Annotated in this window: 109 protein-coding genes, 1 tRNA gene and 1 pseudogene (2 of these 111 only partly in view); 73 read left to right on the forward strand and 38 right to left on the reverse strand. The window is 37.8% G+C overall.

Annotated elements, in window-relative coordinates; translation table 11 throughout:
* Positions 1–3,460 carry the 3' portion of a helicase-exonuclease AddAB subunit AddA gene (addA, locus tag ACIQZI_RS10175; protein WP_403072690.1) on the forward strand. The gene continues 302 nt to the left of window position 1, outside the view, so 3,460 of the gene's 3,762 nt are visible here — the last part of the coding sequence; the start codon falls outside the window, past its left edge; the stop codon is at positions 3,458–3,460.
* Positions 3,461–3,734: 274 nt separating this feature from the next.
* On the opposite strand, the gene ACIQZI_RS10180 is transcribed toward addA, so the two are convergent.
* From ACIQZI_RS10180 to ACIQZI_RS10205, 6 genes are all read right to left on the reverse strand, one after another.
* Complete coding sequence (locus ACIQZI_RS10180; RefSeq protein WP_062182211.1) at positions 3,735–3,953, reverse strand: spore germination protein; 219 nt, start codon at positions 3,951–3,953, stop codon at positions 3,735–3,737.
* Positions 3,954–4,126: 173 nt separating this feature from the next.
* Positions 4,127–4,570: a spore germination protein GerPE gene (locus ACIQZI_RS10185; RefSeq protein WP_403072695.1), complete on the reverse strand. Its 444-nt coding sequence runs from the start codon at positions 4,568–4,570 to the stop codon at positions 4,127–4,129.
* Between the two features lie 4 nt (positions 4,571–4,574).
* On the reverse strand, positions 4,575–4,754 hold the full coding sequence (locus tag ACIQZI_RS10190) for a hypothetical protein (RefSeq protein ID WP_062182205.1): 180 nt from the start codon (positions 4,752–4,754) through the stop codon (positions 4,575–4,577).
* Positions 4,744–5,358, reverse strand: coding sequence for a spore germination protein GerPC (gene gerPC / locus ACIQZI_RS10195; RefSeq protein ID WP_172796848.1), 615 nt, complete (start codon positions 5,356–5,358; stop codon positions 4,744–4,746). The genes ACIQZI_RS10190 and gerPC overlap by 11 nt, the downstream gene beginning before the upstream one ends.
* Before the next feature lie 248 nt (positions 5,359–5,606).
* The gene (locus tag ACIQZI_RS10200; protein ID WP_062182199.1) at positions 5,607–5,819 is read right to left on the reverse strand and encodes a spore germination protein GerPB; all 213 of its coding nucleotides are present in this window, start codon (positions 5,817–5,819) and stop codon (positions 5,607–5,609) included.
* 24 nt (positions 5,820–5,843) lie between these two features.
* Positions 5,844–6,065 (reverse strand): spore germination protein, encoded by a 222-nt coding sequence (locus ACIQZI_RS10205; protein WP_062182196.1) that lies wholly within the window; start codon positions 6,063–6,065, stop codon positions 5,844–5,846.
* A gap of 198 nt (positions 6,066–6,263) precedes the next feature.
* On the opposite strand from ACIQZI_RS10205, the gene ACIQZI_RS10210 reads away from it, so the two are divergent.
* From ACIQZI_RS10210 to ACIQZI_RS10220, 3 genes are all read left to right on the forward strand, one after another.
* Positions 6,264–7,445 carry a DUF418 domain-containing protein gene (locus ACIQZI_RS10210; RefSeq protein ID WP_403072701.1) on the forward strand — a complete coding sequence of 394 codons (1,182 nt, stop codon included), beginning with the start codon at positions 6,264–6,266 and terminating at the stop codon, positions 7,443–7,445.
* Between the two features lie 24 nt (positions 7,446–7,469).
* Positions 7,470–8,363, forward strand: a complete 894-nt coding sequence (locus tag ACIQZI_RS10215; RefSeq protein WP_403072704.1) for a fumarylacetoacetate hydrolase family protein — start codon at positions 7,470–7,472, stop codon at positions 8,361–8,363.
* A gap of 95 nt (positions 8,364–8,458) precedes the next feature.
* Positions 8,459–8,809 carry a YisL family protein gene (locus ACIQZI_RS10220; protein WP_062182186.1) on the forward strand — a complete coding sequence of 117 codons (351 nt, stop codon included), beginning with the start codon at positions 8,459–8,461 and terminating at the stop codon, positions 8,807–8,809.
* A 247-nt stretch (positions 8,810–9,056) separates the two neighbouring features.
* Here ACIQZI_RS10220 and ACIQZI_RS10225 read toward each other — a convergent pair whose 3' ends face one another.
* Positions 9,057–9,629 carry a DUF2777 family protein gene (locus tag ACIQZI_RS10225; protein ID WP_062182183.1) on the reverse strand — a complete coding sequence of 191 codons (573 nt, stop codon included), beginning with the start codon at positions 9,627–9,629 and terminating at the stop codon, positions 9,057–9,059.
* A gap of 417 nt (positions 9,630–10,046) precedes the next feature.
* Here ACIQZI_RS10225 and asnB point away from each other — a divergent pair, with 417 nt between their 5' ends.
* The 7 genes from asnB (at position 10,047) to ACIQZI_RS10260 (ending at position 20,775) form a co-directional block, all read left to right on the forward strand.
* Positions 10,047–11,897 (forward strand): asparagine synthase (glutamine-hydrolyzing), encoded by a 1,851-nt coding sequence (gene asnB, locus ACIQZI_RS10230; protein WP_403073977.1) that lies wholly within the window; start codon positions 10,047–10,049, stop codon positions 11,895–11,897.
* A gap of 610 nt (positions 11,898–12,507) precedes the next feature.
* Positions 12,508–13,800: an extracellular solute-binding protein gene (locus ACIQZI_RS10235; RefSeq protein WP_062182180.1), complete on the forward strand. Its 1,293-nt coding sequence runs from the start codon at positions 12,508–12,510 to the stop codon at positions 13,798–13,800.
* A 297-nt stretch (positions 13,801–14,097) separates the two neighbouring features.
* A complete protein-coding gene (locus ACIQZI_RS10240; protein ID WP_403072710.1) occupies positions 14,098–15,381 on the forward strand; it encodes a carbohydrate ABC transporter permease in 1,284 nt (427 codons plus the stop codon).
* 2 nt (positions 15,382–15,383) lie between these two features.
* Positions 15,384–16,226, forward strand: a complete 843-nt coding sequence (locus tag ACIQZI_RS10245) for a sugar ABC transporter permease (protein WP_403072713.1) — start codon at positions 15,384–15,386, stop codon at positions 16,224–16,226.
* Positions 16,227–16,266: 40 nt separating this feature from the next.
* Positions 16,267–17,808 (forward strand): alpha-amylase family glycosyl hydrolase, encoded by a 1,542-nt coding sequence (locus ACIQZI_RS10250; protein ID WP_403072716.1) that lies wholly within the window; start codon positions 16,267–16,269, stop codon positions 17,806–17,808.
* 129 nt (positions 17,809–17,937) lie between these two features.
* Entirely contained in the window at positions 17,938–19,599 is a 1,662-nt protein-coding gene (locus ACIQZI_RS10255) for a glycoside hydrolase family 13 protein (RefSeq protein ID WP_403072719.1), read from the forward strand.
* A gap of 156 nt (positions 19,600–19,755) precedes the next feature.
* Positions 19,756–20,775 carry a LacI family DNA-binding transcriptional regulator gene (locus ACIQZI_RS10260; protein WP_403072722.1) on the forward strand — a complete coding sequence of 340 codons (1,020 nt, stop codon included), beginning with the start codon at positions 19,756–19,758 and terminating at the stop codon, positions 20,773–20,775.
* Positions 20,776–21,054: 279 nt separating this feature from the next.
* Here ACIQZI_RS10260 and ACIQZI_RS10265 read toward each other — a convergent pair whose 3' ends face one another.
* From ACIQZI_RS10265 to ACIQZI_RS10275, 3 genes are all read right to left on the reverse strand, one after another.
* Positions 21,055–21,927 carry an SDR family oxidoreductase gene (locus ACIQZI_RS10265; RefSeq protein WP_403072725.1) on the reverse strand — a complete coding sequence of 291 codons (873 nt, stop codon included), beginning with the start codon at positions 21,925–21,927 and terminating at the stop codon, positions 21,055–21,057.
* Between the two features lie 372 nt (positions 21,928–22,299).
* Positions 22,300–22,791, reverse strand: a complete 492-nt coding sequence (locus tag ACIQZI_RS10270) for a YajQ family cyclic di-GMP-binding protein (protein WP_062182159.1) — start codon at positions 22,789–22,791, stop codon at positions 22,300–22,302.
* A 108-nt stretch (positions 22,792–22,899) separates the two neighbouring features.
* Positions 22,900–23,769: a DegV family protein gene (locus ACIQZI_RS10275; RefSeq protein WP_403072729.1), complete on the reverse strand. Its 870-nt coding sequence runs from the start codon at positions 23,767–23,769 to the stop codon at positions 22,900–22,902.
* 138 nt (positions 23,770–23,907) lie between these two features.
* On the opposite strand from ACIQZI_RS10275, the gene ACIQZI_RS10280 reads away from it, so the two are divergent.
* The gene (locus ACIQZI_RS10280) at positions 23,908–24,750 is read left to right on the forward strand and encodes a YitT family protein (protein WP_403072732.1); all 843 of its coding nucleotides are present in this window, start codon (positions 23,908–23,910) and stop codon (positions 24,748–24,750) included.
* 161 nt (positions 24,751–24,911) lie between these two features.
* Here ACIQZI_RS10280 and ACIQZI_RS10285 read toward each other — a convergent pair whose 3' ends face one another.
* From ACIQZI_RS10285 to ACIQZI_RS10295, 3 genes are all read right to left on the reverse strand, one after another.
* Positions 24,912–25,091 carry a DUF3813 domain-containing protein gene (locus tag ACIQZI_RS10285; protein ID WP_062182150.1) on the reverse strand — a complete coding sequence of 60 codons (180 nt, stop codon included), beginning with the start codon at positions 25,089–25,091 and terminating at the stop codon, positions 24,912–24,914.
* Entirely contained in the window at positions 25,091–25,243 is a 153-nt protein-coding gene (locus tag ACIQZI_RS10290) for a hypothetical protein (protein WP_403072736.1), read from the reverse strand. Before ACIQZI_RS10290 ends, ACIQZI_RS10285 begins: the two co-directional genes overlap by 1 nt.
* Positions 25,244–25,382: 139 nt before the next feature.
* On the reverse strand, positions 25,383–26,198 hold the full coding sequence (locus ACIQZI_RS10295) for a Cof-type HAD-IIB family hydrolase (RefSeq protein WP_403072739.1): 816 nt from the start codon (positions 26,196–26,198) through the stop codon (positions 25,383–25,385).
* A 209-nt stretch (positions 26,199–26,407) separates the two neighbouring features.
* Between ACIQZI_RS10295 and ACIQZI_RS10300 the strand changes: the two genes are divergently transcribed.
* From ACIQZI_RS10300 to clpB, 10 genes are all read left to right on the forward strand, one after another.
* Positions 26,408–26,716, forward strand: coding sequence for a metal-sulfur cluster assembly factor (locus ACIQZI_RS10300; RefSeq protein ID WP_062182145.1), 309 nt, complete (start codon positions 26,408–26,410; stop codon positions 26,714–26,716).
* A 413-nt stretch (positions 26,717–27,129) separates the two neighbouring features.
* Positions 27,130–28,161 carry an N-acetyl-gamma-glutamyl-phosphate reductase gene (gene argC / locus ACIQZI_RS10305; RefSeq protein ID WP_403072742.1) on the forward strand — a complete coding sequence of 344 codons (1,032 nt, stop codon included), beginning with the start codon at positions 27,130–27,132 and terminating at the stop codon, positions 28,159–28,161.
* A 17-nt stretch (positions 28,162–28,178) separates the two neighbouring features.
* Positions 28,179–29,411, forward strand: coding sequence for a bifunctional ornithine acetyltransferase/N-acetylglutamate synthase (gene argJ, locus ACIQZI_RS10310; RefSeq protein WP_403072745.1), 1,233 nt, complete (start codon positions 28,179–28,181; stop codon positions 29,409–29,411).
* A 12-nt stretch (positions 29,412–29,423) separates the two neighbouring features.
* Positions 29,424–30,197: an acetylglutamate kinase gene (gene argB, locus ACIQZI_RS10315; RefSeq protein WP_403072748.1), complete on the forward strand. Its 774-nt coding sequence runs from the start codon at positions 29,424–29,426 to the stop codon at positions 30,195–30,197.
* Positions 30,194–31,345, forward strand: coding sequence for an acetylornithine transaminase (locus ACIQZI_RS10320; protein ID WP_403072751.1), 1,152 nt, complete (start codon positions 30,194–30,196; stop codon positions 31,343–31,345). The genes argB and ACIQZI_RS10320 overlap by 4 nt, the downstream gene beginning before the upstream one ends.
* 82 nt (positions 31,346–31,427) lie before the next feature.
* On the forward strand, positions 31,428–32,510 hold the full coding sequence (locus tag ACIQZI_RS10325) for a carbamoyl phosphate synthase small subunit (RefSeq protein WP_403072754.1): 1,083 nt from the start codon (positions 31,428–31,430) through the stop codon (positions 32,508–32,510).
* A complete protein-coding gene (locus tag ACIQZI_RS10330; RefSeq protein WP_403072757.1) occupies positions 32,503–35,622 on the forward strand; it encodes a carbamoyl-phosphate synthase (glutamine-hydrolyzing) large subunit in 3,120 nt (1,039 codons plus the stop codon). The genes ACIQZI_RS10325 and ACIQZI_RS10330 overlap by 8 nt, the downstream gene beginning before the upstream one ends.
* The gene (argF, locus tag ACIQZI_RS10335) at positions 35,619–36,572 is read left to right on the forward strand and encodes an ornithine carbamoyltransferase (RefSeq protein ID WP_403072760.1); all 954 of its coding nucleotides are present in this window, start codon (positions 35,619–35,621) and stop codon (positions 36,570–36,572) included. Before ACIQZI_RS10330 ends, argF begins: the two co-directional genes overlap by 4 nt.
* 152 nt (positions 36,573–36,724) lie before the next feature.
* On the forward strand, positions 36,725–36,904 hold the full coding sequence (locus ACIQZI_RS10340) for a YjzC family protein (protein WP_062182126.1): 180 nt from the start codon (positions 36,725–36,727) through the stop codon (positions 36,902–36,904).
* Positions 36,905–37,124: 220 nt separating this feature from the next.
* Positions 37,125–39,719, forward strand: coding sequence for an ATP-dependent chaperone ClpB (gene clpB, locus ACIQZI_RS10345; protein WP_403072764.1), 2,595 nt, complete (start codon positions 37,125–37,127; stop codon positions 39,717–39,719).
* A gap of 90 nt (positions 39,720–39,809) precedes the next feature.
* Here the strand turns inward: clpB and ACIQZI_RS10350 are convergent, their stop codons facing one another.
* Positions 39,810–39,986, reverse strand: coding sequence for a YjzD family protein (locus tag ACIQZI_RS10350; RefSeq protein ID WP_403072766.1), 177 nt, complete (start codon positions 39,984–39,986; stop codon positions 39,810–39,812).
* Positions 39,987–40,210: 224 nt separating this feature from the next.
* On the opposite strand from ACIQZI_RS10350, the gene ACIQZI_RS10355 reads away from it, so the two are divergent.
* From ACIQZI_RS10355 to ACIQZI_RS10365, 3 genes are all read left to right on the forward strand, one after another.
* Positions 40,211–40,933, forward strand: coding sequence for a hydrolase (locus ACIQZI_RS10355; protein WP_403072769.1), 723 nt, complete (start codon positions 40,211–40,213; stop codon positions 40,931–40,933).
* A gap of 92 nt (positions 40,934–41,025) precedes the next feature.
* On the forward strand, positions 41,026–41,799 hold the full coding sequence (locus tag ACIQZI_RS10360; RefSeq protein WP_403072772.1) for a hypothetical protein: 774 nt from the start codon (positions 41,026–41,028) through the stop codon (positions 41,797–41,799).
* 234 nt (positions 41,800–42,033) lie between these two features.
* The gene (locus ACIQZI_RS10365; RefSeq protein ID WP_062182111.1) at positions 42,034–42,219 is read left to right on the forward strand and encodes a ComZ family protein; all 186 of its coding nucleotides are present in this window, start codon (positions 42,034–42,036) and stop codon (positions 42,217–42,219) included.
* Positions 42,220–42,475: 256 nt separating this feature from the next.
* Here ACIQZI_RS10365 and ACIQZI_RS10370 read toward each other — a convergent pair whose 3' ends face one another.
* Positions 42,476–42,715: a hypothetical protein gene (locus tag ACIQZI_RS10370; RefSeq protein ID WP_062182108.1), complete on the reverse strand. Its 240-nt coding sequence runs from the start codon at positions 42,713–42,715 to the stop codon at positions 42,476–42,478.
* 230 nt (positions 42,716–42,945) lie between these two features.
* Between ACIQZI_RS10370 and ACIQZI_RS10375 the strand changes: the two genes are divergently transcribed.
* The 4 genes from ACIQZI_RS10375 to ACIQZI_RS10390 all read left to right on the forward strand — a co-directional run bounded on the left by ACIQZI_RS10375 (position 42,946) and on the right by ACIQZI_RS10390 (position 47,470).
* Positions 42,946–43,884, forward strand: coding sequence for a beta-ketoacyl-ACP synthase III (locus tag ACIQZI_RS10375; RefSeq protein ID WP_403072777.1), 939 nt, complete (start codon positions 42,946–42,948; stop codon positions 43,882–43,884).
* 49 nt (positions 43,885–43,933) lie between these two features.
* Positions 43,934–45,175, forward strand: a complete 1,242-nt coding sequence (gene fabF, locus ACIQZI_RS10380) for a beta-ketoacyl-ACP synthase II (protein WP_062182102.1) — start codon at positions 43,934–43,936, stop codon at positions 45,173–45,175.
* 395 nt (positions 45,176–45,570) lie between these two features.
* Positions 45,571–46,350, forward strand: coding sequence for a DUF2268 domain-containing putative Zn-dependent protease (locus ACIQZI_RS10385; protein ID WP_403072782.1), 780 nt, complete (start codon positions 45,571–45,573; stop codon positions 46,348–46,350).
* A 364-nt stretch (positions 46,351–46,714) separates the two neighbouring features.
* Entirely contained in the window at positions 46,715–47,470 is a 756-nt protein-coding gene (locus ACIQZI_RS10390) for a YjbA family protein (RefSeq protein WP_403073979.1), read from the forward strand.
* Positions 47,471–47,542: 72 nt separating this feature from the next.
* Here ACIQZI_RS10390 and trpS read toward each other — a convergent pair whose 3' ends face one another.
* Both trpS and ACIQZI_RS10400 read right to left on the reverse strand, forming a co-directional pair.
* Positions 47,543–48,532: a tryptophan--tRNA ligase gene (gene trpS / locus ACIQZI_RS10395; protein ID WP_403072785.1), complete on the reverse strand. Its 990-nt coding sequence runs from the start codon at positions 48,530–48,532 to the stop codon at positions 47,543–47,545.
* Positions 48,533–48,651: 119 nt separating this feature from the next.
* Positions 48,652–48,999, reverse strand: a complete 348-nt coding sequence (locus ACIQZI_RS10400; RefSeq protein ID WP_403073981.1) for a DUF3899 domain-containing protein — start codon at positions 48,997–48,999, stop codon at positions 48,652–48,654.
* A gap of 339 nt (positions 49,000–49,338) precedes the next feature.
* On the opposite strand from ACIQZI_RS10400, the gene ACIQZI_RS10405 reads away from it, so the two are divergent.
* The 10 genes and pseudogenes from ACIQZI_RS10405 to pepF all read left to right on the forward strand — a co-directional run bounded on the left by ACIQZI_RS10405 (position 49,339) and on the right by pepF (position 62,212).
* Positions 49,339–51,021, forward strand: coding sequence for a peptide ABC transporter substrate-binding protein (locus ACIQZI_RS10405; protein ID WP_062182084.1), 1,683 nt, complete (start codon positions 49,339–49,341; stop codon positions 51,019–51,021).
* 127 nt (positions 51,022–51,148) lie between these two features.
* The gene (gene opp3b, locus ACIQZI_RS10410; protein WP_062182081.1) at positions 51,149–52,078 is read left to right on the forward strand and encodes an oligopeptide ABC transporter permease; all 930 of its coding nucleotides are present in this window, start codon (positions 51,149–51,151) and stop codon (positions 52,076–52,078) included.
* Complete coding sequence (gene opp3C / locus ACIQZI_RS10415; protein WP_403072790.1) at positions 52,078–53,106, forward strand: oligopeptide ABC transporter permease; 1,029 nt, start codon at positions 52,078–52,080, stop codon at positions 53,104–53,106. The genes opp3b and opp3C overlap by 1 nt, the downstream gene beginning before the upstream one ends.
* 16 nt (positions 53,107–53,122) lie before the next feature.
* Positions 53,123–54,166 carry an ABC transporter ATP-binding protein gene (locus ACIQZI_RS10420; protein WP_062182076.1) on the forward strand — a complete coding sequence of 348 codons (1,044 nt, stop codon included), beginning with the start codon at positions 53,123–53,125 and terminating at the stop codon, positions 54,164–54,166.
* Positions 54,166–55,104: an ABC transporter ATP-binding protein gene (locus tag ACIQZI_RS10425; RefSeq protein ID WP_403072794.1), complete on the forward strand. Its 939-nt coding sequence runs from the start codon at positions 54,166–54,168 to the stop codon at positions 55,102–55,104. The genes ACIQZI_RS10420 and ACIQZI_RS10425 overlap by 1 nt, the downstream gene beginning before the upstream one ends.
* Positions 55,105–55,375: 271 nt before the next feature.
* Positions 55,376–56,759 (forward strand): annotated as a pseudogene (locus ACIQZI_RS10430) (RNA-guided endonuclease InsQ/TnpB family protein).
* Between the two features lie 539 nt (positions 56,760–57,298).
* A complete protein-coding gene (gene spxA / locus ACIQZI_RS10435; RefSeq protein ID WP_049680428.1) occupies positions 57,299–57,694 on the forward strand; it encodes a transcriptional regulator SpxA in 396 nt (131 codons plus the stop codon).
* A 488-nt stretch (positions 57,695–58,182) separates the two neighbouring features.
* The gene (gene mecA, locus ACIQZI_RS10440; RefSeq protein ID WP_062182070.1) at positions 58,183–58,854 is read left to right on the forward strand and encodes an adaptor protein MecA; all 672 of its coding nucleotides are present in this window, start codon (positions 58,183–58,185) and stop codon (positions 58,852–58,854) included.
* A gap of 139 nt (positions 58,855–58,993) precedes the next feature.
* Positions 58,994–60,178, forward strand: coding sequence for a competence protein CoiA (locus ACIQZI_RS10445; RefSeq protein ID WP_403072799.1), 1,185 nt, complete (start codon positions 58,994–58,996; stop codon positions 60,176–60,178).
* Between the two features lie 219 nt (positions 60,179–60,397).
* Positions 60,398–62,212, forward strand: coding sequence for an oligoendopeptidase F (pepF, locus tag ACIQZI_RS10450; RefSeq protein ID WP_403072802.1), 1,815 nt, complete (start codon positions 60,398–60,400; stop codon positions 62,210–62,212).
* Positions 62,213–63,377: 1,165 nt separating this feature from the next.
* Here the strand turns inward: pepF and ACIQZI_RS10455 are convergent.
* The 4 genes from ACIQZI_RS10455 to ACIQZI_RS10470 form a co-directional block, all read right to left on the reverse strand.
* On the reverse strand, positions 63,378–64,283 hold the full coding sequence (locus ACIQZI_RS10455; RefSeq protein ID WP_403072805.1) for a ClpXP adapter SpxH family protein: 906 nt from the start codon (positions 64,281–64,283) through the stop codon (positions 63,378–63,380).
* A complete protein-coding gene (locus tag ACIQZI_RS10460) occupies positions 64,280–64,684 on the reverse strand; it encodes a globin domain-containing protein (RefSeq protein ID WP_062182061.1) in 405 nt (134 codons plus the stop codon). The genes ACIQZI_RS10455 and ACIQZI_RS10460 overlap by 4 nt, the downstream gene beginning before the upstream one ends.
* A 231-nt stretch (positions 64,685–64,915) precedes the next feature.
* Positions 64,916–65,581: a lytic transglycosylase domain-containing protein gene (locus ACIQZI_RS10465; protein ID WP_403072810.1), complete on the reverse strand. Its 666-nt coding sequence runs from the start codon at positions 65,579–65,581 to the stop codon at positions 64,916–64,918.
* 27 nt (positions 65,582–65,608) lie between these two features.
* On the reverse strand, positions 65,609–66,187 hold the full coding sequence (locus tag ACIQZI_RS10470; protein ID WP_403072813.1) for a CYTH domain-containing protein: 579 nt from the start codon (positions 66,185–66,187) through the stop codon (positions 65,609–65,611).
* Positions 66,188–66,471: 284 nt separating this feature from the next.
* On the opposite strand from ACIQZI_RS10470, the gene ACIQZI_RS10475 reads away from it, so the two are divergent.
* The 4 genes from ACIQZI_RS10475 (at position 66,472) to ACIQZI_RS10490 (ending at position 69,632) form a co-directional block, all read left to right on the forward strand.
* Positions 66,472–66,846, forward strand: a complete 375-nt coding sequence (locus tag ACIQZI_RS10475; RefSeq protein ID WP_062182053.1) for a UPF0738 family protein — start codon at positions 66,472–66,474, stop codon at positions 66,844–66,846.
* A 409-nt stretch (positions 66,847–67,255) separates the two neighbouring features.
* Positions 67,256–67,885 carry a GTP diphosphokinase gene (gene yjbM / locus ACIQZI_RS10480; RefSeq protein ID WP_062182050.1) on the forward strand — a complete coding sequence of 210 codons (630 nt, stop codon included), beginning with the start codon at positions 67,256–67,258 and terminating at the stop codon, positions 67,883–67,885.
* 28 nt (positions 67,886–67,913) lie between these two features.
* Positions 67,914–68,708, forward strand: coding sequence for an NAD kinase (locus ACIQZI_RS10485; RefSeq protein ID WP_062182047.1), 795 nt, complete (start codon positions 67,914–67,916; stop codon positions 68,706–68,708).
* A gap of 15 nt (positions 68,709–68,723) precedes the next feature.
* Positions 68,724–69,632: an RluA family pseudouridine synthase gene (locus ACIQZI_RS10490; RefSeq protein WP_403072818.1), complete on the forward strand. Its 909-nt coding sequence runs from the start codon at positions 68,724–68,726 to the stop codon at positions 69,630–69,632.
* 140 nt (positions 69,633–69,772) lie between these two features.
* On the opposite strand, the gene prpE is transcribed toward ACIQZI_RS10490, so the two are convergent.
* Positions 69,773–70,522 (reverse strand): bis(5'-nucleosyl)-tetraphosphatase PrpE, encoded by a 750-nt coding sequence (gene prpE / locus ACIQZI_RS10495; protein ID WP_403072821.1) that lies wholly within the window; start codon positions 70,520–70,522, stop codon positions 69,773–69,775.
* Between the two features lie 180 nt (positions 70,523–70,702).
* Between prpE and mgtE the strand changes: the two genes are divergently transcribed.
* Complete coding sequence (gene mgtE / locus ACIQZI_RS10500; RefSeq protein ID WP_403072824.1) at positions 70,703–72,082, forward strand: magnesium transporter; 1,380 nt, start codon at positions 70,703–70,705, stop codon at positions 72,080–72,082.
* A gap of 378 nt (positions 72,083–72,460) precedes the next feature.
* On the opposite strand, the gene ACIQZI_RS10505 is transcribed toward mgtE, so the two are convergent.
* Positions 72,461–73,354 carry a cation diffusion facilitator family transporter gene (locus ACIQZI_RS10505; RefSeq protein ID WP_403073983.1) on the reverse strand — a complete coding sequence of 298 codons (894 nt, stop codon included), beginning with the start codon at positions 73,352–73,354 and terminating at the stop codon, positions 72,461–72,463.
* Positions 73,355–73,676: 322 nt separating this feature from the next.
* Here ACIQZI_RS10505 and fabI point away from each other — a divergent pair, with 322 nt between their 5' ends.
* The 10 genes from fabI (at position 73,677) to spoVIF (ending at position 79,766) form a co-directional block, all read left to right on the forward strand.
* Positions 73,677–74,450, forward strand: coding sequence for an enoyl-ACP reductase FabI (gene fabI / locus ACIQZI_RS10510; RefSeq protein ID WP_403072827.1), 774 nt, complete (start codon positions 73,677–73,679; stop codon positions 74,448–74,450).
* A gap of 470 nt (positions 74,451–74,920) precedes the next feature.
* On the forward strand, positions 74,921–75,208 hold the full coding sequence (locus ACIQZI_RS10515) for a hypothetical protein (protein WP_062182029.1): 288 nt from the start codon (positions 74,921–74,923) through the stop codon (positions 75,206–75,208).
* A gap of 14 nt (positions 75,209–75,222) precedes the next feature.
* Complete coding sequence (locus ACIQZI_RS10520) at positions 75,223–75,792, forward strand: CotO family spore coat protein (RefSeq protein ID WP_062182026.1); 570 nt, start codon at positions 75,223–75,225, stop codon at positions 75,790–75,792.
* Between the two features lie 16 nt (positions 75,793–75,808).
* Entirely contained in the window at positions 75,809–76,174 is a 366-nt protein-coding gene (locus tag ACIQZI_RS10525; RefSeq protein WP_403072832.1) for a DUF1360 domain-containing protein, read from the forward strand.
* A 396-nt stretch (positions 76,175–76,570) separates the two neighbouring features.
* Complete coding sequence (locus ACIQZI_RS10530; protein ID WP_403072835.1) at positions 76,571–77,050, forward strand: sporulation protein; 480 nt, start codon at positions 76,571–76,573, stop codon at positions 77,048–77,050.
* Positions 77,051–77,066: 16 nt separating this feature from the next.
* A complete protein-coding gene (spoVAC, locus tag ACIQZI_RS10535; RefSeq protein WP_062182020.1) occupies positions 77,067–77,543 on the forward strand; it encodes a stage V sporulation protein AC in 477 nt (158 codons plus the stop codon).
* Positions 77,544–77,545: 2 nt separating this feature from the next.
* Complete coding sequence (gene spoVAD, locus ACIQZI_RS10540; RefSeq protein WP_403072839.1) at positions 77,546–78,574, forward strand: stage V sporulation protein AD; 1,029 nt, start codon at positions 77,546–77,548, stop codon at positions 78,572–78,574.
* A gap of 35 nt (positions 78,575–78,609) precedes the next feature.
* Positions 78,610–78,966 (forward strand): stage V sporulation protein AE, encoded by a 357-nt coding sequence (spoVAE, locus tag ACIQZI_RS10545; RefSeq protein WP_403072842.1) that lies wholly within the window; start codon positions 78,610–78,612, stop codon positions 78,964–78,966.
* Between the two features lie 114 nt (positions 78,967–79,080).
* A complete protein-coding gene (locus tag ACIQZI_RS10550; RefSeq protein WP_403072845.1) occupies positions 79,081–79,218 on the forward strand; it encodes a YjcZ family sporulation protein in 138 nt (45 codons plus the stop codon).
* A gap of 290 nt (positions 79,219–79,508) precedes the next feature.
* Entirely contained in the window at positions 79,509–79,766 is a 258-nt protein-coding gene (gene spoVIF / locus ACIQZI_RS10555; RefSeq protein WP_062182011.1) for a sporulation-specific transcription regulator SpoVIF, read from the forward strand.
* A gap of 91 nt (positions 79,767–79,857) precedes the next feature.
* Here the strand turns inward: spoVIF and ACIQZI_RS10560 are convergent, their stop codons facing one another.
* Positions 79,858–82,140 carry a UvrD-helicase domain-containing protein gene (locus ACIQZI_RS10560; RefSeq protein ID WP_403072849.1) on the reverse strand — a complete coding sequence of 761 codons (2,283 nt, stop codon included), beginning with the start codon at positions 82,138–82,140 and terminating at the stop codon, positions 79,858–79,860.
* 236 nt (positions 82,141–82,376) lie between these two features.
* On the opposite strand from ACIQZI_RS10560, the gene ACIQZI_RS10565 reads away from it, so the two are divergent.
* Complete coding sequence (locus ACIQZI_RS10565) at positions 82,377–82,688, forward strand: hypothetical protein (RefSeq protein ID WP_403072852.1); 312 nt, start codon at positions 82,377–82,379, stop codon at positions 82,686–82,688.
* Between the two features lie 55 nt (positions 82,689–82,743).
* On the opposite strand, the gene ACIQZI_RS10570 is transcribed toward ACIQZI_RS10565, so the two are convergent.
* The 5 genes from ACIQZI_RS10570 to ACIQZI_RS10590 form a co-directional block, all read right to left on the reverse strand.
* Positions 82,744–83,229 (reverse strand): spore coat protein, encoded by a 486-nt coding sequence (locus tag ACIQZI_RS10570; protein WP_403072855.1) that lies wholly within the window; start codon positions 83,227–83,229, stop codon positions 82,744–82,746.
* A 137-nt stretch (positions 83,230–83,366) separates the two neighbouring features.
* Positions 83,367–83,612, reverse strand: a complete 246-nt coding sequence (locus tag ACIQZI_RS10575; RefSeq protein WP_062181997.1) for a hypothetical protein — start codon at positions 83,610–83,612, stop codon at positions 83,367–83,369.
* A 158-nt stretch (positions 83,613–83,770) separates the two neighbouring features.
* Complete coding sequence (locus ACIQZI_RS10580) at positions 83,771–84,196, reverse strand: GNAT family N-acetyltransferase (protein WP_062181994.1); 426 nt, start codon at positions 84,194–84,196, stop codon at positions 83,771–83,773.
* A gap of 5 nt (positions 84,197–84,201) precedes the next feature.
* A complete protein-coding gene (locus ACIQZI_RS10585) occupies positions 84,202–84,720 on the reverse strand; it encodes a YjcG family protein (RefSeq protein WP_062181990.1) in 519 nt (172 codons plus the stop codon).
* Positions 84,721–84,824: 104 nt separating this feature from the next.
* On the reverse strand, positions 84,825–85,550 hold the full coding sequence (locus ACIQZI_RS10590; RefSeq protein ID WP_403072860.1) for an alpha/beta hydrolase: 726 nt from the start codon (positions 85,548–85,550) through the stop codon (positions 84,825–84,827).
* A 585-nt stretch (positions 85,551–86,135) separates the two neighbouring features.
* Between ACIQZI_RS10590 and ACIQZI_RS10595 the strand changes: the two genes are divergently transcribed.
* A tRNA-Val gene (locus ACIQZI_RS10595) sits at positions 86,136–86,207 on the forward strand.
* A 184-nt stretch (positions 86,208–86,391) separates the two neighbouring features.
* Here ACIQZI_RS10595 and ACIQZI_RS10600 read toward each other — a convergent pair.
* Genes ACIQZI_RS10600 through nagA form a run of 3 tightly spaced genes read right to left on the reverse strand, consistent with a single transcriptional unit; the run spans position 86,392 to position 89,052 of the window.
* Positions 86,392–87,117 carry a GntR family transcriptional regulator gene (locus ACIQZI_RS10600; RefSeq protein WP_403073985.1) on the reverse strand — a complete coding sequence of 242 codons (726 nt, stop codon included), beginning with the start codon at positions 87,115–87,117 and terminating at the stop codon, positions 86,392–86,394.
* Entirely contained in the window at positions 87,110–87,865 is a 756-nt protein-coding gene (gene nagB, locus ACIQZI_RS10605) for a glucosamine-6-phosphate deaminase (RefSeq protein ID WP_403072863.1), read from the reverse strand. The genes ACIQZI_RS10600 and nagB overlap by 8 nt, the downstream gene beginning before the upstream one ends.
* The gene (gene nagA / locus ACIQZI_RS10610; RefSeq protein WP_403072866.1) at positions 87,862–89,052 is read right to left on the reverse strand and encodes an N-acetylglucosamine-6-phosphate deacetylase; all 1,191 of its coding nucleotides are present in this window, start codon (positions 89,050–89,052) and stop codon (positions 87,862–87,864) included. The genes nagB and nagA overlap by 4 nt, the downstream gene beginning before the upstream one ends.
* A gap of 136 nt (positions 89,053–89,188) precedes the next feature.
* On the opposite strand from nagA, the gene ACIQZI_RS10615 reads away from it, so the two are divergent.
* The 3 genes from ACIQZI_RS10615 (at position 89,189) to glpK (ending at position 92,940) form a co-directional block, all read left to right on the forward strand.
* On the forward strand, positions 89,189–89,662 hold the full coding sequence (locus ACIQZI_RS10615) for a hypothetical protein (protein WP_403072869.1): 474 nt from the start codon (positions 89,189–89,191) through the stop codon (positions 89,660–89,662).
* 249 nt (positions 89,663–89,911) lie between these two features.
* Positions 89,912–91,246, forward strand: coding sequence for an FAD-dependent oxidoreductase (locus ACIQZI_RS10620; RefSeq protein ID WP_403072872.1), 1,335 nt, complete (start codon positions 89,912–89,914; stop codon positions 91,244–91,246).
* 203 nt (positions 91,247–91,449) lie between these two features.
* Complete coding sequence (glpK, locus tag ACIQZI_RS10625; RefSeq protein WP_403072875.1) at positions 91,450–92,940, forward strand: glycerol kinase GlpK; 1,491 nt, start codon at positions 91,450–91,452, stop codon at positions 92,938–92,940.
* A gap of 422 nt (positions 92,941–93,362) precedes the next feature.
* Here the strand turns inward: glpK and ACIQZI_RS10630 are convergent, their stop codons facing one another.
* Positions 93,363–94,325 (reverse strand): DMT family transporter, encoded by a 963-nt coding sequence (locus ACIQZI_RS10630; RefSeq protein WP_403072878.1) that lies wholly within the window; start codon positions 94,323–94,325, stop codon positions 93,363–93,365.
* Positions 94,326–94,547: 222 nt separating this feature from the next.
* A complete protein-coding gene (locus ACIQZI_RS10635) occupies positions 94,548–95,000 on the reverse strand; it encodes an RrF2 family transcriptional regulator (protein WP_403072881.1) in 453 nt (150 codons plus the stop codon).
* A 172-nt stretch (positions 95,001–95,172) separates the two neighbouring features.
* Between ACIQZI_RS10635 and hmpA the strand changes: the two genes are divergently transcribed.
* The 3 genes from hmpA to ACIQZI_RS10650 all read left to right on the forward strand — a co-directional run bounded on the left by hmpA (position 95,173) and on the right by ACIQZI_RS10650 (position 99,413).
* Entirely contained in the window at positions 95,173–96,387 is a 1,215-nt protein-coding gene (gene hmpA / locus ACIQZI_RS10640; RefSeq protein WP_403072884.1) for an NO-inducible flavohemoprotein, read from the forward strand.
* 474 nt (positions 96,388–96,861) lie between these two features.
* Positions 96,862–98,409 carry an L-glutamate gamma-semialdehyde dehydrogenase gene (pruA, locus tag ACIQZI_RS10645; protein WP_403072887.1) on the forward strand — a complete coding sequence of 516 codons (1,548 nt, stop codon included), beginning with the start codon at positions 96,862–96,864 and terminating at the stop codon, positions 98,407–98,409.
* Positions 98,410–98,498: 89 nt separating this feature from the next.
* Positions 98,499–99,413, forward strand: a complete 915-nt coding sequence (locus tag ACIQZI_RS10650; protein WP_403072890.1) for a proline dehydrogenase family protein — start codon at positions 98,499–98,501, stop codon at positions 99,411–99,413.
* A gap of 101 nt (positions 99,414–99,514) precedes the next feature.
* Here ACIQZI_RS10650 and ACIQZI_RS10655 read toward each other — a convergent pair whose 3' ends face one another.
* Entirely contained in the window at positions 99,515–100,300 is a 786-nt protein-coding gene (locus ACIQZI_RS10655; protein ID WP_403072893.1) for an SDR family oxidoreductase, read from the reverse strand.
* A gap of 263 nt (positions 100,301–100,563) precedes the next feature.
* On the opposite strand from ACIQZI_RS10655, the gene ACIQZI_RS10660 reads away from it, so the two are divergent.
* The 5 genes from ACIQZI_RS10660 (at position 100,564) to ACIQZI_RS10680 (ending at position 105,073) form a co-directional block, all read left to right on the forward strand.
* Positions 100,564–101,556: a Gfo/Idh/MocA family protein gene (locus ACIQZI_RS10660; protein WP_403072896.1), complete on the forward strand. Its 993-nt coding sequence runs from the start codon at positions 100,564–100,566 to the stop codon at positions 101,554–101,556.
* Positions 101,557–101,622: 66 nt separating this feature from the next.
* Positions 101,623–101,925: an iron-sulfur cluster assembly accessory protein gene (locus ACIQZI_RS10665; RefSeq protein ID WP_403072899.1), complete on the forward strand. Its 303-nt coding sequence runs from the start codon at positions 101,623–101,625 to the stop codon at positions 101,923–101,925.
* 543 nt (positions 101,926–102,468) lie between these two features.
* Entirely contained in the window at positions 102,469–103,896 is a 1,428-nt protein-coding gene (locus ACIQZI_RS10670; RefSeq protein WP_483878415.1) for a C40 family peptidase, read from the forward strand.
* Between the two features lie 458 nt (positions 103,897–104,354).
* Positions 104,355–104,795: a hypothetical protein gene (locus ACIQZI_RS10675; protein ID WP_403072905.1), complete on the forward strand. Its 441-nt coding sequence runs from the start codon at positions 104,355–104,357 to the stop codon at positions 104,793–104,795.
* Complete coding sequence (locus ACIQZI_RS10680) at positions 104,783–105,073, forward strand: YxcD family protein (protein ID WP_062181941.1); 291 nt, start codon at positions 104,783–104,785, stop codon at positions 105,071–105,073. The genes ACIQZI_RS10675 and ACIQZI_RS10680 overlap by 13 nt, the downstream gene beginning before the upstream one ends.
* A gap of 133 nt (positions 105,074–105,206) precedes the next feature.
* On the opposite strand, the gene ACIQZI_RS10685 is transcribed toward ACIQZI_RS10680, so the two are convergent.
* Both ACIQZI_RS10685 and ACIQZI_RS10690 read right to left on the reverse strand, forming a co-directional pair.
* Positions 105,207–106,883: an ABC1 kinase family protein gene (locus ACIQZI_RS10685; RefSeq protein WP_403072908.1), complete on the reverse strand. Its 1,677-nt coding sequence runs from the start codon at positions 106,881–106,883 to the stop codon at positions 105,207–105,209.
* Between the two features lie 21 nt (positions 106,884–106,904).
* Complete coding sequence (locus ACIQZI_RS10690) at positions 106,905–107,225, reverse strand: phasin family protein (protein ID WP_403072911.1); 321 nt, start codon at positions 107,223–107,225, stop codon at positions 106,905–106,907.
* Between the two features lie 276 nt (positions 107,226–107,501).
* Between ACIQZI_RS10690 and ACIQZI_RS10695 the strand changes: the two genes are divergently transcribed.
* The 4 genes from ACIQZI_RS10695 (at position 107,502) to ACIQZI_RS10710 (ending at position 112,995) form a co-directional block, all read left to right on the forward strand.
* A complete protein-coding gene (locus ACIQZI_RS10695; RefSeq protein ID WP_062181932.1) occupies positions 107,502–109,421 on the forward strand; it encodes a heavy metal translocating P-type ATPase in 1,920 nt (639 codons plus the stop codon).
* 276 nt (positions 109,422–109,697) lie between these two features.
* Positions 109,698–111,086: a penicillin binding protein PBP4B gene (gene pbp4b / locus ACIQZI_RS10700; RefSeq protein WP_403072916.1), complete on the forward strand. Its 1,389-nt coding sequence runs from the start codon at positions 109,698–109,700 to the stop codon at positions 111,084–111,086.
* Positions 111,087–111,258: 172 nt separating this feature from the next.
* Complete coding sequence (locus ACIQZI_RS10705; protein WP_403072919.1) at positions 111,259–112,731, forward strand: nicotinate phosphoribosyltransferase; 1,473 nt, start codon at positions 111,259–111,261, stop codon at positions 112,729–112,731.
* A 111-nt stretch (positions 112,732–112,842) separates the two neighbouring features.
* Positions 112,843–112,995: a YpzG family protein gene (locus ACIQZI_RS10710; RefSeq protein WP_082675057.1), complete on the forward strand. Its 153-nt coding sequence runs from the start codon at positions 112,843–112,845 to the stop codon at positions 112,993–112,995.
* Positions 112,996–113,141: 146 nt separating this feature from the next.
* On the opposite strand, the gene ACIQZI_RS10715 is transcribed toward ACIQZI_RS10710, so the two are convergent.
* On the reverse strand, positions 113,142–113,678 hold the full coding sequence (locus ACIQZI_RS10715) for a hypothetical protein (protein WP_403072923.1): 537 nt from the start codon (positions 113,676–113,678) through the stop codon (positions 113,142–113,144).
* A gap of 460 nt (positions 113,679–114,138) precedes the next feature.
* Here ACIQZI_RS10715 and ACIQZI_RS10720 point away from each other — a divergent pair, with 460 nt between their 5' ends.
* A complete protein-coding gene (locus ACIQZI_RS10720) occupies positions 114,139–114,492 on the forward strand; it encodes a DUF2294 domain-containing protein (RefSeq protein WP_082675056.1) in 354 nt (117 codons plus the stop codon).
* 175 nt (positions 114,493–114,667) lie between these two features.
* Positions 114,668–115,343, forward strand: the 5' portion of a protein-coding gene (locus ACIQZI_RS10725) for an ABC transporter substrate-binding protein (RefSeq protein ID WP_403072927.1). It continues 368 nt past the right edge of the window; the window shows 676 of its 1,044 coding nt (coding positions 1–676); the start codon lies at positions 114,668–114,670; its stop codon lies beyond the right edge, outside the window.

A 115,343-nucleotide genomic window follows, 5' to 3' on the forward strand; every position in this document is an offset into this window, starting at 1 on the left:
AGTGAGTTTAATCAATCGTGCTTCGATCTCGACCCTCCATTCTTTTTGTTTAGAAGTAATTCGGAAGTATTATTATTTAACAGATATTGATCCTGGATTTCGGATTGCCGATTCAACAGAAGCGGAACTGCTTCGCGATGAAGTGATGGAAGAACTGCTTGAGGAACACTATGGTCAAAGCGATGAGGAATTTTTTAGATTGGTGGATGCATTTACTAGTGATCGAAACGATGCAGCTCTTCAGCAGATTATCCGTTCGCTTCATAATTTTTCCCAATCGTACCCAGACCCTGAATCATGGTTACATCAAGCAGCAGCCATGTATAATATTGCAGACGATGCAGAGATTGAAGATCTGCCTTTTTGGGATTCATTAAAGTTCGATATCTCTATGCAGCTTCAATCGGCTCGGGATTTACTGGAACAAGCGCTTGATCTGACAAAATTGCCAAGCGGTCCTGCACCAAGAGCGGAAAATTTGTTGGATGATTTAATGATTGTAGAACGATTGGAAAAAGCCAATGCTGAATCATGGCAGCAAATGTACGCCAGTATGCAAAGCTGGAAATTCACAACGGCCAAGAGATGTTCGGGGGATGCCTTCGATAAAGAGCTTATTGAGCTAGCTACAAAGCATCGGAATAAGGCAAAGAAAATTCTTGAAACAGTCAAGAGTGAGTTGTTTTTGCGAAAGCCTGAGCATTATCTGCAAGATATCCGAGAATTAAAGGGCTATGTTGAAACATTAGTCATACTTGTCAATCAGTTTGATGCCAGGTTCAAAACAGCGAAGGCGGAAAAGAACATCGTTGATTTTTCCGATTTGGAGCATTATTGCTTAGCCATTTTAACGGAAAATGTGGAAGGTTATAACCGCACTCCATCACAAGCAGCACTGGAGTACCGTCAGCAGTTTAAGGAAGTATTAGTCGATGAGTACCAGGATGTCAATTTTGTACAGGAATCGATTTTGAAACTGGTTACAGCTGATGGGGAGAACACGGGGAATATGTTCATGGTGGGTGACGTTAAGCAATCCATTTATCGTTTTCGCTTAGCCGAGCCGAATCTTTTTCTTGGTAAGTACAAGCGTTTTGCCCAAGACGGGGATGAATCAGGATTACGAATTGACTTGAATCGTAATTTCAGAAGCCGTAAAGAAGTATTAGATGGAACTAATTACTTATTCAAGCAGCTGATGGGTGTACTCGTTGGTGAAATTGAATATGATGAACAAGCTGAATTGAAAAAAGGGGCAGATTATCCTGAGGATTCCGAATATCCGATTGAATTATATTTAATTGATGGTGCTATTTCAGAGGAATCGAGCTTTAAAGGGGAAGACGGAGATAATGTCGAAGGCTTTGAAGCGGATGAATTGGAAAATGCACAGCTTGAGGCCAGAATGATGGCAAAGCTTATTCAAAAAGCCGTTACTGAAAAACAGCAAATTTACGATAGCAAAACTGGATTATATCGTTCTGTAACGTATCGTGATATTGTTGTCCTGCTGCGTTCTATGCCATGGGCACCGCAAATTATGGAAGAATTTAAGAAACAAGGAATTCCGGTATATGCAAATTTATCAAGTGGTTATTTCGAAGCAACTGAAGTGGCCATTATGCTTTCACTGCTGAAAACGATTGATAACCCACAGCAAGATATTCCGCTCGTATCTGTATTACGCTCGCCCATCGTCGGCTTAAATGAAGAAGAGCTTGCACAGGTGAGACTATTCAATACAGGCAGCTATTATGATGCATTGGCAGAGTTCTACCGGAAAGCCGATCATGATCAATATCCGGATGTTTATGAAAAAGTTTCTATGCTTTATCGAAACCTAACCAAATGGCGGAAAATGGCTCAGCAAGTATCTTTGTCAGATTTAATATGGCAGCTTTATGGTGAAACGAGATTTTATGACTTTGTTGGCGGAATGCCGGGCGGGAAGCAGCGTCAGGCGAATTTACGTGCTTTATATGACCGTGCAAGACAATATGAGACTAGTTCCTTTAGAGGATTATTCCGCTTTTTACGATTCATTGATCGAATGCAGGAGCGCGGCGATGATCTCGGGGCAGCTCGTGCACTTGGGGAGCAGGAAGATGTAGTTCGCTTGATGACGATTCATTCATCGAAGGGGCTGGAGTTTCCGCTCGTTTTTATTGCGGGGCTTTCCAAACAATTCAATATGATGGATCTTCGGAAGTCTTATTTGCTAGATAAAGAGTATGGCTTCGCAGCTGACTATGTGAATCCAGAGCTACGCATCACCTATCCATCGCTTCCGCAGATTGCGTTTAAGAAAAAGAAACAACTTGAATTGATCGCAGAGGAAATGCGTGTATTATATGTAGCAATGACTCGTGCTAAAGAAAAGTTATATCTAATCGGAACATTGAAGAATGTCTTGAAAAGTGTTTCTAAATGGATTGGAGATGCAACTGGTTCAGAGTGGTTGCTGAAAGACTATGTTCGTGCAAATGCGCGTAGTTATATGGATTGGATAGGACCTGCGTTAATTCGTCACCCTAGCAGTACTGCATTCTTGGAGAGTGTGGGTCTTACAGTCAACTATGATGACAATAAGCTTAAGCATCCATCACAATGGGTCATTAAAACGGTACAAAGAGAACGGCTTCAAATGCAGGAAGATGAAACGGTGAACGAAGCAGAAAGCTGGCTTGAGCATGTTAAGAACGCTGAGAAAATCGATCTAGAGTCTGAGTTTCGTGACAAAATTATGTCTCAACTTGCATGGGTATATCCGGAAAGAGATGCTAGTGTAAACCGTTCGAAACAATCTGTTTCGGAGTTGAAACGTCAGCTTGAATTTCGAGATGAGCAAAGTTCTACGGAACTGTTGCGTAAATATGAACGTCCGATATCTAATCGACCTGCTTTTATGCAGGAGAAATCATTAACACCTGCTGAAAAAGGGACAATCACCCACCTTGTGATGCAGCATATTAGCGTAAACGAGCCGATAACGATCGAATCCGTTCGGCAATTACTGAACGAGCTAATCATAAGGGAGCTGTTAACGGAAGAGCAGAAGAGTGCTGTTAACATCGAGGTAATTGTATCATTCTTTGATTCTGAAATTGGTCAAAGAATGCAAAGAGCGTCAGTGATCCGCAGAGAAGTTCCATTTACATTGGCGGTACCGGCAAGTGAAGCATACTCTCATTGGCATGGAGAAGAAGAAACCGTTCTTGTTCAAGGTGTAATCGACTGTATATTTGAAGATGAAGCTGGACTTGTTTTATTGGATTATAAAACAGATGGCATTACCGGTCGTTTCCATAATGGATTTGAAGGTGCTAAAGAAATATTGGCTGACCGTTATCGAATTCAACTGCAATGGTATACGCGCGCAATTGAAGGGATATTGAAGAAAAAGGTGAATGATCGCTATTTGTTTTTCTTTGATGGCGGACATTTGTTAGAAATAGAATAGTAAGAGAATATGTGCAAACAGGAGGATAAAACGAGCTAAGAGATTCGGGGAGTGATGGTCTCTAACCATTTATATATGGAGTAATACGTGAGAACAGGAAAATGATAAAGAAATTCGCAAACTTTTTTTACTGGACTTTTTGAACAACCTTTAAAAAAGGGTCAAACCTCGCATTCTATACACAGTTTTAGTGTTCATCCACTTAATGGAACTGTATAGGAGTGCGAAGTTTGACCTTTTGATTATGAAAAAGCTTTCTTGCTTTGATTCTATTTTAGTTATTCCCGGCAATTGGCTGATCAACACCAGCCAGATCGAGAATATTACTTCCACTTAGTCCATTTGCATTAAAAATAAAGAGACCAGTGCTACTAGAACCAGAACCTGTTACTGTTTTTGACGAGCTTTTCGGAGAGATGGCAAGTGCGTCGCCAAATTGCACGATTCCCCCAGCATTACTGGTTACTTGAACGGGACCAACGATAGCCGGCATGTAAATCATCCTTTTAAGAAAGTTTAGTATGCGATTATAAATTAAATCACATCGACCTGTTTAATGAAAATTAAAAATGAGTTAAGATAAACGAATATTTGTGCCCTCGGATTATCATGTGATTAAGTCTTTAGCTTATCAAAGGGAGCAGACGAATGTATGGTGGAATTTTTTTAGTTTTCATTGTCTACTGGTAGAACTTCGTTTTGGAACTGAATCGTTCCTTCAGGTAGAGTATTTACACCTGTTTTATTCTTAGAAATATAGCGAATATGCATTACTCGATTACGCATTCTAATATGGTCGGTATTCCCAACACTTACTACGGCTGAAGCTGAAACAGCACTAATTTTAATAGCTCCTACAGAGATAAATGGTTGAAGATGGTTAGTATTCATAACAACTGGCTCTACTATAGGCAAAAGGGGTGGATAAGATTTGAATAGTGGATAATCCTTAAAATCCTTATCTTGAATGTGCATAACATCTGAACGGCGTTGAATGGCTAATACATCATTCTCGCTATCAATAAATTGACAATCCCCAATCTGAATGAATGAACTATATATAGCAAGTTGAATATTAATCCTATCGACTTTAGAAATTCTAGAAAACATCTTATTATCCTTTTGGTGCTAATGGGAGGAATGTACCGACGATTAATGATTCGGGTGGTGTATCAAATGCAGAAGAAAGTTGTATCGTTTGAACATCTCCGATTTGAAATACAGAAGAACTGGCTACAATCCGAACCTCGATTTGCCCAACGCATAATTCACCATTTGTAATGTTAAATTCCATGATTTGAATTTCCTCCTGACTGTTTGTGTGAAGCTATAATAAAATTTCGAATAGCAATATGAATATCTGTGTTGAGTTTTTCTATGATTTGTTGTTTCATTTGTTCGTGACGATGTGGAGAACGCTCATCTGGTGACGTATGGTTTAGATATTGTTCAATTCGCTGCTGAAGCTGCTTTTCGAGATCATTTCTAATAAATTCATGATAGGATGGGTCGAGCTTGGCGTTAATTTCACTTTCAGTATCTGTAATCAGTGTATCAAGATTGGTAAGAATGTGATTTTGAATGTCCTGAATAAGTTCATTTCTTGCTGGAAACATGTACGGCTCAAAAGTTGATGGATTCGATGATGGTACTGCTAACTCTTCAATATTACTAAGGTCTTTTGGATTTAATCCGATGTTCAAAGTTCCTTCGAGTGTTTCCACTTTTAATTGATCAAACTTATATTCAATTCGTTCAACATTGACAGTTGGTTTAGCTTTTAATTGTTCCAACTGTTCCAACAAAGATTGAACCGTGGACTCGAGGTTTTCAATACGCTTATTTTGGCTCGAGAGATATTTTTGCATCTGTATGGTATAAGAGTAGAATTCATTCATCGTTCTCATCACCTCGCTTTTTTCGCCAAATGATACAGAGTACAAGTTTCATACAAAACTCCTATGGCTTTAAAACGTCGCCATTTACCACGCACCGATCCTTGTAGTACGCTACACTCACCTAATCACAATGGCGGCGGTACGGAGCTGGAATAAAGAATGTATATCTACAAAATAAATAGAATATTATAATAATTTTGTGAATTATAAGATCTCTATATCTTTCATACTATAACAACATTCATCAACTAATTTCGAGCTGGAGCGCCTCCTGCAACATGCGCTAAGGGCAAAGGCTCTAGTTCTAATTGCGGTGCAGGCCCAGTAAATCCACCCGTATTACTAAGTTGAGATAGCGGTTTAATGACACCAGCACTGCCAATTTGAAAAACGGAGGAATTCCCAATACTCGTAATTTTAATGCTATGAATGTGAATGTTTTGTTGAATATTAAAAATCATCAAGATTCCCCTCTCTAAAACGGTTCAAACATTGAAAAGGATTGGTTGATCCGTTATATCCGAATCATACGTATTTGTGACACTGTTCCCGTTATATAACGAAATGTTATCTCCAGTATTAAATGAGCCAGCACCGGCATAGGTCTTCGTAGCGGAATATGGAGTTACTTTAAATACATCTCCAATATTGAAAACGGCGCTTGTTCCAAGGCTGATGACCTGAACGACTCCAACGATGGCGGGCATAAATAACTCCTCCTAAAAAATTTCCCTGCCATATACTATGTAATTTGCGCAACGTTGTGATTAAATCGCCTAATCAGTGATATAGAAAATTTCTAATGAAGGTAGTGGAGAACTGAATGTGAAAGAAATATTTCATTATCAAACAACAGCGTGTAGAATATTAGAAAAAGCGTACAAATGGGGAGGTGAGAGCAAAGAATGAAACAAGATGGACAAACCATCGATGGAAGTCAAAGGGTTCAAAGCATCGATAGTTTAAGAGGGTTAGCTATACTTGGGATTTTTCTTGTAAATATGCCTGACTTTCATTCACCATTTTTACATATTAATCCACTTGAGTGGTGGAGAGATAACCCAGATCGTATATTCTACATATTGGTTGATTTATTTGCTCAGGCAAGCTTTTACCCAATGTTTGCGTTTTTGTTTGGCTTTGGCGCTGTTATTCTTGCGAAGCGGGCTCAAGACAGAAATCAGTCATTCCCACTTGTATTTTCTAGAAGATTAGTCGTTCTTTTAGTCATTGGGTGTGTTCATGCCTTTTTCATCTGGCATGGAGATATATTAATCAATTATGCATTGTTTGGATTTTTCTTTCTGTTATTTTATAGGATGAGCGGCATAACTCTCCTATGGCTCGGTTCGCTTCTCTTTGCCATTCCAGCATTATTGTTTAGTTTATTGATGATGTTGATTTACTTTACAATACCTGACGAGGCTGTAATACCAACGAATTTTGAAATGGTTAAGGCTTCTATTGAAGCATATCAATTAGGTACCTTTATGGAGATTTTTCAGCAACGTTTTGTGGAGTGGTATATGGTTAATAATTTAGGGAATGGTATCATCCTCTTTTTCTCCATCTTTCCGTTGTTTTTGATTGGTGCAGGGTTTGCGAAGCTAAAGTGGTTGGAGAAAACGAAAGAGCATCAGCGAAAACTGGCGATGATTGCAGTTGTCTGTTTAGTCATCGGCAGTTTGCTTAAAGCAAGTCCATACATAGCAAACTACAATTATTTTACCGTATCTCTGCAAGATATGATTGGTGGTCCAGTGATATCGATTTTTTATATTACTGCAATTGTATTACTTCTGCAAAACAAATCTATTGCAAAAATTGTATCGCTACTAGCCAATGTCGGTAGATTATCGATGAGCAATTATTTGCTACAGTCCATCATTGGAACATTATTATTCTATTCGTATGGCTTTGGGTTATATGATAAAATTTCTTTTACAACAGGAGTCGTACTTGTTGTTGTTATTTACTTCTTACAGCTTGTACTCAGTACAATTTGGTTGAAGTATTACCGGATAGGACCTGTTGAATATATCTGGCGGTTTGCTACTTATGGCACTCGGCCAATGATGAAAAAGTAATCGTAGCAAGGGGGAATATGGATTATGAAATTCGCAACGGTAAAAGTGAAAGGGAAGAGTCAAGTTGTACTTGTAGAAAAGAATAATTCCAATGTATTACTACTTCAAGCTGCAGCGATAAAAATGGGTGAAGCGATTCCCACAACACTACTCCAATGTATTGAAAAGGCTGAGATTTTTTTACAAAAGGCAAAGGAAATTGAACAATGGGCATCCACTCAAAAGAACAAATCAGAATTTTATGTGGATGAATACGTTTGGGAAGCTCCAATTCCGCGGCCAGCGAAAAATATCTTTTGTGTGGGGAAGAATTATGCCGAACATGCTGTTGAGATGGGAAGTGAAGCAGACATTCCTGAGCATATTATTCTATTTTCAAAAGCACCAACTGCTGTGATTGGCCATGAAGCAGACATTCCTCGTCACGAAGGCATAACAGACGAACTAGATTATGAAGGTGAGCTTGCTGTTGTCATTGGCAAAAAGGGTAAAGAGATTAGACGGGAAGAAGCGTTGGATTACGTGTTCGGCTATACGATTGTAAATGATATCACAGCAAGAGACTTGCAAGTAAATCATAAGCAATATTTGCTTGGAAAAAGCTTGGATGGTTCATGCCCAATTGGTCCGGTTATTGTAGAGAAGTCAGCAATCGAAAATCCTAATCAACTGGACATTGAAACCCGAGTCAACGGTGAAATCAGACAGCAATCCAATACCGAACAATTTATTTTTCCAGTTGAAGAAATCATTGAGATTCTTTCGAAAGGTATGACACTTGAACCAGGTGATATTATCGCCACAGGGACACCAGCTGGAGTTGGTAAAGGATTTAAACCGCCCAAATTTTTACGAAAAGGGGACGAAATAGCGATAAAAGTCAAGGGAATCGGAACACTTATAAATACTGTTCACTAAATGTTCATTATTTCCTGCAACTGAGGGTATAGTTTTGTTTTTAGATATTTGTCTATGATATGATGAAGGAGAAACTGTTAAGAGGGGGATTTGAAATGACTCATATGCACATTACAACTTGGCTTGTCGCTATTATTCTATTTTTTGTAGCGTTTACTATGTACAAGCAGGGTAATGCGAAAAAAGCTAAAATTCTACATATGATTACAAGACTGTTTTACATCTTAATTTTACTTACTGGTGGAATGTTGATGGGATCTCAGGTTGGTTACTATATGTGGAAAATGATCGTTGGTCTGATTGTCATTGCTATGATGGAAATGGTCTTGGTTAAAACGAAAAAAGGCAAGGGTACGGGTTTATACTGGGCTATTTTCATTGTCTCATTCGTTGTTGTATTGTACCTAGGACTAAAACTTCCTCAAGGCTTCCATCCGTTCTTATAAAGTGAAACTAACATCAGTGAGGTTTTTTCATCCCTACTGATGTTAGTTAAACCGGGATAAATCACTTCATAACACTCATAGTTAAAGAGGATGACTAAATTAGAGTTTGCCCAGCTACCAACACACAGTTTATCGTGTTACTTTCATTCCACTTAAACTGAATGTAGGAATTTCGGGTCAGACCCTTATCTATAGGACATTCTCTTTTCTATTTTTATATTCTAGGTCTTCCTTTTAGGTGAAGGTGCTAGGAATGTTTAGAGTTTATTTTTTCAATGATAATCCGTTTGCCCGTATTTATTGTAAATTCAAAGCGGTCATGATTTGTTGAAGTGTAAAAGAAATGATGCTGTACAGAGCATACGGAAACTTCGTTGTCAAAAACTAGGAAATTCACGCCTGTTTTTGGAGATGCTCCTTCTGAGAAGTCAAGCTGATTATAACAGTAAATGCAATCATGAATCGAGAAATCTAGTGAATTTAAACTCGTGATAAACTGGACGAATGACTCAGTCTCTATTTTTTTCAATAATCTTTCTAATGAGCTTAACAATGGTTTGCGAATTTTTACTGTTTCCCCGTCATATAAATGGATCATGTCTTTATGGACTTTTACAAAACCATTTTCTTCAACGATTCCTCTGTACCAATTTTTTCTCCGATAGATATCTATTTCCAGTTGTGAATATTCTTCTAAAGAAGTAGCTTCGTCGGTTTCGTTATCAAAGAAAACCCATTGCTGATTGATATTCTCAACTGTTCCTTCTAAAAACGCGCGATTTTGATGATTAATAAGGTTCATTCGTTGCTGATCATTCATAATTTACCTCCAAAAATGGATTACCTCCCCTTCTTTTTAGACAAAATGTCTCTATTTTATAACCATTTAAGCGTAGATTTATTCCCCAATTTTAATCTGTAGAAACATAAATACATAAAATGAACAAGAAAGTGATAAGAAGTTTGGATTGAAATCATTTATCCTTCATAAACCCCATCTTTATAAACCGCATCCTATGGGGCTAACTATCACTTATGGAAATTTTACTTTAGCGGACAAATAACCATTTATCACCTTATGCATAGGCTATCTTATATTCTCGCTGCATGGCTCATTTGGAAATGTGTCAATGTAGGGCTTAAATAAGGAGTCAGCAGTTGAATCAGAATGTTAGCTGGATATAATGCAGCTATAAGAATGGTGAATTCTGTGAGGCCGATTGAAAGGATGAAGGTTATGTGCGGTATTACAGGTTGGGTTCACTTTCAACGAGATCTGCGCAAGGAAAGAACGGTTATAGAACAGATGACGAATACACTGGTGAAAAGAGGTCCAGATGAACACAACATTTGGCATGATACCCATGTGTCGTTTGGTCATCGCCGGTTGACTGTCGTCGATTCAGAAGGCGGTAAACAGCCAATGGCAAAAGAGAAAGACGGAAATTCTTATATCCTTTGCTACAACGGTGAACTTTATAATACCGAAGAACTTCGCAAAGAACTACTATTAAAAGGATATTCCTTCAAAGGTCATTCTGATACAGAAGTTTTACTAACTTCTTATATAGAATGGAAAGAAAAGTGCGTGGATTTTTTTAATGGCATTTTTGCCTTTGCGATCTGGGATGTGAACGAGCAGAAGCTATTTATTGCAAGAGATCGTTTGGGCGTGAAGCCGCTGTTTTACTTAGAAACAAATGGCGGTTTCTTGTTCGCTTCAGAGCTTAAAGCCATTCTGGCGCATCCTGAAGTGAAGGCTGAAGTAACAAGAGAAGGTTTGGCCGAAATATTCGGGCTAGGGCCATCGCGAACACCTGGATCAGGGGTATTTCGTGGCATAAAGGAACTGCGGCCTGCACATGCATTAACTTTATCACAGCAAGGTCTTAGAATATGGCGTTATTGGAATGTGAAAAGCATGGAACATCAAGATTCGCTTGAAGAAACATCAGAGAAGGTGAAGTTTCTTGTTTGTGATGCGGTGACTCGCCAGCTCGTTTCCGATGTACCATTATGTACGTTTCTATCAGGTGGTGTTGATTCTAGTGCCATTACAGCAATCGCTGCTGATTCCTATAAAAAGACTGGGAAAGGGAGGCTGCATACTTATTCGATTGATTACGAAGACAATGACAAGTATTTTCAATCGGATGAATTTCAACCAAACTCTGATGCCAAATGGATCAAGCTGATGTCTGATCAATTCGACACAGTGCATCATAACTCAGTCATCACTCAGGAGACATTAATTGATTATTTAACCGAAGCTGTCACAGTTAGAGACCTTCCCGGAATGGCAGATGTAGATTCTTCCCTATTGTGGTTTTGCAAGGAAATCAAACAAGACTTTACAGTGGGTCTATCGGGCGAATGTGCGGACGAAATATTCGGTGGATATCCGTGGTTTCATCGCAGTGAAGATTTGAAACGCTCAGGGTTTCCGTGGATGCGTTCCACAACTGAACGAGTTTCTTTGCTAAAAGAAAATTGGCGAAGCAAACTAAGGTTAGAGGAATATGCTGAAGCGAAATACTTGGAGACGATTGCGGAGATGCCAAGACTTGATGGAGAAAAAGGAGTAGAAGCAAAAAGGAGAGAGCTATTTTACTTGAATATAGTATGGTTTATGACCACGCTACTTGATCGGAAAGATAGAATGAGTATGGGGGCAAGTCTCGAAGTTAGGGTGCCATTTGCCGATCATCGTCTAGTGGAATATGCATGGAATATCCCTTGGGAATTGAAAATGACAGGAAATCGGGAAAAAGGAATCTTGCGTAAAGCGTTAGAAGGCATGCTACCAGAAGAAATCTTATATCGTAAAAAAAGTCCCTATCCGAAAACACATAATCCGGTATACACAGATGGAGTCCAAAACTGGCTAAAGCATGTACTAGAGGATCGAAACTCGGTTCTTCATGAGTTCTTCGATAAGCAAAAACTTCACGATATTATCGAATCAAAAGGAGCGGCGTTTAAAGAACCATGGTTTGGTCAGCTTATGTCAGGTCCACAGCTTTTAGCGCATCTTGCTCAAATCGATGTGTGGTTTAAGGCATATGGAATTCAAGTTATTGAATCATAAAAGATCGAGAATTTGTTCCGGTTTAACAGGCTGTAATACCCCGATTGGTGAGATACAGTGAAACTTACCGCTGTGATCTTCAGTGGTTTAGTTGAACCAATCGGGTTCGTACTGTCGATTGATCGAAGCGAAAGCGTAGATCTTAGCGACAGTAGAACGGGACTAACCATCAGAGGGGATGAAAAAAACCTCTGACGGAAGTTTCACTTTATGTGTAACCATTTAGTGATGAAATTATCTGTTAAGTAGGGTATCATTACCAAGTAGAAATAAATTCTTCTTGGTAATGGTTATTCTTTTGGATGTAATACCCCAGTATTTAAAGCATTTATTAGTCTGATTTATCAATCAAAATAATAAAATTCTAAAAATTCACTTGTCAAAATCAAGAATAATTGTATAATTAGGTTTATAAAGTAGTGCAATCGGTTTCGCAAATTATACCTAAACCTTAGAAATCTAGAAGTCTTTATTTTTGAGGAATTTTTAAAGATAAGATGCATAATTTTATTATTAGGATAATTGGTAGCGTTTACATAATGGATTTCCAGCAACAAGTGCGCAAACGATTGCTGACTTGTAAAATCAAAACACAAATGGGGGTTAATTCATGAAGAAGCCATTGTCTATTTTTATGATGCTTATGTTGGTACTTGGTATACTTGCTGCATGTGGAGCTCCTGAACGAGAAACAGGAACAAAATCCACGAATGAAACTAAAGATAAAGATAAGGCAGCAGAGGAAGCAAAACCAGAAAAACTAATTGTATGGGAAGACATTGATAAAGCAGTAGCCCTTAAGCCAGCAATTGAATCATTTGAAAAAGAATACGGCATTAAAGTTGAGTTTCAAGAGTTGAATATGGCTGATAAAATGCGTGATCAATTGCGACTAGATGGACCAGCTGGAAACGCTCCAGATGTCGTGACATTGCCTCATGATCAAATTGGTCAAGTGGTAATAGAAGGTTTGATTCAAGAAATCAATGTATCAGATGATGTTCTTCAAACATTTACTGAATCATCTGTAAGCGCTCAAATGTATGATGGGAAATTATTTGGTCTGCCAAAAGCGACAGAAACACCTGTATTCATTTATAACAAAGCATTAATGAGTGAAGCGCCCAAAACGATGGATGAATTATATACTCAAGCAAAAGAGCTAACAAAAGGTGACCAATACGGATTCTTAGCGCTATGGGATAACTTCTACTTTGCACATGGTGTAATCGCAGGGATGGGCGGTTATGTATTTAATCAAACGGACAAAGGTCTAGATCCAAAAGATCTAGGTTTGAATAACATCGGTGCGATCAAAGGTGCAGAATACATCCAAAAATGGTACAAAGAAGGACTATTCCCTAAAGGAATCATCGGAGATAACGGCGGTTCAACGAAAGATGGTTTATTCAACCAAGGGAAAGTTGCCTCTGTAATGGATGGTCCTTGGGCATTCCAAGGAATGAAAGATGCTGGAATTGATATCGGTATCTCTGAGATACCTACACTCCCAAATGGTGAGCATATGAAAACATTCATGGGTGTTAAAGGGTGGAATGTAACAGCGTTTACGAAAAATCCATACTGGTCAACAAAATTAGTTGAATGGTTGACAAATGAAGAAAACGCGAAAATTCGGTTTGAATTAACACAAGAAATTCCACCGGTGAAAACATTGATTGAAGATCCGATTATTACAGAAAATGAAGGTGCTAAAGCTGTGGCCGTTCAATCACAATACGCAGTTCCAATGCCTAATATTCCAGAAATGGCAGAGGTTTGGGAGCCAGCAGCTTCGGCCCTACAAACGATTGCAACAGGAAAGGCTGAACCGAAAGCAGCGATGGATGATGCAGTAAAAACAATCGAAACAAACATTACAACAAATCATCCTTCAAAATAACGGATGGAAAAAATAATAAATACAACTAAATAATAGGAAACGTATTAGGTCAGACCTCTACAGACTAAGTTAGCCTGTAGAGGCAGACCCTTATAGGTGATTGATTCGTTTTTGAACATCCTCTAATAGAATAGCTACCGGCATTAGGCCGTTTTTTAAACACTCATAAGGCAAGCGTTTGCACATTAAAGTAAGCAAAAAGTAAAACTGCTATCCGTGAGGGCTCTCGTGCCCTCATAAATGGGTAGTTAAACCGATATGAAATTCTATGCTCCTATGAAAGGGAGGTTGATTAAGGTGGATGTTATAATTCCAGCAACTAAACACGGCAGAAATGCCGCACTATTATCCATCATTCCTGGATTTGGGCAGTTTTATAATAAACAATTTGTAAAAGGATTTATCTTCCTTATTCTAACAATCGCCTTTTTCGCCAGTTTCTTAGATACATTGAACTGGGGCTTTTGGGGGTTGTTCACATTAGGAACGATTGCTGGACTTGATCATTCGATTTTCTTGCTGATTGATGGAATTATTGCCTTAATTATTACGGTGATTGGTCTAGCTATCTATGTATTCAATATGTACGATGCGTATAGTACGGGAAAAAAACGCGACCTTGGATTAGCGACTTCTTCAGTAAAGGAACAATATCATAATTTACTAGATAGTGGCTTTCCTTATTTAATGGTTTCACCAGGTTTTCTGCTATTAATTTTTGTCGTTATTTTTCCATTACTATTCGTTATTTTATTATCATTTACCAACTACGATTTGTATCATTCACCACCAGCGAAGCTTGTAGACTGGGTCGGAATCCAAAACTATATCGAGATCTTTAAGCTGGATTTATGGCGTAAAACATTTTTCGGTGTACTTGGATGGACGCTTGTTTGGACATTTGTGGCAACAACACTTCAGGTAGCACTTGGTATTTTCCTAGCGATCCTTGTGAACCAAAAGGATTTAAAAGGAAAAGCAATTATTCGTACGGTCTTTATTTTACCTTGGGCAGTTCCGGCTTTTGTTTCGATCCTAATTTTCTCAGGAATGTTTAATGAATCATTCGGTGTTATTAATACAGGTATCCTTCATGCGTTTGGAATTGATCCGGTTCCTTGGATGACAGAAGAAAACTGGACTAGACTTGCATTGATCTTCATTCAAACATGGTTAGGTTTTCCGTTTATCTTCGCCATGACGACAGGTGTGCTTCAATCGATTCCAGATGAGTTATATGAAGCAGCAAATGTGGACGGAGCGACCATTTGGCAGAAATTCACCAAGATTACCTTGCCGATGATTTTATTTGCGACAGCACCGATCTTAATCACTCAATATACCTTCAACTTTAATAATTTTAACGTAATCTTCTTATTTAACGGTGGTGGTCCAGCAATTCCAGGCCAAAACGCCGGTGGTTCAGATATATTGATTTCTTGGATTTATAGTCTGACTATGACTTCTGCGCAATATGGGAAAGCGGCTGCCATTACAATGCTTCTTTCAATCGTTGTTGTGACAGTTGCCCTATGGCAATTTAAACGGTCAAAATCGTTTAAAGAGGAGGATATGAACTAATCATGAGTATGAAAAAAAACAAAATCATTCGCTTAACTATTTCGTACCTGATCATCCTTCTGATGTGTGTAGTCGTCATTTATCCATTGCTATGGGTTATCGGCTCTTCCTTTAATCCTGGTCAAAGTTTATCAGGTGCATCAATGTTCCCGAAAAATCCAACAACTGCACATTATACGTATTTATTTGACTCGGAAAAATCAAATTATATTAGTTGGTACATGAATTCTCTAAAGATTAGTATTATCACGATGATCTCGACAGTCATTTTAGTATCATTTACAGCGTATTCATTTTCTAGATATCGTTTTATTGGACGGAAAAATGGACTGCTTACATTTCTAGTTTTACAAATGATTCCTAACTTTTCTGCATTAATCGCAATTTTTGTATTAGCGAACCGCACAGGCTTAATCGATACGCATCTAGGGTTAATCTTGATTTATGTCGGTGGTCAAATTCCGATGAACACATGGTTAATGAAAGGTTATTTAGATACGATCCCTAAAGAGCTTGATGAGTCTGCAAAAATGGACGGAGCAAGTCATATGAGAATATTCGTACAAATTATTATGCCTCTTGCTAAACCAATCATTGCAGTTGTTGCTTTGTTCGCATTTATTGCTCCATTCGGTGATTTTATCCTAGCGAGAATTATGCTACGGAGTAATGAGAAATTTACAATGGGGGTTGGGCTATATGAAATGGTAGCGAAACAATTCGGAAAAGAATTTACAACCTTTGCAGCTGGTTCAGTCTTAATCGCAATTCCGATTGCAATCTTATTCCTCTGTTTCCAAAAATACTTCGTTTCAGGTTTGACGGCAGGTGGCACGAAAGGCTAATCTTAAAGGCGTGAAGAAGTTACATAAGGGGGAAGCAGAAATGAGAAAAAAAGCATTTTCACTCATTTTGCTTTCGTTCTTACTTATTTACGCCCTACCCGCAGGTGCTGTTGAAAAGGAAGAACGAAAATGGCAGAATGAAATCGTTTATTCATTAATGATTGACCGTTTTAATAATGGGGATCCAAAAAATGACAAAGATGTGGATGTGAACGATCCACTTGCTTATCAAGGTGGTGATTTTGCCGGCATAACAGATAAACTTGACTATATTAAAGATATGGGATTTACAGCCATTATGCTGACACCTGTTTTTGATAATGAAGATGGTGGCTACCACGGTTATTGGATCAATGATTTCTATAATACAGATGAGCATTTCGGGACCATTGATGAATTCAAGCAGCTTGTAGCAGAGGCTCATAAGCGTGATATGAAAATTATCCTTGATTTTGTGGTCAATCATGTAGGACCGAATCACCCATGGGTAAACGATCCAGAAAAGAAGGATTGGTTCCATGAAAAGAAAGAAATCACAAACTGGAGTGATCAGAATGAAGTTGAAACAGGCTGGATATATGACCTCCCTGATTTAAATCAAGATTACCCAGAAACACGGAAGTATTTATTGGATGCTGCTAGATGGTGGATTCAAGAAACCGATATTGATGGATATCGCTTAGATACAGTCAAGCATGTGGATAAAGGTTTTTGGAGTGATTTTTCTAAAGTAGTCAAAGAAGAGAAGGAAGATTTCTATTTAGTTGGTGAGATTTGGCTGGATGATCCTACTGCTATTGCCAGCTATCAAGATACAGGCATTAATGGCTTTATGGACTTTCCACAAAATGCAAGTATGCGTGATGCTTTTTCTAAACCTGATCAATCATTGAATTTTCTATTCTCTGCACTGACCCGAAACGAAAAGATGTTCACCCACCCTGAATTGCTTGGGAAATTTATTGATAACCATGATATGACAAGGTTTACCCACGAAGTTGTTGCAAATAAGGAAAACCCGGAAACACGCTGGAAGCTTGCTTTAACGTATATGTATACAACACCGGGAATACCAATCATCTACTATGGTTCAGAAATAGCGATGAACGGTGGAAGTGATCCGGATAACAGACGACTTATGGGATTTAAGGCAGACCCTGTGTTAATTGATTATATTACGAAAATAAGTGAAATAAGGCAGCAACATCCGGCGCTAATGAAGGGTGACCTTGAAGTGCTTCATGCTAATGATAGTTCGGCTGTGTTTAAACGAACTTTTAAAGATGAAACGATTGTTGTCGTGATTAACAATTCATCGAAGTCACAAACGTTTGACCTAGACGCTGATAAATTTGGTAATGATAAGGAATTAAGAGGAGTGGTTGAGTATGATTTAGTACGCAATAATGATGGGAAATATTCGATTATTATTGATCGTGAAAAGGCTGAGATATATATGTTATCAGATAAATCAGGTCTGAATATTCCGTATATGGTTGCGATGGGAGCTGTCATTTTTGCATTTGTTATTTTCATTGTCTTCATTTTGAAAAGATCAAAGCGTAATCGATCTTTCAAATAGAAAATAGTAAATTGCCCTCCCTCGCATTCTATTTAAAGGCCAATCACAAGTATACTCTAAATTGGAAGTGGTACTTATAAAAATTTCAACTGAAACAAGCCGATACAATAAGAATCGGGAGGGGATTTAATGAAAAAGCAATGGTGGAAAGAGGCAGTTAGCTATCAGATTTATCCGAGAAGTTTTATGGATAGCAATGGCGATGGTATTGGGGATATTAAGGGGATTATTTCTAAGCTCGATTATCTTAAGGATCTGGGAATCGATGTGATTTGGATTTGTCCATTTTTCAAATCCCCCAATGCGGATAACGGCTATGATATTAGTGATTATCAAGATATATCCGGACAATTCGGTACGATGGAGGAATTCGACGAGTTGTTGGCAGAAATTCATGCACGTGGGATGAAATTAATCCTAGACTTAGTTCTTAATCATACAAGTGATGAGCACTCATGGTTTATCGAGTCAAGGTCTTCGAAAGATCATCCTAAACGTGATTGGTATATATGGAAAGAAGGCAAAGGGGATTCACCGCCAAATAATTGGGAAAGTATCTTCTCTGGAAGCTCTTGGGAATACGATCCTGTCACAGATGAATATTATTTGCATATTTTCGCAACGAAACAGCCTGATTTAAATTGGGAAAACCAAGAGGTTCGTTCGGCTTTGTATACAATGGTAAATTGGTGGCTTGATAAAGGGATTGATGGTTTCCGTGTTGACGCGATTAGTCATATAAAAAAACGGGAAGGATTCCCTGATATGCCTAACCCATACGGGCTTAATTATGTGCCGGCATTTGACATGCATACAAACCAAGAAGGGATTCAAGGTTTTCTCAAAGAATTAAAAGAAGAAACTTTTGCAAAATATGATATTATGACGGTCGGAGAAGCGAATGGGGTCGGAATTCACCAAGCAGATGATTGGGTAGGTGAACAAAATGGCAAGTTCGATATGATTTTCCAATTTGAGCACCTAGGTCTTTGGCGAAAAGGGATTGAAAAAGATGTTGATGTTGTCAATCTAAAGGAAACTCTTTCAAAATGGCAAACAAGTCTACATGAAAAAGGCTGGAATGCTTTGTTCTGGGAAAATCATGATCAGCCCAGAAGCGTGTCAAGCTGGGGGAATGATACCGAATATTGGAAGGAAAGTGCGAAAATGCTCGCAGCGTGTTATTTCTTCATGCAAGGAACACCGTTCATTTACCAAGGGCAGGAAATTGGCATGACAAATGTCCAATTTGAATCGATTCAGGATTATGATGATGTAGGTATGATCAACTTTTATAACATTGAAGTGGCTAAAGGCACTCCACATGATAACGTGATGGAAGTGATCTGGAACAGCGGAAGAGATAACTCAAGAACGCCGATGCAATGGAGTGATCATGAAAATGCTGGATTCACGGATGGAACCCCTTGGATGAAAGTAAATCCAAACTATGAAACGATAAACGTTGAACAACAGAAAAAAGATTCCGATTCGATTTATCATTTTTATAAAAAAATGATTCAGCTTAGAAAGAAGCATGAAGTGTTTGTGTATGGTGAATATAGACTACTTCTGAAGGAACATCCTGCTGTATATGCATATACCAGAACGTTAGAAAGTCAATCGGCGGTTGTACTTAGCAATTTCAAAAATGCGGAACAAACAATTAGCTTACCTGAAATCAAAGCTGAAGCATCGGAACTCCTGCTAGCGAATTATCCGGATAGTGCTGGAAGGCTGGCAAAAGAGGTTACCCTTCGTCCTTATGAAACAAGAGTGTACTTGTATTAAAAGAAACGGCGGAGCCGATTAATATGTATCGCTCCGCTTATTTTTTTAAATAAAAAATAGAAATAATGTAGATTCAAGGTGTATGATAGGTGCATAATTTTTTTTTGTTTTGTATAACAATACGAATGTAAGCGCTTAGAGAGGAGTAGGTGAATCATGGCAATTACAATAAAAGACGTTGCAAAATTGGCGAGTGTTGCTCCTTCGACAGTTTCGCGCGTCATCGCAAATAATCCTCGAATAAGCGAGAAAACAAAGGTTCGCGTCCGAGAAGCTATGGTAGAGTTAGGGTACCATCCAAATTTTATTGCACGAAGTCTTGCTAGTCAATCTACTCAAGTCATCGGTCTAGTTTTGCCGAGTTCATCCGATGTATTTTTTCAAAATCCATTTTTTTCAACGGTCCTTCGCGGATTAAGTGAGGGGGCTCATGAAAAGCAATATGCATTGCAAATGAGTACAGGAAAAACGGAAGAACAAATTTATCAGGATGTTGTCAACATGGTTCAAGGAGGAAGGGTAGATGGCATTATTCTGCTTTATTCCCGAATAGATGATAAAATCTTAAAATATTTGCGTGATCGTCAATTTCCGTTTGTCGTCATTGGCAGACCATACGAGTGGGAAGAAGAAATTACTCATGTGGATAATGATAATTACCGGGCTTCACGGGAAGCAACGGAATATTTAATAAGACTAGGCCACGATAAGATTAGTTTTATCGGTGGTAACATAAACCTAGTTATGACAATGGAGCGCCTGCAAGGATATCAAGAGGCTCTAAAAGGAGCAGGTATTCCAATTGTTCCTCAATATATTAGACACGATGAATTCTTGCTTGAACGTGGTCAAGAGGCAATCCAGGGATTACTATTGCTAGAAACTCCGCCAACCGCTCTACTTGTAACAGATGAATTGATGGCAATAGGTGTTGTTAACATGTTAACGAAACTAAAAGTAGCCGTACCAGAGAATATGTCCATAGTTAGTTTTAATAACGTCTTTTTTTCTGAATTAGCTAGACCGCAATTGACTTCAATTGATATTAATATTTTTGACTTAGGCTACCAGGCAGCGAAAAGTTTAATACAACTGCTTCTAAATCCTAAAGAACCAGTGAAACGAATTATCGTTCCCCATCAGCTGATTGAACGGGTTTCCTGTATAAACATATAAAACCTATTAACATGAAGGATCGATCATGAAGTACGCTACACTCGCTAAAATCACAATGGCGGCGGAGCGGAGCCAAAGTTTTGGAAGCTTTCTTGATCATATAAGTTTAGCTGCTAAGTAGCGGGTTTACTAGTAAGTCGCGAAGCCCCGTCCCCATGTCCTTCAAACGGGAGGTCTCAAGTCAGACATCGCAATAATTACATACAAGATAGATTAGTGTAAAAACAAAATTTACTGTATGTTAAAACGACGTCAGACCGTTTGAGACATCCCTTTTATTCATCCATTTATGACAGTTCCGCCATTTACATGTATCGTTTGCCCACTAATATAGCTTGCATCATCACTTGCTAGGAACACATAGGCACCTGCAAGCTCTTTGGGCTGTCCAGCTCTGCCCATTGGGGTATCCGCTCCAAATTTGGCTACATCTTTTTCATTGAATGATGCAGGAATTAAAGGTGTCCAAATCGGACCCGGAGCCACATTATTAACGCGAATTCCATCTTTCGAAATGGAATTGGATAGTGCTCGAGTAAAGGAAACAATAGCTCCTTTTGTAGAAGAGTAATCAATCAATTTGGGATTCCCTTCGTACGCAGTGATGGAAGCTGTATTGATAATGCTACTGCCTTTCTTTAAATGTGGCATTGCTGCTTTTGTGAGATGAAACATAGAGAAGATATTCGTTCTGAATGTTTTCTCAAGTTGCTCAGCTGTAATATCAAGAAAGTTTTCCTGGACATGCTGCTCGCCAGCATTATTTACGAGGATATCCAATGCACCGAACTCTCCAATTGTTTGCTCAATAACTCCTTTACAAAAAGATTCATCCCCTACATCTCCTGAAAGCAGAAGACATTTCTGTCCTTCCTTTTCGACAAGCTCCTTTGTCGTTTCTGCATCACTTTGTTCATCTAGATAAACAATCACAACATTTGCGCCTTCTTTTGCATAGTAAATCGCGACTGATTTACCAATTCCACTATCACCACCTGTAATAATCGCTGTTTTTCCTTGTAATTTACCGCTTCCTTGATACTTTGAACAGACGGATTCTGGCTTTGGGTGCATTTCTGATTCAACACCAGGTTGATGATTTTGATGCTGTGGTGGAAATGTTTGCTTATTCTGCTTGTCCTTGTTTTCCATATAGAAACCTCCTATTTCGTAATATCTACATCATTCATATTCCTTCGAATTGAAAAATAAAAACGTGGAAAAATATGGAATTAGTGTGAAAACTAAGGTAGGGAAGGCTTACGAGGAAATAAAGAGAAAGATGCCCAAAAAAGAAAAGGGGAGTACCCACATCTACTACATATCCTTTCGATATTGTGTAAATGATACGATAAACGGTGTATGGGTGTGAGGACTTACCCTTTTGTGACGTACTCTTATTATTCTACTTTGTTAAAATCACACATTTTCTTTCATTACAGCCATTCTGAGAACTACCGCTTATCTAAGAAAAAAAGAAGCCTAGGAAGTCAAATTACGGACTTCCTAGGCTTCTTTTTCACATTAGCGATAATTCATAAATTGTACCTCAATTGATAAGTCTGCGCCACGTATGGCAGAGATAATGCCTTGGAGATCATCGCGGTTCTTACCAGTTACGCGAATTTGATCATCTTGAATTTGGCTTTTCACTTTAAGACCACTATTTTTAATAATGGTATTGATTTTCTTGGCATGTTCTTTATCAATCCCTTGAATCAGCTTTGCACGCTGACGAACGGTACCACCTGAAGCCCCTTCGATTTTGCCGTAATCCAGGTTTTTGATGGGGACATTACGTTTTACCAATTTGCTGATCAATACGTCTTTTAGCTGATCAAGCTTGTATTCATCATCGGAAACTAAAACAAGCTCTTCCTTGTCAAGTGTAATCGTGCTAGAGCTTCCTTTAAAATCATAGCGAGTTTGAATTTCTTTCATTGCCATTGTTACAGCATTTGTTACTTCTGAAAAATCAACTTGTGAAACAATATCAAATGAACTATCTTTAGCCATTTTTACCTCCCGGAGTACATTGATTTCTATATATTATAGTGAATGTGGCTATGTAACACAACTAAAGTGCATGCATGTAGTTGTGTTACATAGATAAAAGGAAACAAATTATGATGACGTTTCTGGTAATTTATTTAAGAAAAATAATGCAATTGTTCCTGGTCCGGCATGAGAACCAATAACTGCCCCTATCGAATTAATTACAAAACTTTCTGTTCCAAATTCTTCTTGTATAGCTTGCTTCCATTCGAGTGCAGTCTCTTCATTATCCGCATGGCTGATTGCGATGGTTTGTTTGTCTAAATTTACCCCACGTTCATGCATAATTTCAATAACACGTTTCAATAATTTTTTCTTACCACGAATTTTTTCAAGGGGAATCAGCTTACCATCTTCAACATGAAGCAGTGGCTTAATATTTAAAAGGCCACCTACTATCGCAGAAGCTTTTGAAATTCGCCCGCCGCGTGCAAGGTATTCAAGATTGTCGACTGTAAATAAATGCTCCATATGTTGGGCTTGGAATGTGATATTCGCTACTAATTCTTCCTTTGAAGCACCACCATTAGCAGCATTGACCGCAGATTTCACGACAAGTCCATACCCTAGGGAGGCACATTTTGTATCGATAATCTCTAAATCAAGATTGGGGAAATCATCTTTTACTTGATTTCGGGCCATTACGGCTGTTTGGTATGTACCTGATAACTCAGATGAAAAGGCAATATAAATCCCTTGCTTTTTTTCTTTAGCCAACTCCGTAAATATTTCAAACAAATCTTCGGGAGAAGCTTGAGAGGTTTTAGGCGATTTTCCGTTACGCATGGCTTCATAGACTATATTTGGCTCGATCGTTTGTAGATCTTGATAATTTTGTCCATCAAGCAGAACTTGTAACGGAATAAAACGAAGGTTGTTTTCTTTATAGTAAGACAGTGGCAAGTCGCTTGCACTGTCAGCTAGGATGGTGATTGTCATAATTACACCTGCTTTCTAGACTTGAATATATACGACTAATAATAGTGTAGCATGTCAATGAAAAAAAACAATCCACTTAAGCATGGAATAACAGCTAAAGGGTAGTAGGATACTATAGGTAAAGATTGGAGGCAGAATATGTATCTTTTAGAAGGTAAGAAAATCATTATTGTTATTATCGGTGCACTTTTTAATGCGGTCGCTATGAATCTGTTCCTGATACCCGCCAATATTTATGCAAGCGGGTTTACTGGAGTTGCTCAACTAATATCCACATTACTTAGAACGTATGCACCGTTTACCATTTCAACAGGAATTATTTTATTTATTTTAAACGTTCCGATTACGATCATTGCATGGAAAAAAATCGGTCGCGCATTTACTGTATATAGCTTTATTAGTGTCGGATTAATGACTGTATTTATGGAGGTAATTCCTGTTTACAAAATGTCGCCTGATATATTATTAAATGCAGTATTTGGTGGAGTTATAGCGGCAGTTGGGGTTGGAATTACACTGAAATTTGGGGCATCGACTGGAGGGATGGATATCATCGCTATGCTCCTTTCCCGTGTAAAGGATAAGCCGGTAGGTACATACTTATTTCTACTAAATGGAGTGATTATCGTCACTGCTGGAGCGATTTATGGACCAGAAAAGGCGCTTTATACGCTTGTCACTCTCTACACTTCAACAAGAGTCATTGATGCTATCCATACACGTCATGAGAAGCTTACAGCGATGATCATAACGAAGAAGGGGAATGAGCTTAAGAATGCCATTCACTCAAAGCTTGTTCGCGGCCTAACCACAGTTCCAGTAAAAGGGGGATATACAAATGAAAACAAAGAAATGATATTGATCGTGGTTACCCGGTATGAGCAATATGATTTAGAAAAAATCATCAATGAAGTGGATCCTGACGCGTTTACGAACATTCTACAGACAACGGGCATAGTAGGGTTGTTTCGAAAGGAATAAAAAAAGAGTCAGACCCACAACTCCTATATACAGTTCAATTAAGGTGTGTGTAACTTGATAAACTGTATATAGAGTGTGGTGTCAGACCCTTTAAGGATTTAAAATAAGCAAAAATCTCCGACCTAGTTTTAACTGCTAGTTCTTTGGTGCTTGTCCTTTGCTTATTTTGACTCTAGCTTATTCTGTAGCTCTCGCAACTGAACTTGTTCTGCTTCAGTTGAATTGGCGTAAGCAGAAGAAAGTGCATTTTTGGCGATCGCCATTGTTTCCTCTTGGTTATGATCTCCATTTCCTGCTTCTTCGACAAATTTTCTAGCTTGCTGAAATAATTTGTTTGCCATTATAATCCACCATAGCTTTGTTCAGACATAAGTTGAGTTCTTTTTTCTTCAGCTTCAGCGTACGTAGAATGATAAGGGATTCGTTCAGCATGCTGCAAGACCGTATTCTTCCCTTGCTGTACAAAACGTTTGGCTTTGCTACTTTTACCCATTCTTATCGCCTCCGTATTCTAAAGCGTTTGGAGATTGGTTTAGAAGGATTTGTCTCCTTCTTAATCAACCTCACTACTAGTTTGGCTTACTCAGCTAGAATTAAAAGCGGGAATAAATAGAAAATTTCATATGAGTTACTTAAAACTTCAAATTGAACTTATCCTCAAGGAAAACAGCGATTCCATCTTCTTCATTCGTTAGTGTGGTGGCATTGGCAATTGTTTTCAATTCGTTAATGGCATTGCCCATTGCCACCCCAGTCCCAGCATATTTAATCATCTCGAAATCATTGTCTTCATCACCGAAAGCAATGATCCGATCCTTTGGTATATCTAAAGATTTGGAAACACGGTCAAGACCAACCGCCTTATTTAATCCGGTCCGGACAATTTCAATTACATGGAATGGATCTGCCCAGCGGCGATGGTCGATAACCTCAGCATGAACATCAGACAAATGTTTTCTGATATCATCTACATATTGTTGCTCAGTATGGATTAACATACTTGTGGGAGGCGCGTTAAGAAAATTACGCAAATCACCAGTCGTGATATTCGTACTCCCCATTTGCAAGAGATCAATTAGTTTTTCATCATGATAATGAAAGAACACATCATCCCGTACTTCAGCAATAATGTTATGATAAGTAAAATTCTGAACAGCTTTTACGATATCTTTCGCAACTTCAATATCAAGTGGTGAGTGAAAAGCTCCCCAAGCATTGTTTTTAGGATGGTGCACGAATGCTCCGTTGAAATTTACGATTGGGGTGTTTAAATCAAGCTCACGATAATATGGTTCACTGGAACGGTAGGGTCTGCCTGTTGCAATCATAACCTCATGACCGTCATCTTTTAACTTTGCTAATGTTCTTTTTGTACGATTGGTGATGTTTTTTTCATTTGTAAGTAATGTACCATCAAGGTCTAAGACAATCAGATGTTTTTCAGTCATTTAGTCACCTTCTATTTCTATTTTTTTTTTGGATATGCTACTAATATTACCCTTATTTGTAAGCAATGTTAAATCTTTTTAATTTTCGTATTGTTCCTGTATAGTGAAGAGTAATCTTGAAATAACTTATGCTAACAAGTATTTGCTTAATTAATGGGCATAAGTTTGATAAGATGTAGGTATCGATGCAGATAAAGGAGTGAATAGAAATGGACCAAGATTTAAAAGATAATTTAATGGGTGCATTAGAACAGGTCATTGATCCTGAACTTGGAGTAGATATAGTGAATTTAGGTCTCGTATATGATGTTGATATGGACGAAAACGGGATGGCTACTGTTACAATGACGCTAACAGCTATGGGTTGCCCACTCGCTGGAACGATTGTGGATAATGTGAAATATGTCCTAGAAGATATTCCGGAAGTGAAGGACTCAGACGTAAACATTGTTTGGAGTCCACCTTGGTCAAAAGACCGTATGTCAAGATATGCGAAAATCGCATTAGGTATTAAATAAATATTTAAGCTAGAAGGAAAGTAAAGCCGTCAGTCAATCTGACGGCTTTATTTCGTGAGGTCTCGGTGTATTATCGAAGAATTTTCCAATAAGACATCCATAAGAGATTACTCTAAACCCCAGCGATAAAAAAGGTTCAGGTTCTAAAAGCCGTATCATTTTATGAAGGTCGCGGTGCGGAGCTGAATTATCGGATGCTTTCTCGATTATATAAGTATACCCGCTAAGTAGATTAGCTATATATGTAAGCCACGAAGCCCCGTCCCCATGTCTTCCATACAAAAATGCCAATATTTAAAAATAGTTTAAAAAATTCGCTCATTTTATAAAAATACATTTGATTTTATTTTTATTCAGTCATATAATACTATTATTATAGAATCGTAGGGAAGAATACAATGGAGATGATAAACTTGAACGTTTCAATTGTTGGTGCTACAGGCTATGGCGGATTAGAACTTATTCGTCTTTTGAAAAATCATCCAAACATGAAAATTGCCTCTTTGCATACATCATCTAAATTTGATAGGAAAATAAGTGAAAGTCATACACATTTATTGCATGAAGATTTTGTGTTAGAAGAAATTAATCCTGAAAAAATTGCCGATAAATCGGATATTGTTTTTCTAGCTACACCATCAGGGGTCTCAGCAGAACTTGTCTCCGCTTTTTCTCAGGTGAATGTTAAGGTTATTGATTTATCCGGTGACTTACGCTTAAAAACCCCAGGTGAATATGAAAAATGGTATAAAAAAACAGCTGCACCGCAGAAAATCATTGATTCAGCTGTGTACGGTCTTACGGAATGGAATGCCCAGCACATTAAAGAAGCAAACGTGATCGCAAATCCGGGCTGTTATCCAACTGCAACATTACTTGGCCTAGCGCCATTATTTACAGAAGGCTTAGTTGCGGGAGATGTCATTGTTGATGCAAAATCAGGCGTATCTGGAGCAGGAAAGTCACCATCAGATATGACCCATTTTAGCGATATGAATGAAAATTTCAAAATATATAAAGTACATGAGCATCAGCATATCCCGGAAATTGAACAGCAGCTATCTGTGTGGTCACAGAAAATAGAGCCCATTACCTTTACGACGCATCTTGTCCCAATGACACGAGGAATCATGGCGACCATGTATGTAAAGGTAAACAAACGAATTTCTACACAAGAGCTTTATGATCTATATCAAACGACTTACAATTCACATCCTTTCGTAAGAATCCAAAGAGCTGGTCAGTTCCCGGTCACGAAACAAGTATATGGCTCTAATTTCTGCGATATCGGGATGGCGTATGATGAACGAACAGGAAAAGTAACGATTGTCTCGGTTATTGACAACCTTGTGAAAGGTGCAGCCGGGCAAGCGATTCAAAATGCAAATATTATGATGGGCTTGGAAGAAACAGCAGGTTTATCCACGATACCCATTTATCCATAACTATTCGGAGGTTAATTATGAAAACACTGCAGCGTGTTGCATCTATAAAGGAAATCGAACAAGGAAGTATCGTTACACCACAGGGGTTTAAAACAGCAGGTGTTCACGCTGGATTACGCTATGCGAAGAAAGATCTTGGGATCATCTTATCGGATATTCCTGCGTCAGTTGCGGCTGTTTACACACAAAGTGTGATCCAAGCAGCTCCCCTTGAAGTGACAAAGCAAAGCATTCAAGAGGAAGGGAAGGTACAAGGAATCATTGTTAATAGCGCTTGCGCCAATGCCTGCACTGGCAAACAAGGACTAAAAGACGCCTATGAAATGAGGGATCTGGCTGCTTCGAAATTCGAATTACCATCACATTATCTTGCGGTTGCTTCAACAGGTGTTATTGGTGAATACATGAAAATGGATAAAATTAAACGTGGGATTGAACTGTTAGAACCATCATCCGCGGATAAGGATGCTATAGATTTCGAACAAGCAATCTTAACAACAGATACCGTAACGAAGAATTGTGCGTACTCAGTCGAAATAGATGGGGTAACGGTTACGATGGGTGGAGCAGCGAAAGGATCGGGAATGATTCACCCGAATATGGCTACGATGCTCGGATTTATTACGACAGATGCAGCCATTGAGTCTAGCGATTTACAGCTTGCACTTTCAGCCATAACTGATCAGACGTTTAATCAAATTACAGTAGATGGCGATACATCAACAAATGATATGGTGCTTGTTTTAGCAAATGGTAAAGCGGGGAATCAAGCGTTATCACCAACACATCCTGAGTGGGATACATTCATTCAATTATTGAAACAAACGAGTGAAAGCTTGGCAAAGCAAATCGCCAAAGACGGCGAAGGTGCAACCAAACTAATCGAGTGCAATGTTTTTGGAATGGGTACAAAACGCACGGCACAAATCATTGCTAAAACAATCATTGGTTCTAATTTAGTTAAAACAGCGGCATATGGAGCAGATGCGAACTGGGGAAGAATTATTGCTGCAATGGGACGCAGTGGAATCGATTTTAACCCGCAACAAGTCACTATTGCTTTCGGAGATCTCGTTGTATTAGAAGACGGTGAACCAGTTGATTTTTCTGAAGAAACCGCTAAAGCTTATTTGGAGCAAGATTTACTCGTGATAAATGTTACGCTTAAAGAAGGATCTGAAACAGGAACAGCATGGGGCTGCGACTTAACTTATGATTATGTGAAAATCAATGCGAGTTATCGATCCTAAGGAGTGTGCAGAATGAAAACCTTAGTTATTAAATGCGGCGGTAGTATTATTGATGAACTGTCAGAAACTTTTTTTGAAAGCATAAAAGAACTGCAAAGCCGTGGCTGGCGAATGGTCTTTGTTCATGGTGGCGGTCCGGATATTAACGCCATGCTTGAACAAAGCAATATCACACCAATCTTTGAAAATGGACTACGTAAGACAACCGCTGAGGTCATGGAAATTGTTGAATTGATGCTTTCAGGTAAATCGAACAGAAGCCTTGTTCATAAGCTTGAATCACATGATATTAAAGCGATTGGCTTAAATGGCTCTGATGGCAAGATGTTGATTGGGAGCTATATTGATGAATCGGCTTTGGGCGCTGTTGGCGAGATTGAGAAAATTGATACAGATCTATTGGAAGTGCTTCTTCAAAAAGGAATATGTCCTGTGCTAACTCCCATCTCAATTACGGAATCAGGACAGAAGCTGAACGTGAATGCTGATATGGCAGCAGGTGCGGTGGCAAAAGCACTTGGTGCACAAATGTGTTTATTTGTTACTGATGTTAAGGGAGTTCTAAAAGAAGGCAGCTTACTCTCACAGCTTACAGCAAGGGAAACGAAAGAAATGATTAAAGAAGGTACCATTTATGGCGGAATGATACCTAAGGTGACCACTGCGCTTTCCGTTTTGGAAAAAAATATACCAGAAGTGATGATTGTCAGCGGAAAGTCTTGTTTCTATGACAATAATGATTTTATTGGCACGAAATTTGTTACACAGGAAGGGGTATATCAATGAGTTCATTATTTCCAACCTATGAAAGATGGCAGATTGAACCAGATCAGGCGTTAGGATCTTGGTTAACAAGCAAGGATGGTAAGAAATATTTGGATTATACGTCTGGAATTGGCGTGTTGAATCTGGGACATTGTCATGAAAAAGTAAAAACAGCCGTTGAAAAACAATTAGCTTCATTTTGGCACACATCGAATATGTTCGAAAATTCAAAGCAGGAAAAAACCGCTTCACTCATTACGGAGGCATCTGGTCTAGGGTCTGTCTTCTTTTGTAACAGTGGTGCCGAAGCAAATGAAGCTGCGATAAAACTCGCACGGAAAGCATCAGGGAAAAATAAAATCATTACTTGCATTCAATCATTTCACGGGCGTACTTTTGCGACGATGGCAGCAACAGGGCAGGAAAAGGTCAAAGTTGGTTTTGGGAAAATGCTTGAAGAGTTTACCTATATTCCATTCAATGATGTAGATGCATTGGTAAACAGTGTGGATGCAGACACTGCTGCAATTATGATTGAAATCGTTCAAGGCGAAGGCGGGATTCATAAAATTGAACAGGAATTCCTGGATGCAATAAAATCTGTAAGTGAAAAATTCGACATCTTATTAATTATCGATGAAATTCAAACGGGAATTGGCCGTACTGGTAAGCCATTTGCTTTTCAACACTATCAGATTGATCCGGATATTATTACAATTGCTAAAGGGCTAGGAAATGGCCTTCCTATCGGCGCAATGGTAGGAAAGAAAGAGCTTGCCAAGTACTTTGGACCAGGTAGCCATGGATCGACGTTTGGCGGAAACCCAGTTAGTATCGCAGCAGCAGAAGCGACGGTTCAAGAAGTGTTCAAAGAGGACTTTCTTTTAGGAGTAGTTGAAAAAGGAAACTATCTTTTCGATCAATTGAACGAAAAACTAAAGGATTTAGAAAACGTGAAAGAGATACGCGGGATGGGGCTGATGATTGGGATTGAATTAGTGAATGCTGGTCAACCGATTTTACTAGAACTTCAAAAGCAAGGGATACTTGTCTTGACAGCAGGTCCAAATGTAATAAGGCTACTACCGCCATTAACAACGAATAAACATGAATTGGATATATGCATTGAAAAGATTGCAAATGTAATAGGAAGTAAGCAGCCAGTCTAAAAATGACTGTATTTTTTACAAATCGAATGAATAAAAATACTTTATGTTATATAAAAATACAGTCTTGCATAGGAGTGAAATCATGAAAAACTATTTACATTTATCAAATGGTCAATCTTTTGAGGGAAAATTATTAACTAGAGATATGAACGATGCCATGCAAGGTGAAATTGTCTTTTTTACAGGAATGACAGGCTACCAAGAAGTGTTGACAGACCCTTCATATAAAAATCAAATTGTCGTATTTACGTATCCGTTAATTGGAAATTATGGGATTAACGATGAAGACTTTGAAAGCAGAAAGCCGCATGTAGCTGGTGTAATTGTTTATCAAGGAGATATGAGTTATTCTCATTTTCAAGCCCGTCATTCGCTAAAAGATTATCTCGATAAATGGAATATTCCATTGCTTAGTCAGATCGATACGAGAGCAGTTGTGAAGACGATTCGAAAATTAGGTTCTATGGAAGCTGCGATTACACCTGATCCGAATTATCAAGTGCAAACCAGCTATAATGGAAATACTCAAATAGTATCAGAAGTTTCTTCTAAGGAAATTACGAGTTATGGAAACGGTACAAAGCATGTTGTTCTTCTTGACTTTGGTTACAAGAAATCGATTTTGGACAGTCTAATCAGTCAAAATTGTAAAGTAACGACAGTACCTTTCAATACGGACCTTCAAACGATTCAGAGCCTGAATCCGGATGGTGTAGTCCTATCTAATGGGCCGGGTGATCCAAAGCAACTAAAGCATTTACTTGAAAATATCAAAAGCATACTTACTCATTATCCGACGATGGGCATATGTCTTGGTCACCAACTTACAGCTCTTGCATTTGGTGGGAATACGAAGAAAATGCTTTTCGGTCATCGAGGTGCCAATCAGCCAATTGTTGATTTGAAAACGAAACGGGTATACATGAGCTCGCAAAATCACAGCTATGAAGTGGCGGAAGAGAGTTTGATGAACACAGGATTACAGGTACGATTCCGCAATGTGAATGATGGCACAGTTGAAGGTTTGGTCCATACTGAACTACCGATTGTCACGACACAATACCATCCGGAAGCTAACCCAGGCCCAGCGGAAAGCGGGGAACACTTTTCAGAGTTTTTACAGATGATAAATGACTATAGCGGGAGAGAAAAAGCATATGCCTAAGAATCATTCCATACAAACTATCCTAGTAATCGGATCAGGCCCGATTATCATCGGGCAAGCAGCAGAATTTGATTATGCTGGCACTCAAGCATGTTTAGCGCTTAAAGAGGAAGGCTATCGGGTCATTTTAGTGAATAACAACCCAGCTACAATTATGACGGACGACATGAATGCAGATGCAGTATATTTTGAGCCATTAACCTGTGATGTACTTGAAAAAATCATCGCAAAGGAAAAACCAGATGGCTTGCTCGCTACATTAGGAGGCCAAACAGGATTAAATCTTGCGTATCAGCTTCATGAAGCTGGAATTTTGGAAAAGTATGGCGTTACATTGCTCGGGACTCCAATTGACTCCATTAAAAAAGGAGAGGACAGGGAGCTTTTTCGACAATTGATGTTTGAAATCAATGAACCAGTTCCTGAAAGCATGATTGTTCATACCTATGATGAAGCGGTTGCTTTTGCAGAAAAAATTGGGTTTCCGATCATTGTTCGGCCAGCGTATACACTAGGCGGTACTGGTGGCGGTATTGCAGAAGAGATGGACGTATTCAAGGAGCTTGTCAGAGGTGGGCTACAGGAAAGTCCGATTACTCAATGTCTCATTGAGCGGAGCATTGCAGGTTTTAAAGAAATTGAATATGAAGTAATGCGAGACAGCAATCAAACTTGTATCACGATTTGTAATATGGAAAATATCGATCCTGTTGGCATTCATACAGGAGATTCAATTGTTGTGGCACCTTCTCAGACGCTTTCCGATGAAGAATACCAAATGCTACGCTCGGCATCGATTAAAATTATTTCAGCATTAGGGATTATCGGCGGTTGTAATATCCAATTTGCTCTTGATCCGAATAGTAAAAGCTATTATTTAATTGAAGTGAATCCTCGGGTAAGCCGTTCTTCGGCACTTGCTTCAAAAGCGACGGGCTATCCGATTGCCCGCATTGCAGCAAAATTGGCAGTTGGCTATCATTTGTCAGAACTGATCAATCCCGTTACGAAGAGCACGTATGCAAGCTTTGAACCTGCACTTGATTATGTAGCTGTAAAATTTCCTAGATGGCCATTTGATAAATTTCCAACAGCAATGCGTAAGCTTGGAACACAAATGAAGGCGACCGGTGAAGTAATGGCCTTGCATCGAAGTTTTGAAGGAGCTCTTCAAAAAGCCGTTGACTCACTTGAACTAAAGACATTGGGTCTTCAGTTAAAGTCATTAAAAGAAAAATCTTTATCAGACTTGTGGGATATGCTTTATGCGCAAACAGATGAACGAATTTTTGTGATTTTCGAATTACTTCGCAGAAATGTTACAATAGAGGCGATTCATGAAGCAACTAAAATGGACTATTTTTTCTTAGCGAGTTTTTCAACCATAATAGAAATGGAAAAGAATCTTGCTGACAAAAATCTTTATGATCTAACGAAGGAAGAATTCGTGTTCATAAAGGAAAATGGCTTTTCTGATCGTTATTTGGCATCTATATGGGACGCATCAGAACTTGACGTGAGAAAGCAGCGGATAACGCTAGGAGTCACAGCGGCGTATAAAACGGTTGATACATGTGCAGCCGAATTCGAATCTCATACGAATTATTATTACTCGACGTATTTCGGTGAAAATGAGCAGGAAAAGTCAGCTAAACAAAAGGTCTTGATTATCGGCAGTGGACCAATCCGAATTGGGCAAGGGATTGAATTTGATTATTGTTCAGTACACAGTGTTTACGCCCTACAACAAGAACATGTAGAAACTATCATGATTAATAATAATCCTGAAACAGTGAGTACAGATTTTGCCACAGCTGATCGCCTTTACTTTGAACCTTTGACACTTGAGTATGTTTTAAATGTAATAGAGGCAGAAGGGATTCAAGATGTAATCGTTCAATTTGGTGGTCAAACTGCGATTAATCTTGCACAGGGGCTTGAAGAGCAAGGCATTAATTTATTGGGAACATCCTTTGATATCGTTGACCAATTAGAAGATCGTGATCGTTTCTATACGTTGCTACAAAAGCTTGATATTCCTCATGTTCCTGGTGAGATGGCGAATAACGCACAAGAATTACTGAAGCAAGCTGAACAGATTGGCTTTCCTGTTTTATTACGTCCTTCCTATGTAATTGGCGGTCAGGGAATGGAAATCATTCAAGATCGTAAAAGTCTAAATAATCGTTTGAACAATGGAGAATCTCTTGTTTACCCTGTACTTCTTGACTCTTATATACCTGGTCAAGAAGCTGAGATTGATTTAATTGCCGATGGCAGTGATATCTATATACCTTTAGTTGCCGAACATATTGAAAAGGCAGGCGTCCATTCTGGAGACAGCCTAGCTATTTTTCCAAGCACAACTATTTCCAATGAAATGAAAGAAAAAATGGTCGAATACTCGAAGAAAATTGTCGTAGAACTTGGCTATAAAGGATTAATGAATATCCAATTCGTTATCCAAGGTCAAAAGATTTATGTGCTTGAAGTCAATCCACGTGCAAGTCGAACGATTCCTTTAATCAGTAAAATTAGCGGTGTTCCACTTGTCCAAGTTGCGACAAAAATATTGCTTGGGAAATATTCTTTGTCGAATTTACTAGGAAAAATAGGGTTAGAAGATGATTTCTCGTATTCTGCTATTAAATACCCAGTCTTTTCAACATTTGCTTTAAATGGTCTTGATTCGAAAGTTGGACCAGAAATGAAATCGACTGGAGAAGGTATTGCCATTGCGAATACAATCAATGAAGCATTAGCGAAAGTTTATCATGGTCAAAGAGACGTGCATAAAAACGGTTTATTCATTTCCCCTACGATCCATCTAAGTGAGGAAATGTTAAATCGAGTGCTTGATGCAGGAATGGTTATTGCGGATGGTGATTTTGAATCATGGCTTAAACAAGGAAACGGTGCGGCAGTATTGTCATATGGAAAATCTGAGGAAGATCAACATTTGCGATTATTAGCAGCGAAATATCGTATCCTCGCTTTTTCAGAAGAAGAAACTTTCCTTGCATACTTACAATCGCTTTCTGAAAAAGAGATAAAAATTGCTTCACTACAAACTTGGCTTAGTTTAGATAAAAAGGGAGTGACACAAGTATGAGTACAATAATCAAGAACGGAAAAATCATTCAGCAAAAGGATTTTCTTACACTAGCTGATGTTGCTCCTGACTCAATTTTGGAGTTGCTAAAATTAGCTAGTGATATTAAGTCGAAATGGGCAGCTAATGAAGAGTATGCACCATTAAAAGGAAAAACGTTAGGGATGATTTTTGAAAAATCATCAACAAGAACGAGAGTGTCGTTTGAAGTTGGCATGCTACAACTTGGCGGGCATGGCTTGTTTTTAAGCAGCAATGATATCCAGATTGGTCGTGGAGAAACGGTAGCGGATACGGCAAAAGTCTTATCTCAATTCGTTGACGGAATTATGATTCGAACATTTGGGCATGAAAAGATTGAAGAGTTGGCTGCATCGGCAACCATACCTGTTATTAATGGCTTAACAGATATGTTCCACCCATGTCAGGCACTAGCTGATTTATTGACGATTCAGGAAGTTAAAGGGAAGCTTGCAGGCCTGAAAATGGCATATATTGGCGATGGGAATAATGTCGTACATTCTTTAATGATTGCCTGTGCAAAAACGGGAATTGACTTTTCCATTGCGTGTCCAGCTGGATATGAGCCGAATAAGGAAATTATTGAATACGCGAAAAAAGAGGCTAAGCAACAGGGATGCGAAATTGTCGTGACAGATTCTCCTGCTGAAGCCATAGAAGGTGCTGACATCGTTTATGCAGATGTCTGGACATCAATGGGACAAGAAGCAGAGAATGCCGTTCGATTAGAAGTATTTAAAGAGTATCAAATTAATGCAGAGCTAGTAAAGCATGCGAAAGAAGACTATATTTTCATGCATTGCCTTCCAGCTCACCGTGAGGAAGAGGTAACAGCTGAAATTATTGACGGACCAAATTCTGTCGTTTTTCATCAAGCAGGAAATAGGCTGCATGCTCAAAAAGCGATTTTGGTCGACTTGCTTCAATAAAAATGATTAATGATAATCAAGTTATTGAGAAAAAAGCATGTTTGTTTAAAAATTTCGCCTGAAAATTGCTGATTTTCACGAACATACCATTGATAATCGCACTCGTCTTTGGAAAGACTAAAAGTACAGTCAGCAAAAGGAGAGTGATGATCATGGGTCAAAATCATCAATTTAAATTTGGACAAAAAGCGCCGAATAATGGGGTTTATGTTGAAATAGGTGAAACAGGAAGCACGGTGAATAATCCGAAAAAAGTAAAGCTGAAAGCAGGAGAAGCTTTCCCTGAAAATTCGAATCACAATCGTGTTTGGATGTACCAACGTAAACCATAATCATCAATTCAAATAGAGAACATCAATTGGGTCAGATCTCGTACTCTACATACAGTATCATATACTGTAGTTCGTAGCGGCGAGATCTGCCCCTTTGCTTTTGCCCTTATATAAGCCTTCTTTCTTTAAATTTAGTGGGTTTTATTGTACAATAGACTTAAAGGTCAAAGAAGGTCAAAGTATAGATCATGCCATCTGGCTTAATGTTGGAGGGATACTTATGGATATGGAAAAAATGACAGAAAAATTGCAGGATGCCTTTATAATAAGTCAGGATTATGCTCTTTCCCGAAACAACCAGGAATTGAATGAACTGCATGTTTTACAGGCTCTGTTTGATCAAGATGAAAGCATGTTAATGAGAATTCTTTCAGAGAGTGATCAGCCGATAAATCCATTTGAAGCAATGCTTGAAGAAGAACTAAACAAACTACCGCAAGTAACAGGGAGTACAGAAGGAAAAGGTGTTTATTTAGCAGCATCGCTACGAAACATAATGGAAGTAGCAGAGTCTGAAATGAAACGTTTTTCTGATGAATATTTGTCTGTAGAACACATTCTACTTGCGATACTTAAAGTGAACAAAACTTATACTAAGAAACTATTTTCACCATTCAATGTAAACTATCAGACCGCGTTAAACATTATCAAGGAGATTAGGGGGAATCAGAGAGTGACTAGCCAAAATCCTGAAAGCACATATGAAGTACTAAAGAAATATGGCAGAGATCTTGTGGCAGAAGTAAGGTCTGGGAAAGTCGATCCTATTATTGGAAGAGATTCAGAAATCCGAAATGTCATTCGAATACTTTCGAGAAAAACAAAAAACAACCCTGTGCTTATCGGGGAACCGGGTGTAGGGAAAACCGCTATAGTGGAAGGTCTTGCACAAAGAATTGTACGAAAAGATGTGCCAGAAGGATTGAAAGACAAAACGATATTCTCGCTCGATATGAGTGCACTCGTCGCTGGTGCGAAATTCCGCGGCGAATTTGAAGAGCGCTTAAAAGCAGTTCTAAATGAAGTCAAAAAAAGCGATGGGGAAATTTTATTATTTATTGATGAAATCCACACGATTGTAGGTGCAGGCAGAACCGATGGCGCCCTTGATGCTGGGAATATGTTAAAACCGATGCTTGCCCGCGGCGAATTGCATTGTATTGGTGCAACGACGCTTGATGAGTACCGGAAGTATATTGAAAAAGACCCGGCTCTTGAAAGAAGGTTCCAACAGGTACTTGTATCAGAACCAGACGTTGAGGATACGATATCCATTCTCAGGGGATTGAAAGAACGGTTTGAAATCCATCATGGTGTCAGAATTCATGATCGTGCCATTGTAGCAGCGTCTGTATTGTCTAATCGCTATATTACAGACCGATTTTTACCTGATAAGGCGATTGATCTAGTAGATGAAGCCTGTGCCATGATTCGGACTGAAATCGATTCAATGCCAACTGAACTAGATGAGATTACTCGGAAGGTCATGCAGCTTGAAATTGAAGAAGCCGCACTTCGGAAAGAAAGTGATGAACCGAGCAAAAATAGATTAGCCATTTTGCAAAAAGAACTATCTGAGCAACGTGATCAGGCAAACGCAATGAAGGCACAATGGCAAATGGAGAAATCATCCTTACAGCATGTGTCTGAGCATCGGGAACAATTGGAAAAGCTTCGCCGTGATTTAGAACAAGCAGAAAATGAGTATGATTTAAATCGGGCTGCAGAATTACGACATGGATTAATTCCACAAAAGGAAAAAGAACTAGCCGCTCTTGTTGCGAATTTAGAAGAGGATAAACAAGACAACCGTCTATTACGTGAAGAAGTAACGGAAGAGGAAATTGCGTCGATTGTAGCACGCTGGACAGGAATTCCTGTTACAAAGCTAGTGGAAGGAGAAAGAGAAAAGCTTCTCCGGCTCCCTACAATCCTAAGCGAGCGGGTAATTGGTCAAGATGAAGCAATCGAATTTGTTTCAGATGCGGTCCTCAGAGCAAGAGCAGGCATTAAGGACCCGAATAGACCGATTGGTTCTTTTATCTTTTTAGGACCAACAGGTGTAGGGAAAACAGAGCTAGTAAAGGCACTTGCAGAAACTTTATTTGATAGTGAAAACCAAATGATTCGAATCGATATGTCAGAGTATATGGAGAAACATTCAGTTTCCCGGTTAATCGGGGCACCTCCAGGTTATGTGGGATTTGAAGAAGGAGGACAGCTTACCGAAGCGATCCGACGTAAGCCATATTCCGTTATTTTGCTTGACGAAATTGAAAAAGCGCATCCAGACGTATTCAACATCCTCTTGCAAATGCTTGATGATGGTAGAATTACAGATTCGCAAGGCAGAACCATTGATTGTAAAAACACAGTCATCATTATGACATCAAATATCGGCTCCCATTATTTATTACAGTCCGATTATCGTCAGGATGAAATAGAAGAAACGGTGAAAGAACAAGTGATGAGTGAGTTGCGCAGCCATTTCCGTCCTGAATTCTTAAATCGTGTCGATGATATTATTTTGTTTAAGCCTTTATCGAAATCTGATATTGGAAAAATTGTTGATAAAATGGTCTTTCAACTCCAGGAACGTATTGAGGATCAGCATTTAACACTCACGATCACAGATGAAGCGAAGGAATTCATTGCCGATCAAGGATATGATCCTGTATATGGAGCACGACCGCTTAAACGATTTATCCAAAAGCAAATTGAAACAAAGCTTGCCAGAGAAATTATTGCGGGAAAAGTATCAGATCAACAACAAATTGTATTTGACTATGACGGAGAGAAGATTTTTCTTGTATAAAAAATAACCAGGACTTAACTTCCGCCGGGAAGATGTAGTTTGAAAAGAGGCTGACAATAGTCGGCCTCTTTTACATGCTTCATGATTAAATTAGTGGCTTGTCTTTTCAACCGAATCATTAGGAAGGATTGTAGGCACAATCAGAATTAAGATAGTGCTTACTACTCCTAAAATAGAAGCAGTTGTAAAATTATATGCTACACCAATCATGGAACCGGCAACATATGTTAGCATATGCATCAATATGAATGCCCAGAAAAAAGTCATAAAATAACGCATGGATATTCACCTCATTCTATTGCATTATGTTTATCTTATCATATTTACTATTTCGATAAAATGGGTTTTTATCAATTTTCGAGTAAACTAAAGCTTTTGCCAATAAATATATGACACAACAAGATTTACACGGTATCATAGGTATATAACGTTTCCATTTGAAGGGAAAAATCATAATATATAACAAGTATTAATTAAAAGGAGTAAGACAAATGGACCAACGTACTTTTCAAATGGACGGACAGTGGAGTATTGTTTATTATCCATTTAAACCGAGTGGGTTTTCCATTCTTCTTATTGGTGACAGTGGTCACTTCGTTTGTGAAGGAGATAGTTATTGGCTGCAACACCCTGGCAGACGAGGTATCCTGAATCACTTGAAAGATTCTGGCTACACGCTTTATTCCTCACATCTATATGGAGCAAACTGGGGGAGCAAGAAGGCAGTTGAATTAGCGGAAAAACTTTATTTCATGATGATGAAAAGTGAAATTCTCAATGATAAAATCCATATACTAGCAGAAGGGGCTGGTAGCTTAGTAGCATTAAAGCTTCTTGAGTTTATGGATGACAAAATTCGTTCTGTCGTTTTAATTGATCCTTGGTTATCGATAAAGTCACCGTTATTGAGAGAAAGGGAAAACAAGCTGTACTATAAAAAATGGCTTCGAGAGGTAGCGTTCGCCTATGATAGAGGCCTAAATGAGATTGAAGAATATATTGAAACTATGCCGGATCATCCAATTCCAACACATACTCCTCTGAAAATTATTCGCGTTCTAGGCAACAATGATACGGCTCAGGCAAATCATTATAAACAACTCAATGAACAAAAGAGAAAAAATCTAGAAATGGTTTATTTACTCCCAGAAAAAAGATACAAGATTCCTTATCAAATCCAGCAGTTTTTCAAGAAAAATGAAGATACAATTTGAATTTAGAACTATTTACAATAGATTAGGCATACGATACAGCATGTAGTGGAAAGGTTCTAGTCATAACCTAGTCCTAGATTAGGGGGGACATGATGGATCAAACGATAATCGTAGGCATGTATCAATTTGTCGGGTTTCACTTAACAAAATATCTGCTAGAACATGGTAATGATGTAATAGGGATAGATTGGGAATTAAATGAGGAAAAAGAGCTCGAAATCGGTAGAAACGCAAATTTTTCTTTCCAGAAGCCTAGTAGTTTATCAGACATGAACGTATCAAATGAGAAGACCATTTATATTTCTTGGTATGACTTCAATAAACGAAGAAGTGTTTTTTCAGTTGAGGAGACAGAGGAAATCCTTCTTGCTCTTCACAGTTGGAGTATGCTCCCAAATGAAAATCGGCCGGCGGTAGTTCTCCTCTATCCACTGGGAGTAGAAAGTCAGCAGATTCTTACGATCGTTGAACAAGCCGAATGGATGAAGGTGGTTTATCTACCAACGATTTATGGACCAGGTCAGTCTGAGGAGTCGGCATTTGAGGTAAGTATTCAGAAAAAAAGTAGATCAGAAATTGAAAAGGCGTTAGCATGTGAATACAAAAATGATGCCATCTTTATCGATGATTTATTGGCCAGTTTACCTCAAATTACAACATTGAATGAAAGAATAATTACTGTTAAAAGTAAACAAGAAAATCAATGGTCGCTATGTGCTCAGCTAGTATTTCATCAGGAATTATTAGAAGGACTTAGAGGAAATTCTGAAATTGATTCAAAACATCAAACCTTTGTGTTTGAAATAGAAAACCATACTACACCTGAAGAGGGCATTGCATTACAGGTACAGCATGGCAATCATTGATTGGTGAATGAGTTATCTAGTCATTCATAAATAGAATAGGTAAATTCCTTTTCATTTCTCTCATGTATGGGTATTATATTCAATATGAATATCTAATACAGTTTTAAGAATGTAAGTCATCCTTGATACAGACCTTGTTTTCAAAATTTGCTCAAATTGAATGGTTAGATAGGATTTCGAGATGAGGATACTACGATGGTCAAGGAACTTGCTTTTTTTAGAGGAGGATTAACCATGCAAAACGATAAAACAATGGAATTCATGGCGATTGCGATGAAGTATTTTCCAGAAGCTAAAGCAAAACTTGAAGAATCAGGTGTAGAGGTTTCTATGGAAATGGCAATGCCGTTTCTTGAAATTTTCAAAAGTGTCATGTATGAAGCATATGAACTAGGAAAAAAAGATGCAGTAAATCAATAATAAATAAAAGGGGGTGGAATTTCGCATTCCACCCTCTTTTATTTATCCCGGTTTAACAGGCTGTAATATCCCCACCTCAATGTTTGTTTAGAGAATCAAGAAAAAATTGGTGGGGATAAACAGCCTGTAAATCCCCGATTGGTGAGATACAGTGAAACTTAGCTTTGTGGTTTTCAAAGGTTTAGTTGAACCAATCGGGTTCGTAGTGTCGCTTTATCGAAGATTTAGCGACAGTAGAACGGGACTAACCATCACTTTATTTTCCTTTAACTTGGGACAATAGTTGAGCGAAAAGCGGATTGAATTTCTGGAGGGAAGGCTTCGTTTTCTCGTAGAGAGATAGTAAAGTATCGACATTTTCCATCAATTGAATGTAATCGATATCAGATGTAGTTTCTTTTGCAATAGATTCTGTTTCTGTTTCAGGTTCCTTTCTCTTTGAAAACATCATCCTTGAGAAAAGATCAGTATTATGGGACTGTTTATGATCCGTCATGTATGAATTCCTCCTTTTTATTTGAGTTGATGATATTAATCTAGCATTTAGTGTATTGTATGGGAATGGTTGGCTCCTTGCTTAGGCTCTTGTCCCACTTTTTCTGGATGTGAATCTTTTACTCTTTTTATTCATGCTCTTGCAACATGAGCTTCTTTAATATAAAATTAGCACCAGGTAATAATAATTGATGATAATAACGGATTAATAAATAGATAGGGGATGGCAAAATGAATGCAGGAATAATTGGAATTGGACGCTATTTGCCGGAGAAAGTGTTAACGAATTTAGATTTGGAAAAAATGGTAGAAACGTCAGATGAATGGATTAAGACTAGAACTGGTATTGAGGAACGAAGAATCGCTAATGATGATATGGATACATCAGATATGGCCTATGAAGCGGCTTTACAAGCAATCAAAAATGCGGATATAGACGCAAAAGATATTGACTTGATTTTAGTTGCGACTGTGACACCGGATCGGCCGTTTCCCACTGTAGCATGTATGTTACAAGACAAGCTTGGCGCATCAAAGGCTGCCGCGATGGATATAAGTGCTGCATGTGCCGGCTTCATGTATGGCATGGTAACTGCAGAGCAATTCGTTAAAACGGGGACATACAAACATGTGTTGGTTGTCGGAGTTGAGAAGCTTTCAAAAGTTACTGACTGGGAAGACCGAAATACGGCCGTTTTATTTGGTGACGGTGCAGGTGCGGCTGTGATTAGTCAGGTTTCAGATAATCGAGGTATTCTTTCATTCGAGTTAGGCGCAAATGGTGCAGGTGGAGATCATTTGTATCAAGATACTGGAAGTAAAATTATCATGAATGGTCGCGAAGTATTTAAGTTCGCTGTACGTCAAATGGGAGAATCATGTATAACGGTTCTTGATAAGGCTGGGCTATCAAAAGAAGATGTAGATTTCCTTATCCCTCATCAAGCAAATATTCGAATTATGGAAGCGGCGAGGGAAAGACTTGGGCTGCCAATTGAAAAAATGTCTACTACAATTAGAAAATATGGAAACACTTCTTCAGCCTCAATTCCAGTTGCATTATTTGAAGAACTTGAAGCAGGAAAAATCAAAGATGGTGATCTAGTTGTGATGGTCGGCTTTGGTGGCGGATTAACTTGGGGAGCCATAGCTATGCGCTGGGGGAAATAATATAGAACCTTGCGACGGTTATTTCTAAATAAAGAAGGGAGAATACTATATGACGAAACGAAGAGTTGTTGTAACGGGAATTGGTGCTGTTACACCCCTTGGGAATGATGCTAAGACAACCTGGGAGAACATACTTGAAGGTAAATCAGGCATAGGTCCATTAACGCGATTAAATGCAGATGAGTATCCTGCTAAGGTAGCAGCAGAATTAAAAGAATTTAACATCGAAGAATATGTGGATCGTAAAGAAGCCCGAAAAATGGACCGATTCACACATTATGCTGTAGCAGCTTCCACAATGGCGGTAAAAGACGCTAATTTAGAAATTAATGATACGAATGCAGATCGAATCGGTGTATGGATTGGTTCAGGAATTGGTGGAATGGAAACGTTCGAAAACCAACATGAAAACTTTTTAAATCGAGGCTATAAGAGAGTAAGTCCATTCTTTGTTCCGATGATGATTCCTGATATGGCCTCTGGTCAAGTTTCGATTGCCTTAGGCGCAAAAGGAATCAACTCATGTACAGTTACAGCATGTGCATCTGGTACGAACTCAATCGGTGATGCATTCAAGGCGATCCAACGTGGTGATGCTGATGCAATGATTACGGGTGGAGCAGAAGCCCCAATTACAAAAATGGCTGTGGCTGGATTTTGCGCAAATACTGCCTTATCGACAAACCCTGATCCGAATACAGCGAGCCGTCCTTTTGATGTAAAACGTGATGGCTTTGTTATTGGAGAAGGTGCTGGCATTATCATTTTGGAAGACCTAGAGTTTGCACGAAAACGCGGTGCCACCATTTACTGTGAAATCGTCGGATACGGTTCAACTGGTGATGCTTACCATATTACCGCACCAGCTCCAGGCGGTGAAGGTGGGGCAAGAGCAATGAAGCAAGCAGTGAGTGATGCGGACCTCAAACCGGAAGATATTCAGTATATAAATGCGCATGGAACGAGCACAGCTTATAATGACAAATATGAAACAATGGCGATAAAAGAAGTTTTTGGCCAACATGCAAATAAATTGGCAGTAAGCTCGACTAAATCGATGACAGGACATTTGCTAGGAGCAGCTGGCGGTGTGGAAGCTATTTTTACTGCACTAGCTATTCGTGATCAAATTTTGCCACCGACGATTAATTTGGAAAATGCTGATCCAGATTGTGACTTAGACTACGTTGCCAATACAGCTCGTAAAGCAGAGGTTACAGCTGCCTTAAGCAACTCATTGGGCTTCGGTGGTCATAATGCAACAATCGTCTTAAAAAAATATGAAGACTAAAAAATAATTGATAGATTCTCTACTACATTTTAGGATGTCCTATGAGGGTCAGATTGCACACTACATCTAGTTCATAGTGCTACATACACTACATTTGAACGCTATAGTTGTTATGCTGTCTGATCCTTTAGTGTGCGACGTCCAAATGGGAAGAGAATCTTTTTTTTGATTATAAACGGAAAGGCTATGTTAAATGACGATGTATGAGCCACAGGTAAAAAGTGAAGTAATCCTTCAGCTAAACCAGAAAATCTTGTATAGCGATATACAAAATAAATTGTATTCATATTGGATTAGAAAATTTATTAAACTACTTCGGGAAAATACCATTCATTGACTGTATCATCATTGGCTGCCCAACATATGATGGATAAAACATAGTGGGGGTGAGAGTGATGGGAATTATTGAAACGAATGTTTGGCTTCAAAACAATAGTAGCCCAAAAGAAATATGTAAACACTTAGAAGGTGAATTCCCGAAAATGAGACCGAATAATATATATCGGTTGTTACAGCAACATGGGATGTATCGAGATTCACGCCAAACAAAAAGAGACATAGAATCTTTAGTTTCAGAGAGCATCTGGAGTAAAGTAACGGCTATTTTTCAGCGCTACCAAAGGTTATGGAAAGGCCCAGATATCCCTGTTTATATTTTCCCAATGAATGCAGGGGGCTTATTCAATCAATCACTAGATACAAAATCTGGTTTAGCTTTTCGGGATAAATTATTCCTTTTTGTCCGTCCTGGTATTAGTTTGAAGGAACTTACCGCTGTGTTTATTCATGAATACCATCACGTATGTAGGTTAGCTTGCGTTAAGCAAAATGAAAATGATTTCACGTTGCTTGATCGAATGGTCATGGAGGGCTTAGCAGAACATGCTGTCATGACCTACCTTGGGAAGGAGTACTTAGCAAAATGGACCAGCTTATATTCGGATGAGCAGTCGAAACATTATTGGGAGAAATACCTTAAAGAAGATATTCAGCTGAAGCGTAACGAGAGAAAACATGACCAATTATTACTTGGAAAATCACCTTATCCAAACATGCTCGGTTATAGCACTGGCTATTTTTTGGTGAAACAGAAAAACGATCTTACAGTGAAAAAAACATTCGCGGTCTCATCTGAAGATTTTATTTTGGGGGCAAAGGGAACGGGTTTAGGTTAAATGTAATTAAGAGGTTGTATCTAATGGTAACGTCTTATATAGAGGAATCTTTTCGTGTTTTAAAACCGCATTTTTTTGGTTCCGGCTCGCAAAGGTTAGAAAGGGAGGGTGAAACACGCGCCAATATGGGGGGATTGCTTAAATTGCCCTCTTGCATATCACCAGGCAAGGGTTTCTTGAAAACGCTATCAAGTGTATGTAGATCAATCAGTTTTTTTGAGGTAAAACCTGTAATCTAGTGAAGTGCACCTCATCCTTGTTTCTTAGAAAAGAAAAATAATCATCTGCCTATAAAAGGAATAAATTCTCTCACAACTGCCTATACTGATGGACAAATAGAACTAAGTAAGCGAGGGGTCAAATGATGTTATATCTTCATGATGTTTGGGTGAATTGGTTTGAAGGAGAAGAAAACGGCTACAATATTTGCCATTTTCATGAATGGAGAAAAGATGACGGAATTGAACTACTCGATCAAGTTCCGCTTTTAAAAATTTCGTCAACCCTTTTTCATTACATAGAAAATGATTTGTCTGAATTACCGAAAGCACTACTCAATGATATTTATCAAAAAGCCTATGCAAGAAAAAACCATGAAAGAATTCAATTGGATTATTGCTTTGTCATTACAGACGGAAGTGGGATACTAGCAATTGATACAATTGGCTATCACATTCCCATTCGGAAAAGCAGGCTAATTCCACGCCAAGAGCAAATTGTATACGACATGATTGAAAACAATCCTGCCTTAGAGTACACATTTACTGATAATGCTGCAACGGAAAAAGAATATCATATATTATCACCATCACCGCAATATATGGAAGGTCTTACCCGGAAAGAACGCCAATTAAAACAGCTTTTATTTATGGCTATGGATCAACTATTTACAGCCAAACACACAGCTGAAATTCGCTACTGGTTTACAGAGTGGTCACCAGAAAAATATGAAAGTATACAGGAGATGAATTTCGAGGAAGCTTGGGTTGGATTATATGAAGAAATGAAAGCAGGCTGGTCAGATAAACATCTTCACATGTGTGAGTACTTGGTAAAAGGCCAACCATTTTTTGAAAAGCTATGGGAAATGGAAGTCGGCGACAGTCAGTCCATGTTATAAAATAGACACAGAAAAAGACGTACTCAGAAACGAGACGTCTTTTTCTATTGGCCAATCATCATTGCAATTTAGTTACTTTCTTTTACGTCCTAATCCCATACCATTAGACATTTTGCGGAGCATTTTATTTGCTTCGATATTTGCTTTTTGGGCACCTCGATCTAAAATTTCATCCAGTTCAGTAGACTCAAGTAGACGATAGTAGCGATCCTGAATCGGTTGGATTTCTGCGAGAACGACATCTACTAATCCCGATTTAAAGTCGCCATATCCTTTACCTTCATATATCGCTTCGATTTCAGCAATCGATTTACCACTAAAGATGCTATAAATGGAAAGAAGATTAGAGACGCCTGGTTTATTCTCTTTGTCGTACTTGACAATACCTTCTGAATCGGTAACTGCACTTTTAATTTTCTTTTCAATTTGTTTTGGATCATCTAATAAGGCAATAGTCGCTTTTTTATTTGGATCAGATTTACTCATTTTCTTTTCAGGCTCTTGCAGAGACATAATCCTTGCGCCAGCTTTTGGTAGGCTAATTTCAGGAATCGTAAAGATCTCGCCATATTTCCGATTGAAACGTTCAGCCAAATCCCGAGTTAATTCAATATGCTGCTTTTGATCTTCACCAACAGGTACAAGATCTGAATTATATAGAAGGATGTCGGCGACCATCAATGGTGGGTATGTAAGTAAACCAGCTGACACGCCATCTTTCCCAGCAGATTTGTCTTTAAATTGAGTCATTCTTTCCAACTCGCCAATATAAACATTGCATGTCATCATCCAGCCTGCTTGGGCATGTGCTGGCACTTCAGATTGGATAAAGATCGTATTCTTTTCTGGATCTAAGCCAATTGCCAGATATAACGCTGCAAGATTACGGATATTTTTTCTTAATTCTAATCGATCTTGTGGAACAGTAATTGCGTGCTGATCGACAACACAAAAGTAGCAGTCATATTCATGTTGAAGTTCGACGAATTGCTTCATCGCGCCAATATAGTTGCCTAATGTTATTGAACCGGTAGGCTGTATGCCTGAAAAAATCCTTTTCACCTATTGTCACTCCCTGTATAAGCTTAAAAAATAATAGTAAGTTTACTTCTTTCATTGTAGAGATATTTACTGTTGAAATCTACTTATTTTCCTTACAGCATCGCCATTATTGCAAAAAATCATAAGTAATAAATATATAATCCAATAATTAAAATGAGTAACAGAATGAATCCAGTTGAGAAAGGGATACTAAGGTTCAACGTTATTAAATCAGAAAGGCGACGCATTTCGCCTTCTTCTTCCGTCTCTGTACTTTTACTTGGCAATACTTTACGAAAGCTATAATGGATGACATCAAAAAAACCTTTTTGTAGTACCAACGTAAATAAAGAGAAGATTAATAAGCATCCAGTTATATAAAAGATCATATCAAGGAAAGAACGCAAGGTTATCTCATGATACAAGACTAGAGATAAAATTAAAGAAAGCAAAACCATTGCAACTGTCCAAAGCATCGTTTTTTTCATTTTCACTACCCTTTCTACATGTTACTAAAAAAAGTATACCAAAACATAATGAGGTACATGTAATAAGTTGTTGTTATTTGAATATAATAATTAATTTTTAAAAAAGGTGATTACAAAAAAAACCAAAAAAGTAATTAGGTACTATTTTAAAAATGAAAAGGCTTAATTTTGTGAAAATTACAATTAAATTTACGATTCGTAGGTAAAAAAAGTAAGTATACTTATTTTTTAAAAAATGATTACGAGACATTAAATTATTTTTAAATATTTATGTACAAATTCTTAATTTTTTGTATAATAGTAAATGTTACATAAAAATAAGGGAAGGGTGTATCGATTTTGAAAAAATCTAAATATTCACTGCTTTTGGTACTGACATTGGTGCTAAGTGTATTCTTGGCAGCATGTGGTGGAAAAAGTGCAGATAATGGTAATGAAAAGTCTGAAGGTGCAAAAACATCTAATGCAGCACAAGAAATTAAAGTCCTAAGTAAATCTGAGATCCCAACATTGGATTCTGTTAAGACGACAGACGAAATTGGCTTTAACGTATTAAATAGTATTAACGAAGGTCTTTACACACAAGATAAAGATGGTAGTTCTGTTCCTGCTTTAGTAGACGGAGAGCCAGAAGTGAGTGAAGACGGGAAAACTGTAACATTTAAGCTTATCGATGCAAAATGGTCTAATGGAGATCCTGTGACTGCACAAGATTTCGTATTCGCTTGGCAGCGTGCAATTGATCCTGCTACAGCTTCAGAATATGGTCCATATATGATGAATGGAAAAATTGCAGGCGCTCAGGAAATTACGGATGCTGCAGTTGCCAAAAAAGATTTTGATTTAAATACTTTAGGTATTAAAGCAATCGATGAAAAAACGCTAGAAGTTAAATTTGAGAAAGTTCTTCCTTACTGGAAAGACTTAATGGCATTCCCAACATTCTATCCACAAAACGAAAAGTTTGTGAAAGAAAAAGGCAATGCATATGCTAGTAATGCAGAAAACCTAATATCAAACGGGGCTTTCAAATTAACAGCTTGGAAAGGTCCTACTGCTATGGAATGGACTCTTGAAAAGAACGACACTTACCGAGATGCAGATGCAATTACACTTAAGAAGATTACATTTAATGTTGTTAAAGATAACAATGCACAAGTGAATGCATTTGAAGGTGGAGAAGCAGATATCACTGATATCTTATCATCCGATCTTGTTCCACAATATCAAGGTGATGAAAGAATGGTTAGTGCCCTTCAACCATCTGTTTACTGGATTAAAATGAACTATAAAAATGAAGCACTTGCAAATGTAAACATTCGTGAAGCACTTGCAAAAGCTTTCAATAAAGAGGATCTTGCAGCAAGCATTTTGAACAACGGTTCAATTGCAGCGAACTATTTTGTACCAGACAAGTTTGTAACAACTCCAGACGGTAAAGATTTCCGTGAGAAAAACGGCGATTTGATTGTGTTTAATGCTGATGAAGCAAAAGCAGCATGGGAAAAAGGTTTAGCTGAACTAGGACTAGACAAGCTTGAGCTCAGCTACCTAGGTGGAGACACAGATTCAGCTAAGAAGCAAGATGAGTACATTGTAAACCAATTGGAAACGAACCTACCTGGATTAAAAGTTAATCTTGAGAGTGTTCCATTTGCAATTCGTCTTGATCGTGCAAAAGCTGGAAACTATGATTTACTTCACTCTGGTTGGGGTCCTGACTATCCAGATGCAATGACATTCGCTGATCTTTGGTTAACAGACAGCCCGAATAATGAAATGTCATATTCAAGCACTAAATATGACGGATTAATTACAAAAGCTGAAGAAGTGGCTGCGAATCAAGAAGAGTATGTTGCAACACTTCAAGAAGCTGAACGCGTATTCTTAGCTGAAGACTATGGTGTGGCACCAACTTACCAAAGAGCAGATAACATCCTAATTAGTCCTAAAGTTAAAGGATTAGTTGCTTTACCATTTGGTCCAAACTATTCTTATAAATGGATCACAGTTGAAGAATAGGATACCAAAACATATAAAAATGGTTTGAAAGTAGAAAAGAGAGTATATGTACTTGATATACTCTCTTTTCCCTATTATAAAAATTGTCGAATTATAGAGAAAATTCGAATATGTAGGAGGTGTGCAAATGGCTCGATATATTATAAAAAGGTTTATTTATATGTTAATTACCTTATTTGTTATTGCCAGCCTAACCTTTTTCTTGATGAAATTGATTCCAGGTACGCCTTTTTCCACAGCGGGAAAATTATCACCTGAACAATTACAAATCATGAAGGAAAATTACGGATTAGATCAACCTATAGCGGTACAATACGCACAATATATTGTTGGTTTACTTAAAGGTGATTTAGGAATTTCGTTTCAGTTTAATAATGTTCCAGTCACACAATTATTACTTGAGCGGATTCAACCATCACTAGTGTTAGGATTTCAAGCCATCTTTTTCGGTACGATTATCGGAATTGTGCTAGGAGTTATTAGCGCATTAAAACAAAATACTTGGATCGATTATAGTTCGACATTCATAGCTGTTCTTGGTAAATCGATCCCTAACTTCGTGTTTGCGGGTGTCATGCAATATTATATTGGCGTTAAGCTAGGCTGGTTACCAGTATTGTTCTGGAAGGGCTGGGACTACACCATTATGCCTACGATTGCACTAGCTATGTTCCCTATCGCTATTACGGCTCGATTTATGAGAACAGAAATGATTGATGTATTAGGTTCAGATTATATTACCCTTGCAAAAGCGAAGGGTGCAAGTAGCTTCGAGGTTGCCTTTAAACATGGATTACGAAATGCGTTAATCCCAGTAATAACAGTATTAGGACCTCTAACAGTTTCCTTAATGACGGGTTCTCTCGTTATTGAGCAGATATTTGCCATCCCGGGAATCGGGGAACAATTCGTTAAAGCGATAACAGTAAATGATTATTCCGTTATTATGGGAACGACTCTGTTATTCTCATTTATGTTTGTTGTCATTATCCTTATAGTCGATATTCTTTATGGGGTTATTGATCCGCGGATTAGGTTGTCAGGAGGTAAAAAGTAATGGCGAAAGAAGATATGAAAATAAGTAAAGACAAGTTTGCTCCTGCCATTCTGGATGCTTCCTTAGGTGAGGTAATAGGCAAGCCTAGCTTAAATTTCTGGCAAGATTCATGGCTAAGAATAAGAAAAAATAAAGCAGCTCTTGTTAGTATGATTGTGATGCTTTTGGTCATTATCCTAGCCTTTGTAGGTCCACTAATTAGCGGACATGGAACAAATGACCAAGATTTAAAACGGACAAATTTGCCTGCTAAAATCCCGGCATTGGAAAGTGTAAGCTGGTTACCCTTTGACGGAACAATGGTCCGTAATGATGGTACAGTTGTCGATGTATATGAACAGAAGAATATTGATGAATACTTCTGGTTTGGGACAGATTCTTTAGGCCGTGATTTATTCACGCGTGTGGCAAAAGGAATTCAAATTTCCCTTTATATCGCTTTCTTGGCAGCATTATTAGACATGGTAATCGGCGTCACCTATGGAGCAATAGCAGGATACTTTGGTGGCAGACTGGATAGTATGATGCAGCGTGTAATCGAAGTGATTTCTGGAATACCAAACCTTGTTGTCGTGATATTAATGATCCTCGTTTTCAAGCCAGGGATTATGTCGATTACGATTGCACTTGCTATTACAGGATGGACAACGATGGCGCGAGTTGTGCGAGCTCAAGTGCTAAAATTGAAAGAACAAGAATATGTACTTGCTTCAAGAACGTTAGGAAACTCTCATAGCAAAATCATTTTCAAACATTTACTGCCAAATTTAGCGGGTGTTATCATTATTAACACCATGTTTACCATTCCAAATGCAATATTCTTTGAAGCATTCTTAAGTTTCATTGGTTTGGGACTTTCATCGCCACTAGCTTCATTAGGTACGTTAATTGATGATGGATTTAAAACATTGAGATTGTATCCACACTTAATGATTTTCCCAGCAGTCTTTATCAGCATCATTATGGTTTGCTTTAACATGATTGCAGATGGTATCCGTGATGCATTGGATCCAAAAATGCGCGATTAATAGGTAGGTGAAAAAGTTGGAAAACATATTAGAAGTTAAAGATTTGAATATATCGTTTCATACGTTCTCGGGAGAAGTTCAAGCGATTCGAGGTGTGAACTTTGAATTGAAAAAAGGTGAAACACTTGCAATAGTAGGAGAATCAGGATCAGGTAAATCAGTAACGACTAAAGCAATTATGCGCCTTTTACCGCCGCAAAACTCGGAAATAAAAAGTGGCGAAATCCTTTTCAATGGTAAAGACTTAGCTAAGTTAAGTGAAAAAAAGATGCAAAAAGTACGTGGAAAAGACATTTCACTAATTTTTCAAGATCCAATGACATCTTTAAATCCGACAATTAAAGTCGGTAAGCAAATCATGGAACCTATTCTTAAGCATCAGAATGTTAGTAAAAGTGAAGCGAAAAAACGGACGCTTGAATTGCTTAGTATGGTCGGGATTCCGAATCCTGAGCAACGCTTTGAACAATACCCACACCAATTTTCTGGTGGAATGAGACAACGTGTCGTTATCGCAATCGCTCTTGCTTGTAATCCGAAGGTCTTGATTGCAGACGAGCCAACAACAGCTCTTGATGTAACGATCCAGGCTCAAATTCTTGAATTAATGAAAGAATTGCAGAAGAAAATTGATACGTCAATTATCTTCATTACGCATGACCTTGGTGTTGTTGCCAATGTAGCGGATCGTGTAGCGGTTATGTATGCCGGAAAAATTGTTGAAATTGGCACGGTAGACGAAATTTTCTATAATCCTAAACACCCATATACATGGGGATTAATCAGCTCGATGCCGAGTCTAGATTCCGCAGAGGAAGAATTATATGCAATCCCGGGAACTCCTCCAAATTTATTACATCCGCCAGTTGGTGACGCATTTGCGCCACGTAATGAATATGCGATGCAAATTGATTTAGAAGAGCAACCCCCAATGTTTAAAGTCTCTGACACGCATTATGCGGCAACTTGGTTATTGCACCCTGATGCACCAAAAGTAGAACCGCCAGCAGCTGTAGTTAAACGGATGAAACAATTCCAAGCTGGACAGGAGGGGCAATAATGGTTGAACGTGAAAAGTTACTCGAAATTAAAAATCTAAAGCAATACTTCAATGTCGGCAAGCCAAATATGGTTAAAGCAATTGATGGTATTTCTTTTGATATTTACAAAGGTGAAACATTAGGATTAGTCGGTGAGTCTGGTTGCGGTAAATCAACTACTGGTCGAACGATCATTCGCCTTTACGATGCAACGGATGGCGAAGTTATTTTTGATGGCGAAAATGTCCATGGCTCGAAAAGTAAAAAACAATTAAAAGATTTTAACCGAAAAATGCAAATGATTTTCCAAGATCCGTACGCGTCCTTAAACCCGAGGATGAAGGTCATTGATATTATCGCTGAAGGAATTGACATTCACGGCTTAGCGAAAACTCCTAAAGAGAGAGCGGAACGTGTATACAGTCTACTTGAAACGGTAGGTTTAAATCGTGAACACGCCAATCGATACCCGCATGAATTTTCCGGCGGCCAGCGCCAACGTATCGGAATTGCCCGTGCGTTAGCTGTTAAACCTGAATTCATCATTGCGGATGAACCCATTTCAGCATTGGATGTTTCCATTCAGGCACAAGTTGTTAATCTATTGAAAAAACTACAAATTGAACATGGTCTAACGTATCTTTTCATTGCACACGATCTCTCCATGGTTAAGTACATCAGTGATCGAATCGGAGTTATGTATTTCGGTAAATTAGTGGAGCTTGCACCAAGTGATGACTTGTATAACAATCCAATTCACCCTTATACACAATCTCTGCTTTCGGCAATCCCTCTTCCGGATCCTGCAAGCGAACGTACAAGGAAACGAATTATTTACAATCCAAACATTCACAACTATAGTGAAAGTGATGATGTGAAGATGCGCGAAGTAAGACCAGGACACTATGTGAATTGCTCTGACAAGGAATTTAAACAATATCAACAAATGTATAAGTAATAACAAAAAAACGATCTCAATACAGAGATCGTTTTTTTGTTATTATCAAATCTATCATTTTTTCCAAGAGTACCCCTTATTCAAATTTTTGTTAAAAAATGAAGAAGGGGGTGAAGGGGCAGTTTTTATTTTTCAAAATAAATCGTATTATTAGCAATTAGGAACGTATGTTTGGTATAATCGATATAGGAGGTGAGAAAGTATGACAAAGTGAAACGAAGGAAAAAGGAAGTATAAAACGCACCAAATTTGGATTAAAAAAGGACATCGTATGTATGGGTATTTTCAAAATATGACTCAAAATGTTAAGAACATGTATAACACCACTAATTTTTACATACGCCAGGTTTACACAGGACTTACACAAGATAAAGAATGGCACCTTTACAAAAAGAAGTCTTGGATACAGTTGATAAAAAAATAGATCGGATGAATGATGTTCAACTTTTGGCTTATCAAAAGAGCGTAATGAGACAAAAAGCCAAACCGAAAGAAAAACAAACAGAAGTGACATGTCATCTTTTTACTAAACCATCAAAAGAGCAACCTTACGTAAACTATCATTTTTTGGATGCTTTATTCAAGGTCGTTTCACCAAAAGATTATCGCTCTCTTCCGGCGCAATGCAGTCAATCTGTAATGAAGGTAGTTTTTCAAAACTGGAAATCTTTTTATGTGAGTTTAAAAGATTACAAGCAAAATCCTTCTAAATACAAAGCGAAACCAAAAATCCCTACATACAGTCGGGCAACAGAGAAAGAAATGACTTTTACTAACCAAGATTGCGTCATTAAAAACAAGAAGATCTTAAAGTTTCCCAAAACAAAAGAAGAACTAAATATTGGAAAACTTGGCTTTGCTGAAGGTCGATTAAAACAAGTTCGTGTGATTCCGAAATACAACCAATATGTTGTAGAGTTAGTAATGGAGATCTCTTTTGAAAAAACAGAATTAGAAGATAACGGTAGGTTTATGAGTATTGATTTAAGAATTGATAATCTTGCAACCATTGTAACAAATACGGGACGAGCACCCCTATTAGTCAAGGGCAAACATGTCAAATCTATCAATCAATACTACAACAAAAAGAAAGCTTATCTTCTTGGTATTTTACGACAGGGAAAACAAGCAAATGAAGCTCCTTTTACTTCTGAACGATTAGAAAGATTACATCAAAAAAGATTCCTTAAAATGAAGGATATTTTTCATAAGGCAAGTTCAGAAGTGATAAAAAATCGCGTTAGAAGAAAACACCCATACCACCATCATTGGACAAAACAAAGCGTGGAAACAATGGCAAAAGAAACAACCAAACTTTTGTGAGTATTCCCCACGGTTTGTTGATCAGCATGATGACATACAAAGCATCGCAGCACGGAATTAAAGTCGTTGTGACGGAGGAATCCTACACGTCCAAAGCAAGTTTTCTTGATGGTGACGATCTCCCAACTTATGGTGAAAGCGATAGAAAGAAACACTTCTCCGGCAAGCGTATGAAAAGAGGGTTATATCATTCACATCGGAATGGGTTCATCAATGCGGATGTAAATGGAGCAGCTAATATTTTGAAAAAAGCTTGGTTGCGATTAACAAAAGAAACGGACTTCAATATGAAAACCGTGAATGTTTGGAACCCCCAAACAATGATTATGTAAAAAAGAAGTCCCAACGGCAAGACCAATGTGTATATAGTCTACTGATGTGACAGCCCCACTGCTCGTTAATCGTTCAGGTTCACGGAGAACCTTTAGGTGAATACATCGATACGACAGAACCCCTTCCTCAAAAATACGTTAGCATTTTAGGTGGGGGAGCATTCAGGAAAATAGGAACAAAAATGGAGTATAGGAAAAAATGAAAGATACAAACTAAAATGTTTAGAACAAAATAAATTGGGTACTTTAAATAGTGTTAAGAAAAAAGTAATTGAGAATCATTTATGCTGATTTTCAATTAGAATACCCATTCGTAATCTAAAATGACAAAGAAAGATGGCTTGATTATAAAATAAAGCTTGGACTATGAAAGCGTATCAAACTTTGTGAAAAGAGTATGCAATTTGCTGATTTTAGTGTATAATATTAATATGAATTACTATTTTATAGTTATTTCAATCTAGACCTGAAACTGAAATGAATGATAAGTTTCCCATCATAGATCGTCGATTCTATACTTAGGGAGTGTGAGTGTTAACATGGTAACTTTATATACATCACCTAGCTGTACTTCTTGCCGTAAAGCAAAAGCATGGCTCGAGGAACATGATATTGCTTATTCTGAAAGAAACATTTTTTCTGAACCGCTTACAATTGAAGAGATTAAAGAGATTCTTCGTATGACAGAAGATGGAACAGATGAGATTATTTCGACAAGATCGAAAACTTTCCAGAAACTAAATGTAAATGTGGAATCTCTTCCACTTCAAGAACTGTATAGAATAATCAAAGATAATCCAGGTCTATTAAGAAGACCGATTATCCTTGATGAAAAAAGATTGCAGGTTGGATATAACGAAGATGAGATTCGCAGATTCCTACCACGTAAAGTCCGTTCGTTCCAACTACGTGAAGCTCAGCGAATGGTCAACTAAATTATAAGCAGAGGCCCTGTCTAAATTATTGACAGGGTTTTTTAATATATCTCTTTTTTTAGATAGTTGATACAAATGCGTGCGAAGCAAGATGCTGATGGAAGAAAGTAGTGTCCTACAATATTAATCTGTTCATCGTTTACTTTACATAAGAATATCCACTATAGATGAAGTTATCCCGCATTAACGGAAAGTCAAGACCCCATTGATTGAAGTTTCATTTTATTCCAAAAATATTTCCTGTTTTACAGTTGCATATCCTGTGGGAATTTTGTAGAATATATGGAACATTAGGCAATCGTTTGTTTTTAACCGATTGAAGCTTTTTTATTTCCATTATGAAGAGTTTTATCATAAAATAAATTATGACAACATATTTCCTTATCTACCGGTAATGCAAAAGGGTATGGTGGGTAACGATAAAAGAAAGAGCAAAATTTTTCGGGGGTAAATCCCTTCAAAACATGCACAGAAGGGAGAGGATTTACGTGGAGATCGAACGTATAAATGAAGATACAGTGAAGTTTTACATTTCTTATATAGATATTGAAGATCGCGGCTTCAATAGGGAAGATATTTGGTATAGCCGAGAACGAAGTGAGGAACTTTTCTGGGAGATGATGGATGAAGTACATCAAGAAGAAGAGTTTATGATTGAAGGTCCATTATGGATTCAAGTTCAAGCTATGGAAAAAGGTCTTGAGATATTGGTTACGAAGGCTCAATTGACGAAGGATGGTCAGAAGCTAGAACTGCCGATTACTGATGAAAGATTTGGCGAACTACATGTCGATGATAAGCTTGAATCCTTGTTAGATGAACAATACCAAGGGAAAGACGATGGCCATGAGCCCATTCAGTTTGAGGACGGTATCATTGAGTTTATCACGGAGTTCAATGACTTTGAAGATGTCATTTCACTAAGTAAGCGCAGTGGTCTTGATCACTTTAAGACACAATTATATGCCTATAATAATAGATATTTTCTCTATATCGAATTTGAGGAAGAGGACATTGAAGAAGAAGAAATTGATGATGTTTTAAGCCTTTTACTTGAATATAGTCAAGAATCTTCAATCACAATCCATATGCTTGAAGAATATGGAAGAGTGGTAATGGATGAACATGTTTTTGAAACCGTCCATAAATATTTTTCATAACTAACAGCCGATTTCATTATGAACGATAATGATGTCGGCTTTTTTGTATGATAATATGCCTGATCTTTTTTTAAATATCCTCGAAAAAGAGGAATGGCTGTCTTTATGTAGAATATGTTGTAAAGAAAGGGGGAATTGTATGCTCACTGCCAGAGGTGTTCAAGGAAATATCATTACACTTCCTGGAAATATCCCGAAAGAACGGCTAGCTGAATGGCAAACAGATCCTTATTATTGCCCTTGTTGTGCAGCAGAGCTAATCCTAAAGGCAGGCCAAATCAAGATTCCGCATTTTGCTCACAAAAAAGCATCCGCTTGTAAAGCCTCGTCTGAACCAGAATCAGAATATCACCTTTTAGGAAAGCGAAAATTATTCCAATGGTTTGTTAACAATCGTATTGAAGTAGAAATGGAACCATATCTTCCTGAAATAAGACAGCGGCCCGATATCCTCATCTACTATAAAGAACAATCCTATGCGATTGAATTTCAATGCTCTCCCATATCGGAGGAAGTATTTCTCTCCCGTACAAAATCCTATCAAGAAGCTGGAATTAAACCGATTTGGATAATAGCAGAGAAGCGAATTAAACGTAAAAAAACTAGGCAGTATTCACTTTCTGCTTTTCAATGGCTATTTGCCATGAATACTGTTCATTCCCCGATGATCCTAACGTATTGTCCAGAGCAACATAAGCTGTATATGTTAGATCCTTTAACTCCATTCTCCCCACGTACAACCTTTTCAGAGTTAACAGTATTACCTCTTAGCAACACTCATCCAAACATCCTTTTTTCCACTAATAAAACTTGGAAATTTCATTTTATTGAAGAGTGGCGAGCGCAAAGAAAAGCGTGGGCTATCCACAAAGTAAAAACGGCAAAGCATACTAATCCGTTTTTCAATGAATTATATAAAAATGGTTTGTCCCCGGCATGGATTCCGAGCGAAATTGGACTCCCTGTGGAAGGAATGGTGATCCTTGAAACAGCTGCAGTTGAATGGCAAGGGTGGATTTTCATGGATTGTTTGCAACATAAGAAAATCGGCAGTCGCATTTATCGTAGTCAAATTTATCAATCTTTTCAGCGGCGGGTTACAAACGGGCAGATTCGATTAAGAACATTGCCAATGCTTCCTGTGAAAAACTCTTTTTTAGCAGTGGATGCCTATTTATTTTTATTGGCAAAGCTTGAGATTTTGGAATTTGGAGGAAAAGGGATTTATATAATAAAAAATAAGCTTGCTCCACCTACAAGTAGTGTTGAATGTATGCAATTAGAAAATGATCTCTATTCCAAGCTTTCGGAAATGATTTTGTGATAATAGGTAAAGTACAATAGAATATGTATGATCTATTGTTTCTTAATTGAATCGAAGCGGAAGGATTTTTTCGAACAATAGAGAAATAATATGGTAACGAGAAATTTTCATCAATCGAGGTTGGACCACGTGACTTAGAATCATACATTGTTACCACGAGTTTTTTAGTTGTGTTAATAAATCGGAATTAAGTTGTTTCTAGAATGGAGGAATATATGTATGGGACAAGAAAATGCAGTAAAAGCATTACCTGCTAGGAGTGAAGTGGTGGTTGAGGATACGTGGAGATTGGAGGATATCTACGTAACGGAAGAAGAGTGGGAAACTGCTTTTCAAGAAGTGAAAGAAGACTTATTAAAGGCAGATGCATATAAGGGCACCTTAGGTGAAAGTGCCGAAAAGCTTTTTGCAGTATTGCAATATCAAAATCAAGTATGGGAAAAGTTAGGGAAAGCCTATACATATTCACATATGCGTTATGATCAAGATACAACAAATTCGTTTTATCAAGGAATGGATTCACGGATAAAAAGCTTGGTTGCCCAAGCGAGTAGTGCGTTTTCTTATATTGTTCCAGAAATTCTAAGTATTGAAGAAAGCAAAATTAGCGAATTTCTTAATGAAAAGGAAGAGCTTAGATTATATGCTCACGCTCTTGAACAAATTAATCTTCAACGACCACATATTTTGTCAGCAGAAAAGGAAGCATTACTTGCACAGGCATCTGAGGTTTTTGATGCTTCAAGCAATACATTTGGTATGCTCAACAATGCAGATCTCGTTTTCCCAACTATTAAAGATGAAAACGGTGAAGAAGTAGAAATTACTCATGGCCGCTATATTCGATTTCTTGAGAGCGAGGATCGTCGCGTGCGTGAGGATGCATTTAAAGGTGTATATGAGACGTATGGCAAGTTCCGTAATACTTTTGCAAGCACACTTGCAGGTCAAGTTAAGAGTGATAATTTCAATGCTTCTGTGCACAACTATGAATCTGCCCGTCATGCTGCATTAAGTGATAATAATATACCTGAAATGGTATATGACAATCTTGTTCAGACAGTAAACGAGAACTTGCATTTAATTCATCGTTATATTGACTTGCGTAAAAAAGTACTTGGCTTAGAAGAGCTTCATATGTATGATCTCTTCACACCGCTCGTTAAAGAAGTGAAAATGGATGTAACATATGATGAAGCGAAAGAATATATTCTAAAAGGACTAGCTCCTTTAGGAGAAGACTATCTTAACGTATTAAAAGAAGGCTTTGAAAATCGTTGGGTGGACATTCATGAAAACAAAGGGAAACGTAGTGGCGCTTATTCATCTGGTGCCTACGGAACGAATCCTTACATTCTGATGAACTGGCAGGATAATGTCAATAATTTGTTTACTCTTGCCCATGAATTTGGTCATTCCGTTCATAGCTATTACACAAGAAAGCATCAGCCATATCCATATGGAAATTATTCGATTTTCGTTGCAGAAGTTGCTTCAACTTGTAACGAAAACCTGTTGAATGATTATCTTCTTGATACAATTGAAGATGAGAAGAAGCGAATTTATTTATTAAATCATCAATTGGAAGGATTCCGCGGCACGCTTTTCCGTCAAACCATGTTTGCTGAATTTGAGCATACGATCCATAAAAAGGCACAAGATGGAGAAGCGTTAACGGCTGAAGTATTAACACAAGAGTATTATGAGTTGAATAAAAAATATTTTGGGCCAAATATTACTATCGATGAGGAAATTGGCCTTGAATGGGCTAGAATTCCGCATTTTTACTATAATTACTATGTGTATCAGTATGCTACTGGAATCAGCGCGGCAACAGCTTTAAGTAAACAGATCCTTGAAGAAGGAGAACCGGCCGTCCGTCGCTACCTAGAATTCCTGAAATCAGGAAGTTCGGATTACCCTATTGAGGTTTTGAAAAAAGCAGGCGTCGATATGACGAAGGCAGAGCCGATTCAAGAAGCTTTAAAAGTGTTTGAAGCAAAGCTAACTGAATTGGAATCTTTATTAGCGTAAAGGATGGAGGATGACTTTAAGACATATTGCTCTTAAAGATCATCCTTTTAGGACATGGGGCAGGGCTTCGCGACTTACTAATAGTGCGTGTTCAAAAAGGAGGATAAAAAGAGCCGAGAAATTCGACAGCTCTTTTTTGTCCTCCTTTTTGAGTAACCTTTAATATAGCCAATCTACATAGAAGGAATCCCTCTTTTATTATAGAAAGAACTCCAAAATCCAGCTTCGCACCGCCACCATTGTGATGAGATGAGCGTGGCGTGTTACAGGATTAATCCTTCATAGTAAATGGTGGCGTTATAGCGTCATACAGTTTGGTATTATGAAAACGTAAAGGTACTAATAATCGATAAAGCGCTCTCTAATAACCTTTGAACCGATTTTTCTGACTGAAAGTAAAGACAATGATAAATAGGGTAAGAAAAAGAATAGGTGAACTGATGTATAGAGGGAATAGTCCTAGAAAAGCTAAAAAATGCAGGGAAAGTGAGATCAGAATCAATAATAAGAATAAGATAGTTTTCATGTTACTTACCTCCAGAAGTATTCTCTCTATAAACTATGCATCTGCATTCTAAAAATATGACAATTTTGTGAAGGAAGTCATATTATGTTGAAAAATGTCGTATATATTGTTATATTATTGTTGTGAAGTTAATCACAAACAAACTTATACCCCTTTGTTTGACCGTGAAGAATTTCTCCCATCCCCTTTGTTCGTATATTATAGATAGGAAATCCCAGCAAATTCGCGATTTGCTGGGATTTTCTCATGTTGGAATGCGAAACGCGTTTTGGGCTGGAAAATGCCCATTCAGGTCTGGAAATCTCGGTTCTTGATGCAATCCAGATCTTGGCAGAATCTTATGCTTGTCAACCATTATTGGGAGCCTTGCTTTTTCCCCCACATTAACGGGAAGTAAAACCGCTACTCCAAGGCATTACCAAATCTTTCTTGTGAATTCAATCACATAGTTGTTGCTTAGAAGTGTGAATCATGTTATATTATTGTTGTGAAGTTAATCACAAACAAACTTATACCCCTTTGTTTGATCGTGAAAAATTTCTCCCATCCCCTTTGTTCGTATAAATAGATAAAAAAAACCTAGCAAATTCGCGATTTGCTAGGTTTTTTGCATAATAGGAGACCTGTCAAGACAGGCCCTTATTTAAATGAATCGTGTTTATTTTCGATATATCTCCAGAAGGTTCCGTATTTGGCAGGGATTTTTTCTACAAATTGCTTGAGGATAAGTTGTTTCATTTCTTTTTCGACTTCTTGTTTATTCATATTATAAACTACTTCAATTTCTTTCGTTGCGACAAATTTATAGCAACGTATAAATGCCTCAAGGGAAGGCGGAGTTGCGGGAGTAGGAAGATTTTTAAGCATTTCTTCAAGAATATTTACATACACCTCATATGCATACAAGCCGGATACTTTGATTCCTTCTTCTTCAATATTTTCATTAAAGAAGACGAGGGAAGGTATTTCATTCACTTCCATCTCAGATGTAATCTTCAGATCACATTGAAATCCTTTTGCTGCACTTGTAGAAGTGATGTCATTAAGGAATTCCTCCACATCTAATCCAATTTCACGTGCGCATTTTGTTAGGACTTCGAGATTGGAGATGTCCTGCTTGTCAAGGAATAGTAGCTCTTGTAACCTTCTAATGAAACGGGCTGACAGCTTTCTACTTTGTAATTCAGCTGCCTTAATTGCAATGGAAGCAGCATATGGTGAAGAAATTGGATTCTCAAGCCACAAGTTTCCATCACACGACATACCAGAGCGGCTGGCTGTCCTTTCCCAAGTTTTTGCCATATTTTCATAATACTTGGTTTTTGTGTTATGAAGGGTAGACAGTTTCCCGCTTACAACATGCTTGATACTGAATAATTGACCATACTCGATATGGAGTTTCTTAATAATAGGCTCAAGCGCCCAGCATTCAGGACATATTGGGTCGATAAACACATAGATTTCAATCGGCTTTTTTCCAATTCCATAGCAATGCTGCGATTTAATCCAATTAGATATGTTGAAAATTGGTTTCTGAGCGCTCAATTTCCTTCTCCTTTCATGTCTTGTTCGGAAGTATTAATCATATGTTGTGCTGTCAAATAAAGACGATGATAATAAAACTCTCTTATATCTCCAGCGAGTCCGACTGTATCCATTGCTTGCCTCATGCAGGATAGCCATGCTTCGGCACGACTGGGAGTGATCTCAAACGGAAGATGACGGGCCCTTAGCATAGGATGACCGTGTTCCTCTGTATAGAGAGAGGGGCCTCCTAGATATTGAGTCATGAATTGTTTTTGCTTACGGACTGTTTCCGATAATTCCTCAGGAAAAATGGGCTTTAATTCCGGATGTTGACTCACATTATCATAAAAGACATCGATTAATTTATATAGAAGCGCCTCTCCAATTACTTCGAATGGTATAGGGTTCGCTTGTGTCATGATGATTACTCCCTTTAAAAAGAATAAGTATATTCTCATTTTAACAACGCCGTTGCAATATAACAAATATCTAGCTTAAGGAAATTAGATATTCTGTACTACTACACAAAGTCATAGAACATTTCTTATTGAAATTTGCTCTTTGGACAAAGTAAAAAGCACCTGAAAGGATTTGTTCTCCTTTGGGTGCTTCTTACACATATCGCTTCAATTTTGATTTTAGGATCGTTCTTAGCTTAAATACGTTTTCATGACTTTTTGCACGTAATTTTGTGTTTCTTTAAATGGTGGAATTCCATTATGTTTGTCGACATTTCCTGGTCCGGCATTATAGGCAGCAAGTGCAAGTTCTGTATCTCCATTATAACGGTTTAGCATCTTGCTTAGGTATTTACTTCCAGCCATTATATTTTGAATAGGGTCTGAGATATCTGTTACGCCAAGACCTTTTGCTGTTGCGGGCATAAGTTGCATAAGACCTGAAGCCCCTGCATGGCTTTTGGCAGCAACATTAAAGTTAGACTCTTGCAAAATGACGGACTTAATCAACTTTTCAGGGATATTGTATTGCAAAGCTGCTTGCCGAATAACATGATCATAATCTGTTTTTTTATCAGTACCTTTGCTAATGGAGTTTAGGATGGTTGGTGGTAAACTTGGCGAAATACTGATTGGTAGTTGACTTGATAAGCGAATATTGGAAGTTTCCTCGCTGATTTTGTCATATACAGTTCCTAGTGTCTGCATAGTAGTTTGTTCACTCGGATTGTTTGTCATGTATTCCGATAAGAGCTTTTGAAACATGTCATTAGTAGATGTTTCTCCTGTACTTGTCATTGTATTAAAACCTTGAAGGGCTTGAAGTTCTATTAAAGTTCTAAAATCTTCTATTTTCAATATTTACACCTCTGAATATGCTAGTGATTATAATTGCTTCTTCTTAGTTTGGTAAAATCGTCTAACCTTATTTTCGGTTTTTCGAATTGGAATTTGAAGGCTATCTAACAATTTCTCGAAAATTTCTTTTCCTGCCAATTTATTGGTCACTTCATATTCTACCTCAAAATCCTCTGTATTTAAATAAAGACTATGATCAAGGACGAGTAGACCACCTTGATAAGCGAACTCTGCTCGATTTGTCCCGAGTGTGCCGAAAAATTGTATATCCGAATCAATGCCCATTTCAGCAATTAAAGTGGTGATATAACCTTCGGGAATGCGATTTCCTTGAAGCAGAGATTCGGCTTCTTCTTTTGAGAGCGACTGATTCGTTTCAAGTAGACCCTCTTTTGCAGGTTGCTTTAATGTTAACTCATAATGTCCTTTTTTATGACGGATTCTTAGTGCTGATTCGTTCTCCTTTAATGAAAATTGAGGTGTGTCGAAATAGTGATTTTCCTGATAGATAAAATCGGTGTCTTTAACAGAAAAACTCTGTTTTAATCGCTGGAATTCTGCTTTTGTTAGTAGATTTTTAAATTCAATTTCAAGATGCTGGTTCATTAGGTACTTCCTTTCTAGCTATTTTTTATCCCGTATTAACAGGCAGTAAATCCCCATTCAAGGCTTGAGGAATCGAAGAAGCGTAACTGGGGTCCACGCTGATTGAAGTTTCACTTTATTCGTATCATATACGTTTGTGTAGGAACTCTACAAGTAAAATTCTGTTTAATAAAGGGGGAAAAGTGTCATGAATTTGAAAATTTGCTAAGACAACCCTGAATATTTAGGAATACCTTGTAGGATGTGATAAAATATAATCGTTAAAATGGGAGGGTGAATGATTTATGAGAGAGAAAATACATATTGTAGAAGCGGTTATTGAATCAGGAAATCTTGTTTTGATTCCTAATCAAGAAGTGGAAATTGCTCATCTATTACCGAAGGAACAAGTAATTGTAGATTCGGATAATGTTTCCTTCATTTATTTAGCAGAAAATGTTGAAAGTTATACATATATTTTCTTACCTGAAGCGATATGGGCATCATTGAAACAGGCTATGGAAGAAAGGTTGCCAGTTATGCTGAAGTCTGGGGATAAAAAACTAGAATTACCGAGTATCTATGAAGAACTTACTTATTTAATTGATAATATTGAGGGAAATGGAAATTACGGGGAAGAGTTTGTTGCAAAAGTTGAACAGATGTTTATCCCGGTTTAACAGCCTGTAAATCCCCGATTGGTTCAACTAACCATCAGTGGGGAACTACACCCCACTGATTGAAGTTTCACTTTATCCCGGTTTAACAGGCTGTAAGATTCCATCTTAAATAAATCGAGAAAGTTTAAAAGTGTGAATCGGTGTGATAAGCAGCCTGTAAATCCCCGATTGGTTCAACTAACCATCAGCCGGGAACTACACCCCACTGATTGAAGTTTCACTTTATCCAGTCGCATTTCGGATAATTAAGTTATATGGCGTGAAGTCTACTGCGTCCTTCTTGCTTGACTTATGAATGACGGACTGGCAAAGGATGTGTTGACTTCGGCGTTCGCAACAGGACTTGGCAAACCTTAGTCGAAGTTCTTTAATAGGCGCTTTCGCTTTTCTATGAACAGGTGGTGTGGCAATGGAACATTGGGATGACTTTTTGGCTCCGTATAAGCAAGCAGTTGAAGAACTGAAGGTAAAACTTAAAGGATTACGCAATGAATTTGAGCGTGATCATGTACATTCACCAATTGAATTTGTGACAGGTCGAGTAAAACCGATTGTAAGTATTTTAGATAAAGCAGCAGAGAAAAATATTCCACTAAATAAATTGGCAACTGAAATGCAGGATATTGCAGGATTACGAATGATGTGCCAATTTGTGGATGATATAACAAAAGTGGTTGCGTTACTAAGGGCCCGAAATGATTTTGAAATCGTAGAGGAACGGAATTATATCTCTCATAAAAAAGTGAGTGGCTATCGTTCTTATCACGTTGTTCTTCGGTATCCTGTTCAAACGATCCATGGTGAAAAAAAGATTCTCATTGAAATACAGATTCGGACACTCGCCATGAATTTTTGGGCAACGATTGAGCATTCTCTAAATTATAAATATCGCGGAGATTTTCCAGAAGATATTCGAATACGCCTACAGCGGGCAGCTGAAGCAGCTTTTTTGCTGGACGAGGAAATGTCGCAAATACGGCTCGAAATACAGGAAGCCCAGCGCGTTTTTTCACGAAAGAAAGATAAAGCAAAAGAATGAGCAGCAGAAAACATGAAGGTGGGATTGTATGAAATTTGCCATAACCTCAAAAGGTGATTCGAAGTCGAATACTTTAATGCATCGAATGAGGACGTATCTCCAAGATTTTAATTTAGAGTATGACGAAGACAAGCCAGATATAGTCATTTCTATTGGGGGAGACGGTACCTTACTATATGCCTTTCATCGTTATAAAAACCGCCTTGATAAAACCGCCTTCGTTGGCGTTCATACTGGCCACCTTGGTTTTTATGCAGATTGGATTCCAGAGGAAATCGAGAAGCTAGTGATTGCATTGGCAAAAACTCCATTTCAGGTCGTTGAATATCCGCTACTTGAAGTGATTATCAAGTATCAGCATGGCGGGAGGGAGTCGCGCTTTTTAGCATTGAATGAATCAACGGTTAAAAGTGTGGAAGGTACACTTGTGATGGATGTGGAAATGCGCGGTGAGCATTTTGAAACATTCAGGGGAGATGGGCTTTGTGTATCAACCCCTTCTGGGAGTACGGCATACAATAAAGCTTTGGGTGGCGCGCTTATTCATCCGTCAATTCCGTCGATTCAACTTGCAGAAATGGCTTCCATTAATAACCGAGTATTTCGGACGGTAGGATCGCCGCTAGTCTTGCCTGCTCATCATACATGTATGTTGAAGCCTGTTAACAATGTTGATTTTCAAATTACTATTGATCATCTTTCATTGCTTCATGAAGATGTAAAATCGATACAATTTAGAGTAGCGGATGAGAAAATTCGATTTGCGCGGTTTAGACCGTTTCCTTTTTGGAAGCGAGTGCATGATTCGTTTATTGCGAATTAAGGAGTTACGGTATTTATGTCAGACAAAACTGGATCCCCATTTCGATTAAATTGGAGTGTAGAGAAGAAAGATGCGGGAAAGATTTTAAGGATTTTTCTTTTCGAACAAGGTATTTCAAAACGCGCATTAACAGCAATTAAGTTTGATGGAGGGAAGTTGACCGTCAATAAAGAGGAAGTGACTGTTCGTCATGTACTTAAGACGGGAGATACTGTAACAGCAGAATTCCCGCTTGAAACTGGGAGTATTGGGTTGCTTCCAGAAAAGTTGCCCCTTCATATTTGTTATGAAGATGATTATGTAATGGTATTGGTTAAGCCTGCTAATATGAATACCATTCCTTCGAGAGAGCATCCAACCGGGAGTCTCGCGAATGCAATACTTTCGTATTATCAGGAACACAGCATTACTGCGACTGTTCATATTGTTACAAGATTGGATCGTGATACTTCGGGGTTAGTGTTAGTAGCGAAACATCGCCATATCCATCACCTCCTAAGTGAACAGCAGAAGGCAGGAAAGGTTCGCAGAAGGTATGAAGCGGTTGTTGAAGGGAATTTGGAGGAGCAAGGGAAGATAGAAGCTCCGATTGGGAGGAAAGAGACGAGTATTATCGAGCGTGAGGTAAGAGCAGATGGTCAATATGCCTGTACGAAATTTAAGGTATTGCAGTCTGGAGTGAATCATACTTATCTATCGTTGCAACTGTTAACAGGGAGAACGCATCAAATCCGTGTTCACCTTGCTTATATTGGTCATCCTCTTTGTGGAGATGATTTGTATGGCGGACAGCTTGATCGAATATCGAGACAAGCTTTGCATTGCTGTCAAATAACATTTATTCATCCAATTACCGGAACTATTCTTACTTTTCAGGAGAAACCGCCTGTGGATTTTCTACAACTTCTTACACTTATTCACTAAGGTTAAACAAAGAATGTCTATGGGTCAGACCATTCACTCTATATACAGTTTAAAGTGTTACATGCACATCATTGGACTGTATCTAGGAATTGTGAGGTCTGGCCCTTTGATTTTTTAGACAGGTTTTTTAAAAAGAATCTTCATGATTCATCAAAACTTGTCTTGAATTTTTCTGCAAAAAAAGGCAGAGTAGATGATACAGAAATCAATTCTAATTCGGGATAACGAAGTGCAGTCAGTTTTCCACCGAATACACAGCCTGTATCGATATTATAGGTTCTGTTTACTTTTCTTGGTTCTAATACCGGGGTATGACCATAAATGATTGTAGCATGACCGTGATAGAATAGAGCCCAATCCCGCCTAACAGGGGAGCCATCAGGATGTTTTGCGCCGGAAACATCACCATATAGGACAAATGACTTCACTTTATCATTCATTTTTCCAATATAATCGGACCGGATACCTGCGTGAGCAATTACAAGTTTTTCATTGTCAATGACTTGGTAGAGTGGAGATTGTTCGTATAAGTCCATGAATTTCTTGCGGATGATTTTTTGCTCGCGTACAGGTAGCTCTTTATATTCAGCTACTGTCGTTTCAAGTCCATGCGTAATCTGTACCTTGTTTCCAGAAAAATAGCGATACAGCTTATTGCAATGATTGCCTGGAGCATATAGGGCTAATTTATGAACGATCGTTAGTTCATATACGGATTCAATGACTTTTAATGATTGAGGACCTCTATCCGTAAGATCACCTACGAAACCTAGGATTCTACCGTCAGGATGAACGGGATACCCTGTTTCCCAAGAATAGCCTAATTCATCGGTTAATTGGATAAATTCTTTGTAACAACCATGAATATCACCAATAATGTCAATTTTCATTGTTTCACCTGCAAACTTGTTGGAATAGTATTAAATGAGATATACTTATATGTTATCACTAAGGTGTACGAATAATGAAAAGAATATGTATGATATTTTTATTTTGCATTAACAGACAGTAAACCCTCAATGATTGAAGTTTCACTTTATAAGGAAGTATTTATGAAAGGAGGAAATATAATGGGAACAGCGGATTCTCAAAAAAGGCCAAATAGCCAAATTAATGAAGAATTGCTTATTCAAGCTTTAATAGATGACCAAATTGACATATTCAGATCTGAGTTCATTGAGTCACATCCATACGATCAAGCGAACTTTTTTACGAGTCTGAATGAAGAACTGCGTCCGAAGGTCTATCATTATTTATCACCAAAAGAAATGGCTACATTGTTTGAAATCATGAAAATTGACGAAACAGAATACGAAGGTCTCCTAGCTGAAATGGACCCTGTTTACGCGGCTGAAATGCTTTCACTTATGTACGCCGATGATGCTGCCGATGTTCTAAATGAAATAGATTCAGAACAAGCTGGCAGTTATTTAACCATCATGAATGATGAATCTGCGCGTGAGCTTAAAGAATTGTTAAGTTATAAGGAATATACAGCTGGTAGTATCATGACGACAGAATTCGTGGCGATTGAGGCTAACCAAACCGTTCGATCTGCCATGTATATTTTGAAAAAAGAAGCTCCAAAAGCTGAAACAATTTACTATATATTTGTTGTTGACGTGAATAAAAAACTAGTAGGTGTTCTCTCGTTACGGACATTGATTGTCAGTGATGATGATACCATGATTTCTGAAATTTTGGATGATCGGGTAGTCTCTGTTTCTGTCACAGAGGATCAGGAGGAAGTGGCACGGAAGATACGTGATTATAATTTTCTAGCGATGCCAGTTGTTGATTTTCAGAATCATTTATTAGGTATTATTACAGTCGATGATATTATTGATGTTATGGATGAAGAAGCATCAGATGATTATTCTAAGCTTGCTGGTGTATCTGATCTTGATACTGTCGATAAGAGTCCAATATCTGCGGCAAGGAAGCGTCTGCCATGGCTTGTTATTCTGTTATTTCTCGGGATGATGACAGCAAGCTTAATCGGCCGATTTGAGGAGACACTAAGTCAAAAGGCAATTCTTGCCGTGTTTATTCCGTTAATCGGCGGGATGGCTGGAAATACGGGTACCCAAGCACTTGCTGTGGCCGTTCGCGGGATTGCAACAGGTGATTTAGAGCATGAGAGTAAATGGAAGCTAGTCATGAGAGAAGCAGGAACAGGGCTTATTACGGGATTCGTTTGTGGAGTCGTTGTTACGCTCGTCGTTTATATTTGGCAACGTGATCTAATCCTTGGAAGCTTGGTTGGAATTTCTATTTTTACAACATTAATTTTTGCTACACTTGCAGGATCACTCGTCCCACTTATTATGCATAAACTGAAAATAGACCCTGCCGTAGCTTCAGGGCCATTTATTACAACGATCAATGACATTATCAGTATTTTTGTTTATTTTGGTATGGCTACCATGTTCATGAACTATTTACTTTAAGAGGATGTTCAAAAAATCCGGTGAAAATAGCTGTCGAATTGCATCAAAGCTCTGTCTCTCCGGTCCTCTCGAGATGCGCTCCTCGAACTTCTCGGCTCTTTTTATCCTCCTTTTTGAACACGCACTTTAAGGAAAAGGGGACGGGGCTTCGCAACTTATTAATATAGCCAAGTTTATTTAGCAGGTATCCTCCTTTTAGTATAGAAAGTACCCCGAAGTCTGGCTCCGAACCGCCACCATTGGGATTAGGTGAGTGTAGCGTGCTATATGATTTAACCTTCATGGTCAATGGCGGCGTTTTAACGCCATATAGGTTTAGTAAAAAAATGACGGAAAATGTTCCGTCATTTTTTTGATTTCTTTTGTCTAGACCTTTTACTATTCGGGAAAATAGGGATTCAGGTGAATGAGTACCTCTTGAACATTGTCAAATTTCTTCATTAACGCATATTTAATTTCTCTAGAAAGGTCATGGCCTTCTTTGATGGTTTTTGTATGATCAACTGAAATTCTTAAATCGACAATAATATAATGTCCAAGTTCTCTAGCGCGAATTTTATCAATTCTTTTTACTTCTTGGAATTCTGAAATGATTGAAATATAAGCATTAATAGTTTCCGTATCTACGCTTCGTTCAAGAAGGATATCGAAGGCTTCAGTAAGCATTTCCTTGGCTATTTTGAAAATTAAATAAGCGACGAACAAACTCGCTACTTTATCGGCATACATTAAATAAAAGATCTGAAGATGATCCCCTATAATAGATAGCAATACACCCACTGCAGCGGCAATTGAAGCCACTATGTCTGCTTTGTGATCTAAGGCGATGGCTTCGATTGCCTTGCTTTTTTGTTGTTTGGCAATCCTAAGTGAGTACCTGTATAAATATTCTTTTAGTCCGTATGAAAGAAGTGCAATCCATAAAGCAAGAATATTTGGAGCCTCAATTGGGTGGAAAAATCCAGTGATCGCTTCGAAGACTATGTAAATTGAAACGAGTGTTAATAAAATCCCAATGATTCCAGATACAATAATTTCCGCTTTTCCATGGCCATATGGATGTTCTTTATCGGCTGGTTTATTAGAAATTTTAAGGACTAACAGCACAATAACGGATGCAAAAACATCTGCAGCTGAATGAATCCCATCTGCAAACACAGCATCACTATTTGCTGTCCATCCAATTAACATTTTTCCTAAAGTTAAAGCAATATTACTCCATAAACTGATCCAAGCAACTTTTTTTGCAATGGCTTCTCTTTTTCCCAATATTCATCCACCTCAATTCTAAAAAGCCTCTTGAAATAGTATCAAACGTAAAGCGGGTGAGTCTATAGCAATCTTCTTTTATTCATTCATGTTAATGGTAGCTAACAAAGAATTTTGGGATAGGGAAAATACATGATTTATATAGTATTGCGTAAATACGAGCAGCAATACTAAATAAAATATGCCGATATTTGTTAATTGTACTGTTTTACGTTTGCAACAACTATTGCTTACTGTGGGTGAAATTTGAGTTATTGATTATTCTTTGCTATACTAATTTATTATCTGGTACTAATAACTTGTATCAATTCAGGGGGATTTTACTATGACTTTTTCTTTAAAAGGAAAAACATTTATTATTATGGGTGTAGCAAATAGGCGAAGTATCGCTTGGGGAGTGGCTAGATCTCTCCATGGAGCTGGCGCAAAGTTAATCTTTACATATGGACGTGACCGAACGGAAAGAAGTGTTAGAGAGCTTGCGGGTACGTTAGAAGGTGAACCATCACTCATACTTCAATGTGATGTAACCAATGATGAACAGATTACAGCATGCTTTGCAAAAATTAAAGAAGAAGTTGGTATGATACATGGGATTGCTCATTGTATTGCCTTTGCGAACAAAGAAGAATTGGGTGGAGAGTTTGTGGAAACGTCGCGTGATGGATTCTTACTTGCGCATAATATTAGTTCCTTCTCTTTAACAGCCGTTGCAAAAGCAGCTAAAGATTTAATGGCTGAGGGTGGAAGCATTGTTGCAATGTCATATCTAGGCGGGGAAAGGGTTATGCCGAATTATAACATTATGGGTGTAGCCAAAGCGTCACTAGAAGCAAATGTACGCTATCTCGCTTATGATCTTGGTAAATATGGCATACGAGTGAATAGTATTTCAGCAGGTCCGATTCGTACACTTTCTGCAAAAGGAGTTAGTGACTTTAACTCAATTTTGAGAAAAATTGAGGAAGAATCACCATTGAAGAGAACGACAACTCCTGAAGAAGTTGGCGATACAGCAGCCTTCTTATTTAGTGACATGTCACGAGGAATTACAGGAGAAAACATTCATGTTGATTCTGGCTATCATATAATGGGATAAAATTTGCGTTTACTTCTTTGGTTTGTCATAAAGACAAAAAGAAGCAGGGGTTATTGGACTAAGTAGTTCCGTTCTTGTGAAGAAACATCTTTAATAGCATATTACTTAGCAGACCAAATCACGTAGAGATTTGGTCTGTTCCAGCCCTTATTGCTACGATGCATAGCAAATAACAGTGTGACAATAACTATTGTCACACTGTTATTTTTGTTGTTATTGGCATTGTTTAATATTTTATATATAAACGCTTGGATACAAATTCAAGCGTTTTTTTATGTTAAAGATAACGGTTAAATAATATTCCGGGCACCCACTTCTTTTTGTTTAAGAGGAAGTATTTGTGAAAAATCAAATGTCATAAATAGAAAAAGAAACCGTATAAATGATACATAGACGGAAAAATTTCTTGATTATTTTCAGCGAGAGTTTTAACTTGATCCCCTGTTTTCACGTATATGAGGAGGTTCTTTATGAATGGAAAATTAAAGAGTAAAGAGGCAACTTTGTCTGTGAAACAGATCCGTATAAAAACGCAGAATAGTCGATATAAAGAAGCTATCGTAAAGCTTGAAATATTAGCTAGACTTCCTATTTACGGTCCGAAACCACTTTGCCGTTTTACACATAATGGAATGACCTTCATTGGCAGGTTTGAAAGCAAGACAAATGATTTTGTTTATATCAGGCATAAATATGGAAAGAGAGTAGTCCCATATACGATTAAAGAGCTTGAATCATTATCGGTTATTTCTATTTGAAGGAGGTATTGGGAATGTCGGATGAAAAAAACTCTAAACCACTTTTCTATATTGTGCAACCGAAAATCACAGAACCCGAAAGGCCGGAAATGCAAGAAGTATACCGAACGAAAACGAAAAAAAAGAAGGAAAATGATCATGATAAAGGATCAGAAGAAGTCCTTACCGCAGAAAATGAAGAAGAACGTATAAAAAAAGAAGCTGAAGATGCTAAGTTAGATCAAATTAAACGAGAATTTGGTGTGTACGATGCATTAGGAGAAATCGAAACAGAACTTGACTCTATTCAAAAAATTAAGAAAGACCTTCATGAACCACAAGGAAATGTTCGAGTTATTTCCGGAGCCAATCAGGAGAATCAAGTTCCAGAACAGCAAAAAGATTCACCAGAAGTAAAAAAAATGAGAAGTGTTCTTACAGACTTAATTAAAAAGGATCCTAAACCATTTTGTGAAGCTTCAATTGGCGGTCAAACCGTTCGTTTTCAAGTGATAAGTAAACGAAATGACATCATTAAAATTAAAGTAGGCAGTCATATCCAAAGCATTCCCCTTCATGAACTTTCTGATTTAAGAATTCTCTAATTTCTGGAGGCGTTAAATGATAGTTCAGGAAATATCATTTGTAACTATTCTTATTCTTGGCCTTGCATCTTTTAGATTGACGAGGCTGATTGTATACGACAAAATTACTGAATTTCTCAGAAGCCCTTTTTTTAATGAGGTAGAAGAAACGAATGAGGATGGTACGAAAGACATTTATCTTTTACCAAAAGAAAAAGGGTTGAAAAAATGGATTGGCGAATTATTAAGCTGTTTTTGGTGTACTGGGATTTGGGTCAGCGTTGGAATAACCATTTTATGTCTTACAGGCGCTAAAACAGGGAGCTTTATCATTCTTATTTTAGCTGTAGCTGCAATTGGTTCCATTATTGAGGTAATAATTAGCAAATGGATAGGCAACTAATATATACAACTGACAAACCTAATCATATACTGTCTTATATTCCTTTTACAGGAAGAAGGTGTATTATGAATAAAAAGATAATTAATGTACCATATGCACAGCCAATTAAAAAAAGTTCGCAAAATAAGCTGAAAAAAGGTTGTGGCTGTAATCAAAAGAAAAATTGAATGGAGTTTGCATAATGCCCGATCCGAGTTTTAGGGATCGGGTTATTTTTATGTAGTATATGCTATTTCAATTTGCTTTGGTGTCTGACTAACGTAATCTTACATATTTAGGTCCAAGAAATCTTAATATATGGAGTTAGGATTTGTTTGTGTGCTTCCTTATCCTACCATTCATAAAATGATTGATGATTAAAGACAATAATAGATAAACCTAAATGTAGGAAGTGAAATGATGACGATACGTTTATGCATACAGCTCCTTGTTATTTTTATTCTTTTTCTAAGTGGATGTGCATCGAATGGTGACGGCAAAACAGAAAGGCTCGCTCTGTTAAAACAAACGAATCCAAAGCCAATGGATATAATTGATGCAACAGATAGTAAGATTGGTAACGAAGAAGCTGTGAAGAAGGTAGTTACGAAGAATGACCATATTTATGATGTTGTCATTGTAAAGAATGGGAAAGAGATGCTTGTTGCTTATAAAATAAAACATCTACACAGGTTTCGAATGAAGCAGATTGAGCAAAAACTAACAAAAGATCTCAATAAAAAATTTGAAGGAATACATTTCGTTGTTTCAAGTGATTATAAAATTTTTCTTGAAGCAGTGAGATTAAATAAATTATTGCGTGAGAATGATATTCCTAGGGAAAAAGCCAAAAAGGAATTTAAACAAATTATCGAATTGAAGGAAGAAAAAACATAAAAAAGAGGGGTCATGGATGGCGAAACAACAAGAGAAAAACAAAACCATTGAACAAAAGAATTACGAAAAACTACAAGCAAAGCATGAACTAAAGCGACCAATTGCGAAAAATTGTGTCAAAGCATTTTTAGTTGGTGGTCTCTTTTGTACAGTCGGACAGGCGATTTCATACTTTTATATTTATTTCTTTAATTTTACTGAACAAACGGTTGGGAATCCTACAAGTGCAACGATGGTCTTCATTGCTTTACTACTCACAGGTTTTGGTATTTATGATCGAATCGGACAATTTGCAGGTGCAGGCAGTGCAGTTCCAGTTACTGGATTTGGAAATGCGATTATTTCAGCTGCGATCGAGCACAGAACAGAAGGCTTTGTACTTGGGGTAGGCGGCAATATGTTCAAGCTTGCAGGATCTGTCATTGTATTCGGTGTTTTTTCCGCTTTCGTTGTCGCACTTATAAAAACACTCTTTAGTATGCTAGGAGGGTAAAGATGCTAATAGGAAAGCAATCATGGACATTTGCTAACAAACCTGTCATAACTTCCACAGGTGTAACAGGGGGGCCTTTTGAAGCGAACGGTCATTTGGCAAAAGATTTTGATCTTCTTTATGAAGATTTATGGATGGGACAAGATTCCTATGAAAAGGCGCATCGGCTTTTGCTTGAAGAAGCTGTACAAATTGCACTTGAAAAAGGAACGGTAAAAAAAGAAGATGTGCAATTTTTTCTGGCTGGTGACCTAGTTAACCAAATTACACCGACGAGCTTTGCAGCTAGAACGAATGGGATTCCTTATTTTGGTTTGTTTGGAGCTTGCTCGACATCGATGGAGGGGCTGGCTCTTGCTGCATATATTGTGAATTATTCGGGCGCATACCATGTGTTGACAGGAGCTTCGAGCCATAATGCAGCCATTGAAAAGCAATTTCGATATCCGACGGAATATGGAGGGCAAAAACCTCCAACCGCACAGTGGACTATTACAGGAGCAGGAGTTGCACTTGTTTCCCAGGCTAAAAGTGGGGATAGCCCTGCTGCGCATATTCTATCTGCTACAATGGGCAAGGTTATTGATATGGGGATAAATGATCCATTCAATATGGGCGGTGCAATGGCTCCGGCTGCAGTGGATACGATATTGGCCCATTTTCGCGATTTTAAGCGTACAAGTGATTATTATGATGCAATCATAACAGGGGATCTTGGCTATGTTGGTCGGGAAACAGCGTATGATTTATTAAGTCAAAAAGGGTTCGATATGCCGAAAGACAAGTTTCGGGATTGTGGTTTGCTGATATACAAAAGCAATCAACCTGTTTTATCAGGAGGTAGTGGAGCTGGTTGCTCAGCGACCGTTCTCTATGGCCACATATTAAATCAAATGAAGGTAGGGAAATTGAAACGGATATTGTTTGTCGCAACGGGAGCCTTGCTATCGTCGCTTACTGTACAACAAAATGAAAGTATTCCATGTATAGCACATGCGGTGGCAATTGAGTATGAAGCGGGTACTTTTTAATTTTTTAGAAACTTAATGAAAGGAAGGGAAGATTCATGCTGCCGATGTTTTTTTGGGCGTTCGTCATAGGTGGGCTGATTTGTGTAATTGGCCAACTATTATTTGATGTTGCGAAGTTAACGCCAGGCCATACTTTGAGCGTACTCGTTGTTGCAGGCGCAATATTAAGCGGATTTGGATTTTATGATTACTTAATTGATTTTGCTGGAGCAGGGGCAAGTATACCAATAACTTCCTTTGGGAATTCTCTCGTCCATGGAGCCATGCAGGAAGCTGAACAACACGGAATTATTGGTGTATTAACAGGGATGTTTGAAATTACCAGCTCAGGCATTTCAGCTGCAATTATCTTCGGATTTATCGGAGCACTTGTGTTCAAACCAAAGGGATGACCATGATTCCTTCTTTTCGAATTAGGCTTCAAACAATTAGGAGAAGGCCTATACACACTTGTCATTTTCTACATATGTTAAAAGTGAGCTATTCGAAAAGTGAGGTGAAGCTATATGTTCGGTTGGGGTTATGGTGGCTACGGCGGTGGTTGTGGCGGCTACGGCTACGGCGGTGGTTGTGGCGGTTCTGGATTTGTATTAATCGTCGTTTTGTTTATTTTATTAATTATTGTCGGAGCTTCTTTCTGCTAATGAATATACTAAAGATGGAATAGGCAGTATAAGCCTGTTCCGTTTTTAATGGAATAGAGGGTTTCTTTAAAAAAAGCTAATTAAATTCGTATTGGTTAGAATTGATTTGATAACAAAGATATTTACCCGACAAGGGAACAAATTACACCACATTTCCTGTTTACATAGTCTCTAGGCACTTTTACTGATCGATCATTGTTATTTGTTCTTTGTTCTTTGCATGCCATCCTTTTTAGGCACATAACTCTTTTAGACTGCATAGAATGGTTGCAGAGAAGGAGGGCTTTTTAATGGAAAACCAATTTTTTAAAAACATTGAAAGCAAAACGGGTGTAAGTATGAAGGATGTATTTGAATTAGCAAATTCGCTGCAAGGTGCAAATTTTAAGGATGAAGCAACGGTACGCAATGTGATTAAACGAGTTTCCCAAATTGCTAATAAGCCAGTTAATCAAGAAACGGAAAATAAAATTGTCGAGTCAATTGTTAAAGATGGAAAAAGTCTTGATTTTAGTACATTAGCGAATATGTTAAATGGTAAAAAATAATATGTAAATGAAAAAGACAGTGGTATAATGACCGCTGTCTTTATTCATACTATCATCATGTGAAAATTAATAATTTCCCTAATTATCCGGTTCAAAATCTCAGGAATCTAGACGGGTATGCTGTTTTACCTCTTCGTGTTTGTGGTATGGATAGGAATAGACCGTCTTTTGCTCTTGTCATCGCAACATATAGCAGTCTGCGCTCCTCTTCCAGTGGTTCAGTGTCACCTTTACGATGTGACTCAAGTGCGAAGTCATGAGGGAGGCTGCCGTCAACAGCACCAAGTACATACACATATTTATATTCGAGACCTTTTGAACGATGTATGGTTGTTAACTGGATTGCATCATGGAAATGCTTTGATAGCTGCTTCACTTCATGTACCATAGCAGACATATGTTCCACATGTTCAAGGAATTCAGCTACTGAATGGAACCGTTTAGCTGCTACCTTCAAGTCACGAATATCATCAGAGCCTTTCTCTATATTGCCTTCGTTCCCGCGTTTCTTCACAAAGTCTGCAAACCCAATTTCCTTTTCAATGACTAAAAGAGCAACGGAAGGTTTCATCCCTTTTAAACTGCGGATTATTTTAGGTAACGATTTAAGTTTACGTTGTTGAAAAGGATGAGCTGTTTTGACGAAAGCAAGAGCATCAATAAAGTCACAATCCTGTAGAATCGTTTGAGCCTTCATATCCTGTAGCACACTTTGTTTTAAAAATAAAGATGATAAAATGTCCCCGACTGGATTGGCATCCTCAGGTTGGCTGCTTAATCGTAAATAAGCAAGCATACTTTTAACGATTCTTCGTTGATAAAAACTATCCGCATCTTTTTCAATAACAAAAGGAAGATTGGATGTGGCTAGTCTCTCGAAAATCGCTCGTGACATTGCATGAGTCCGATAAAGAATTGCAAAATCACTTGGGTTCGCGCCTTCTATAATTCTTTCCTGGATATCATGAACAATCATCGTTGCTTCTGTTTCCTCGTCAAAAGGATAAAAGAGTAGTGCAGGTTTGCCATTATTATGCTGAGCTTTCATCGTTTTCGGATGCCTGTTCTGATTTTTTTTGATCATCCGGTTGGCGGTGGCAACAATTTCATGTGATGAGCGAAAATTTTCTGTCAGTTTTACGACTTTAGCTCCTGGGAAATCTCGTTCAAAATGCAAGATAAATGACGGGTCACTGCCACGAAATGCGTAGATTGCCTGATCGTCATCACCGACTACACAGACATTTTTTGTTCGAGCAGACAGGAGTTGGATCAATTCGTATTGAACTTTATTAATATCCTGAAACTCATCAATGAGGAAATAGTCAAAACGCTTGTGATATTTTGCTAGAACATCTGGATTATTTTTGAAAAATGAATAACAGCCAATCAACATATCATCGAAATCATAGCTACCTGTCTGTGATTTATAATCTTCGTAGCTTTTATAAAGAGACAAACAAGATGTTTCCCATTCATCTTTTGCCTTGATTTCATTGGGGAATAACAAGGAATTTTTCCAAAGACCAATTTGTTGAAGTGCTTGATCATACGCAAATTCCTTTTCATCCAGCCCAATTTCTTTGCCAGCTAGTTTAAGGATTCTTGTACGTTCCCATTCCCATTTCATTAGTAAATCACGACGCCACTTATCTGGTTCATGAAAGAGGAGGATTTTATAAAAAATACTATGAAAAGTGCCGGTTACTAATTGATTGACGAGCATGGGATTCATTTCAGGATAGGAGAGCAGTCGTTCCTTCATTTCTTTGGCAGCCTTGGCTGTAAAAGTAACAAGCATTATGGACTTAGGATCGATGTTTTTTGCCGAAAGCATATAAGCTGTTCGGACAGTTAATACTCTAGTTTTTCCGCTACCAGCTCCAGAAAGAACAAGGAGGGGCCCATCAATTGTGGTTATTGCGGCTGCTTGTTCCTTGTCCAAACTCACTCCATGATTATAAAGTTTGTCAAAGTATGGATCATCAACAAGAAGCTGACTTTGCTTTACATTTGTGAATTCGGGATTACCTGTGATACATGTACTGCTTTTAACCGGTACACATTCAGGTTGATTTTTTGTAATGGTGCGACCTTTTGGAATCTTAAAACCGTTTTCTTCTTTATAGTCGATCGAAACAGGATTATTTTGTTTAGCTGAAACATCAAGTAAAGGGAACGAGCAATCCGTAATTCCAGGTGAAATATGACTGAAATGAGGTGGATTACTTATGCCTAAGAATAACTTCACGGGAAGAGCACATGATGGACAAGTCAGTTCTCCGCGCTTGCCTTTATCATATAATTCCTGAAGCTGTTCGGCAGATGTAGTGGCTAAATGGATCATTTCATTTTTTATTTTAGCTGCTTGCATATAAAAAAAACCTCAAATCTCATTCAATAGTTGTTATATGATTGTTTCTTCATGGTAAATGGTGGCGTTTTAACACTATAGTTGTTTGTATGATTCATGATACCAGAACATAGGATAAAGTGAAACTAACATACTATAGACTTGAAATAGTAAAATGTACATCATAAAACGATGGTAATGTTGTTTGCCTTTTCATGGTGGAAAAGGGAAAATAAAAAATTTTAGAGGTGAGGAGAATGGGATACATCATACCAATTACACAATTTGAATATATTCAATATGCAAACAGAACGGTCGCTGCAAAGAAATGTTCGGTAAAATCAATTGGTAGTATATCGCCAATCTTGCCACTACCTTCATTTCAGCACCTCAATCAAGATAAAGACAAGCAGATTGAGAATATGATTTCGCCTAAATCGGAAACAAAGAAGGCTTTAATCAATACACAAAATTCATCACCATATAAAATGCAAGTACCTGCATATGTAGTAGAGCAAATAACAGCAAATTTAACGGGGAAAGGAGGACTATTTAATCAAAGAATCTAGTGAACACATAAAAGGACACGAATGTGTCCTTTTGTGTGTTTCAATTATTTGATTCTTATAAAACGTCTACTTCAACGATTAGAGCAAGCAATAATTGAAGCAATAGTTGAATGTTAACGGCAACCTGAGCATCCGTAGTTACTACCTCAACGTCACGAGAGTTCTCGATAATTGTTTTTTGGCGTGAAATTTGGCTGATTTTAGAAGACTGAAGCAATTCTTGAGTAATTCTTTCAGCACTTTCGCTGCTGCCAACGGTGATACTAACAATTACAGCAATGGCAGCTTGTAAGGCGGCTTGGAGAGATAGAGCTGCTTTTACATCTGTTGAAGTTACTCGAACATCACATGAGTCTTTGATATATACTAGCTCTTCGGATAGTTGATACTCCACATTATCTTGTCTTGCTTCTTGCTCGATGCCTCCACGACGATGATCGCAAAACTCTGCTAATGGATGATCAGAACGAGAATCTAAAGCTGACCATCTGTTCTCGCTATGTTCGCAAGAATTGCCTGTGCGAAATTCATTTTGATTCATTACTTTATCCTCCTTTTATTTGGGTCCCTATTAAAATATGCGGTTCGAGAAACGATGTTTGGACGATTATATCAATGCAAACGTCTATTTTTTTGAATTTTTGTTTATGAAATTTGCAAGAACTTAAGGGAGGTAGGTTACTTTTCCCCATCATATACATTAGTGATTGGATTAACGTCTTGTTCAGTAATGTTATTCTGCTGGTCGATAAAAGACTGTGACTGTTTCTGAAGCAATTCGATGGTTTCCTTTAGATTTTTCTTTTCTCTTTCAGAAAGATCAATGGATTCTTTGTTAAAACCGTTTTTACGCAAAGTCCGCGATACTAATAATTCCATCAATTTTTTATGAGAATCACCCAAATTAAGTTCTTTTTCACTCACAAAAATCCCCTCCTTTTCGTTTCATACAATACATTATGAAAAAAAGGGCGAAATGGCAGTGTTAAATGTGGAATTTTTATAAAAAAGTTTTTGGGGAATATGAGGGCAACTTCTGACATGTAAAGAAACCCCCGGAATGTCAGTATCCGGGGGTGAGTTTATATACCTTTAATCATTGTTCGATGAGGAATGCCTGCATCCATAAATTCCTCAGATGCTACACGGTATCCTAATCGTTCATAAAAGGGAATGGCTTGCGTCTGTGCATCCAGTTTTAATTTAGAAAGATCTTGCTTTTGTGCATAGTCTTCAATCGCATTCATAATCGTTTGTCCAGCGCCGTTCCCTCTGAACTCAGAGAGAACACAGATCCTCTGTACTTTGCCAATACCGTCTAAAATACGGAAGCGGCCGTTGCCGATAGGTGTATCCTCGTCATTAAAGAGGAGGAAATGGGCACAATCATCTTCATATTGATCAATTTCCTCTTCAAGTGGAACATTTTGTTCCTCGACAAAAACCTTTTTACGTATAGAATAAGCAAGTTCTCTCTCTTCGGTGCTTGTAACCATTTTTACGTTCATTAATATTATTCCTCTTCTCCAAGTCTAAATGTCTCATAAACAGTCCATGAACCATTCTCTAATTGATAAAGAAGGTGAAATCTGTCTACTTCTTCCTCATGTGTAACGTCAAGCATTCTAATCTGACCTAATACATCGGAATGTTCATCATCTGAAAGTTTTTGGCCGATTGTAATATGTGGAACAAATGCATATGGAGATGGACCACCGAAGAAATCAGCATGGTTCATTTCTTTATGCAAACTTTCAAGTTCAGGATTTAATTCAACTTTAAAAAAAATCGTGTTGTTTACGGGTTGAAAGGTACTCGGTTTCACTACATTTAACTTAAATGGCTTATGGGATTTGGCGATGTTTTTTAATTGTTCCGCTACTGTTTCAATTTCTGATTCAGTTGCAAAAAAAGTGTACTTAAGCGTAATATGAGGTGAGATTAGCGCATAATTTGGGTCGTAGCGTTTACGGTACGAATTTACTTTATCTTGAAGCTGTTTAGATGGAAAAATAGCGACGCCATAGTTCATAAAGTTCCCTCCCAGATTGACACTGAATTTTTAAAACATCAAAATATGAAATTATTATAACAAATTTTAATAAACTTCGTCATCTTCAAAAAAGCTGATTAGGATTAAAGCATTTCCGTAAATGCCCGTTTTAAATCTGCTTGCCAGTACTTCCACGTATGCTTACCATCAAATTCGTCATAGAAGTAAGCAAATCCTTTTTTCTTAATAAGGGTACTTAACTTGCGGTTCGGTTCAATGAAGTTGCTTATGCCTCCGTCAGTTGTTGGAACTTCTGTTTCGCCTTTGCCAATTACATGGTAAAGCTCAACTAAATGTGGTTCTTCGAAATCCCTAACAGCATTCATCACTTCATTGTTCACAAATGGTGATTGGAGAATACACTTTCCAAATGTGTGAGGATACTTTAATGCTGTAAGCAGGGAAACAGTAGCTCCAAGGGAATCGCCAATCAAAACTCTCCCAGTTCCTATTTGATAAGTAGGGAACTCCTCATCCAAATACGGAACCAGCTCATGGGCGAGAAAACGTATGTAAGCCGCATGCTGTTCGCCATCAGGATGATATTTCTTTCTCCGGTCATGTACATCACGATACGGGATCCCTACAATAATGAGATCTTCGATTTCATCTTTACGAAGTAGTTCATCTGCTATTCGTCCAATTCGCCCCATTTGAAAATAATCGCGGCCATCTTGGGCAATGACAACGGTATATTTATATAGAGGAGAATAGTTGGGCGGAAAATAAACGAGCAGCTCAAGCTCTTCATCTAATTCCTTGCTTGTAAACTTTCTATCCTTAATCGTTCCTTTTGGCTGATCGACCAAAATAACACCCCCTAAAGAAAATAATTGAAAGGGTTTACGGGAATATTTTATCACAATTATTGATCAATATCTTCATTGACGATATAAAAATGAGAGCAAAAAGTTTTTAGTGATGTTGATTGGAGAAATCAAACGAACCTAATCAATTAAAGGAGAACAGGGGAGGAGTGTTCATAATCGTTTATAAAAGCAAGATACATAGAAGTTATCCCAAATCGTTGAATGTTCGAATTGAACGTAAAGAGAGAGAATATTCCTGGTTTTAACGGATCGGTTCATTTTACGAAGGGTGCAATAAGCTCGGATTGTATCATTTTTCATCTCAAGAATTTGTATTTACCTTTGCGTAGAGCCACCGCTATTTGAAAAGTAAATAATCTCTACAAGCATTTGCTGTTCTAGATATTTTTGAAGTGAAGAATTCATATAATCCCCTTAATTAACAGTATATAAGAACAAAATTTTTTTTATTCAACAAAAGTTATGTAATGGCTAAAATTTAATCGTTGACTTTTTCATGTAGAAACGTATAATTAAATATATACTTTAGTAATAATTTTTTTGTAAAAAAATTATTCCAAATACGATCTGATAGTTCAGCGGGAGAATACGTCCTTGACAGGGACGGGGTCGGGGGTTCGAATCCCTCTCAGGTCATCAAAACGGCAGGAGTGTTGCATTGACAACGCTCTTGCCGTTTTTTGTTTAGATGAAAAAATAAGGGGGAGTCCCAAAAGGGTCAGACCCCGCAACTATATACAGGATAAACTAAGTGAATGAAACACTACATTCTGACTTAGAGTGCGAGGTCAGACCCAAACTCCCTACTTAGTGAAGAATATCAGTGTCTATTAATCGTACATGTGAATGTATACCGATCGGCTCGATAAGATGATTTTACGAATTCAAGCGGTCTTCCATCTTCTAAATAAGTAGTACGTTGTATTAATAAAATAGGCGAATGTTTGGCAATCGATAATGAAGCCATTTCTACCTCTGACGCAATAGTAGATTCTAAAGATTGCTTTGCGTAGCCGATTTTAAGTCCAATATGTTTCTCTACGTATTGATAGATGGAATGGTTAAGAATCTCAGCTGTTAATCCTTTTAATAAATCGGCAGACATATAGGCAGTTTCAAGAGCCATAGGCATGTTGTCTGCCAAACGAATTCGGATAATCTCATAAATGAGTGTGTTGGTTGTGACGTGCAATTGATTTGCAATCTTTTCGTTTGCGGGAATCAATTCAAGACTAAGTAGTTTACTACTCGGCATCATTCCACGAGCTTTCATTTCTTCTGTAAAACTAGTTAAGCCTAAAAGCTGTTGCTCCAGTTTTTTTTCTGCGACATAGGTTCCGCGTCCCTTTTGGCGATACAAGTATCCAGCATTAACTAAATTATTAATAGCCTGACGCACAGTCATTCGACTAATTTCCAATAGCTCGGCATATTCACGTTCAGATGGAAGTACATCGTGTGGGTGTAATTCACCTTCTTCAATTTGCCGTTTTATGCTTTCTTCAATTTGGTAATAAATCGGAAGTGGAGAGCTTTTATCAATCACGAAAAGTTGATTCACTTTTGGATGCGTACTCAGATAATGCTTCTTGATCGGCAATAATGGTAACATTGTGATGTTTTTTCAGGATAGAAGCTGGAAACTCTTCTGTTATTTCTCCGTCCATTAACTGTTTCAAAGCCTTTGATTTTGCTATACCAGATACTAAGAGGATGATTTCCTTACTTTTCATAATCGACGCAATTCCCATTGTTAATGCCTGTGTTGGCACTTCATCAATGGAGTCGAAATAGCGGGCGTTTGCTTCAATTGTCGATTGTGCAAGGTCAACAACTTGTGTTTTTGATGCAAAGGAAGTACCTGGTTCATTGAAGCCGATATGACCGTTTTGCCCAATGCCAAGGATTTGTAAATCGATTCCGCCCATTTTATCAATCATTTCATCATAACGACTACATTCTTCTTGAATGTTTTCTGCAGTACCATTTGGAAGGTTAGTGTCTTCTTGATTAATATCAATATGATTAAAGAACGTATCGGCCATGTAATAATGATAGCTATTTGGATTAGTAGCGCTTAAACCGATATATTCATCTAAATTAAATGATTTTACTTGTTTATAAGATGTATGACTTTCTTTATGATCTTTAATTAATCGATTATATAGCCCTTCAGGTGTCCCTCCAGTTGCAAGTCCAAGATGGATTTGTGGATTCTCTTTTATTTTTTCGATTACAATTTCTGCTGCTTTTTGACTCATTTCATGATAGTCCTGTACTTGTATAAGTTTCATTGTGTATTCTCCTTTGTGAATGCTATTTTTCCTCTGCAAAAAGTCATTTCTACATCTAAATCTTCATTTAAAATAACAAGATCCGCATCTTTTCCAACGGCAATGCTCCCTTTTCTATCGAATAGGTTTAGTTGTTTCGCTGGATTTGCTGACGTCATTTTAATGATATCTTCCATCGTACAATCGGTGTACATTATCATATTTTTGATCGCATCATTCATTTTTAGAATACTTCCTGCAAGCGTTCCGTCTGCAAGGGTTGCGGTTGTTTCGTTCACGTTTACGGGTTGACCACCTAAATCATAAGTTCCTTCTTTAAGCCATTTTGCACGAAGTGAATCAGTAATTAAAATCATGCGATCACTTGTAATTTGATTATAAGCAAGTTTCACCATTTCAGGGCGGCTATGGATACCATCTACAATAATCTCAACAAATAGCTCATCACGTAAATAGGCAGCACCTAACACACCTGGCTCGCGATGATGCAGGCCACGCATCCCGTTATAAAGATGAGTAATATGTGATGAACCAGCTTGAATGGCTTGGTCAACTTGTTCGTACGTTGCATCTGAATGACCAATTGAAGCTACTACACCGGATTCTTTTAAAGCAGCGGTCAGTTCTAGTCCATTTGGTTGCTCAGGTGCCAATGTGACAAGCTTAATTTGATTCTGTGCAGTTTCTTGCCATTTATTAAATAAGGCAACGTCAGGATCAATAATATGAGAAAGTGGCTGTGCCCCTTTTCGAATTGGAGCAATGAAAGGTCCTTCTAAGTGAATGCCTACGACTTCAGCCAAATTATTCTTTTGGTTTGTCATGTATTCGCCAGCATTACGCAATGCTTCTTCAATGGCCTCTGTTGATTGGGTCATCGTTGTTGCTAGGAAGCTTGTTGTTCCCTCTTTTGGAAGTGTCTGCGCCATCGTTGTTAAAGCAGTGCTCGTTGCATCCATTGCATCTGCATTCGCTGCACCATGGATATGTACATCAATAGCGCCAGGAATAACCTGATAAGTGGGAGAAAGCTCGATTACTTTTGTGGTATCATCTTTTTTGTATTGGCTGAAAGGTCCTACTTCTGCAATGATTCCATCAACCACTTTTATATAACCATTTTTATAGGTTTCGTTTTCACTATAAACAGCTAGATTTACTATGGTGAATGTTGGATTTTCCTTCATACCTAATCTCCTTTGTGAAAGCCATTTAAGTAAGACTTGATTTAGAACTGCTACTGTCTTAGTGTATCGCTAATATTTATAGTTGTCTATACCAATTAAAGGTGACTCTTTTTTATGAATCTTCGTACTGATAAACTTGAATGGAATATTTGAATATAAAGCAACAGCTAATCGATCAATAAGTTTGATATATGTATGGAGAAACAAAAAAACTGCCTGTCTCGAAGGAAACAGGCAGCATGAAGCAGTTGTTTCTAGATTGAGTAAATTAGAAGAAGAAACATCTTCTGCATCTGTTGTGACATCTATTGTCACATCTATTGTCACATTTGTTGTGATGATGATGATGATGTTCATGATGATGTTGACGATTATTCTCATCTTCAATACCACGTACATTTCGGCAGCGACGTACAGCGCGACAGAAATCATCACCATCAATAAAAGCGTTTACCCTTACATCACGATTACGGTCTCGATTACGGTCACGGTCACGATCACGGTCTCGATCATGGTCACGATCATGGTCACGATCATCGTTATCATGCCAATTATTATTGCAACTCATTTAGTTTCACTCCTTTATTTTGTAGTACATGGTATCTTATGAACGCATCGGACATGATGTATAGGTTAGTCCCTATTTTTACAGGAAATGTACATCTGTTGATATACTGCAGAGTCCGCAATAGTTTCGTTTTATTTTTTTTGGCATTGTACAGTTAAAAATATACAAATTTCCTATGTTGCATTTTAAAAATATATTTTATATAATTGCAATATAAAGTTTGTGAAATTTTTCACATTATTTGTGAAAGACTTCACAAATAATGTTCATAATATATTAGGAGGCGTTTTTATGAAAGTAGCAGTGGTTGGATGTACTCATGCAGGAACAGCAGCAGTTAAAAATATAGTAGCACTATACCCTGAAGTGGAAATTACGGTGTATGAGAAAAATGATAATGTATCTTTTTTATCTTGCGGCATTGCTCTTTATGTCGGTGGAGTAGCGAAAGATCCAAACGGCTTATTCTATTCTTCTCCAAATGAACTTACAAAGCTCGGAGCCAATATGAAGATGAAGCATGAAGTGTTAACTATTGATACAGATAAGAATATCGTAATAGCTAAAAATCTAGAAACAGAAGAAATATTCGAAGACACATTTGATAAATTAATTATGACTACGGGTTCTTGGCCGGTTATCCCGAACATTCAAGGAATCAAGCAAGACAATATTGTATTATGTAAAAACTTTTATCATGCCAATCAAATTATTGAAAAAGCAAAGCAAGCAAAGAAAATTGCGGTAATCGGCGCTGGGTATATTGGCGTCGAACTTGTCGAAGCATTTGAAGTATATGGGAAAGAAGTAACCTTTATCGATGGGGAAGAACGCATTTTAAGTAAATATTTAGACGCGGAATATACTGATATGATTGAAGCGGAATTAATCAAACATGGTGTAAACATGGCATTGAATCAAACTGTTACTCGTTTCGAAGGAGAAAACGGAAAAGTAGCAAAAGTAGTTACTACAAAAGGAGAATATGAGGCTGATCTTGTGATTCTTTGCGTAGGTTTCCGTCCAAATACTGATCTTTTAAAAGGGCAAGTGGATATGCTTCCAAACGGGGCAATTAAAGTAAATGAATACATGCAATCAAGTAAAGAGCAAGTGTTTGCTGCTGGAGACAGCTGTGCAATTATGTATAATCCAACTAAGCAGCATGCTTATATCCCACTTGCAACCAATGCTGTCCGTATGGGAACTTTAGTGGCGAAAAATCTATTGGAACCAACTAGCAAATATATCGGTACTCAAGGAACTTCTGGCTTGCATATTTATGGCTATAATATGGCCTCAACAGGGCTTACTGAAACAGCTGCAAAACATGTAAATATGAATGTGAAAAGTATCACAATCAAAGAAAACAATCGCCCTGAATTTATGCCGAGTTACGAAGAAGTGATGTTAAAAGTAATTTATGAAGTTGAAACAAACCGTATCGTAGGTGCCCAAGTCATTTCAAAAGCCGATATGACGCAATCGATCAACACGATGTCTGTTTGTATTCAAAATGAAATGACAATGGAAGAACTGGCCTATGTGGATTTCTTTTTCCAACCGCATTTTAATAAACCGATGAACATCCTGAATCAAGCTGGCTTACAAGCGATGGAAAAGTAATGATTTTTGTAAAAATTGCATTCATGTGATAAATGATAAATAGGAGCTTATGGGGAATTTAATTTCTCTATAGGCTTTTTTTGAGGTGTGAAAGTTACATGCTTGGTATTATTAAGATTAGCATATGCTTTTAAGTATGAAACAAGTTATTGAAACAGATACATTCAAAATAGTTGTAAGAACAATTAAGGGGGAAATTGTATTTGGAAAAATTCATATTATCTTTAGACCAAGGTACAACCAGTTCAAGAGCGATGTTATGTAATAAAAAAGGCGAAATCATTCACATTGCACAACAAGAATTTAAGCAGTATTTCCCGAAACCAGGCTGGGTTTTGCATGATGCCAATGAAATCTGGGGATCCGTTCTCGCAGTCATTGCAAGCGTTTTATCAGAATCAGGTATTAAACCAGAGCAAATTGCAGGGATTGGGATTACAAACCAAAGAGAAACAACGGTAGTATGGGATGAAGAAACTGGAAAACCCGTCTATCATGCAATTGTGTGGCAATCACGCCAAACAAGCGATATTTGTGATGAATTGAAGGTACAGGGACATGACGATCTATTTAGAGAAAGAACTGGATTATTAATCGATGCTTATTTCTCTGGCACAAAAGTAAAGTGGATTCTTGATCATGTAGAGGGTACTAGAGAAAAAGCGGAAAAGGGAAAATTATTATTCGGGACAATCGACACATGGTTGATTTGGAAATTGTCAGGTGGTCAGGCTCATGTGACCGATTATACGAACGCTTCTCGTACTCTAATGTTCAATATTTACGATTTGAAGTGGGATGATGATCTCCTTGAAATCTTAACCGTTCCTAAATCCATGTTGCCTGAAGTGAAGTCATCATCAGAAGTGTATGCCTATACATTGGATCATCATTTTTTCGGTCAGGAAATTCCGATTGCGGGTGTAGCTGGTGATCAACAGGCCGCTTTATTCGGTCAGGCTTGTTTTGACCAGGGAATGGCAAAAAACACTTACGGAACCGGGTGTTTTATGCTGATGAATACGGGTGAAAAAGCGGTTCAATCAGAAACCGGACTCCTTACAACGATTGCTTGGGGACTAGATGGAAAAATCAACTATGCCCTAGAAGGCAGTATATTTATAGCTGGATCTGCCATTCAATGGCTACGAGATGGCTTGAGAATGTTAAAACATGCACAGGACAGTGAGAGCTATGCAAAAAGAGTAGAGAGCACAGATGGCGTGTATGTTGTTCCGGCATTTGTCGGTTTAGGGACGCCGTATTGGGACAGCGATGTTCGTGGTGCTGTATTTGGGATTACTAGAGGAACATCGAAGGAGCATTTTATCAGAGCAACTCTAGAGTCATTGGCCTATCAAACGAAGGATGTCCTTGATGCGATGAAAGAAGATTCAGGCATTGAATTAAAGACACTTCGCGTAGATGGAGGTGTCGTGAAAAATAACTTCCTCATGGAGTTTCAAAGCGACTTGCTAAATGTTCCAGTTGAACGTTCTGTCATTAATGAAACAACGGCGCTTGGAGCTGCCTATTTGGCTGGTTTGGCTGTTGGGTATTGGAAAAACCAAGAAGAAATTTCAAGTCTGCGAGGGATAGATAAAACATTTTTGCCGTCAATGGACCATAAAAAAAGAGGAGAATTATACGAAGGCTGGAAAAAGGCCGTTCATGCTACAATGGCGTTTAAATAATTTTCACCAAGAACATCTATAAGAGGATGTTCAAAGAGTCCGGTAAAAATGGCTGTCGAATTGCATCAAAGCTCATGAATGACCTTCTGTTAAAACCGCGCACGTCCTGTGCGCAACACAGAAGTCAGCACATCCTGTGCAAGTCCGGTCCACTCGAGATACGCTCCTCGAACTTCTTGGCTCTTTTTATCTTCCTTTTTGAACACGCACTATAAGTGTCTGTTCTAAAATAAAAACGATGAAAAAGGATCAGGTTCTAAAAATTGTTTCACCTTATGAAAGTGATGGCTCAGAGCTGATTTTTTAGAGGCCCCACCCCTTTGCCACAAAAAGAAGAGCCCTAAACTAGAATTGAACTTGTTATTCTAGTTTAGGGCTCTTCTTTGAACGGGAGTATCCATTTAGTTATAATGCACTTCTTGCTAAATACTGACTGGCTTTGGCTGTTTTTTAGTATGGGATGCATAACTATGTAGGACCATTCCAAACACAACAATACCAATACCAAGCCAAGATAAGTGGGATGGCAGTGCAATGGATAAGAAGATTACTTCTCCGACAAGTGTAAAGAGCACTTCCATGGATTGTGTAGCTTCGACGGCTGCCAGCTTCTGCATATTACCTCTGACTAAATCGGTTGCATAAAAAAAGAGCACTGTTGCGATTACACCGGATGTAAGCGCAACTATGACAGATTGACTGGTTTGTTCTCTGCTTGGAACCCCGACAGTGAATAATCCGTAAATGGAAAGCAAAAGCCAAAATGGAAGACTGGCTAGCGTCATGCCTAAGACTCTCTGATAGGCATCAAGACGATCTTGACAAGCATCCATCATTTTTCGATTTCCGAGTGGATAGGCAAATGATGCAACTAATACTGGAATGATACCTAGAATAAGCGTAGGCACTGAAATTGTACTCGCCTGTTCTAGTTGAATAAGAATGATTCCTAGTAAAATAATAAAGGAAAGCATCAACCCTTTTAATGGGATTTTTCCCCGTGTTTGTACAATTCCATTCTTTGTTTGAATCGTTTCTAAAAATAGGGGGCCAAGCAGCATTCCGGAAATGATTGTCATTTGCCAGGTTGCTGCGATTAACCAGCCTGGCGAATAGGCAGCAGCAAAGCATAATGGCGCATAAAATAATCCGAAGCCGACAAAACTCCACAACAGCCATGTTTTGGGCTGTTCTTTCATTGCCTTAAGAAGCGGGCGAAGATTTTTTCTAGCGACAACTATGATTAGAAGAAAGGGAACCATAAAGATATAGCGCAGCGATGCACTCCAAATCCAGCTTCCTCCTGACAATTCCATCGCATGATTTAGGACAAAAGTAAAGGCAAAAAAGAATGCCGCAAAAATTCCTAATAAAATCGGCTTCATGTAACGCACCTCATTTCAATTCAAAGTGATATACGTATGATAGATTGTGTGGCGCTTATTATCATAGAATAAATATATTGAATTTTGAGTTAATTTGCAATGCTATATTATGTAGAGGAGAGCAAATAAACATCAGTAAATTTGCATGTTCACACGCTTTACAAAAAAAAGCAACACTTCTCTTTGAAATATAAGAAGTGTTACTTTGAAGCTTCGATAATATCAATCTTTATGACTTATTGCCTGGTCAAAGTAATCTTTAAGGACTGTTTTATTCATGATCATGTCGGAAAGTGTGTACTGATCAAGCACAGAAAAGAAGGCTTGCAGTGCTTCATTAAGCATATGCTTAAGTGAACAAACAGGTGAGATAACGCAGTTATTTCCCTCTCCATTAAAACACTCTACGATATAAAAGTCTTCCTCGGTTTTTCGAACAAGCGTCCCAATATTAATATCTGCGGGACTTTTTGCAAGCCGAATTCCCCCATTCCTCCCTCGTACTGTTTCAAGGTATCCCATTTTACCAAGATTAAAGGTAATTTTCATTAAATGGTTACTAGAAATAGAGTAGGCTTCCGAAATCTCTTTAATGGTTACTAATTGATCTGGTTTGTTAATGGCTAAATATAATAATACCCGTAACGAATAGTCAGAATAACTGGTTAATCGCATGTTGGTAATCCCTCACTAAAATATGATGTCTACATCTTAGCATAATTGTGACAGCTTTATAAACATTTGTATTGGGGAAGCTAAAAGATGTATGTAAAGTATTGCTTTAAATAGTTCCTCGTTTTATTATAAAGATGTATTTTAAATAATGGTTTTGAGAGGGGAACAAAATATGTTATCTCAACAGACAAAAGACATCGTAAAAGCAACAATCCCTGCATTAGAAATGAAAGGTATCGAGATTACGACGATTTTTTATAAACATTTATTTGAAGATTATCCGCAATTATTAAATATTTTTAATCAAACGAATCAGACAAGAGGTCGCCAACAAACCGCATTAGCCAATACCGTGCTTGCAGCAGCCAAACATATTGACAATCTTGGCGCGATTATTCCAGTTGTCAAACAAATCGCACAAAAACATCGCAGCTTAACTGTAAAGCCTGAACATTATCCGATTGTAGGAAAATACTTATTAGCAGCAATTAAAGAAGTGTTAGGTGATGCTGCAACTGAAGAAATTTTACAAGCTTGGGGCGAAGCGTATGGCGTCATTGCTCAAGTCTTTATCGACATTGAAAAAGAAATGTATGAAGAAGCGACAAACCAAGAAGGTGGTTGGCTTGATTTCAAAGATTTCATAATTGCTGATAAAGTGAAAGAAAGTTCGGTTATTACTTCATTTTATTTGAAGGCCGCTGATGGGAAAGTTCTACCAGATTTTCAACCGGGACAATATATTACAGTTAGAATCAAAATCCCAGGAGAAGAATATTTGGTGAATCGTCAATACAGCCTATCTGCTGCGCCAGGCCAAGATAGCTATAGAATTTCTGTCAAAAGAGAGGCTATACCAAACACCCCAGAAGGAAAAGCATCGAACTTCTTGCATGATCACAAGAATGTAGGGGATTTGATTGAACTTACAGCACCAGCGGGAGATTTCACTCTTAATCTTGAACAAAATACACCCGTTGTTTTCTTAGGTGGCGGCGTTGGAATTACACCGCTAATGAGTATGGTTCAAGCCATTGCTGATAAACAGCCTGAGAGAAATGTAACATTTGTCCAGGCTTCACAAAATGGTACAGCTCAAGCATTTAAGGATGAATTAACAGCGATAAAAGACGCTATTATCGACTATCGTTTATCTTTCGCTTATTCTAATCCAAGTGATGATGATCGGAACGAAGCCTATTTTGAAAAAGAAGGCTATGTAGACACTGAGATGTTAAACCGTCTTGAAGTGAACGAAAAAGCAGATTATTATATTTGCGGACCAGTTCCGTTCATTCAGGCGATGCTAGGCTTACTGAAGGATCGTGGAATTGCACAAGAACAAATCCATTTTGAATTTTTTGGACCAGCTATACAGTTGGGATAATATATGTTGGGTCAGGCCTCGCACTACTGTATGTAGTAGTGACGGGGTTTGACCCTTTTTTTGTTATCTGAAAATACAAACGCAATCGATGTGAAGCTATATCATGCACATATGTGAGAAGAGCCGATGGATGTTTTGGAATTTTGGTGTAAGTGCATTGATTTGAAGTAAGAACTTTCTGTCTGAAATCCTTTTACATTTCTTCTCTCACTAAACTAGACTTTGATCGTATTCCATAAAAGTTTTTAAAACGGCAACAAGTTATTCGAGTGTGCATGCATGTTTGTATGAACGATGTTTGGATCATATACATATTGTATTCATTTTTGTAGCTATCACCTCGTACATATATAGAGTAAGGGCTTGTAATTAAAAGAAAGAATAGAGCTGATTTTCTTGATATGACGAAGTTAGCACGGAACTTGCAAGTATATAGAATATGGAAGATTGAGTACATTATGGAGGGAATTAACCATGACAACCATATATAAGCATGAACCATTCACTGATTTCTCAATTGAAAAAAATAAACAAGACTTTGAAAAAGCATTAGCATTTGTCCAATCAGAACTAGGGAAAGAATATCCGGTGATTATTGGCGGAGAACGATTTAAGACAGAAGAGCAAATTATATCCTATAATCCGGCTGTTAAAGAAGAAGTAATTGGTAGTGTTTCAAAAGCCAATCAAGAGTTCGCGGAAAAAGCCATGCAGAAGGCGCTTTCCTCTTTTAAATCATGGAGCAATCAGGATCCCAAAGAACGTGCTACCGTATTATTCCGTGCAGCAGCGATTATCCGCCGCCGCAAGCATGAATTTTCTAGCTATCTTGTAAAAGAGGCCGGTAAACCTTGGAATGAGGCGGATGCCGATACAGCAGAAGCGATTGATTTTCTCGAATATTATGCACGGAAAATGATTGAGCTTAGCAGTGGCAAAGAAGTCCAAAGTCGCACAGGAGAAATTAATCAGTACACGTATATTCCATTAGGGGTCGGTGTGATTATTTCACCATTTAACTTTCCATTAGCCATTATGGCTGGAACCGCAGCAGCTGCAATTGTCGCAGGAAATACCATTTTATTAAAGCCAGCAAATACTACACCAGTTATTGCTGCGAAATTCGTGGAAGTATTAGAAGAAGCAGGTTTGCCTGCTGGTGTTATCAACTATATTCCGGGAAGCGGTAGTGAAATTGGAGATTATTTAGTTGATCATCCAAAAACGCGCTTTATAAGCTTTACTGGTTCACGTGAAGTAGGCTGCCGGATTTATGAGCGTGCCGCTAAGGTTCAACCGGGACAAATTTGGTTGAAACGTGTAATCGCAGAAATGGGGGGGAAAGACACGGTAGTTGTAGATTGTGATGCAGACTTAGATCTTGCCGCTGCTTCCGTTGTCAAATCTGCATTCGGGTACTCAGGCCAAAAGTGCTCTGCTGGTTCTCGCGCAGTTGTTCATCAAGATGTATATGATGAAGTATTAGAAAAAGCAGTGGCATTAACGAAAGAATTAACAGTAGGCAATCCAGTAAAATTGAGCCATTATATGGGGCCAGTCATTGATCAGGCTTCCTATAATAAAATTATGAATTATATTGAAATTGGAAAGCACGAAGGGAAGTTAAGGATTGGCGGTGTAGGAGACAGTTCTAAGGGATACTTCATTCAACCGACGATTATTGCTGATTTAGATGAAAAATCTCGTTTAATGCAGGAAGAAATCTTCGGACCTGTTGTCGGCTTTTGCAAAGCGCGTGATTTCGATCATATGATGGAGATTGCTAATAACACAGATTATGGCTTAACTGGTGCATTAATCTCTAATAATCGTCATCATATCCAAAGAGCAAAAAAAGAATTTCACGTCGGAAATTTATATTTTAACAGAGTTTGTACAGGAGCTATTGTTGGCTACCAGCCATTTGGCGGCTTCAACATGTCAGGAACGGATTCAAAAGCCGGTGGTCCGGATTATTTGATTTTGCATATGCAAGCAAAAACAACGAGCGAAACTTTATGAAATAATAGATGAATCAGATGGGTGGTAATCTCCACTACTTACTACCCATTAGTACCTCTATCACCCATAATGATTCAGGGGGAATCAATATGCTGGCTAACCTTTCGAAAAATTTCTTCTTAAGGGTTTCTCGAAATATACTATTAAACAAGGCGGCGAAGAAATGGGGGCTCAGGTTCGGTGCATCACAAGTAGTTGCAGGTGTGACAATTGAGAGCGCCATGAGAACAGCTCAAGAACTTAATGAAAAAGGTTTAGTATGCACACTTGATCATTTAGGTGAATTCGTTTCAAGTAAAGAAGAGGCCATTGAAGCCACAGAGTATAATGTAAAAACATTGGAATCTATCGCACGAACTGGAGTGAGCAGCCATTTATCCGTTAAGATGACACAGCTAGGCTTGGATATTGATCGGGATTTTTGCATTCAAAATATGAAACGAATTTTGGAAACTGCAAAGCAAACTAATAATTTTGTTCGAATAGACATGGAGGATTACGCGCATTGCCAAATCACACTGGATATTTTTAAGGAACTCCGTGAACTATACGATAATGTTGGAACTGTTATCCAAGCTTATTTATTTCGTGCGAATCAGGATGTATTGGATTTAGAAGGCGCCCGTCTTCGGTTAGTAAAAGGAGCCTACAAAGAATCTCCTGAGGTAGCTTACCAGACTAAGAAAGATGTAGATGATAATTATTTGAAGATCATTAAAACCCATTTACTAAGCGGAAGTTATACGGCAATTGCTTCACATGATCATGAGATTATCGAAAAAGTAAAACAATTTGCCAAAGAAAATAACATACCGAAAGATCAATTTGAATTTCAAATGCTTTTTGGATTTAGACAAGATATGCAAGTGAGTTTGGCGCAGGAAGGCTATACGATGCGTATTTATATTCCATTTGGCGATGATTGGTTTGCATACTTTATGCGGAGAATGGCTGAAAGACCGCAGAATGTATTATTTGGGATTAAGGGTTTATTTTCAAAATAAAAGAACCTAAGCCTGTTAAAGATCTTCCTTTTTAAAAACAGGCTTGATTGGAAACAAAAAATATCGTAAAAGTCTTCAAGGATTTGTCATTATTACGGCGATTATAATAATGATTCTGCACCGTCAATATAAATTTCTGTTCCGGTAATATGTGAAGATAGGTCGGATGCCAAAAAAAGAACGAGTTTGCCAACTTGTTCTACAGTCCCTGATTTTTGTTCTAATGGTTGTGCTCCTTCTGGATATTCAATAGGAATTATGATTTTCTTCAAGTTTTCCTCATCAGGGTATGTATTGTCATCGATGTTCGTGTTAATGGCACCAGGGCAGATCATGTTAACCCGGATTTTATATTGTGCAAGCTCTAGTGCCGCCATTTTTCCGAACGCCACTTGTCCGGCTTTTGTTGTGCTATATGCTGCGAAGCCGAAGTTTTTGAATGTCCGATTCCCGTTAATAGAGCTTGTTATGATAATGCTACCGCCATTTTCTTTAAGATAAGGAATCGCATATTTCACGGTTAAGAAGGTTCCCCGCAAATTCGTATGAATTGTGTCATCCCAATCTTCAGGTGTAATATTTTCAATTGGTGCCTTCACACCATTAATACCTGCATTCGCAAACACAATATTAATTTTATCCCATTTTTCCATTACCTCTTTGAAAGCATTCTCGACTTGTTTAGGTTGTGATACATCTGTTTTGACAATGATGACTTCATTTCCTATTGCTTCGATTTCTTTTTTTACTTTGAGAGCATTTTCGTAGGTTCGATCAATCAGTGCAATCTTTGCGCCTTGTTCTGCTAGTTTTAAGGCTGCCCCTCTTCCGATCCCAGAGCTCCCGCCTGTAATAACGGCCACTTGATTCTTCATGAACTTTTCCACTACTACTCAACTCCTTTTTATTTTCAAAAATTATAGTAGATAATTTAAGAATTTTTATTCATGAATATTTTGAATTAGTTACTAGTTATATTTTCCCCATTTCTCTGAAGGCGAAACCATCTCATTGATAAACGTTAATTCAAGTGCTTTAGATAAAAAAATTTTCATCTGACGTATCTTAATAAATAGCGTCATTGAAGGTTTGAGGGTACTATAAAGTAGTTATGATGCATTTATAAATTCAAAATTAAAGGAGTGCGAATATGATTAGATTCGGTATTGTAGGAACAAACTGGATTACAGAACGATTATTAGGAGCAGCAGGTAATCATAAAGATTTCAGCCTAAAGGCCGTATTTTCACGTACGGAAGATCGTGCACGTGAATTTGCCGCTAAATATGAGGTAGAGTTAACGTTTACAGATTTAAACGAAATGGCAGCAAGTGAGGAAATTGATGCGGTGTATATCGCCAGCCCCAACTCATACCACGCCGAGCAGGCAATCCTATTTATGAAGCATGGCAAGCATGTCCTATGTGAAAAACCACTTGCAGCGAATGCTAAGGAAGTAAAAGCGATGATGGAAGCGGCTAAATCTAATCATGTCGTATTAATGGAAGCAATGAAGTCAACCGTTATGCCTAACTACCAAGTGATTCAAGATCATTTAGTTAAACTTGGAAATATCCGCACGTATTTTGCGAATTATTGCCAGTATTCATCGCGGTATGATGCCTATAAAAAAGGAACAGTCTTAAATGCATTTAACCCTGAATATGCAACAGGAGCCTTGATGGATCTAGGTGTATATACAATCTATCCGCTTGTCGCGTTATTTGGAAAACCGAATACAGTTAAAGCTTCAGGATATTTACTAGACACTGGGGCTGATGCACAAGGTAGCATTGTACTAGATTATGATGAGATGCAGGCAACCGTTATGTATTCGAAAATTACCGATTCAACTCTTCCTTCAGAAATTCATGGGGAAGATGCTACGATGGTTATCCATCATATCTCGAGCCCTGAGAAGATTGAAATTCGTTATCGAGACGGTTCAATCGAAGATGTCAGTATCCAACAAGAAATGGAGCCGATGTACTACGAAGTGGCTGAATTTATTCAGTTGATTCAATCTAGGAAAACCGAATCAAGTCTGAATTCATGGGACACTTCATTACATGTTATGGAGATCATGGATGAAGCACGTAAACAAATTGGTGTGAAATTTCCAAATGATAACCAGGTGAACTAATTAAGAGACTTCAAATCCCTATTTACAATAATCTATAAGTGCGTGTTCAAACAGGAGGATTATATAATGAATGTAAAAATTAACAGAAATGCTGCAAAAGTTTTAAAAAAAATGTTAAGCAAAGAAGAAGCTGAAGGAAAAATGATTCGTGTTATCATTACACATATGCACGGCAACCATGCTCATTATGATATTACCCTTGATACCCAAACAGAACATGATGAAATTGTAAAAACGGACAAAGAAATAGATATATTACTGGATGCTCGTGAAGTATTCTTAGACGGGGTATGGATTAAATACTTCTATGTACCGCAAGAAGGTTTTGAAATTACGAATCCTTCAAAAGACCATGCACATCATCATTAACATGAAGTGGAAGCTAGTGTCCCTAAAAAAGGGTACTGGCTTTTTTTTAGGTAGTTCATCCATATAATAAAAAGAACTCCTCCGTCTTGATTCTCCAAAACTCTTATAAATAGAAGTAAATAGACCTAGGTAAATAGATTGTTATTCAGTCTTAAGAAGAATTGCAAAATTTTTTCACAATTTAGTTGAAACGTCCTATCATTAACAAACAAAGGAAAATCTTTCTATAATCCACCAATTTTTTCGAAAAAGCGCAAAAAAAGTTGTTTTTTGTAACAATTGAAATATAACTGTAATGAGTTTATTACCATACTGACCAATTATGATGCTATACTCTCTATAGGATAAAAATCGAAACAACTTATTTAGCTTATATATAAATAACCATTAACGAAAAATAATACATATTATTTAGCTTATATATAAATAACCATTAACGAAAAATAATACATAGATTTCTAGTTCCATATATATTCACGATTATGATAGGGAGATAGATTAATTGGCGAATTTGGCTAGAGAAGAAAGCAGGGAAACATGATTTTGAGAAAGAAATTACTTGTGTTAAGTACTACTGCTATGCTTAGTTTGGGAAGTATCGTTGCCGTTCCAGCTGTTCATGCAGAATCCATTAGCGACTTGCAAAACCAACAACAAACCATTCAAGGGCAAAGAAGTGGAGTTCAATCTGAAATAAATGCCGCACTTGCAAAGATTAAAGCACTTCAAATCGAACAAGCTACATTAACAGAGCAAATTCTACGAATCGAACAAGCGATTAAAGACAATAATGCGAAAATTGATGAAACAAAGGTGCAAATTGACGAAACAAATGCAGAAATCAAGAAGCTTAAAGAAGATATTGTAGCCCTTCAAAAACGCATTGAACAGCGTAATGAGGTTTTGAAAGAACGTGCAGTTTCTTATCAAGAGAGCGGCGGTAATGTGAGTTATATTGAAGTATTGCTCGGAGCTACGAGCTTTGGTAACTTCATCGATCGTGTTGGTGCAGTTGCGACTATGGTAGAAGCTGACCAAGATATTTTAACGCAACACGAAGCAGATAAGAAAGAGTTGGAAGAAAAGCAAACGGCCGTTGAAACAAAACTAGCAGACCTTACTTCTATGAAAATAGAGCTTGAAGGCATGCGTGCTCAAATTGAAGAGCAAAAATCTCAGAGCTTACAACTTAGTGCAAGTTTGAAAGGAAAAGAAACAGAAACAGCTACTCTAGTTGCTGACTTGAAAAAACGTGATGCAAACTTAGCGGCACAAGTTGTAAAAATCCAAGGGGATATTACTGCAGAACTAAATCGTCAAGCGGAAATTGCAGCAGCGAAAAAACGTGCTGAAGAATTAGCAGAAAAAGCAGCTCGTGAAGCAGCTAAAAATGCACCGAAAGAATCAACTAAGAAAAAATCTAGCTCAGAGCCGTCTGTAACAAAATCATCATCAAATAGTTCAACTACAAATAGTTCAAGTAAAAATAATTCAACTACAAATAGTTCAACTACAAATAATTCAAGTAAAAACTATGACAATAATGATGATACAAACACAAGTGTGAGCATTCCACCAAGCCGTAACCTTAGCGCGGCAATTACTGCTGGTAATAAATATATCGGTAATTCCGTTTATGTATTTGGTGGTGGTAGATCGCAATCGGATATTAACAATGGAAGATTTGACTGCTCTGCATTTGTTTACTGGGCATATGCTCAGGCTGGAATAAATCTTGGTTCGGTTGGTAACACTGATACATTGTTGAATTATGGAACTAAAGTATCTGCAAGTGATATGCAACCTGGTGATATGGTATTCTTTGATACTTATAAGAAAAATGGACATGTCGGAATTTATGTTGGTGGCGGTAAATTTATCGGTTCTCAAAGTTCAACTGGCGTTGCGATTGCAAATATGTCAAGCGGCTATTGGGCACAACACTTCAATGGACGAGTTCATCGTTTTTAATAGAATAAGTGATTAGGAGACAGGGATCCTGTCTCCTATTAATTTATCCTCACTACTAGAAAGCTAAACATGAAACTAGTAATATTCCATTTAAAAATTTTGAATCACTATTTCAATAAAATGAAACCTTTTATTTTTTTAGCCGTATATAGTAATGTATATACAGTGAAACTTCCATCAGTGGGCTTTTTCATCCCCCATTGATGGTTAGCCCCGTTCTAGTGTCGCTAGATCTTCGATAAAGCGACACTACGAACTAAGGTTTAATGAATCACAGACTAAGTATGCCGCGTCCGGGGGCAACGTCTGTGTGACCCACATCCTGTGGGCCTCAACTAAACCTCTGCGCATCGGTAAGTTTCACTGTATCTCACCAATCGGGGATTTACAGCCTGTTAAACCGGGATAAAAGTGAGAAGTAAAACTTCTTCACAACAATTTTGAATGGAGGACCATATATGCTAAAGAAAGCAATGACTGCATTTTTGACACTTACACTGATCTTTTCTCCGGTCGGAGGTCATTTTCTTCTTGGACAAGAAGACACAGTAAGCGCTAAGTCATATAAATCAGGAAAAAGATCGTTCGATACGAATCGGAGTACAACCAACAATAATTCTAATATCCAGAGCAACAAGAAGTCTGACGCTACAACTAAATCAAATACAAAAGCAAAGAGTAATCCTATAACTAAAGGGGGATTAATGAAAGGAATTCTTTATGGTGGTATTGCCGGTCTCTTATTTGGTAGCTTATTTGCTAACATGGGTGGGCTTGGAGCGATTTTAGGATTTATGGTGAATTTGATTGCTATTATCATTCTCATCTCAATTATCCGACGCATCTATACTTTCTTTAAAAATAAGAAGAAAGATGATCCTAATCCATGGAGAGGTTAAAAATTTCTGAACAAGATATCATTAATGCCATTTGCATATATATCGCTGATAAGAAACAAGTTACACCAAAAGAAGTCGAAGTGGAATTAATGTATGACGATGATTACGGATTCTCTGCAGAAGTTTATGTCAATGGTAGGCAGCAAATCTTAATTATGTTAAATATTATTGAAGCACTAAGACTTTGGCTTGACCATATGCTTAATCGTGATCCATATGCAGGTATTGAACTTGTACTAGATGATAATGAAGGCATTATCGCCTATGTAAAAGAATAAGAAAAAGCTTAAGGGATTCCCTTAAGCTTTTTCTTATGGAAAATGAGCCTTTTAGTGGAAAAGGGGCGGGGCTTCGCAAAATCAGCTCCGCACCGCCACCTTCATTAAAAGATAGATACATTTCTTGAATTAATCAAAATTTACCTGATTTAAAGATGGAATAAAGTAACCAAATGAGCATAAGAAGTGCAATGCCAAAACCAATTTCGATCGCTGGTAGTCTCCACAATAACGTAGATTGCCCACTGATAGATGAACCGACAATAAGACCAACCATAATAATACTGAATGCGAGAAGAACAATACTAAAAGATAAACGATTACTGATTCGGTCTAACTTTTCTAAAAGTAAATGAATATCTGGCATGGTGATTTCTAACCGAAACTTACCTTTTTTTAATGTATCTGAAAAGTCTTTTATATTTTTAGGAAGTTCAGTAATGATCTCTGTATACTCAATCAGTTGGTTCCACGTGTTTTTAACGATTTTCTTTGGGTGGTAGCGGTCTAATAGTAGCCGTTGTCCGAATGGTTCGGCAGCTTGCACCATATTAAAATCAGGATCCAAATCAGCCACAACTCCTTCAACAGTCAAAAGAGCTTTACCAAGCATAGTCATGTCAGCTGGAATTTGTATTTGATGATAAAAAGAAACTGTAAACAGATCATTCACTGCCTCCCCAAGACTAATTTGGCTTAACGGCAAGTGATAATATTTATCTTTAAGTTCATCCACATCGGCTCGAAGTAACGACATGTTTATCTGATCAGGGAGAATCCCCATTTTTGAAATTGCTTTTATGATTCCTGAGGTATCACCACGTTTTAAAGAAATGACGAGTGATGCCAACTGATATTTCATGTCTGAAGTAAGCCGGCCGACCATCCCAAAATCCATGAATACGACTACTTCATCGGGTAAAACCATCATATTTCCTGGATGTGGATCTCCGTGAAAAAAGCCTTCTATTAAAATTTGATGCAACATAGAATTTGTGACACGTTTTGCAATAATTTTGCGATCATATCCGAGAAGATCCAATTCTTTGAGCTGACTAATTTTTGTACCTTTAATATATTCCATTGTTAAGACTTTTTTTGTTGAGAAATCCCAATAAATATCCGGAATGCGAATATTGGCTTGATTATTGAATTGATTAGCTATTTTTTCTGAATTGTTTCCTTCAACATGATAATCAAGTTCTGCCTGCAAAGCTTTCGAAAACTCTTCAATCATTTCATATAGACGATATCTTTTTGCCCAAGAGAGCCTTGATTCCATCAGACGTGCCAAATCTTCAAGGATTTCGATATCTGTCTCAATAATAGGACGTATGTTTGGCCGCTGCACTTTAATCGCAATTTCTTCGCCAGTATGAAGTCTTGCCCAATGGACTTGTCCAATTGAAGCAGTAGCCAAAGGGGTTTCATTAAATTCAGCAAACAGTCGGTCAAGTTGATCGCCAAGTTCATTTTCAATGATGCTATGTACTTGTTCAAAAGGAAAGGGTGGCACACGATCCTGAAGCTTTTCTAATTCAACAATAATATGCTCAGGAATGATATCTCTCCGTGTGCTGGCAATTTGCCCGAGCTTGATGAAGGTAGGACCAAGATCTTCTAGAAAGGTACGAATTCGCTGGCCGATTGTACGGCTAGATACATCATTATTCAAGCCGGCCATTTTTCTAGGTATGCTCAACATCTCCGTTAACCCGAGCTCTTTAACAATATAGCCAAAGCCATTTCTTAGGAAAGCACTAATAATTTCTTGATATCGATGTGCATGTTTCATTCTCTTGCCAAGCATAAGGGCCCCTCCTAAAAACAATCACTCTCTTCGTTCCAATTCTTCAATTCTCCGTTCTAATTTTCTCAATTCATCCTTAGAAACTAGATGAAGTTGATCTAGCGTTTGACTAACTTTTGAAGCGATGATTGAATCCATTTCTTCACGCATTTTCGAACCTTTTTCGATTAGGCGTTCAATAAGTTCTCTTGATTCCCCTTTACTAATTTCCCCTTTTCTAACAAGGTCCTCAACTGATCTTTCAATTTGTTCTTTACTAAAAACGGCTGCCCCTACACCTAATGAGATAAATTGATTAAGTAGATTTTTGATAATAGATCCCTCCGATATTTGAAAAAACATTATTTTCTACATCATACAACATGGATTACTTAAAGGAAAAGAATAACAGTTATAAGTTTTTTGTAATTTATCTTAAATTAGAATTATTATTGTTTATTTTTCTAAAGGTCTATGATATTATATAAATAAATCTAAAGATATTCATAACAAGATACGCAAATACACTGTTTCTGATAAATTATATGATAAATGATGCTGATTATCTTTCTCAATTAGATCTCCACTAAATGAGAATCGGTATCATTGGGCATTACGAAATTAAGAGGAGGAAAAAAGATGCTTGCCGAAACGAAACACTTACAAAAACCTGCACAATACCAAACTTCATGGCTTGACAAAGTAACACCACATATCGAATTAATTGCTGCTTTATTTAGTGGGGTTCTTATATTATTTGGATGGATTCTTTCTTCCATTGGATTATCAACTACTTCAATCGTAATTTATTTGGCAGCCTTTATTATTGGGGGATATGCGAAGGCAAAAGAAGGCATTGAAGATACCATTGCCGATAAAGAATTGAATGTAGAAATGTTAATGATTCTTGCTGCAATTGGTTCTGCAATCATTGGCTATTGGACAGAAGGGGCTATCTTAATTTTTATCTTTGCACTAAGCGGTGCCTTGGAAACTTATACGATGAATAAAAGCCATAAAGAAATATCTGCACTCATGGATTTACAGCCAGAAGAAGCACTAAGAATTACAGATGGAATTGAAATGAAAGTCGCTGTATCACAGCTTCGTGTCGGTGATCTAATCTTAATCAAGCCGGGTGAACGAGTACCGTCAGATGGGAAAATTAATGACGGGAAGACGAATTTAGATGAAGCTGCGATAACGGGTGAATCCTTTCCTGTTAGTAAAACAGTACATGATGAGGTTTTTGCAGGGACGGTTAATCTTCGTGGGACAATAACTGTTGAAATTACTAAACCAAGTAGTGAAACTCTTTTTCAAAAAATCATTACACTTGTACAATCAGCACAAAGTGAAAAATCACCTTCACAGCTATTTATTGAGCGATTCGAAGGTACCTATGTGAAAGTAGTTTTATCCGTTGTGGCATTGATGATGTTTGCGCCCCATTTCCTGTTAGGGTGGAGTTGGACGGAAACATTTTATCGAGCGATGATATTATTAGTAGTCGCATCCCCATGTGCACTGGTTGCATCGATTATGCCAGCTACATTATCAGCTATTTCAAACGGTGCACGCCATGGTATCTTATTTAAAGGCGGTGTCCACCTAGAGAATTTAGGTAATTTACAAGCAATTGCTCTTGATAAAACAGGTACTTTGACAAAAGGAAAACCTGAGGTAACAGATATTGTACTTCGTGATGACGTGACAGAAGTGGATTTCCTACAACATGTAGCTTCTATTGAAAATTATTCAAACCATCCGTTAGCGTCGGCAATTGTTCGCTTTACAAAAGACAGGATTTCTAAAGAATTAATAAAGCCAGAGGACATGGAAGATATCTCTGGATATGGCGTGCAAGCTTATTTTGGCGGGGTGCAGTGGAAAGTAGGTAGATCGGAATTTGTTGGTCATGAGGAAGCGGAACAATTCCAAAACGGCATTGCACAAGAACTTGCTGAACAAGGAAAAACAATCGTGTTTGCTAGAGATGATAAAGGAATTGCCGGGATTATGACACTTAAAGATGTTGTCCGATCAGAAACGATTGCGGCGATCGAAGCCCTCAAACAAGAAGGTATTCATACGATTATGCTTACAGGTGACGGAGAGAAAACGGCAAATGCGATTGCCTCAGAAAGCCATGTGGATGCCTATATCGCTGAGTGTCTACCTGAAACAAAAGTAGATGAAGTGAAACGGCTGAAAGAGCAATTTGGTACAGTTGCGATGGTCGGTGACGGAATTAATGATGCGCCTGCGCTTGCTACAGCATCAGTCGGAATTGCGATGGGTGAAGGAACGGATGTTGCTTTAGAAACAGCTGATGTTGTTCTGATGAAAAATGATCTTCCGAGGATTGCTGAAGCGGTCAAATTATCAAAAAAAATGAACCGAATCATCAAGCAGAATGTGATTTTCTCCATTACTGTTATCACGCTTTTAATTGCTTCGAACTTCATGCAGTTCCTTGATCTACCGTTTGGCGTGATCGGCCATGAAGGAAGTACAATTTTAGTTATATTAAATAGTTTACGATTACTGAAGAATTAATCATATCACGGCGGTTGTCCCAAATCGAAAGGATCAAACCTCACACTTAATACATCGTTTCTACGTATAAATGACACAAGAAACGATGTATGGAGCGTGAGGTCAGACTCTTTTGGGACAACCGCTTTTTATTATTAAAAAGGATAAATAAAAATGATACGTAAAACACAGGCTATGATGATAAAGGGTATGAATAGGATGTTACTTAATATTATCATTCGGTGATCGTTAATTTGTAGATTAGTTATTTTGAATGTGGAGATGGGGATGAAGAATATGAAACATAACATGTATAAAAAAGGACTAGTGCTATTGGTTCTTCTATTCGTGTTAAGGAGTACACCAGCTTTTTCCTCAACCATTCATCAGGAAAATGTCGATTATAGAAAACAGACTGACGATAATCAATGTCAGAATAAAAGTAAATATCCTACACTATCTTCAATAAAAACACCTGAGGATGTAGGGTTTTCTACGAAAGAATTGTCTGAAGTTGATTCATTTATCGAGAATGAAATTAGGAATGGCTTCCCTGGAGCAGCGCTTATCATCATTAAAAATGGAAAAGTCGTGAAAAACACGTCATATGGATACGCAAAGAAATACAATAGCTTCCCCTTTCTAAAGCAGCCACAAAAGATGAAAAAGGATACGATGTTTGACTTGGCTTCTAATACGAAGATGTACGCGGTTAACTATGCTCTTCAAAAACTAGTCAGTGAAGGTAAAATCAATTTAAACCATCCTATTTCACATTATATCCCAGAGTTTAAGGATTCGCCGAATGATGTGATCAATGCAAAGGAAACATTGCGTATTGTCGATCTGCTCCATCATATTGCGGGTTTCCCTTCGAGTGTTCATTACTATAATCCTGAGCAGGCAGGCGCATTATTCACACAAGACCGTAAAGAGATGTTGGATAAGATCATTAAAACGCCATTACAATCTATCCCCGGTACAACTCAAATATATAGTGATATTGATTATATACTCCTAGGTTTTATTATTGAAAGAGTAACTGGTCAAAAACTAGACCAGTATGTCGAAAACACAATATATAAGCCGCTTGGATTGAAACACACAGTCTTTACGCCATTAAAAAAGGGCTTCAAAGAACAAGATTTTGCAGCGACCGAGCTAAACGGTAATACCCGTGACGGATATCTAATGTTTCCTAATATGAGAACGTATACTCTGCAAGGTGAAGTACATGATGAAAATGCATACTATTCAATGGATGGGGTTTCGGGACATGCAGGATTGTTTAGTAATACGCACGATCTTGCAGTACTTCTTCAGGTAATGCTGAATGATGGGGGATACGATAACACAAAGCTATTCGATAAAGAAACGATTGACGTATTTACAACACCATCTGAGCTGAATCCGACATTCGGTCTTGGGTGGAGGATTAATGGGGATGAAAGCATGAACTGGATGTTTGGCGAGTATGCAGGTGATAAGGTAATTGGTCATACAGGGTGGACAGGTACAATAACTGTCATTGATCGGGAAAATAATTTGGCGATCGCTCTTTTAACGAACAAGAAGCATTCGGCTGTTATTGATCATCTTGTCGATTCAAATTGGTTTTATGGGGACATGTTCAGCATTAGTACGTATGGTAGTGTTATAGGCAAGATTTATGAAGCATTGAAATGATGAATCTCGATTATTCCCAATTTTGATGACGTTCTATATTTGACATAAATTTGTAGAAAGTAAGTATCTGTATAATCTGTATATTTAAAAGGACATCGATAATCCTGTATTGAATATGTAAGTAGACGCCAACAATAGTGGTAAGAAACTAAAAAGCTGGAGGGTCGATAAGATGAAAAAGCTCTATGAGGATGATGGTTTAGCATTACATACTGATTTATATCAGATTAATATGATCCAAACGTATTGGCAGGATCAGATTCATAATCGAAAAGCAGTGTTTGAATTATTTTTTCGAAAAATGCCTTTCGGAAATGGCTATGCTGTTTTTGCAGGATTGGAGAAGGCTCTCAGCTATTTAGAAAGCTTTGCCTTTACTTCGAGTGATATTGAGTATTTGCGTCATGAAATGAACTACCCAGAAGCGTTTCTCAGCTATTTAGAAAGCTTGAAATTTACTGGCACGGTAAAATCAATGGAAGAAGGGGAATTAGCTTTCGGTAATGAACCGCTCATTCGTATTGAAGCTCCTTTAGCTGAAGCACAGCTTGTGGAAACCGCATTACTAAACATCGTGAATTACCAAACATTGATTGCGACAAAAGCATCTAGGATCAAGCAGGTGATTGGTGATGAACAGGCTTTAGAATTTGGTTCCAGACGAGCGCAGGAAATGGATGCCGCAATCTGGGGAACACGTGCAGCCTTTATTGGTGGTTTTGATGCAACGAGTAATGTCAGAGCAGGTAAAATATTTGGCATTCCAGTAGCTGGCACTCATGCACATGCGATGGTTCAAGCCTATAAAGATGAATATATCGCCTTTCATAAATATGCACAGAGCCATAAAGACTGTGTTTTTCTTGTTGATACGTATGACACGCTTAAATCTGGTGTACCAAACGCGATTCGAGTAGCTAAGGAACTTGGAGACAAAATAAACTTTAAAGGGATTCGCCTAGATAGTGGTGATCTTGCTTATTTGTCGAAGGAAGCGAGAAGAATGCTGGATGATGCTGGGTTCACTGAGGCGAAAATTACAGCTTCGAGTGATTTAGACGAATATACAATCATGAACTTAAAAGCACAGGGTGCCAGGATTGATACATGGGGGATAGGAACTAAATTAATTACAGCGTACGAACAACCAGCTTTAGGTGCTGTTTATAAACTTGTCGCAATCGAAAACGAATCAGGAGAGTTGATAGATACAATAAAAATATCTGCAAACCCTGAGAAAGTCACAACACCAGGCTTAAAAAGGGTATATCGAATCATCAATACAATGAATGGGAAAGCAGAAGGGGAATACATCGCAATGGATGATGAAAACCCAGGAGCAGAGGAACGCCTTAAAATGTTTGATCCAGTTCACACCTACATTAGTAAATTTATTACGTGCTTCGAAGCGAGAGAACTGCAAATTCCAGTCATGATGAATGGGGAAGTAGTTTATGAACTTCCAGAACTATCAGATATTCAAAAAAAACTGGAGCGAAATTTAGATGAATTATGGTCTGAGTATAAGCGTTCCCTCCATCCAGAGAAGTATCCAGTTGATTTAAGTCAAAAATGCTGGGATACAAAGATGCGCTGCATTGAAGAAGTCAAAACAAAAGTGACAGAAGGATTCAAAGATAAATAAAGGGTAAAAACTTTGTATGATTTTATGGGAAGTGACACATACTTTAAAAGATATTCTCGTAATATCACACAGCTTCAGGATAACCTATACTAATGATGAGGTGATTTTTGAATGAGTTATAAAGATCAGCTTGATGCCCATTCGAAACAGTTTCACCATAATTGGACAAGACCTAAGCGTTCAAAATCTCAAGTTAATGGCCATACCGAAGTGACACAAAACACCTTTATCTTAAGAACTAATGCAAAGGCTCACAGATGGTAAAGGAATTCTGAAGAAAGAGAAAGAAGACCTGAGAATGGTCTTCTTTCTTTTTGGGCAGCTGAGAAAACTTTGTCTCTCGATTTTTGCGCAAGCAACCATCTCATCTAGTCAGATGCTTTTAGGTTGATTATGGCGCTTGCGTTTTTTTACATAGATGTCGGATATTTATTGTTTTTGCAAAAATTTTTAATATATTTATTCCGTCGTGAAAATCTTTTACATGCTTGTGTGAGACCATTTTTGTATAATTCTTGTAAGAATTGTTGGGCAATGCCTGCTAATCCTAAAGCGGTCATAATGGCTATCAGCTCACTCAAGTCAATAGGGATGAGTGGTATGTCAATAGGTTTAGCTTGCGTTTGTTCGCTTATATAGGCAACTTCTTCCGGTGTAAATGATTCAAATGTTTCAGCTAATTGGTTGACTTGATCCTCAGTATAGCCAAGTAATAGGGCTTGTTCATGATTGAGTGTAAAAATCGCGCTTTCATTCACAGTCAAAGCTTTTGCGACAAGTGCTTTTGCTTGTTCGACGTCTGAATGGCTGGCTAGCTCCAAGGCGGATTCGATCGGTTCTACAGTCATTAAATCATTAGAGTAAACAGCGGATGAAGGAAAGTTCAATACGACTAACAAGACAAAGGACGACGAGAGAATGACAAGGTTTTTATTTTCTTTATGCATTTGCCATCATACTCCTCTTCTATTTGTAGCCTGAAATGAACTACCTTGCGTGAAAAGGAAACAGTTCTTTTTTTATATTTCCCTTAAAATTCCTCCTTTCTTCTATTATAATACAAGAATAATCCAATTTACATAATATCCCTAAATAAAATGTAAAAATGAGGAAATTTTACTGCGTTATTTCATGGGCTTAGCGCTAAGGGAGGATAGTTAAAAAGGTGATAAATAGTTAATTAGTAATTAAATGACGATATATTAAAATAATATATAAAATGGATTTATTTGATGATGAACGGTTTTATCAATCCGGAATTTTGAAAAAAATGGCTATTTATTCGTATTTGACTGGATAATTTTAAAAAAATAGTATAGATTAAAAAAAAATAACAAATAATACGAACATTATATTGAAAACGTTCTGGATAGTATGTATAATCATCAATAACGAAGAACTGCAGGGGTGATAAATATTTTCCCAAGCAATAATAATGAAACAAAGAAATTAATTTCTCATGCTTATAATGAAGTTTCAAAGGAATTATTCGGAATTGGTACGCTTTCCATGAAGGTATCAATTGAAGCTAATGTACTTACACTGCAGGCTAAGCATCGTAGAGCACCACGATCGATTGTGCTGGAGGGAGAAGTACCTAGCCTAAAGCAAGAAGTCGATTTTCATTTATCTCTACTATATAAGAAGAAATTAAGGCAGAAATTAGAAGAAAGGACGGATTGGGATATTGAAGCTGTTCTAAGAGATTATGATGCAGCCACCCAAAAGTCCTTTACAAATATTGTTTTACGAGAAATTTGATAATATTGGATTTTCAACCGGATTTATCTGGACGAAACGCCGCAATAATAAACCAAATGATTATTTATCTCTTTGTTTACAAGGAAAAGACGATCTTGGGTAGAATAACCTTATTCTATTTGAGATTGTCTTTTTTATTGCTTAAAAAAATATCAGAATGATAGGAGTTTAAATTATGAAGAAAATTATCAAAAATCTAACTATGGTATCTGCATTAGCTTTGACATTAAGTGCTTGTTCTTCATCAGATTCATCGACGAAAAAAGAAAAATTAGTCATTTCTACTTGGGGATTTTCGGAAGATTTCTTTCGAGAAGAAGTGTATAAACCCTTTGAGAAAGAACATAATGTTGAAATTGTTTTGGATTCAGGGAATAATGCGGATCGTTTAAACAAAGTCCGCCAAGGAAATTCGGATGTCGATGTCATTTACTTATCTGACTACTATGCTGAGCAAGGTATTCAGGATGGTTTGTTCGAAAAAATTGATCATAGCGTTATTCCTAATGTTGAGAATATCTATGAGATGGCCAAAGCTCCATTAGGTAAAGAATATGGACCAGCTTATACAATCGCTCAATTCGGAATTGCATATAATCCTGATGAGGTAAAAAAACCAATTACTTCATGGGCTGATTTATGGAATAAAGATCTAGGTGGAGTAATAACGATCCCTGGAATTACATCGACGACTGGACCGATGTTTTTAGATGCTGCTTCTAAAGTAAGTGGAAATACAAAATTTAATGAAAATGCTGCGTTTACGAAATTAAAAGAGCTTATGCCAAATGTGCTTAAGGAATATGGGCAAACTTCTGAATTCGTAAACATGTTTGCACAAGGTGAAATCG

The organism is Peribacillus sp. NPDC096379 (assembly GCF_044762875.1).
GTDB lineage: Bacteria > Bacillota > Bacilli > Bacillales > DSM-1321 > Peribacillus.

What these genes read in the sequence shown, in the direction of transcription:
- ACIQZI_RS10180 (WP_062182211.1), bottom strand. Translation starts at nt 3,953, where the DNA reads ATGCCGGCTATCGTTGGTCCCGTTCAAGTAACCAGTAATGCTGGGGGA.
- ACIQZI_RS10185 (WP_403072695.1), bottom strand. Translation starts at nt 4,570, where the DNA reads ATGTTTTCTAGAATTTCTAAAGTCGATAGGATTAATATTCAACTTGCT.
- ACIQZI_RS10190 (WP_062182205.1), bottom strand. Translation starts at nt 4,754, where the DNA reads ATGGAATTTAACATTACAAATGGTGAATTATGCGTTGGGCAAATCGAG.
- gerPC (WP_172796848.1), bottom strand. Translation starts at nt 5,358, where the DNA reads ATGAATGAATTCTACTCTTATACCATACAGATGCAAAAATATCTCTCG.
- ACIQZI_RS10200 (WP_062182199.1), bottom strand. Translation starts at nt 5,819, where the DNA reads ATGATTTTTAATATTCAACAAAACATTCACATTCATAGCATTAAAATT.
- ACIQZI_RS10205 (WP_062182196.1), bottom strand. Translation starts at nt 6,065, where the DNA reads ATGCCCGCCATCGTTGGAGTCGTTCAGGTCATCAGCCTTGGAACAAGC.
- ACIQZI_RS10210 (WP_403072701.1), top strand. Translation starts at nt 6,264, where the DNA reads ATGAAACAAGATGGACAAACCATCGATGGAAGTCAAAGGGTTCAAAGC.
- ACIQZI_RS10215 (WP_403072704.1), top strand. Translation starts at nt 7,470, where the DNA reads ATGAAATTCGCAACGGTAAAAGTGAAAGGGAAGAGTCAAGTTGTACTT.
- ACIQZI_RS10220 (WP_062182186.1), top strand. Translation starts at nt 8,459, where the DNA reads ATGACTCATATGCACATTACAACTTGGCTTGTCGCTATTATTCTATTT.
- ACIQZI_RS10225 (WP_062182183.1), bottom strand. Translation starts at nt 9,629, where the DNA reads ATGAATGATCAGCAACGAATGAACCTTATTAATCATCAAAATCGCGCG.
- asnB (WP_403073977.1), top strand. Translation starts at nt 10,047, where the DNA reads ATGTGCGGTATTACAGGTTGGGTTCACTTTCAACGAGATCTGCGCAAG.
- ACIQZI_RS10235 (WP_062182180.1), top strand. Translation starts at nt 12,508, where the DNA reads ATGAAGAAGCCATTGTCTATTTTTATGATGCTTATGTTGGTACTTGGT.
- ACIQZI_RS10245 (WP_403072713.1), top strand. Translation starts at nt 15,384, where the DNA reads ATGAGTATGAAAAAAAACAAAATCATTCGCTTAACTATTTCGTACCTG.
- ACIQZI_RS10250 (WP_403072716.1), top strand. Translation starts at nt 16,267, where the DNA reads ATGAGAAAAAAAGCATTTTCACTCATTTTGCTTTCGTTCTTACTTATT.
- ACIQZI_RS10255 (WP_403072719.1), top strand. Translation starts at nt 17,938, where the DNA reads ATGAAAAAGCAATGGTGGAAAGAGGCAGTTAGCTATCAGATTTATCCG.
- ACIQZI_RS10260 (WP_403072722.1), top strand. Translation starts at nt 19,756, where the DNA reads ATGGCAATTACAATAAAAGACGTTGCAAAATTGGCGAGTGTTGCTCCT.
- ACIQZI_RS10265 (WP_403072725.1), bottom strand. Translation starts at nt 21,927, where the DNA reads ATGGAAAACAAGGACAAGCAGAATAAGCAAACATTTCCACCACAGCAT.
- ACIQZI_RS10270 (WP_062182159.1), bottom strand. Translation starts at nt 22,791, where the DNA reads ATGGCTAAAGATAGTTCATTTGATATTGTTTCACAAGTTGATTTTTCA.
- ACIQZI_RS10275 (WP_403072729.1), bottom strand. Translation starts at nt 23,769, where the DNA reads ATGACAATCACCATCCTAGCTGACAGTGCAAGCGACTTGCCACTGTCT.
- ACIQZI_RS10280 (WP_403072732.1), top strand. Translation starts at nt 23,908, where the DNA reads ATGTATCTTTTAGAAGGTAAGAAAATCATTATTGTTATTATCGGTGCA.
- ACIQZI_RS10285 (WP_062182150.1), bottom strand. Translation starts at nt 25,091, where the DNA reads ATGGCAAACAAATTATTTCAGCAAGCTAGAAAATTTGTCGAAGAAGCA.
- ACIQZI_RS10290 (WP_403072736.1), bottom strand. Translation starts at nt 25,243, where the DNA reads ATGGGTAAAAGTAGCAAAGCCAAACGTTTTGTACAGCAAGGGAAGAAT.
- ACIQZI_RS10295 (WP_403072739.1), bottom strand. Translation starts at nt 26,198, where the DNA reads ATGACTGAAAAACATCTGATTGTCTTAGACCTTGATGGTACATTACTT.
- ACIQZI_RS10300 (WP_062182145.1), top strand. Translation starts at nt 26,408, where the DNA reads ATGGACCAAGATTTAAAAGATAATTTAATGGGTGCATTAGAACAGGTC.
- argJ (WP_403072745.1), top strand. Translation starts at nt 28,179, where the DNA reads ATGAAAACACTGCAGCGTGTTGCATCTATAAAGGAAATCGAACAAGGA.
- argB (WP_403072748.1), top strand. Translation starts at nt 29,424, where the DNA reads ATGAAAACCTTAGTTATTAAATGCGGCGGTAGTATTATTGATGAACTG.
- ACIQZI_RS10320 (WP_403072751.1), top strand. Translation starts at nt 30,194, where the DNA reads ATGAGTTCATTATTTCCAACCTATGAAAGATGGCAGATTGAACCAGAT.
- ACIQZI_RS10325 (WP_403072754.1), top strand. Translation starts at nt 31,428, where the DNA reads ATGAAAAACTATTTACATTTATCAAATGGTCAATCTTTTGAGGGAAAA.
- ACIQZI_RS10330 (WP_403072757.1), top strand. Translation starts at nt 32,503, where the DNA reads ATGCCTAAGAATCATTCCATACAAACTATCCTAGTAATCGGATCAGGC.
- argF (WP_403072760.1), top strand. Translation starts at nt 35,619, where the DNA reads ATGAGTACAATAATCAAGAACGGAAAAATCATTCAGCAAAAGGATTTT.
- ACIQZI_RS10340 (WP_062182126.1), top strand. Translation starts at nt 36,725, where the DNA reads ATGGGTCAAAATCATCAATTTAAATTTGGACAAAAAGCGCCGAATAAT.
- clpB (WP_403072764.1), top strand. Translation starts at nt 37,125, where the DNA reads ATGGATATGGAAAAAATGACAGAAAAATTGCAGGATGCCTTTATAATA.
- ACIQZI_RS10350 (WP_403072766.1), bottom strand. Translation starts at nt 39,986, where the DNA reads ATGACTTTTTTCTGGGCATTCATATTGATGCATATGCTAACATATGTT.
- ACIQZI_RS10355 (WP_403072769.1), top strand. Translation starts at nt 40,211, where the DNA reads ATGGACCAACGTACTTTTCAAATGGACGGACAGTGGAGTATTGTTTAT.
- ACIQZI_RS10360 (WP_403072772.1), top strand. Translation starts at nt 41,026, where the DNA reads ATGGATCAAACGATAATCGTAGGCATGTATCAATTTGTCGGGTTTCAC.
- ACIQZI_RS10365 (WP_062182111.1), top strand. Translation starts at nt 42,034, where the DNA reads ATGCAAAACGATAAAACAATGGAATTCATGGCGATTGCGATGAAGTAT.
- ACIQZI_RS10370 (WP_062182108.1), bottom strand. Translation starts at nt 42,715, where the DNA reads ATGACGGATCATAAACAGTCCCATAATACTGATCTTTTCTCAAGGATG.
- ACIQZI_RS10375 (WP_403072777.1), top strand. Translation starts at nt 42,946, where the DNA reads ATGAATGCAGGAATAATTGGAATTGGACGCTATTTGCCGGAGAAAGTG.
- fabF (WP_062182102.1), top strand. Translation starts at nt 43,934, where the DNA reads ATGACGAAACGAAGAGTTGTTGTAACGGGAATTGGTGCTGTTACACCC.
- ACIQZI_RS10385 (WP_403072782.1), top strand. Translation starts at nt 45,571, where the DNA reads ATGGGAATTATTGAAACGAATGTTTGGCTTCAAAACAATAGTAGCCCA.
- ACIQZI_RS10390 (WP_403073979.1), top strand. Translation starts at nt 46,715, where the DNA reads ATGTTATATCTTCATGATGTTTGGGTGAATTGGTTTGAAGGAGAAGAA.
- ACIQZI_RS10400 (WP_403073981.1), bottom strand. Translation starts at nt 48,999, where the DNA reads ATGAAAAAAACGATGCTTTGGACAGTTGCAATGGTTTTGCTTTCTTTA.
- opp3b (WP_062182081.1), top strand. Translation starts at nt 51,149, where the DNA reads ATGGCTCGATATATTATAAAAAGGTTTATTTATATGTTAATTACCTTA.
- opp3C (WP_403072790.1), top strand. Translation starts at nt 52,078, where the DNA reads ATGGCGAAAGAAGATATGAAAATAAGTAAAGACAAGTTTGCTCCTGCC.
- ACIQZI_RS10425 (WP_403072794.1), top strand. Translation starts at nt 54,166, where the DNA reads ATGGTTGAACGTGAAAAGTTACTCGAAATTAAAAATCTAAAGCAATAC.
- spxA (WP_049680428.1), top strand. Translation starts at nt 57,299, where the DNA reads ATGGTAACTTTATATACATCACCTAGCTGTACTTCTTGCCGTAAAGCA.
- ACIQZI_RS10445 (WP_403072799.1), top strand. Translation starts at nt 58,994, where the DNA reads ATGCTCACTGCCAGAGGTGTTCAAGGAAATATCATTACACTTCCTGGA.
- pepF (WP_403072802.1), top strand. Translation starts at nt 60,398, where the DNA reads ATGGGACAAGAAAATGCAGTAAAAGCATTACCTGCTAGGAGTGAAGTG.
- ACIQZI_RS10460 (WP_062182061.1), bottom strand. Translation starts at nt 64,684, where the DNA reads ATGACACAAGCGAACCCTATACCATTCGAAGTAATTGGAGAGGCGCTT.
- ACIQZI_RS10470 (WP_403072813.1), bottom strand. Translation starts at nt 66,187, where the DNA reads ATGAACCAGCATCTTGAAATTGAATTTAAAAATCTACTAACAAAAGCA.
- ACIQZI_RS10475 (WP_062182053.1), top strand. Translation starts at nt 66,472, where the DNA reads ATGAGAGAGAAAATACATATTGTAGAAGCGGTTATTGAATCAGGAAAT.
- yjbM (WP_062182050.1), top strand. Translation starts at nt 67,256, where the DNA reads ATGGAACATTGGGATGACTTTTTGGCTCCGTATAAGCAAGCAGTTGAA.
- ACIQZI_RS10485 (WP_062182047.1), top strand. Translation starts at nt 67,914, where the DNA reads ATGAAATTTGCCATAACCTCAAAAGGTGATTCGAAGTCGAATACTTTA.
- ACIQZI_RS10490 (WP_403072818.1), top strand. Translation starts at nt 68,724, where the DNA reads ATGTCAGACAAAACTGGATCCCCATTTCGATTAAATTGGAGTGTAGAG.
- prpE (WP_403072821.1), bottom strand. Translation starts at nt 70,522, where the DNA reads ATGAAAATTGACATTATTGGTGATATTCATGGTTGTTACAAAGAATTT.
- mgtE (WP_403072824.1), top strand. Translation starts at nt 70,703, where the DNA reads ATGGGAACAGCGGATTCTCAAAAAAGGCCAAATAGCCAAATTAATGAA.
- fabI (WP_403072827.1), top strand. Translation starts at nt 73,677, where the DNA reads ATGACTTTTTCTTTAAAAGGAAAAACATTTATTATTATGGGTGTAGCA.
- ACIQZI_RS10515 (WP_062182029.1), top strand. Translation starts at nt 74,921, where the DNA reads ATGAATGGAAAATTAAAGAGTAAAGAGGCAACTTTGTCTGTGAAACAG.
- ACIQZI_RS10520 (WP_062182026.1), top strand. Translation starts at nt 75,223, where the DNA reads ATGTCGGATGAAAAAAACTCTAAACCACTTTTCTATATTGTGCAACCG.
- ACIQZI_RS10525 (WP_403072832.1), top strand. Translation starts at nt 75,809, where the DNA reads ATGATAGTTCAGGAAATATCATTTGTAACTATTCTTATTCTTGGCCTT.
- ACIQZI_RS10530 (WP_403072835.1), top strand. Translation starts at nt 76,571, where the DNA reads ATGATGACGATACGTTTATGCATACAGCTCCTTGTTATTTTTATTCTT.
- spoVAC (WP_062182020.1), top strand. Translation starts at nt 77,067, where the DNA reads ATGGCGAAACAACAAGAGAAAAACAAAACCATTGAACAAAAGAATTAC.
- spoVAD (WP_403072839.1), top strand. Translation starts at nt 77,546, where the DNA reads ATGCTAATAGGAAAGCAATCATGGACATTTGCTAACAAACCTGTCATA.
- spoVAE (WP_403072842.1), top strand. Translation starts at nt 78,610, where the DNA reads ATGCTGCCGATGTTTTTTTGGGCGTTCGTCATAGGTGGGCTGATTTGT.
- ACIQZI_RS10550 (WP_403072845.1), top strand. Translation starts at nt 79,081, where the DNA reads ATGTTCGGTTGGGGTTATGGTGGCTACGGCGGTGGTTGTGGCGGCTAC.
- spoVIF (WP_062182011.1), top strand. Translation starts at nt 79,509, where the DNA reads ATGGAAAACCAATTTTTTAAAAACATTGAAAGCAAAACGGGTGTAAGT.
- ACIQZI_RS10560 (WP_403072849.1), bottom strand. Translation starts at nt 82,140, where the DNA reads ATGCAAGCAGCTAAAATAAAAAATGAAATGATCCATTTAGCCACTACA.
- ACIQZI_RS10565 (WP_403072852.1), top strand. Translation starts at nt 82,377, where the DNA reads ATGGGATACATCATACCAATTACACAATTTGAATATATTCAATATGCA.
- ACIQZI_RS10570 (WP_403072855.1), bottom strand. Translation starts at nt 83,229, where the DNA reads ATGAATCAAAATGAATTTCGCACAGGCAATTCTTGCGAACATAGCGAG.
- ACIQZI_RS10580 (WP_062181994.1), bottom strand. Translation starts at nt 84,196, where the DNA reads ATGAACGTAAAAATGGTTACAAGCACCGAAGAGAGAGAACTTGCTTAT.
- ACIQZI_RS10585 (WP_062181990.1), bottom strand. Translation starts at nt 84,720, where the DNA reads ATGAACTATGGCGTCGCTATTTTTCCATCTAAACAGCTTCAAGATAAA.
- nagB (WP_403072863.1), bottom strand. Translation starts at nt 87,865, where the DNA reads ATGAAACTTATACAAGTACAGGACTATCATGAAATGAGTCAAAAAGCA.
- nagA (WP_403072866.1), bottom strand. Translation starts at nt 89,052, where the DNA reads ATGAAGGAAAATCCAACATTCACCATAGTAAATCTAGCTGTTTATAGT.
- ACIQZI_RS10620 (WP_403072872.1), top strand. Translation starts at nt 89,912, where the DNA reads ATGAAAGTAGCAGTGGTTGGATGTACTCATGCAGGAACAGCAGCAGTT.
- ACIQZI_RS10630 (WP_403072878.1), bottom strand. Translation starts at nt 94,325, where the DNA reads ATGAAGCCGATTTTATTAGGAATTTTTGCGGCATTCTTTTTTGCCTTT.
- ACIQZI_RS10635 (WP_403072881.1), bottom strand. Translation starts at nt 95,000, where the DNA reads ATGCGATTAACCAGTTATTCTGACTATTCGTTACGGGTATTATTATAT.
- hmpA (WP_403072884.1), top strand. Translation starts at nt 95,173, where the DNA reads ATGTTATCTCAACAGACAAAAGACATCGTAAAAGCAACAATCCCTGCA.
- pruA (WP_403072887.1), top strand. Translation starts at nt 96,862, where the DNA reads ATGACAACCATATATAAGCATGAACCATTCACTGATTTCTCAATTGAA.
- ACIQZI_RS10650 (WP_403072890.1), top strand. Translation starts at nt 98,499, where the DNA reads ATGCTGGCTAACCTTTCGAAAAATTTCTTCTTAAGGGTTTCTCGAAAT.
- ACIQZI_RS10660 (WP_403072896.1), top strand. Translation starts at nt 100,564, where the DNA reads ATGATTAGATTCGGTATTGTAGGAACAAACTGGATTACAGAACGATTA.
- ACIQZI_RS10665 (WP_403072899.1), top strand. Translation starts at nt 101,623, where the DNA reads ATGAATGTAAAAATTAACAGAAATGCTGCAAAAGTTTTAAAAAAAATG.
- ACIQZI_RS10675 (WP_403072905.1), top strand. Translation starts at nt 104,355, where the DNA reads ATGCTAAAGAAAGCAATGACTGCATTTTTGACACTTACACTGATCTTT.
- ACIQZI_RS10680 (WP_062181941.1), top strand. Translation starts at nt 104,783, where the DNA reads ATGGAGAGGTTAAAAATTTCTGAACAAGATATCATTAATGCCATTTGC.
- ACIQZI_RS10685 (WP_403072908.1), bottom strand. Translation starts at nt 106,883, where the DNA reads ATGCTTGGCAAGAGAATGAAACATGCACATCGATATCAAGAAATTATT.
- ACIQZI_RS10690 (WP_403072911.1), bottom strand. Translation starts at nt 107,225, where the DNA reads ATGTTTTTTCAAATATCGGAGGGATCTATTATCAAAAATCTACTTAAT.
- ACIQZI_RS10695 (WP_062181932.1), top strand. Translation starts at nt 107,502, where the DNA reads ATGCTTGCCGAAACGAAACACTTACAAAAACCTGCACAATACCAAACT.
- pbp4b (WP_403072916.1), top strand. Translation starts at nt 109,698, where the DNA reads ATGAAACATAACATGTATAAAAAAGGACTAGTGCTATTGGTTCTTCTA.
- ACIQZI_RS10705 (WP_403072919.1), top strand. Translation starts at nt 111,259, where the DNA reads ATGAAAAAGCTCTATGAGGATGATGGTTTAGCATTACATACTGATTTA.
- ACIQZI_RS10710 (WP_082675057.1), top strand. Translation starts at nt 112,843, where the DNA reads ATGAGTTATAAAGATCAGCTTGATGCCCATTCGAAACAGTTTCACCAT.
- ACIQZI_RS10715 (WP_403072923.1), bottom strand. Translation starts at nt 113,678, where the DNA reads ATGCATAAAGAAAATAAAAACCTTGTCATTCTCTCGTCGTCCTTTGTC.